General features: G+C 72.5%; 92 protein-coding genes and 1 pseudogene (1 of these 93 running past the window's edge). 37 read left to right on the plus strand and 56 right to left on the minus strand.

Translation table 11 applies throughout. The features are described 5' to 3' along the window. The first annotated feature begins 342 nt into the window (after positions 1 to 342). Entirely contained in the window at positions 343 to 744 is a 402-nt protein-coding gene (locus ACWCP6_RS25470) for a hypothetical protein (protein ID WP_450934863.1), read from the plus strand. A 43-nt stretch (positions 745 to 787) separates the two neighbouring features. Here the strand turns inward: ACWCP6_RS25470 and ACWCP6_RS25475 are convergent, their stop codons facing one another. Further along, the gene (locus ACWCP6_RS25475; protein ID WP_450934864.1) at positions 788 to 1462 is read right to left on the minus strand and encodes a TetR/AcrR family transcriptional regulator; all 675 of its coding nucleotides are present in this window, start codon (positions 1460 to 1462) and stop codon (positions 788 to 790) included. Between the two features lie 236 nt (positions 1463 to 1698). On the opposite strand from ACWCP6_RS25475, the gene ACWCP6_RS25480 reads away from it, so the two are divergent. Beyond that, complete coding sequence (locus ACWCP6_RS25480; protein WP_450934951.1) at positions 1699 to 2700, plus strand: NAD(P)-dependent alcohol dehydrogenase; 1002 nt, start codon at positions 1699 to 1701, stop codon at positions 2698 to 2700. Here ACWCP6_RS25480 and ACWCP6_RS25485 read toward each other — a convergent pair. From ACWCP6_RS25485 to ACWCP6_RS25505, 5 genes are all read right to left on the minus strand, one after another. Further along, a complete protein-coding gene (locus ACWCP6_RS25485; RefSeq protein ID WP_450934865.1) occupies positions 2666 to 3055 on the minus strand; it encodes a hypothetical protein in 390 nt (129 codons plus the stop codon). The genes ACWCP6_RS25480 and ACWCP6_RS25485 overlap by 35 nt on opposite strands. Positions 3056 to 3263: 208 nt before the next feature. Beyond that, positions 3264 to 3869 carry a response regulator gene (locus tag ACWCP6_RS25490; RefSeq protein WP_450934866.1) on the minus strand — a complete coding sequence of 202 codons (606 nt, stop codon included), beginning with the start codon at positions 3867 to 3869 and terminating at the stop codon, positions 3264 to 3266. Further along, positions 3866 to 5017, minus strand: coding sequence for a sensor histidine kinase (locus ACWCP6_RS25495; protein WP_450934867.1), 1152 nt, complete (start codon positions 5015 to 5017; stop codon positions 3866 to 3868). Before ACWCP6_RS25495 ends, ACWCP6_RS25490 begins: the two co-directional genes overlap by 4 nt. A gap of 122 nt (positions 5018 to 5139) precedes the next feature. Then, positions 5140 to 5862: an ABC transporter permease gene (locus ACWCP6_RS25500; protein ID WP_450934868.1), complete on the minus strand. Its 723-nt coding sequence runs from the start codon at positions 5860 to 5862 to the stop codon at positions 5140 to 5142. Next, on the minus strand, positions 5862 to 6800 hold the full coding sequence (locus tag ACWCP6_RS25505) for an ABC transporter ATP-binding protein (protein WP_450934869.1): 939 nt from the start codon (positions 6798 to 6800) through the stop codon (positions 5862 to 5864). Before ACWCP6_RS25505 ends, ACWCP6_RS25500 begins: the two co-directional genes overlap by 1 nt. A gap of 336 nt (positions 6801 to 7136) precedes the next feature. Between ACWCP6_RS25505 and ACWCP6_RS25510 the strand changes: the two genes are divergently transcribed. The 3 genes from ACWCP6_RS25510 (at position 7137) to ACWCP6_RS25520 (ending at position 11658) form a co-directional block, all read left to right on the plus strand. Next, positions 7137 to 7736, plus strand: coding sequence for a TetR/AcrR family transcriptional regulator (locus ACWCP6_RS25510; protein ID WP_450934870.1), 600 nt, complete (start codon positions 7137 to 7139; stop codon positions 7734 to 7736). Between the two features lie 296 nt (positions 7737 to 8032). Next, positions 8033 to 8956 (plus strand): FAD binding domain-containing protein, encoded by a 924-nt coding sequence (locus ACWCP6_RS25515; protein WP_450934871.1) that lies wholly within the window; start codon positions 8033 to 8035, stop codon positions 8954 to 8956. Beyond that, the gene (locus tag ACWCP6_RS25520; RefSeq protein WP_450934872.1) at positions 8854 to 11658 is read left to right on the plus strand and encodes a molybdopterin-dependent oxidoreductase; all 2805 of its coding nucleotides are present in this window, start codon (positions 8854 to 8856) and stop codon (positions 11656 to 11658) included. Before ACWCP6_RS25515 ends, ACWCP6_RS25520 begins: the two co-directional genes overlap by 103 nt. A 120-nt stretch (positions 11659 to 11778) precedes the next feature. Here ACWCP6_RS25520 and ACWCP6_RS25525 read toward each other — a convergent pair whose 3' ends face one another. Next, on the minus strand, positions 11779 to 12744 hold the full coding sequence (locus tag ACWCP6_RS25525; protein WP_450934873.1) for a pirin family protein: 966 nt from the start codon (positions 12742 to 12744) through the stop codon (positions 11779 to 11781). Positions 12745 to 12854: 110 nt separating this feature from the next. On the opposite strand from ACWCP6_RS25525, the gene ACWCP6_RS25530 reads away from it, so the two are divergent. Further along, positions 12855 to 13208: a tetratricopeptide repeat protein gene (locus ACWCP6_RS25530; RefSeq protein ID WP_450934952.1), complete on the plus strand. Its 354-nt coding sequence runs from the start codon at positions 12855 to 12857 to the stop codon at positions 13206 to 13208. A gap of 55 nt (positions 13209 to 13263) precedes the next feature. On the opposite strand, the gene ACWCP6_RS25535 is transcribed toward ACWCP6_RS25530, so the two are convergent. Beyond that, positions 13264 to 14694 (minus strand): dihydrolipoyl dehydrogenase family protein, encoded by a 1431-nt coding sequence (locus ACWCP6_RS25535; protein ID WP_450934874.1) that lies wholly within the window; start codon positions 14692 to 14694, stop codon positions 13264 to 13266. A gap of 162 nt (positions 14695 to 14856) precedes the next feature. Between ACWCP6_RS25535 and trxA the strand changes: the two genes are divergently transcribed. Beyond that, positions 14857 to 15249, plus strand: a complete 393-nt coding sequence (trxA, locus tag ACWCP6_RS25540; RefSeq protein ID WP_450934875.1) for a thioredoxin — start codon at positions 14857 to 14859, stop codon at positions 15247 to 15249. A gap of 304 nt (positions 15250 to 15553) precedes the next feature. On the opposite strand, the gene ACWCP6_RS25545 is transcribed toward trxA, so the two are convergent. After that, positions 15554 to 16615: a LacI family DNA-binding transcriptional regulator gene (locus ACWCP6_RS25545; protein WP_450934876.1), complete on the minus strand. Its 1062-nt coding sequence runs from the start codon at positions 16613 to 16615 to the stop codon at positions 15554 to 15556. 174 nt (positions 16616 to 16789) lie between these two features. Here ACWCP6_RS25545 and ACWCP6_RS25550 point away from each other — a divergent pair, with 174 nt between their 5' ends. From ACWCP6_RS25550 to ACWCP6_RS25565, 4 genes are all read left to right on the plus strand, one after another. Continuing rightward, on the plus strand, positions 16790 to 18244 hold the full coding sequence (locus ACWCP6_RS25550) for an amidase (RefSeq protein WP_450934877.1): 1455 nt from the start codon (positions 16790 to 16792) through the stop codon (positions 18242 to 18244). A 17-nt stretch (positions 18245 to 18261) separates the two neighbouring features. Beyond that, positions 18262 to 18465, plus strand: coding sequence for a hypothetical protein (locus ACWCP6_RS25555; RefSeq protein WP_450934953.1), 204 nt, complete (start codon positions 18262 to 18264; stop codon positions 18463 to 18465). Positions 18466 to 18647: 182 nt separating this feature from the next. After that, positions 18648 to 20150 carry a flotillin family protein gene (locus tag ACWCP6_RS25560; RefSeq protein WP_450934878.1) on the plus strand — a complete coding sequence of 501 codons (1503 nt, stop codon included), beginning with the start codon at positions 18648 to 18650 and terminating at the stop codon, positions 20148 to 20150. 257 nt (positions 20151 to 20407) lie between these two features. After that, on the plus strand, positions 20408 to 20875 hold the full coding sequence (locus tag ACWCP6_RS25565) for a type II toxin-antitoxin system PemK/MazF family toxin (protein WP_450934879.1): 468 nt from the start codon (positions 20408 to 20410) through the stop codon (positions 20873 to 20875). On the opposite strand, the gene ACWCP6_RS25570 is transcribed toward ACWCP6_RS25565, so the two are convergent. Then, positions 20860 to 21717, minus strand: a complete 858-nt coding sequence (locus ACWCP6_RS25570) for a TIGR02452 family protein (protein WP_450934880.1) — start codon at positions 21715 to 21717, stop codon at positions 20860 to 20862. The two genes, ACWCP6_RS25565 and ACWCP6_RS25570, sit on opposite strands and share 16 nt — an antisense overlap. 134 nt (positions 21718 to 21851) lie before the next feature. Between ACWCP6_RS25570 and egtA the strand changes: the two genes are divergently transcribed. From egtA to ACWCP6_RS25595, 5 genes are all read left to right on the plus strand, one after another. Next, the gene (gene egtA / locus ACWCP6_RS25575; RefSeq protein ID WP_450934881.1) at positions 21852 to 23132 is read left to right on the plus strand and encodes an ergothioneine biosynthesis glutamate--cysteine ligase EgtA; all 1281 of its coding nucleotides are present in this window, start codon (positions 21852 to 21854) and stop codon (positions 23130 to 23132) included. Next, positions 23129 to 24472: an ergothioneine biosynthesis protein EgtB gene (gene egtB, locus ACWCP6_RS25580; RefSeq protein WP_450934882.1), complete on the plus strand. Its 1344-nt coding sequence runs from the start codon at positions 23129 to 23131 to the stop codon at positions 24470 to 24472. The genes egtA and egtB overlap by 4 nt, the downstream gene beginning before the upstream one ends. Then, entirely contained in the window at positions 24472 to 25227 is a 756-nt protein-coding gene (gene egtC / locus ACWCP6_RS25585) for an ergothioneine biosynthesis protein EgtC (RefSeq protein ID WP_450934883.1), read from the plus strand. Before egtB ends, egtC begins: the two co-directional genes overlap by 1 nt. Next, entirely contained in the window at positions 25224 to 26186 is a 963-nt protein-coding gene (gene egtD, locus ACWCP6_RS25590) for an L-histidine N(alpha)-methyltransferase (RefSeq protein WP_450934884.1), read from the plus strand. Before egtC ends, egtD begins: the two co-directional genes overlap by 4 nt. 112 nt (positions 26187 to 26298) lie before the next feature. Beyond that, positions 26299 to 26523 (plus strand): dodecin, encoded by a 225-nt coding sequence (locus ACWCP6_RS25595; RefSeq protein WP_450934885.1) that lies wholly within the window; start codon positions 26299 to 26301, stop codon positions 26521 to 26523. A gap of 30 nt (positions 26524 to 26553) precedes the next feature. Here ACWCP6_RS25595 and ACWCP6_RS25600 read toward each other — a convergent pair whose 3' ends face one another. After that, complete coding sequence (locus ACWCP6_RS25600; RefSeq protein ID WP_450934886.1) at positions 26554 to 27042, minus strand: phosphatase domain-containing protein; 489 nt, start codon at positions 27040 to 27042, stop codon at positions 26554 to 26556. 56 nt (positions 27043 to 27098) lie between these two features. On the opposite strand from ACWCP6_RS25600, the gene ACWCP6_RS25605 reads away from it, so the two are divergent. Both ACWCP6_RS25605 and ACWCP6_RS25610 read left to right on the plus strand, forming a co-directional pair. Beyond that, a complete protein-coding gene (locus ACWCP6_RS25605; protein ID WP_450934887.1) occupies positions 27099 to 28115 on the plus strand; it encodes an LLM class flavin-dependent oxidoreductase in 1017 nt (338 codons plus the stop codon). A gap of 181 nt (positions 28116 to 28296) precedes the next feature. Next, on the plus strand, positions 28297 to 30636 hold the full coding sequence (locus tag ACWCP6_RS25610) for an ABC transporter (RefSeq protein WP_450934888.1): 2340 nt from the start codon (positions 28297 to 28299) through the stop codon (positions 30634 to 30636). Between the two features lie 157 nt (positions 30637 to 30793). Here the strand turns inward: ACWCP6_RS25610 and ACWCP6_RS25615 are convergent, their stop codons facing one another. From ACWCP6_RS25615 to ACWCP6_RS25640, 6 genes are all read right to left on the minus strand, one after another. Further along, a complete protein-coding gene (locus ACWCP6_RS25615) occupies positions 30794 to 32320 on the minus strand; it encodes an acyl-CoA synthetase (RefSeq protein WP_450934889.1) in 1527 nt (508 codons plus the stop codon). A gap of 33 nt (positions 32321 to 32353) precedes the next feature. Further along, positions 32354 to 33304: a lysophospholipid acyltransferase family protein gene (locus ACWCP6_RS25620; protein WP_450934890.1), complete on the minus strand. Its 951-nt coding sequence runs from the start codon at positions 33302 to 33304 to the stop codon at positions 32354 to 32356. Then, positions 33304 to 34080 (minus strand): GNAT family N-acetyltransferase, encoded by a 777-nt coding sequence (locus ACWCP6_RS25625; RefSeq protein WP_450934891.1) that lies wholly within the window; start codon positions 34078 to 34080, stop codon positions 33304 to 33306. Before ACWCP6_RS25625 ends, ACWCP6_RS25620 begins: the two co-directional genes overlap by 1 nt. 246 nt (positions 34081 to 34326) lie before the next feature. Further along, complete coding sequence (locus tag ACWCP6_RS25630) at positions 34327 to 35076, minus strand: succinate dehydrogenase/fumarate reductase iron-sulfur subunit (RefSeq protein ID WP_450934892.1); 750 nt, start codon at positions 35074 to 35076, stop codon at positions 34327 to 34329. After that, positions 35073 to 37040, minus strand: a complete 1968-nt coding sequence (locus ACWCP6_RS25635) for a fumarate reductase/succinate dehydrogenase flavoprotein subunit (protein ID WP_450934893.1) — start codon at positions 37038 to 37040, stop codon at positions 35073 to 35075. Before ACWCP6_RS25635 ends, ACWCP6_RS25630 begins: the two co-directional genes overlap by 4 nt. Before the next feature lie 2 nt (positions 37041 to 37042). After that, positions 37043 to 37714, minus strand: coding sequence for a succinate dehydrogenase (locus ACWCP6_RS25640; protein ID WP_450934954.1), 672 nt, complete (start codon positions 37712 to 37714; stop codon positions 37043 to 37045). Positions 37715 to 37844: 130 nt separating this feature from the next. On the opposite strand from ACWCP6_RS25640, the gene ACWCP6_RS25645 reads away from it, so the two are divergent. Continuing rightward, positions 37845 to 38732, plus strand: coding sequence for a LysR family transcriptional regulator (locus tag ACWCP6_RS25645; RefSeq protein WP_450934894.1), 888 nt, complete (start codon positions 37845 to 37847; stop codon positions 38730 to 38732). 13 nt (positions 38733 to 38745) lie between these two features. Here ACWCP6_RS25645 and ACWCP6_RS25650 read toward each other — a convergent pair whose 3' ends face one another. The 3 genes from ACWCP6_RS25650 to ACWCP6_RS25660 all read right to left on the minus strand — a co-directional run bounded on the left by ACWCP6_RS25650 (position 38746) and on the right by ACWCP6_RS25660 (position 42939). Beyond that, positions 38746 to 40881, minus strand: coding sequence for a putative bifunctional diguanylate cyclase/phosphodiesterase (locus ACWCP6_RS25650; protein ID WP_450934895.1), 2136 nt, complete (start codon positions 40879 to 40881; stop codon positions 38746 to 38748). Next, complete coding sequence (locus ACWCP6_RS25655) at positions 40878 to 41687, minus strand: SAM-dependent methyltransferase (RefSeq protein ID WP_450934896.1); 810 nt, start codon at positions 41685 to 41687, stop codon at positions 40878 to 40880. Before ACWCP6_RS25655 ends, ACWCP6_RS25650 begins: the two co-directional genes overlap by 4 nt. 253 nt (positions 41688 to 41940) lie before the next feature. Then, entirely contained in the window at positions 41941 to 42939 is a 999-nt protein-coding gene (locus tag ACWCP6_RS25660) for an SCO0930 family lipoprotein (protein WP_450934897.1), read from the minus strand. 261 nt (positions 42940 to 43200) lie between these two features. On the opposite strand from ACWCP6_RS25660, the gene ACWCP6_RS25665 reads away from it, so the two are divergent. From ACWCP6_RS25665 to ACWCP6_RS25675, 3 genes are all read left to right on the plus strand, one after another. Beyond that, positions 43201 to 43704 (plus strand): hypothetical protein, encoded by a 504-nt coding sequence (locus ACWCP6_RS25665; RefSeq protein ID WP_450934898.1) that lies wholly within the window; start codon positions 43201 to 43203, stop codon positions 43702 to 43704. Positions 43705 to 43720: 16 nt separating this feature from the next. Beyond that, entirely contained in the window at positions 43721 to 44482 is a 762-nt protein-coding gene (locus ACWCP6_RS25670) for a bestrophin-like domain (protein WP_450934899.1), read from the plus strand. Between the two features lie 192 nt (positions 44483 to 44674). Next, on the plus strand, positions 44675 to 45415 hold the full coding sequence (locus ACWCP6_RS25675) for a hypothetical protein (RefSeq protein ID WP_450934900.1): 741 nt from the start codon (positions 44675 to 44677) through the stop codon (positions 45413 to 45415). 68 nt (positions 45416 to 45483) lie between these two features. Here ACWCP6_RS25675 and ACWCP6_RS25680 read toward each other — a convergent pair whose 3' ends face one another. Then, a complete protein-coding gene (locus ACWCP6_RS25680) occupies positions 45484 to 46158 on the minus strand; it encodes a hypothetical protein (protein ID WP_450934901.1) in 675 nt (224 codons plus the stop codon). Positions 46159 to 46489: 331 nt separating this feature from the next. Between ACWCP6_RS25680 and ACWCP6_RS25685 the strand changes: the two genes are divergently transcribed. Next, positions 46490 to 47158, plus strand: coding sequence for a class F sortase (locus ACWCP6_RS25685; protein WP_450934902.1), 669 nt, complete (start codon positions 46490 to 46492; stop codon positions 47156 to 47158). A gap of 77 nt (positions 47159 to 47235) precedes the next feature. Here the strand turns inward: ACWCP6_RS25685 and ACWCP6_RS25690 are convergent, their stop codons facing one another. Then, positions 47236 to 48081: a polysaccharide deacetylase family protein gene (locus ACWCP6_RS25690; protein WP_450934903.1), complete on the minus strand. Its 846-nt coding sequence runs from the start codon at positions 48079 to 48081 to the stop codon at positions 47236 to 47238. A 91-nt stretch (positions 48082 to 48172) separates the two neighbouring features. After that, positions 48173 to 51535 (minus strand): bifunctional lysylphosphatidylglycerol synthetase/lysine--tRNA ligase LysX, encoded by a 3363-nt coding sequence (lysX, locus tag ACWCP6_RS25695; protein ID WP_450934904.1) that lies wholly within the window; start codon positions 51533 to 51535, stop codon positions 48173 to 48175. A gap of 202 nt (positions 51536 to 51737) precedes the next feature. Here lysX and ACWCP6_RS25700 point away from each other — a divergent pair, with 202 nt between their 5' ends. Together ACWCP6_RS25700 and ACWCP6_RS25705 are read left to right on the plus strand one after the other, a co-directional pair. Further along, positions 51738 to 52199, plus strand: coding sequence for a universal stress protein (locus ACWCP6_RS25700; RefSeq protein WP_450934905.1), 462 nt, complete (start codon positions 51738 to 51740; stop codon positions 52197 to 52199). Positions 52200 to 52338: 139 nt separating this feature from the next. Further along, entirely contained in the window at positions 52339 to 53772 is a 1434-nt protein-coding gene (locus ACWCP6_RS25705) for an amino acid permease (RefSeq protein ID WP_450934906.1), read from the plus strand. A 75-nt stretch (positions 53773 to 53847) separates the two neighbouring features. On the opposite strand, the gene ACWCP6_RS25710 is transcribed toward ACWCP6_RS25705, so the two are convergent. The 4 genes from ACWCP6_RS25710 to ACWCP6_RS25725 form a co-directional block, all read right to left on the minus strand. Beyond that, entirely contained in the window at positions 53848 to 55488 is a 1641-nt protein-coding gene (locus ACWCP6_RS25710) for an extracellular solute-binding protein (RefSeq protein WP_450934907.1), read from the minus strand. 48 nt (positions 55489 to 55536) lie between these two features. Then, a complete protein-coding gene (locus ACWCP6_RS25715; RefSeq protein ID WP_450934908.1) occupies positions 55537 to 56463 on the minus strand; it encodes a carbohydrate ABC transporter permease in 927 nt (308 codons plus the stop codon). Then, positions 56460 to 57329 carry an ABC transporter permease gene (locus tag ACWCP6_RS25720; RefSeq protein WP_450934955.1) on the minus strand — a complete coding sequence of 290 codons (870 nt, stop codon included), beginning with the start codon at positions 57327 to 57329 and terminating at the stop codon, positions 56460 to 56462. The genes ACWCP6_RS25715 and ACWCP6_RS25720 overlap by 4 nt, the downstream gene beginning before the upstream one ends. A gap of 278 nt (positions 57330 to 57607) precedes the next feature. Further along, positions 57608 to 58768, minus strand: coding sequence for an ROK family protein (locus ACWCP6_RS25725; RefSeq protein ID WP_450934909.1), 1161 nt, complete (start codon positions 58766 to 58768; stop codon positions 57608 to 57610). Positions 58769 to 58863: 95 nt separating this feature from the next. On the opposite strand from ACWCP6_RS25725, the gene ACWCP6_RS25730 reads away from it, so the two are divergent. Then, positions 58864 to 61827, plus strand: coding sequence for a glycoside hydrolase domain-containing protein (locus ACWCP6_RS25730; protein ID WP_450934910.1), 2964 nt, complete (start codon positions 58864 to 58866; stop codon positions 61825 to 61827). 133 nt (positions 61828 to 61960) lie between these two features. On the opposite strand, the gene ACWCP6_RS25735 is transcribed toward ACWCP6_RS25730, so the two are convergent. Further along, positions 61961 to 62917, minus strand: coding sequence for a CapA family protein (locus ACWCP6_RS25735; RefSeq protein ID WP_450934911.1), 957 nt, complete (start codon positions 62915 to 62917; stop codon positions 61961 to 61963). Positions 62918 to 63253: 336 nt separating this feature from the next. Between ACWCP6_RS25735 and ACWCP6_RS25740 the strand changes: the two genes are divergently transcribed. Both ACWCP6_RS25740 and ACWCP6_RS25745 read left to right on the plus strand, forming a co-directional pair. Continuing rightward, the gene (locus ACWCP6_RS25740; RefSeq protein WP_450934912.1) at positions 63254 to 63787 is read left to right on the plus strand and encodes a hypothetical protein; all 534 of its coding nucleotides are present in this window, start codon (positions 63254 to 63256) and stop codon (positions 63785 to 63787) included. 106 nt (positions 63788 to 63893) lie between these two features. Then, positions 63894 to 64583, plus strand: coding sequence for an anti-sigma factor family protein (locus tag ACWCP6_RS25745; RefSeq protein WP_450934913.1), 690 nt, complete (start codon positions 63894 to 63896; stop codon positions 64581 to 64583). A gap of 6 nt (positions 64584 to 64589) precedes the next feature. Here ACWCP6_RS25745 and ACWCP6_RS25750 read toward each other — a convergent pair whose 3' ends face one another. From ACWCP6_RS25750 to ACWCP6_RS25760, 3 genes are all read right to left on the minus strand, one after another. Beyond that, entirely contained in the window at positions 64590 to 65450 is an 861-nt protein-coding gene (locus ACWCP6_RS25750; protein ID WP_450934914.1) for an Fpg/Nei family DNA glycosylase, read from the minus strand. Between the two features lie 138 nt (positions 65451 to 65588). Beyond that, the gene (locus ACWCP6_RS25755; protein ID WP_450934915.1) at positions 65589 to 67655 is read right to left on the minus strand and encodes a SpoIIE family protein phosphatase; all 2067 of its coding nucleotides are present in this window, start codon (positions 67653 to 67655) and stop codon (positions 65589 to 65591) included. 124 nt (positions 67656 to 67779) lie between these two features. After that, complete coding sequence (locus tag ACWCP6_RS25760) at positions 67780 to 68877, minus strand: DUF6777 domain-containing protein (RefSeq protein WP_450934916.1); 1098 nt, start codon at positions 68875 to 68877, stop codon at positions 67780 to 67782. 170 nt (positions 68878 to 69047) lie between these two features. On the opposite strand from ACWCP6_RS25760, the gene ACWCP6_RS25765 reads away from it, so the two are divergent. Next, the gene (locus tag ACWCP6_RS25765) at positions 69048 to 70475 is read left to right on the plus strand and encodes a lipase maturation factor family protein (RefSeq protein ID WP_450934917.1); all 1428 of its coding nucleotides are present in this window, start codon (positions 69048 to 69050) and stop codon (positions 70473 to 70475) included. A 103-nt stretch (positions 70476 to 70578) separates the two neighbouring features. On the opposite strand, the gene ACWCP6_RS25770 is transcribed toward ACWCP6_RS25765, so the two are convergent. From ACWCP6_RS25770 to ACWCP6_RS25805, 8 genes and pseudogenes are all read right to left on the minus strand, one after another. Beyond that, positions 70579 to 71433 (minus strand): amidohydrolase family protein, encoded by an 855-nt coding sequence (locus ACWCP6_RS25770; protein ID WP_450934918.1) that lies wholly within the window; start codon positions 71431 to 71433, stop codon positions 70579 to 70581. Beyond that, on the minus strand, positions 71430 to 71744 hold the full coding sequence (locus tag ACWCP6_RS25775; protein WP_450934919.1) for an L-rhamnose mutarotase: 315 nt from the start codon (positions 71742 to 71744) through the stop codon (positions 71430 to 71432). Before ACWCP6_RS25775 ends, ACWCP6_RS25770 begins: the two co-directional genes overlap by 4 nt. Before the next feature lie 72 nt (positions 71745 to 71816). Next, positions 71817 to 72806: an aldo/keto reductase gene (locus ACWCP6_RS25780; protein WP_450934920.1), complete on the minus strand. Its 990-nt coding sequence runs from the start codon at positions 72804 to 72806 to the stop codon at positions 71817 to 71819. 5 nt (positions 72807 to 72811) lie between these two features. Further along, complete coding sequence (locus ACWCP6_RS25785) at positions 72812 to 73567, minus strand: SDR family NAD(P)-dependent oxidoreductase (RefSeq protein WP_450934921.1); 756 nt, start codon at positions 73565 to 73567, stop codon at positions 72812 to 72814. Next, positions 73564 to 74919, minus strand: a complete 1356-nt coding sequence (locus ACWCP6_RS25790; protein WP_450934922.1) for an L-fuconate dehydratase — start codon at positions 74917 to 74919, stop codon at positions 73564 to 73566. Before ACWCP6_RS25790 ends, ACWCP6_RS25785 begins: the two co-directional genes overlap by 4 nt. A gap of 76 nt (positions 74920 to 74995) precedes the next feature. Continuing rightward, positions 74996 to 76023 (minus strand): annotated as a pseudogene (locus ACWCP6_RS25795) (ABC transporter permease). Further along, the gene (locus ACWCP6_RS25800; RefSeq protein WP_450934923.1) at positions 76016 to 77578 is read right to left on the minus strand and encodes a sugar ABC transporter ATP-binding protein; all 1563 of its coding nucleotides are present in this window, start codon (positions 77576 to 77578) and stop codon (positions 76016 to 76018) included. Before ACWCP6_RS25800 ends, ACWCP6_RS25795 begins: the two are co-directional and overlap by 8 nt. Then, positions 77575 to 78669 (minus strand): sugar ABC transporter substrate-binding protein, encoded by a 1095-nt coding sequence (locus ACWCP6_RS25805; protein WP_450934924.1) that lies wholly within the window; start codon positions 78667 to 78669, stop codon positions 77575 to 77577. The genes ACWCP6_RS25800 and ACWCP6_RS25805 overlap by 4 nt, the downstream gene beginning before the upstream one ends. Before the next feature lie 192 nt (positions 78670 to 78861). On the opposite strand from ACWCP6_RS25805, the gene ACWCP6_RS25810 reads away from it, so the two are divergent. Beyond that, positions 78862 to 79575, plus strand: a complete 714-nt coding sequence (locus ACWCP6_RS25810; RefSeq protein WP_450934925.1) for a FadR/GntR family transcriptional regulator — start codon at positions 78862 to 78864, stop codon at positions 79573 to 79575. A gap of 198 nt (positions 79576 to 79773) precedes the next feature. Here the strand turns inward: ACWCP6_RS25810 and ACWCP6_RS25815 are convergent, their stop codons facing one another. The 6 genes from ACWCP6_RS25815 to ACWCP6_RS25840 form a co-directional block, all read right to left on the minus strand. Further along, complete coding sequence (locus ACWCP6_RS25815; protein ID WP_450934926.1) at positions 79774 to 82791, minus strand: alpha-mannosidase; 3018 nt, start codon at positions 82789 to 82791, stop codon at positions 79774 to 79776. A gap of 134 nt (positions 82792 to 82925) precedes the next feature. Then, positions 82926 to 84986 carry an endo-beta-N-acetylglucosaminidase gene (locus tag ACWCP6_RS25820; protein WP_450934927.1) on the minus strand — a complete coding sequence of 687 codons (2061 nt, stop codon included), beginning with the start codon at positions 84984 to 84986 and terminating at the stop codon, positions 82926 to 82928. Between the two features lie 174 nt (positions 84987 to 85160). Continuing rightward, the gene (locus tag ACWCP6_RS25825; RefSeq protein WP_450934928.1) at positions 85161 to 86402 is read right to left on the minus strand and encodes a glycoside hydrolase 5 family protein; all 1242 of its coding nucleotides are present in this window, start codon (positions 86400 to 86402) and stop codon (positions 85161 to 85163) included. Positions 86403 to 86503: 101 nt separating this feature from the next. Then, on the minus strand, positions 86504 to 87427 hold the full coding sequence (locus ACWCP6_RS25830) for a carbohydrate ABC transporter permease (protein WP_450934929.1): 924 nt from the start codon (positions 87425 to 87427) through the stop codon (positions 86504 to 86506). Continuing rightward, positions 87424 to 88320 (minus strand): carbohydrate ABC transporter permease, encoded by an 897-nt coding sequence (locus ACWCP6_RS25835; RefSeq protein ID WP_450934930.1) that lies wholly within the window; start codon positions 88318 to 88320, stop codon positions 87424 to 87426. Before ACWCP6_RS25835 ends, ACWCP6_RS25830 begins: the two co-directional genes overlap by 4 nt. 11 nt (positions 88321 to 88331) lie before the next feature. Beyond that, positions 88332 to 89621, minus strand: coding sequence for an ABC transporter substrate-binding protein (locus ACWCP6_RS25840; RefSeq protein ID WP_450934956.1), 1290 nt, complete (start codon positions 89619 to 89621; stop codon positions 88332 to 88334). Positions 89622 to 89935: 314 nt separating this feature from the next. Here ACWCP6_RS25840 and ACWCP6_RS25845 point away from each other — a divergent pair, with 314 nt between their 5' ends. Continuing rightward, positions 89936 to 90958, plus strand: coding sequence for a LacI family DNA-binding transcriptional regulator (locus ACWCP6_RS25845; protein WP_450934957.1), 1023 nt, complete (start codon positions 89936 to 89938; stop codon positions 90956 to 90958). Between the two features lie 85 nt (positions 90959 to 91043). Here the strand turns inward: ACWCP6_RS25845 and ACWCP6_RS25850 are convergent, their stop codons facing one another. Continuing rightward, entirely contained in the window at positions 91044 to 92336 is a 1293-nt protein-coding gene (locus ACWCP6_RS25850) for a hypothetical protein (RefSeq protein ID WP_450934931.1), read from the minus strand. A gap of 228 nt (positions 92337 to 92564) precedes the next feature. Between ACWCP6_RS25850 and ACWCP6_RS25855 the strand changes: the two genes are divergently transcribed. Next, positions 92565 to 92861, plus strand: coding sequence for a trypco2 family protein (locus ACWCP6_RS25855; protein ID WP_450934932.1), 297 nt, complete (start codon positions 92565 to 92567; stop codon positions 92859 to 92861). Between the two features lie 10 nt (positions 92862 to 92871). Continuing rightward, positions 92872 to 96003, plus strand: a complete 3132-nt coding sequence (locus ACWCP6_RS25860) for a tetratricopeptide repeat protein (protein WP_450934933.1) — start codon at positions 92872 to 92874, stop codon at positions 96001 to 96003. A 31-nt stretch (positions 96004 to 96034) separates the two neighbouring features. Here ACWCP6_RS25860 and ACWCP6_RS25865 read toward each other — a convergent pair whose 3' ends face one another. Both ACWCP6_RS25865 and ACWCP6_RS25870 read right to left on the minus strand, forming a co-directional pair. Then, the gene (locus ACWCP6_RS25865; protein WP_450934934.1) at positions 96035 to 96754 is read right to left on the minus strand and encodes a hypothetical protein; all 720 of its coding nucleotides are present in this window, start codon (positions 96752 to 96754) and stop codon (positions 96035 to 96037) included. Next, on the minus strand, positions 96751 to 97371 hold the full coding sequence (locus tag ACWCP6_RS25870) for a TetR/AcrR family transcriptional regulator (protein WP_450934935.1): 621 nt from the start codon (positions 97369 to 97371) through the stop codon (positions 96751 to 96753). The genes ACWCP6_RS25865 and ACWCP6_RS25870 overlap by 4 nt, the downstream gene beginning before the upstream one ends. 105 nt (positions 97372 to 97476) lie before the next feature. Here ACWCP6_RS25870 and ACWCP6_RS25875 point away from each other — a divergent pair, with 105 nt between their 5' ends. Then, entirely contained in the window at positions 97477 to 99657 is a 2181-nt protein-coding gene (locus ACWCP6_RS25875) for an MMPL family transporter (protein ID WP_450934936.1), read from the plus strand. A 118-nt stretch (positions 99658 to 99775) separates the two neighbouring features. Here ACWCP6_RS25875 and ACWCP6_RS25880 read toward each other — a convergent pair whose 3' ends face one another. Both ACWCP6_RS25880 and ACWCP6_RS25885 read right to left on the minus strand, forming a co-directional pair. Then, entirely contained in the window at positions 99776 to 101407 is a 1632-nt protein-coding gene (locus tag ACWCP6_RS25880; protein WP_450934937.1) for an alpha-L-fucosidase, read from the minus strand. Between the two features lie 138 nt (positions 101408 to 101545). Beyond that, positions 101546 to 103909 carry an alpha-L-fucosidase gene (locus ACWCP6_RS25885; protein ID WP_450934938.1) on the minus strand — a complete coding sequence of 788 codons (2364 nt, stop codon included), beginning with the start codon at positions 103907 to 103909 and terminating at the stop codon, positions 101546 to 101548. A gap of 259 nt (positions 103910 to 104168) precedes the next feature. On the opposite strand from ACWCP6_RS25885, the gene ACWCP6_RS25890 reads away from it, so the two are divergent. After that, on the plus strand, positions 104169 to 105512 hold the full coding sequence (locus ACWCP6_RS25890; RefSeq protein ID WP_450934939.1) for an amidase: 1344 nt from the start codon (positions 104169 to 104171) through the stop codon (positions 105510 to 105512). Between the two features lie 84 nt (positions 105513 to 105596). On the opposite strand, the gene ACWCP6_RS25895 is transcribed toward ACWCP6_RS25890, so the two are convergent. Further along, on the minus strand, positions 105597 to 105770 hold the full coding sequence (locus tag ACWCP6_RS25895; protein WP_450934940.1) for a hypothetical protein: 174 nt from the start codon (positions 105768 to 105770) through the stop codon (positions 105597 to 105599). Positions 105771 to 106116: 346 nt separating this feature from the next. Between ACWCP6_RS25895 and ACWCP6_RS25900 the strand changes: the two genes are divergently transcribed. Both ACWCP6_RS25900 and ACWCP6_RS25905 read left to right on the plus strand, forming a co-directional pair. Then, positions 106117 to 106662 (plus strand): HD domain-containing protein, encoded by a 546-nt coding sequence (locus ACWCP6_RS25900; RefSeq protein WP_450934941.1) that lies wholly within the window; start codon positions 106117 to 106119, stop codon positions 106660 to 106662. A 267-nt stretch (positions 106663 to 106929) separates the two neighbouring features. Then, positions 106930 to 107796, plus strand: a complete 867-nt coding sequence (locus tag ACWCP6_RS25905) for an SDR family oxidoreductase (protein ID WP_450934942.1) — start codon at positions 106930 to 106932, stop codon at positions 107794 to 107796. A 177-nt stretch (positions 107797 to 107973) separates the two neighbouring features. On the opposite strand, the gene ACWCP6_RS25910 is transcribed toward ACWCP6_RS25905, so the two are convergent. The 5 genes from ACWCP6_RS25910 to glgA form a co-directional block, all read right to left on the minus strand. Further along, a complete protein-coding gene (locus tag ACWCP6_RS25910; RefSeq protein WP_450934943.1) occupies positions 107974 to 109440 on the minus strand; it encodes an SDR family NAD(P)-dependent oxidoreductase in 1467 nt (488 codons plus the stop codon). Positions 109441 to 109692: 252 nt separating this feature from the next. Beyond that, positions 109693 to 111066, minus strand: a complete 1374-nt coding sequence (locus tag ACWCP6_RS25915; protein ID WP_450934944.1) for a wax ester/triacylglycerol synthase family O-acyltransferase — start codon at positions 111064 to 111066, stop codon at positions 109693 to 109695. Between the two features lie 164 nt (positions 111067 to 111230). Next, positions 111231 to 113582 carry a GH92 family glycosyl hydrolase gene (locus ACWCP6_RS25920; protein ID WP_450934945.1) on the minus strand — a complete coding sequence of 784 codons (2352 nt, stop codon included), beginning with the start codon at positions 113580 to 113582 and terminating at the stop codon, positions 111231 to 111233. Positions 113583 to 113679: 97 nt separating this feature from the next. Beyond that, complete coding sequence (glgC, locus tag ACWCP6_RS25925) at positions 113680 to 114897, minus strand: glucose-1-phosphate adenylyltransferase (RefSeq protein ID WP_450934946.1); 1218 nt, start codon at positions 114895 to 114897, stop codon at positions 113680 to 113682. Positions 114898 to 114979: 82 nt separating this feature from the next. Beyond that, positions 114980 to 115058 carry the 3' end of a glycogen synthase gene (gene glgA / locus ACWCP6_RS25930; protein ID WP_450934947.1) on the minus strand. It continues 1076 nt past the right edge of the window, so 79 of the gene's 1155 nt are visible here — the last part of the coding sequence; the start codon falls outside the window, past its right edge; its stop codon occupies positions 114980 to 114982.

The following is a 115058-nucleotide window of genomic DNA, read 5'->3' on the forward strand; positions in this document are numbered from 1 at the left end:
GGCCCGCCCTACCCGCCCGCCCCCGGGCCCCAACTGACCCCCCCTCCCCCCCCCGGCCCCCCGTGCCCCCGCCCCCACCCCCCCCCGGGCCGTGCCGCCCCTCCCTGCGGCACGGCACGGACGCGTTCCGATGCCCGTGTCCACGGACGGCACTCCCGGGTGGCCCCCGCCATGGGTACGCCCAGCACATTCCGGAGCGGATCACCCTCTCCACTACGGATGGTGACGGGATGTGCGGGCACCGTTACAGGAGGAAGTGCCCGGAGTGCGCGTCCTGGACGTGAAAGCCCGTCAGAGCGCGCGGGACCACCCGGGAATGCGCGGAACGAGGAGTGATGCGGAGTGACCAGTGCCGGTTTCCTGGTGTCGCTGGACGGCCAGACACCCGAGGAGGTGACGGCCGTCGACGGTCTCGCACTCACCTGGGACGAAGGGGGCGTCCCCGGCTGCCACATGGAGGACAGGCGCCCCGAGGCATCTCCGGAGGTGGTGATCACCCGGGGTGGGAACAGGCCCACGGCGTTCACCCGCTGGGCCCGGAAGACGTCGTCGGAAGGCGTACCGGACACCGCGAGCCCGGACCTGGCGGTGGCGGTCACGGATGCCGCGAACCGGCCGGTCACCACGATCCGTCTGGTCCAGGCGATCGCCACCGACGTCTCGGTGTCCGGCCCGGATCCCTCGTCCCCCCTGGCCGAGAGGATCACGGTGGCCTGCGCCGGCATCAGGCCGATGCGGCCCTGACCCCACCCGCACCCCGTCGGGTTTCACTCCCGGGCCCGACGGGTCACGCCCGCTCCGCGGCCCGCCCGAGACCGTCGAGGATCAGGTCGAGGCCGAACGCGAACTCCTCGGCGTAGTCGTAGCCGGGGCGCAGCACGTGTTCGGCCGTCAGCTCGGCCAGGTGGGGGTACCGGTCGGCCGGGACGCTGGCCAGGATGGCCTGCGCCAGTTCGGCGGTCTCGTCAGGGGTGTCGAACGGCAGACCGCGCTCCTGCAGGGCGAACCCGTAGATGTAGCTGTCGAGCGCCGAATAGGCGTGTGCGGTCAGCGCGACGGAGAAGCCGGCCCGGCGCAGACAGCCGATGACGGCGTCGTGGTGCCGCAGCGTCGCCGGGCCCGGCGAGGTCCGCGACTCCATCAGGCCGATGGCCCAACGGTGCCGGGAGAGCACCTGACGAACCGACAGCGCCCGTTCACGCATCGCCGTCTTCCAGTCGTCGCCGTCGGACGGCAGATCGATCTCGCCGAACACCGAGTCGATCATCCCGTCGAGCAGATCCTCCTTGTTGGCCACGTGTGTGTAGAGCGACATGGCCTCGACCCCGACCGCCTCGCCGAGCTTGCGCATGCTGAGCGCTTCGAGCCCGCTCCCGTCGGCCAGGGCCACGGCGGCGCGCAGCACACGGTCCCGGCTGAGCGGCTCCCGCGGTGTCCCCGTGCGCCCGGTGCGTGGAGTCATCGGCACCCTCCCATGGTTCGGCATCTCCTCGTCCGGCTCCGGCCGTCGAGACGGCCCTTCCACCGCCGACGGTGCCCCCTTTCCCGGCAGCCCGCCGTCGCCGGTCTTGACAAGCTTACGCCGTAAGGATGACCCTTACGGCGTAAGGAAGAAACAGACCCTGGAGCGTGGCGATGCAGCGCACACCGTTCGACGACACGGCACGACCGGCCGCCGGGGCCCCTGCGGGGGGACGGATGAAGTCGATCGTCCAGGAGCGGTACGGACCGGCCCCCGAGGACGTCCTCCGCCTCGCCGAGACGGACAGACCCGTGGCGGGCCGCGGCGAGGTCCTGGTGAGGGTGTACGCGGCCGGCGTGGACCGGGGCACCTGGCATGTGATGGCCGGCCTGCCCTACCCCGTCCGCCTGGCGGGCTTCGGCATGCGCCGGCCGAAACTCGCCAACCCGGGCCGCGACTTCGCGGGAACGGTCGAGGCCGTCGGCGCCGGCGTGACCGGCGTGACGGTGGGCGACGAGGTGTTCGGCACCTGCAGTGCCTCGTTCGCCGAGTACGCACGGGTTCCGGTCGGCCGGCTGTCCCCGAAGCCGGCGAACCTGTCCTTCGAGGAGGCGGCCGCCGTTCCCGTTTCGGGTCTCGCCGCGCTGCAGGCCGTCCGCGACCACGGGCGGATCCGGAGCGGGGACACGGTGCTGGTCGTCGGCGCGTCGGGCGGCGTGGGCACCTTCGCGGTGCAGATCGCCAAGGCGTACGGGGCCGAGGTGACGGCCGTGTGCAGCACCTCGAAGACCGACCTGGTCCGGTCCCTCGGCGCGGACCACGTCATCGACCACACCCGCACGGACGTAACGGAAGGCGGGAACCGCTACGACGTCGTCCTCGACATCGGAGGCAGTCGCCGGTTGTCCCGGCTCCGCCGCGTGCTCGCCCCGCGGGGACGGCTCGTCATCGTCGGTGGTGAGACCGGGGGACGGTGGCTCGGCGGGGTCGACCGCCAGATACGGGCGCAGCTTCTGTCGCCGTTCGTCGGGCAGAAACTCGGCACCCTCATCACGTCGGAGAACGCCCGGGACCTGACGGCTCTTCGCGAGCTCATCGAGTCGGGCGCGGTCTCACCTGCCGTCGACCGGACCTATCCGCTGAGCGAGACCGCCGCGGCCGTTCGCCGGCTGCTGAGCGGACGGACCCGCGGAAAGCTCGTCATCACCGTCCGGCCCTCCGGGCCCGAACGGCGGTGACGGCCGTCGCGGGCCCCTTCACCGCGCGCGGCCGGCACACCACGTACAGCACGGCAAGCGCGGCGGCCGAGCCCAGCAGCGTCACGGCGGGCCCGCCTCCCCGGCTCCAGGCGACGGTGCCGGCCAGCGAGCCGCAGGCGATGCCGAGGAAGCGAAACGTGAAGTAGAGGGTGTTCAGACGGCTGTGGGCCTCCCGGTCGAGCACGAACAGCGAGGTCCGGCAGGTGACCTCGTTGCCCCAGGTGCCGACGTCGAGGAGGACGACTCCCGAGCCCGCGACGGGACTGCCCCCCACGCCCACGGTGGTCGCCGTCACGCCCCTGCTGCGCGAACTCATCGAGGCGGCGACGCCCATTCGCCTCGGCTACGACGTGCACGACGGGACGGCAGGGTCATGGCGCTGCTGCTCGCCGAGCTCGAGCCCCGGCCCGTCGCGGGCATTCGACCGGAGTCAACTGCTCCCCTCAGAAGAGCATCAGAGGCTTCAGATACGCAGGGCGGGCGGGGCCCCATGCCGGTGGGTGAATCCGGCCGGGCCCCGCCACACCTGGTCGCGACGTGCTCTACAGCCAGCCGTTTTGGCGGGCTTTGTTGACGGCCTCCATTCGGTTGCGCACCCCCATCTTCTGGGTGGCCGAGGAGAGGTAATTGCGCACCGTGCTCTCGGAGAGGCTCAACCGCTTGGCGAGGGACATCACCGGAGCTCCGTCCGCGGCGGCGGCCAGCACCTCCCGTTCCCTGGCGGTCAGCGGGCTGGGGCCGGCGGCCAGTGCAGCGGCGCCCAGTACCGGGTCGACCACCTGCTCCCCGGCGTGCACTCGGCGGATGGCGGCGGCCAGTTCGGCCACCGGCTTGTCCTTGGCAAGAAAGCCCAGGGCGCCCGTCTCCAGAGCCCGCCGGCAGTAGCCCGGCCCGCTGAAGGTCGTCACGATCAGCACCCGGCACCCGGGGACCAGCCGGCGCAGGTCCTCGGCGGCCTCCAGCCCGGTGCGCCCGGGCATCTCGATATCGAGGACCGCCACCTGCGGCTCGGCCGTGCGGGCCGCCTCCAGGACCGCGGTGCCGGAGGACACCTGGGCCACCACCTCGATATCCGGCTCCAGGCTCAGCAGCTGGGCGATGGCGCCCCGCATCATGCCCTGGTCCTCGGCCAGCAGCACGCGGATCACAGCGGCCCCACCTTCACCCCGCTCTTCCCGGCCGCCGGCAGTGTGGCCACCAGATGGAAGTCGCCGCTTGCCACCGGGGCAGCGCCCAGCGTGCCGCCCGCGGACGACAGCCGCTCGGCCAGCCCCAGCAGACCATGGCCCGGCGTGCCGCCGTCACCCTTCCTGCCGTCCCCAGCGGTGTCGGCGCCGTCGTTGGTGATGCTGAGGACCACCGACTCAGGTCCGTGCTCCACCGAGATCCGGCAGGACCGGGCGTTGCTGTGCCGGATCACATTGGTGACCCCTTCGCGTACCACCCAGCCCAGCAGGGCGTCGGCGCCTGTCGGCAAGGGCGGCCCGTCATGCCGTATCACGGCTGCTATCCCCGCGTCCGCCAAGGCCAGTTCGGCACCCTTCAGCTCCGCCTTGAGCGCCGGTTCCCGGTACCCGGAGACCGCCTCGCGGATCTCCTCCAGTGCGGTCCGGCCCACCGCCTCGATATCGCCGGCATGCCGCTTGACCGTGTCCGGGTCATCGTCGGCGAACCGGCGCACCGCCTCGGCCTTGACCACGATCAGCGAGATCGAGTGCCCCAGCAGGTCGTGCAGGTCGCGGGAGAACCGCAGTCGTTCCTCGGCAACGGCGGAGAGCGCCAGCTCCTCCTGGGCCTCGCGCAGCTCCATCACGGTGGAGAACAGCCGCACGATGGTGGCTGCGGCGATCCCGGAGAGCTGGGTGGCGTAGGCGATGCCGAGGGCGTCGATCAGGTCGTCCTCGCGGTTGACGGCGATGACCCCGGCCAGCACGGTCACCAGCGCCACCGCCAGCGTCGGGCTCAGCAACCGTCGCCAGCTGGCCAGTGCGCTCCACACCACCGCCGGCAGGCAGAACAGCCAGAGCATGCCCTCGTCGAAGCGGAGCGACAGCACCACCGTCAAGACGGTGAGCGCCAGCGCCGGGAGCAGCACCATGGCCCGTCCGCACCGGTCGTTGAAGGCCGTCCGGATGGAGAGGAGGTAGCAGCCGCACAGGGCGAGAAGTCCGGCGATGGACTCCCAGGCCGGGTTGTCACGGCCGGCGAGGATGTCGGAGAGAGCCCCCGCCGCGACGACGATGGCGGGGTAGAAGATATAGGGAGCCCTTCGCAGGCCGAACTGCTCGGAGATCAAGGACTTTCCACGCAACACAGTGTCCAAGTCGCTCGCGGATAGCGTTCGCCATCGCTACCGGTAGGTAGATCACATACTGGGCCGGGGATCTCGTCGAGCCGGATCCCGGCGTCCGGGGCGGTTCAGGCGGTGGCACCCTTGCGGTAGCCGAGGACGGCGAAGGCGGCCAGGGCGGCGCTCCAGGCGAGCAGGATGGCCAGCGCGGTGAGGCTCAGTGTGTGGCCGAGAGCCAGGTCGGAGGCGATCTGCTTGTAACGGTTGATCGGGGTCCAGCCGGAGATCTTGGCCAGCCAGTGCGGGAAGTTCTTGGTGTCGATCAGCAGCCCGCCGACCACCGAGAGCAGCAGGTAGGAGACGAGGCCCACGGAGTGCGCCTTGGCGCCCTCGACCATGTAGCCGAAGCCCAGCGCCAGCATCGCGACCGGCACGATGCCCACCCACAGCAGAGCCAGCATGCCCGCCCACTCGGCAGCGCTCATCGTGACCCCGTTGACCACGGCGGCCAGCAGGCTGACCGCGAGGATCGGGGGAAGCGCCAGGCACATCGCAGCGATGCCGCGGCCGACCACTACCGTGAGGGTGGGCAGCGGGGTCAGGCGCAACTGCCGCAGCCAGCCGGCCTTCTTGTCCTCGGCGATACCGCCGGAGGTGGTCATCACCGCGCCCAGGGCGCCGAAGCCCGACATCCCGGCGACATTGCGGACCGCCTCGGCATGGCTGGGGTGGCCGCCGTCCAGGTGGCTGATGAGCAGGTACATCAGCACCGGAGCGACCAGTGACATGATCAGGAAGCCGGCGTCGCGCACGGTGCGGAGCAGCTCCAGCCGAAGGTATCCGAGCAACATCAGGAACCGCTCCTCGCGTTGGTACCGCTGGTCAGGGAGATGAAGGCCTCCTCGAGCCCGCCGCCGGCGACCTCGACGTTGCGCAGTGCGCCGGACTGTGCGAGGGCGGCGACGGTGAGGTCGGCGTCGTCGGTGCTCAGGTGAATCCGCGCGCCGCGGACTTCGACACCGGTGACACCAGGAGTCCGGGCGAAGCCGTCGGGGTCCCAGTTGCCGAGGTCGAAGCTGACGGTCTTGCCGCCGACGGTCTTCTTCAGCTCGGCGCCACTACCGTCCGCGATGACCCGGCCCTGGGCGATGACGACGATCCGCTCGGCGTACTCGTCCGCCTCCTCCAGGTAATGGGTGGAGAACAAGAGGGTGTTGCCGCGCTCGGCATAGGCGGCCATCGTCTGCCAGAGGTCCCGGCGGGACTGGATGTCCAGGGCGGCGGTGGGCTCGTCCAGCACGATCAGCTCGGGGTTGCCGGCCAGCGCCAGGGCGAAGCGGACCCGCTGCGCCTGGCCGCCGGAGAGCTTGTCCACCTTCCGGTCGGCCAGCGAGGTGAGCTGGGCGATCTCCAGGACCTCGCCGAGCGGCATGGGGCTGGCGTAGGTGCCGCGCATGAACTCGATGAGCTCCTTGACGGTGACCCGGGGGATCAGGCCGCCTTCCTGGAGCATCGCGCCCACCTGGCCGGCGCGCACGGCCTCCTGCGGGTCCTCGCCCAACAGCTTTATCTGACCGCCGTCGTGAGCCAGCAGGCCCAGCATCATGTTGATGGTGGTGGACTTGCCGGCGCCGTTGGGGCCGAGCAGGGCGACTGTCTCACCACGGTCGATCGCCAGGTCCAGACCGGCCACGGCATGGACATTGCCGTAACTCTTTGTCACCTGCGCGAAGTTGACCGCGGAGCCCACCCTCAGTGGCGCCCTGGAATGCACGGTTGTCTGTGTCATGGCAATGACCCTACGAAGGGCGGTCAGAGCACTGGTAGAGACAAAGAACCTCACCCTGGCAGGAGAAATGTCCTGCCGGCTGCACAGGCGGGAGGAATACGCGCGCCCGGGTGAACCATATGATCGCCCGCCCGCACGAAAGGCTGATTCACTGGCATCGACACCCGCCCCGACGGACCGTGCGGCTCTCTCGGTCCCCCGAGGGGCGCGGTGCGGGAAGCCCCTGCGCGCCGATCGCGGAGTTCGGCGCGCAGGGGCCCCTACCGTCCCGCGGGCATACGGCCGGCACCCTGACACAAATCACACGAACTGTATGATTTCTGGTAGGGTGCGGACATGGAGCAGCAGCCCGTCCACCGCCGCCGGCCGAGCCTCAGCAACCCTCGGGTCCAGCGCACGCGCACCCGCATCCTGGCCGTCGCACGCGAACTGCTGCCCGAGGTCGGGCCGGCCGGGCTGACCTACGCCCTCCTGGCCGAGCGCGCCGACAGCACTCGCCAGACCCTCTACCGGCACTGGCCCAACCGCGCCGCCCTCCTCTTCGACCTGATCCTGGAAGGGCCCGACCTCGGCAACTACCCCGAGCCGGGCAGCGACGTGCGCACCGTGGCCACCGCCTGGCTGAAGAGCCTGCGCGCCGGCATCAGCGATCCCGCCGTCCGCACAGCGGTGCTGGCCGTCACCGCCCAGGCCGACCACGACCCCGAGAGCGCCGAGGCCCTGGTCCGCATCGGCCGGGACCGCCTCGCAGCGCTGAACACGCTGCTGGAGCCCTCCGGGATCCAGATCCGCGGCGAGGAGTACACAAGGCTCTACGGGCCCGTCCTCGCCCGGCTCTTCCTCGACCGCAGTGAGGTCTCGGACGAGTTCATCGACGTCACGGTCGCCCAGTGGCTCACCACCCTCGACCACGAGGGTGGTGAGCCGGGCGTGTGACCGCCCCGCCCCGGGCCCGGCGCGCACGCCTCCCCCGGCCCGGGCCCGGACGGGCCAACGCGGCGACCGCCATCGGCCCGTGGAAGGCCGGGGACCGCCCCGACGTCTCGCATCCACCGGGGCGCTGCGAGAGATGAACCCGCAGCAGCACGTCCCGTCGGCACGACGTCACTTGGTTGAATCACCAGCCCCCGAGGGGCCGGGCCGCGGGTTTTCCGTGTTCCGCACCAGTCGTTTCCCGGCACCGCCGCGGGCTTCACTGACGGGGAAGCAGCGGCCGGAAGGCGTGGGGAGACATGGACCTGAACACGGTGCTGGACGTGCGCGCCGGGCGCCGACACGAACCCTGGCGGCCGGGTGACGCCTGGCTGGGCGGTGGCACGTACCTCATCTCCGAACCGCAGCCCCACATCCGCCGGCTGGTCGATCTCAGCCGTATGGGCTGGGCGCCCGTCGTGCGTCTGCCGGACGGATCGCTGGAGATCGCGGCCACGTGCACCATCGCCCAGCTGTACCGGTTCGCCGCGACCATGCAGGACCCGGCGGCCCCGTTGTTCCCCCAGTGCTGCCGCGCCTTCCTCGCCTCGTTCAAGATCTGGAACATGGCGACCGTCGGCGGGAACCTCTGCAACGGTCTGCCCGCCGGGCCGATGATCTCGCTGGCCGCCGCACTGGACGGGACGTGCCGGCTCCGGGCCCAGGACGGCGCCCCGCGCCGGGTCCGGGTCACCGACTTCATCACCGGCGCGGGCCGCAAGGACCTCCGCGAGGGCGAACTGCTGCGCTCGGTGACGCTGCCCGCGCGCGCCCTGCGGTGCCGTACCGCCTTCCGCCAGGCCTCGCTCTACGGCCTCGGCCGTTCCGGCGCGCTGGTCGTCGGCACCCTCGATCCCGTGGACGGCTCGATGGCCGTCACCCTCACCGCCGCGACGAGACGGCCCGTCCGGCTGTGGTTCCCGCTGCCGCCGGACGAGGACGGGCTGCGGGACGCGATCGAGTCGGCCGTCGCCGACGGCGACTGGTTCGACGACATCCACGGACTTCCCGAGTGGCGGCGCCACATGGGGTTCCGCCTCGCCGAGGAGATCCGCCGCGAACTCACCCAGGACGGTGCGCGATGGGCTTCCACATCGAGGTCAACGAGCAGAACTTCGACGCCGAGCCGCGCGCCGGCCAGTGTCTGCGGACCTATCTGCGCGAGCGCGGCTGGTTCGGCGTGAAGAAGGGCTGCGACGCCGGGGACTGCGGGGCCTGCACGGTCCACGTGGACGGGGAACCCGTGCACAGCTGCATCTACCCCGCCGTGCGGGCCGAGGGCCGCAGCGTCACCACCGTCGAGGGACTCGCGTCGCCCGAGGGCGAACTGCACCCGGTCCAGCGGAAGTTCCTCGACGCCCAGGGCTTCCAGTGCGGCTTCTGCACCGCGGGATTCCTGATGACGACCGCCGCCCTGGAGGCCGAGCGCGGCACCGCCCACGACGACGGCAAGCTCGACGATCTGCCGCGCGCGTTCAAGGGCAACATCTGCCGGTGCACGGGCTATCGCGCCATCGAGGACGCCGTGCGCGGCGTTCGGCACACCGAACGGCCCTGCGCCGGCCAGGCGGTCGGCAGGAGCCTCGGCGCCCCGGCCGGTCCCCAGGTCGTCACCGGCACCGCCCGCTACACCTTCGACATCGACGTCCCGGGGCTGCTGCACATGAAGCTGCTGCGCTCCCCGCACCCGCACGCCCGGATCCTCGCCATCGACACCTCGGCGGCCCTCCGGGTGCCGGGGGTGCACGCCGTCCTCACGCACGAGGACGCCCCCGGGCGCCTGTACTCGTCCGCCCGTCACGAGCACCCGACGGAGGACCCCGACGACACCCGGGTACTCGACGACACGGTGCGCTACGCCGGGCAGCGCGTGGCCGCCGTGGTCGCGGACAGCGAGCAGGCCGCAGAGGAGGGCTGCCGGCGGATCGAGGTGACGTACGAGCAACTGCCCCATGTCGTCGACCCCGAGGCGGCGATGCTGCCGGGTGCACCCGCGCTCCACGGGGACAAGGGGCCCGAGTCGCGCATCGCCCGCGCCGAGAACAACGTGGCCGGTGAGGTGCACGGGGAGATCGGCGACGTCGAGGCGGGGTTCGCCGAGGCGGACGTCGTCCACGAGGAGACCTTCCGGACCCAGCGAGTCCAGCACGCCAGCCTGGAGACCCACGGCTGCTTGGCCTACTTCGAGCCGAAGGAGGACGGGACGGGTGAGCGGCTGACGGTGCGTTCCTCCACACAGACGCCGTTCCTGACCCGGCGGGCCCTGTGCGCGCTGTACGACCTGCCCGAGGACGAGGTCCGGGTCGTCGCGGGGCGCGTCGGGGGCGGCTTCGGCGGCAAGCAGGAGATGCTGACCGAGGACGTCGTCGCACTGGCCGCCCTGAAGCTGCGTCGCCCGGTGAAGCTGGAGTACACCCGCGCCGAGCAGTTCTACGGGGCCACCACCCGCCATCCGTTCAGGATCACCGTCAAGCTCGGTGCCCGCGCGGACGGCACGCTGACCGCGGTGCGGATGCGGGTCGTCTCCAACACCGGTGCATACGGCAACCACGGCCCGGCGGTGATGTTCCACAGCGTCGGCGAGTCGTTCGCCGTCTACCGCGCCCCGCACAAGAAGGTCGACGCCTACTCGGTCTACACCAACTGCGTGCCCGCGAGCGCCTTCCGCGGCTACGGCCTGGGCCAGGTCACCTTCGCGGTCGAGTCGGCCATGGACGAACTGGCCCGCCGCCTCGGCATCGACCCGCTCGTCCTCCGCGAGAAGAACATCATCGGCGCGGGCGAGCACATGCTCAGCCCCATCGGCGAGGAGGAGGACCTGCACATCGCCTCCTACGGGCTCGACCAGTGCCTGGCCGTGGTCCGCGGGGCGATCGCGGAGGACACCAGCGCGGAACAGGCCCCGGACGGCTGGCTGGTCGGCGAGGGCACGGGCATGGCGATGATCGCCACCGGGCCACCCGGCGGCCACTACGCGGACGCGCGCGTCTGTCTCCTCGCCGACGGCACGTACGACATCGCCGTCGGCACCGCCGAGTTCGGCAACGGCACCACCACGGTCCACAAGCAGATCACGGCGGGGGCCCTGAACACCACGGAGGACCGGATCGCGATCCGCCAGTCCGACACGGACGTGGTGCGGCACGACACGGGTGCCTTCGGATCGGCCGGCACGGTGGTCGCGGGCAAGGCGGTCCTGCTGGCGGCCACCTCACTGGCCGAACGGCTCCAGACCTTCGCGGCCCGGCACACCGGTGTGGCCCGGCATCTGTGCCGGCTCGGCGCCGAGGCCTTCGACTGCGCGGGCCGGGTGGTGACGCTGAAGGAGCTCCACGAGGCGGCGGTGGCCGCGGGGGAGGCGGAGGAGCTTGCCGCGGACGGGCACTGGGGCGGCTCGCCGCGTTCGGTCGCCTTCAACGCCCAGTGGTTCCGCGTCGCCGTCGACCCCGGAACCGGCGAGATACGCATCCTGCGCAGCGTGCACGCCGCCGACGCCGGCAAGGTCATGAACCCGATGCAGTGCCGCGGTCAGGTCGAGGGCGGGGTCGCCCAGGCGCTCGGGGCCACGCTCTTCGAGACCGTCCGCACGGACGAGCGGGGCGAGGTCACCACCTTCGCCTTCCGTCGCTACCGGCTTCCGCAGTTCGCCGACGTCCCGCGCACCGAGGTCCACTTCATGGAGACGGCGGACGCCATCGGGCCGCTGGGCGCCAAGTCGATGAGCGAGAGCCCGTTCAACCCGGTCGCCCCGGCCTTCGCCAATGCGCTGCGGGACGCCACCGGCATCCGTTTCACGGAACTGCCGTTGACGCGGGACCGCGTCTGGCTGGCCCTGGACCGGCGGGCCCGCGGCCCATCGGCCGACGGCTCCTCGCCCACCGGGTGAACCCGCAGGGCCCACCCGCCGGGTGAACCGGCACGGTCGCGTCCGTCCCTCCACGGCGGGCACGCCCCCGCCCGGCGCCGGCTCCGGCAACTCCCGGGGCCGGCACCTGACTTCAGCGGATCAGCGCGCCCTTCCGCGCGGCTTCAGGGGCACCGCCGGAAGTGCCGGGGCGGGCAGCGGCGCGCCGTCGTAGCCCTTGACCTCGCCGAAGCGCGAGCCGGTGGCCCAGTCCTCGCGGGCCTGCTCGATCTCGGCCTGGGTACGGCCGATGAAGTTCCAGAACATGATCAGCTCTTCCTCGAACGGCTCTCCGCCGAGCAGCATCAGGCCCGCGTCCGACTCGGCGCGCAGCGGCAGTTCGGCACGTCCGCAGCCGAGGTACAGCATCGAGCCGGGAAGCACCGGCACCCCGTCCACGTGCGCCTCGCCGGACATGGACAGGACGGCGTACTCAAAGTCCGGATCCAGTGGGAGCCGCACGTCGGCGCCCCGGGCGAGGGCGAGATCGGCACCGACGATCGGCGTGTACGTGGTGCCGGGCGATACGGCTCCGTCGAGGGCGCCGAGTACGAGGGTCGCGCGGAGCCCGGGGGCGGTGACCACCGGCAGCTCCGCGTGGTACTCGAAGGCGGGGTCGGTGTGCCGGTGGGCGTCGGGCAGCGCGACCCACAGCTGAGCGCCGTGCAGGAAGCGGGCGTGCGAGCGTGGGCTCTCCTCGGAGTGGCTGATGGCGCGGCCCGAGGTCATCAGGCCCAGCTCGCGCGGCCCGATGGTCTGGAGGCTGCCCGTGGAGTCGCGGTGCAGCACCTCGCCCTCGTGCAGCCAGCTCACGGTCTGCAGGCCCATGTGCGGGTGCGGCGGTACCTGCATACCGGGTTCGTCGGCGATGTCGTCGGGGCCGTAGTGATCCACGAAGCACCAGGCACCGACCATGCGGCGGCCCAGGTTCGGCAGCAGGCGACGGACCTCGGTGGACTCGCCGAGCCTGACCTTCCGGGGGCTGAGGAGTTCGCGCACCGGCTCGGCGACGACGAATCCACGTCCGCCGCACTGGGCGGGAACTGCCTCGCGATCAAGATTGCTCATGGCGCACAACCTAGTCCTGCGGGAGGCACCGCGTCAGGCCCGTTCACTCTGGCGGAATATTCGACCTTCCGGTTCGGTTCCGGGCGGTCGAGGAGGTTCGGGTGACAACCATGCACAACGACGCGTACTACGACCACGGGACGGCCGCCGAGCGCTGGGAGCGGGCGCGGCAGTTCTTCGACGCCAGGGAGTACGCGACGGCCGCGCGCATCCTGGACGGGCTGGTCCGCGAGGAGCCCGGGCATGTCGCCGTGCGTCTGCTCCTGGCTCGCGCCTACTACCACTCGGCCCAACTGCGTCGTGCCGAGGCCGAGCTGCGCTCGGTCCTGGAGCGCGACCCGGTCGAGCAGTACGCCCGGCTGATGCTCGGCCGCACGCTGGAGCGTCAGGGCAGGGACGCCGAGGCCGCACCGCAGCTGCGGCTGGCGGCGGTCTTGTCGGGCGACTTCGACGGCCTGGACTGAGCCCCGCCACGGGGCTCCTCGGGGAGCAAGCACCGCGCGCGCCCCGGCCCCCGGTCTACGTGTCCCGGAACGCCTCGAGCAGCCGCAGCCACACCTCGCTGATCGTCGGATACGACGGAACCGCGTGCCAGAGCCGGTCCAGCGGAACCTCGCCGACCACGGCGACCGTGGCGGAGTGCAGGAGTTCGCCGACACCGGGGCCTACGAAGGTGACGCCCCGCAGGATGTGGTGGTCGAGGTCGACGACCATCCGGGCCCGGCCGCGGTAGCCGTCGCCGTAGAGGCCGGCGCCCGCGACGGCGCCGAGGTCCTGGTCGACGGCGCGTACCCGGTGTCCGGCGCGCTGCGCCTCGTCGAGGCTCAGACCGACCGCGGCCACCTCCGGGTCGGTGAACACCACCTGGGGGACGGCCGCGTGGTCGGCGGTCGCCACATGTGCGCCCCACCGCTGCGTCTTGAGCCGCTGTGCTCCCCCGGCCCGCGCGGCGAGCGCGTCTCCGCCCATGCGCGCCTGGTACTTGCCCTGGTGGGTGAGGAGCGCGCGGTGGTTGACGTCACCCATCGCGTACAGCCAGTCGAAGCCGTCGACGCGGCAGGTGTCGTCGACGGTCAGCCACGACCCGGACGCCAGCCCGACGGAGTCCAGGCCGATGTCGTCGGTGCGCGGTGCGCGGCCGGTGGCGATGAGGATCTCGTCGGCCTCGATGCGGGAGCCGTCGTCGAGTTCCACGGTGACCGTGTCCCCGTCGCGTACGACGGAGGTCACGGAGGTCTTCGTGCGGACGTCCGCCCCGGCCTCGGTCAGCGCATCGGCGACGAGTTCCCCGGCGAAGGGCTCGACACGGGGCAGCAGACGCGGGCCGCGCACCAGGAGCGTGACCCGGGAGCCGAGTGCCTGGTAGACCGTCGCCATCTCGACGCCGACGACACCCCCTCCGACGACCGCGAGCCGTGCGGGGACGTGTTCCGAGCTGGTGGCTTCCCGGCTGGTCCAGGGCCGGGCATCGGCGAGACCGGGCAGGTCGGGCAGCAGCGCCCGGGTTCCGGTGCACACGGCGACCGCGTGTCGCGCGACGAGGGTGACCGGTTCGCCGCCGTTCGACGAGGTGACGGTGACCCGGCGGGGGCCGTCGAGGCGGCCGTGGCCCCGGTGCAGCGTGGCCCCGATCGAGTCGAGCCAGCGGACCTGCCCGTCGTCCTTCCAGTGCGAGACGTACTCGTCGCGGCGGGCCAGCACCGCCGGCGTCTCCAGCGGCCCCTCGGCCGCGCGGCTCAGGCCGGGCAGGCGGCGGGCGTCGGCGCGGGCGATGACCGGGCGGAGCAGCGCCTTGCTGGGCATGCACGCCCAGTAGGAGCACTCGCCGCCGACGAGTTCGCTCTCCACCACCGCGGTGCTCAGCCCCGCCGCGCAGGCCCGGTCGGCGACGTTCTCGCCGACGGGCCCGGCACCCAGGACCACGACGTCGTACTCGATGGGTTCCGTCATACGGACAGTCTGGTGGCAGGTGTGCGCGGCGGCCACACGGGTACGCGCGCGGAGCACGCCCGGGCACGGCCCGCATGCGCGTGGAATAGGCGGTGCATCCGCATCGTTGTGCAGACCGGCGTCGCCGGACCATCACCGGACACCAGGAAGAGGGAACAGAGCATGAGCAGCACCGTGGAGCTCACCAAGGAGAACTTCGACCAGACGGTCATGGAGCACGACTTCCTCCTGATCGACTTCTGGGCCTCCTGGTGCGGCCCGTGCCGCCAGTTCGCACCGGTCTACGAGAAGGCTGCCGAGGCCAACCCGGACCTGGTCTTCGGCAAGGTGGACACGGAGGCGCAGCCGGAGCTGGCCGCCGCGTTCAACATCCAGTCGATCCCGACGCTGATGATCGTCCGCGACCGGATCGCGGTGTTCGCGCAGCCCGGGGCGCTGCCCGAGGCCGCCCTGGAGGACGTCATCGGGCAGGCCCGGAATCTCGACATGGACGAGGTCCGCAAGTCCGTTGCGGAGGAGCAGGACGGGCAGGCCCCCGACGGCCAGGCCCAGTAGCACGCAGGGCGCCCGGGCCGGGTGCCCCGCGCCGTCGCCCCGCACCATCGTCCGCCGTCGCCCCGCACCGTCGTCCGGCACAGGCCGGTGAAGGCCGTCCGATCGGCCTTACCGGCGAAACGCGCGACGGTGCGGGGCGACGCCGCGCCGAACACCCCGCGACACGCCGCGACGGCCTCGCCGTCGGACGACGGCGCCGCCTAGCGCCGCGGCGGGGGCGGCCGAGCGGCCGGTGAGGATCGGCGGGTCGTCCAAGGGACTGCCCGCGCCGACGACGCCGACCGGGACGCGGCGCGTGCGGACGTCAGCTCGAATCGCGGTGCACGACCGTCGCGCGCAGTACGTCGTGCACCTCCGGCTCGGGGCCGGGTTCGCGGACCACACGGTCGACGAGCTCGGCGAGTTCCCGCCCGGACGGCAGCGCGATGCGGACCGTGCTGAGCCGCGGCCGCAGCAGCCTGCCGAGCATCAGGTCGTCGGCGCCGACGACGGCCGCCTCGTCGGGCACCGCGATGCCCTCGTCCTGAAGGGCGCGCATCAGCAGCATCGCGTACTCGTCGCTGTACGCGAAGACCGCGTCGAGGCCGAGCCCGCGCCAGCGCGCGGCGAGCGCGGCGGCAGCGTCCTCGTCGCAGGCGAGCGGCAGCTCGACGACCTCGGCGCCCGTGCTCTCGGCGGCCCGGCGGACCCCGGTGGCACGCGGCCGCGAGAAGACCTCCAGGCCGTCTCCCTCGGGCATGACGACGCCGATGCGGCGCCGGCCGCGCGCCACGAGGTGCGCGCCGGCACTGTGGCCGACCTCGCGGTGGTCGGTGAGCAGGGCGTGCGCGCCTTCGACCCGAGCCGGGCCCAGTGTGATCACGGCACGCGCACCGGACCGCTTCAGAACCCCCACGGCGGCCGCGTCCAGGCCGTGCGCGCCGGGCGCGAGGACGGCGACCGGACGCAGCTCGGCCCAGGCCCGGGCCGCGTCGTCGCCGCCCAGGCCCATGCTGCCGTACTGCACGACGGTGTAGTCGAGGCGGCCGAGCGCGCCCTGGAGTTCGCCGAGGAAGCGGCTGTACAGCGGGCCGACCGGGACCGTCGGCGTGGGCATCAGCACCATGCGGCTGTGCCCGGCGCGCAGGCTGCGCGCCGCGGCGTGCGGCACGTATCCGAGTTCCTTGGCCGCCTCGTGGACGCGGCGGCGGGTGGGTTCGCTGATGCGGACGGCCCGGGTGTTGTTCAGGACGTACGAGACGGTCGCCCTCGACACCCCGGCGAGCCGCGCCACATCGGCACTGGTGGGCACGGACCGCTGCGCGGCCCGCGGCACGGAGGCGGAGACGGGCCCGGGCACTGTGGTCTGCTTCGGTATCTGCACCATCACGCTCCGTATCCTGCCATGCGCGGTGCGAGCCCGGTCCAGGGGCCCCCGCTCCCCCGGGGAACGTCCGAATCACAGCCTCCGGAGGCGGATTTGGACACCTGTCGTACCGGAATCGGGCATCGGGCGCTACCGTTCGGTAACCGTAGGGTCCCGATGTGAGGGGGAGACCGTATGACTGCGGGCCGTGCCACCGGGCTCGTCGCGTGTGCGCAGGGGTTGAGGAGCGGCGCGTTCTCGTCGCGCACCCTGGTCGAGCAGGCGCTGGCGCGCATCGAGGCGACCCAGCCCACGCTGAACGCCTTCCGCCGGGTGCGGGCCGAGGCGGCGCTCGCCGAGGCGGACGCTGCCGACCGGGAGCTGGCGGCGGGCGCCGCGCCGGACGAGGCCGCGCACCGGCCGCTGCTCGGTGTTCCGGTGGCGGTGAAGGACGACATGGACGTGGCGGGCGAGCCCACGGCGTTCGGATGCCGTGGTGACTTCCCGCCGAAGGCCGAGGACAGCGAGGCGGTGCGCAGGCTGCGCGCGGCCGGTGCGGTGATCGTCGGCAAGACCAACAGCTGCGAGCTGGGCCAGTGGCCGGTCACGGAGGGCCCGGCCTTCGGGGAGACCCGTAATCCGTGGCACACCGGCCGCACGCCCGGCGGCTCGTCGGGCGGCTCGGCCGCGGCCGTGGCCGCGGGCCTGGTGCCGGCGGCGCTGGGCTCGGACGGGGCCGGGTCGATCCGTATCCCGGCCGCCTGGACACATCTGGTCGGCATCAAGCCGCAGCGGGGCCGGGTGTCGACCTGGCCGTGGCCCGAGGCGTTCCGGGGCGTCACCGTGAACGGCCCGCTCGCGCGCACCGTCGAGGACGCGGCGCTGCTGCTCGACGCGGCGAGCGGCAGCCACCACGGCGATCTGCACCGGCCTGCCCCGGTGACACTGCTGGACGCGGCCCGGCGGGAGCCCCCGAAGCTGCGGATCGCACTCTCGCTCAAGCCGCCGTTCACGGCGTTCCGTTCACGCCTGGACCCGGAGATTCGCGACCGCGTGACGATGCTCGCGGAGCGGCTGGCCGGGCTCGGGCACACCGTCGAGGAGGCGGACCCTCCCTACGGGCAGGTCGGCCTCGCGTTCGTGCCGCGTGCCATGGCGGGCATCGCCGACTGGGTGCGCGAGGTCCCGGACCCGTCGCTGCTCGACCCGCGCACCCGGGAGGCGGCCCGGGTGGGCAGGCTGCTCGGCGGCGCGCCGCTGCGCCTGGCCCGGCGTGCCGAGGCCTCGCTGCACCGCAGGGTCGGCACGCTCTTCGAGCGGTACGACGTGATCCTCGCCCCCACAACGGCCGCTCCCCCGCTGCCGATCGGCGCGCTCGCCCGGCTGAACGGCTGGAACACCGACCGCACCATGATCTCGGCGTGCCCGTACGCCTTCCCGTGGAACGTGCTCGGCTGGCCCGGCGTCAACGTGCCCGCAGGGCACACCGCCGCGGAGCACCTGCCGGTGGGCGCGCAGCTGCTCGGCCCCGCGCACAGCGAGCCGGTGCTGGTATCGCTCGCCGCCCAACTGGAGGCGGAGCTGCGCTGGTACGAGCAGTGGCCGCCGTCCGCGGCGGAGCAGGACGGACAGCCGGCTCGTACAGTGTGAGCGTGGACGACGCATCGATGGTGGGGTTGCTGGGGCGGGTCACCGGGGCGATCGGGCCCGGCCTGGTGGGCGAGGTGATCGTCCGGGTGCGCGGCGGCGCCGAGCACTTCCTCGCGTACCCGGCGACGGGCCAGGACCGTATCGAGCCGGGCACCGTGGTCGTGGTGGTCGAGCATCTGCCGCCGCGCACGGTGTACGTGACGCGCGCGTACGACAGTTGAGCAACAGGCATATGTCCGCGGCCCCTTCACGGCGACAGCTGAGCGCCCTCCGCCCCAGGTGAGGGGCCTCTGCGTCAAGATTGCAACAAGGATGCGTCAGCGACTTCTCTGCGCGCCCGCCCAGGAGCACACTCCCGTTCGTTCGGTGCCGAAAGGGCACCAGGCAAAGGGGGCGTGTGCCGATGTTCATCGGCGTCATCGCGGGGACGGCCGTCGTGGCGGTCCTCATTCTGGTCGGCCTGTTCAAGCTCATGTGGCGGGTGGCAGAGCCGAATGAAGCACTGGTCATCTCCGGCTCCAAGCACCGCACCGAGGGGCTGGGCGAGGGCATGGGGTTCCGCATCGTCACGGGGCGCGGCACGCTGGTGCTGCCGGGCGTGCAGGCGGTGCGGCGGATGTCGCTGGACCTCAACGAGACCCAGCTGTCCGTGGACTGCGTGACCCATCAGGGCATTCCGCTGAAGGTACGGGGCGTCGTCATCTTCAAGGTCGGCGACGACCTCGTGTCCATCGCCAACGCCAGCCGCCGCTTCCTGGACCAGCAGAAGCTGATGTCGGACCGGGTGCACAACGTGTTCGCCGGTCATCTGCGGTCCATCGTGGGCGGGTTGACGGTCGAGGACATGATCCGGGACCGGGAGAAGCTGACGGGGCAGACGCGGGCCGCGTGCGGCACGGAGATGGAGAAGCTGGGCCTCATCGTGGACTCGCTGCAGATCCACGAGATCGAGGACCCGACGGGATACATCCAGAACCTGGCCATGCCGCACGCCGCGGCCGTGCAGCGCGACGCGCGGATCGCGCAGGCCGAGGCCAACCGGCTGGCCACGGAGGCCGAGCAGCAGTCCTTCGCGCGCATGGCGGAGGCCACCCGGGACAGCGAGATCCTCCAGGCCGGCTACCAGGCCGAGCGCGACAAGGCCGCCGCCAGGTCCCGGCAGGCCGGCCCGCTGGAGGACGCCGCGGCCCGGCAGGAGGTCGTCGTTCAGGAGACCCGTGTCGCGGAGCTCGAGGCGCAGCGCCGCGAACAGCAGCTCCAGGCCGACGTCCGCAAGCCGGCGGACGCCAAGGCCTACGAGAAGCGGACGCTGGCGGAGGCCGAGCGCGACGCACGGATCTCGGCGGCGCAGGCCAAGGCGAAGGAGACGGAGCTGGCCGCGTCCGCGGAGGCGACCCGGGTCAAGACGGCGGCCGTCGCCGAGGCCGAGGCGACCAGGACCCGCGGCGCCGCGGCCGCGACGGCGACCCGGGCGACCGGTGAGGCCGAGGCCGCCGCTGCGCAGGCCAAGGGACTCGCGGATGCCGAGGCGACCCGTGCGCAGGGTCTGGCGGAGGCCGAGGCGATCAAGGCGCGCGCCGCGGCCCTGGCCGAGAACCAGGAGGCCGTGGTCGCCCAGCAGCTCGCCGAGAACTGGCCGGAGATCGTCCGGGCAGGCGCCGAGGCCTTCGGCAATGTCGACCACATGGTGCTGCTCAACGGGGCCGACGGCATGAGCGACATGTTCACCAAGGCCCTCACCATGGGCGGGACGGGCCTGGGCCTCGCCCGTCAGCTGCTGGCCTCCATGAACCAGAACGGTTCGTCGAGCGGCGCGGCCCCCATGGCCGGACCGGGCGGCGTGAACGGTGCCGCGCCGCGCTCGGAGCGCGTGCCCGTCGTGAAGGACGAGGGCGGCCAGGCCTGATCCGATCACCGATTCCGGGGCCGGTCCATGGTGGACCGGCCCCGGACGCGTATCGCCACCGGGCACATGGCATCGGCGGAACGAACCGGGCCCGGCGCGGGCGCGTGCAGGCACCGCCCGGGGAGCGAGCCCGGGCCCGCCCCCGCCCCTCCGCAGGCCGAGCCATCTCGAATTGACGTTCGAGCGCATCACCCCAATGGATGCGCGCATTCGTTCGACACGACCCGGTGACCGTTCGGTGATCAACAACCTCTACGGTGTCGCCCGTGACTTCCTCCACCGAAGACCCCCAGGCCCAGAACTCCCCGGGACGGTTCGGTCCCACCGCCACCGCCGAGGCCGACCCGGACCGGGTCGGCCGGATCCGCACCGAGTACGCACCCGATCACGACGGCGATCCCGACCCCGGCGAGATCGTGTGGACCTGGGTACCGTTCGAGGAGAACGACGGCCGCGGCAAGGACCGGCCCGTACTCGTCGTCGCCCGCGAGGCGGCCGGCACCCTGCTCGCCGTCCAGCTGTCGAGCAAGCGGCACGACAACGACCGGGAGTGGGTTCCGATCGGAAGCGGGCCGTGGGACAGGGAAGGCCGTGACTCATGGGTGGATCTGGACCGGGTGCTGAGGCTGCACGAGGCCGGTATGCGCCGCGAGGCATGCGCGCTGGACCGGATGCGCTTCAACCTCGTGGTGCACCGGCTCCGGCTCCGCTACGGCTGGCGCTGAGCGGCGGGCGCATCACGCCCCGCGGGCGCGAAGGCCCGCGCGAAGGCCGCCCGGGTGGCCTGGTCCCGCGTACGGTCCAGCACCGCGAACACCACGTGCTCGAAGTGCCCGGCGAACCGGCCGCCCGCGGCCAGCGGCGCGCGGAAGGCCCGGGCCACCTGCCCCGGGTCGTTGCGGAACACTCCGCAGCCCCAGGCACCGAGGACGAGCCGGCGAAAGCCGCAGACGGCCGCCGTCTCCAGGACGCGCTCCGCGCGCCGGTCCAGCGCGGCGGGGATCTCCCCCGCCCGCTCCGGCGCCTGCCGCAGCACGACGCCCGCGTTCGGCGCGGGAGAGGTCAAAAAGCCCACGGCGTAGGGCTCGTCGAGCAACCGCCCCCGGTCGTCGCGGAAGACGGGAACCCCGGGCGTGTGGATCACACGGTCGCTGTAGAACGGGTCGCGGTCGGCCCGGTGGTGGTCGTAGAAGGCGCGGGCCCCCAGCAGACACGTGTGCAGGGCGGAGGCCCGGCACAGCGCCTCCTCCTGGGCCTGGGCACCGTTCAGGAAACCGCCCCCCGGATTGCGGGCGGAGGCGAAGTTCAGCACCGCCACGGGGCCGCCGTCGACGGCGACCAGCCGGCGCGCCGCCTCCAGGCTGCTCTCGCCCGTGACCTCGCCGAACGTCTCCCCCACCGGGTCGGGCACCACGGCCACCGGACCGGGTCCGAAGATCCGCGTCCCCTCCCGGGCGGCGGCCACCGCGCCCTCGATGACGACCTCGCGGCCCCCGGGGGCGACGTAACGCCCCGCCCCGACGATCTCGGCAGTCTCCTGTGCGATCCCCCGCAGCCGTGCACTCATACCGATCATGGTGAACGTCCCGCGTACGCCGCCTCAACAGAATTTTCCGTTTCAACATGCGCCCTTGTGCGATCGCGTACCACCGTCTTGGGTGGGACGGACGACGCCCGTCCGAGGATCAGGAGGATCCCGAGATGACCGAGGGAGTCTGTACGGAGCCTGGTTCGGTGATCACCGAGAACCAGGCCGAAACGCTCGTGCAGGGCATCTGTTTCAAGACAGGCCCGCCCGCCGTGCTCGGTGCCGAGCTGGAGTGGCTCGTCCACGACCCGCGCCGGCCCCACCACCGTGTACCGCCCGCCCGCCTCGACGCGGCCTACGCCGCACTGCGGGCGCTGCCCCTGCGTTCGGCGCTCACCGTCGAACCCGGCGGCCAGCTGGAGCTCAGCTCGCTCCCCGCCGCCTCCCTGACGGAGTGCGTGTCGGCCCTGCAGGCCGACCTCGCCGCGGTCCGCGGGGCACTTCTGCCGCTGGGCCTCACGCTCACCGGACTGGGCACCGACCCCTGCCGGCCGCCGGCGCGGCTGCTGCGTGAACCCCGGTACGACGCCATGGAGGCCTATCTCGACCGGGCCGGGCCGGCCGGCCGCGGCATGATGTGCTCCTCCGCGTCCGTCCAGGTGTGCCTGGACGCCGGGTACGAGGAACCCGGACCGCTCGGGCACGGGCGGCGCTGGCGGCTCGCCCATCTCCTCGGCCCCGTGCTGGTCGCCGCGTTCGCCAACTCCCCGCTGCTGCACGGCCGTCCCACCGGCTGGCGCTCCACCCGCCAGTCCCTGTGGGCGTTCATCGAGCCGGGCCGGTCGGCGGCACCGGCGCTGGACGGCGATCCGCGTGCGGCCTGGACCCGGCGCGTCCTCGACGCCCCCGTGATGTGCGTGCGCTGCGACGAGGGGCCGTGGATCGTGCCCGACGGGCTCAGCTTCCGGGCCTGGACGCGCACCGGCGCACCGCGCCCGCCCACCCCCGAGGACCTCGCCTACCACCTGACGACGCTCTTCCCTCCGGTGCGGCCGCGCGGCCACCTGGAACTGCGGATGATCGACGCGCAGCCCGGTGACGACGGCTGGATCGTGCCGGTCGCCGTAACGGCGGCGCTGTTCGACGACCCCGAGGCCACCGAGACCGCGTACCGCGCGGTGAAGTCGCTGGACGAGCGGTCCGGTCCGCTGCCCGCGCCGTGCAACGCGCTGTGGCTGGGCGCCGCCCGCGACGCCCTCACCGACCCGGAGCTGCACGAGATCGCCGTCATCTGTTTCCGGGCTGCCCTCGAGGCGCTGCCCAGGCTCGGAGCCACCGACGAGGTCATGGCCCTGGTCGCCGCGTACGACGAGCGGTACGTGGCACGGGGGCGCTGCCCCGCGGACGACCTGATCGACCGATTCACCGCGCAGGGGAAGGACGCCCTCCTATGACCGAGAACACGACCGTCGACCCGCAGTCCCTGCGGGAGCGCGCCCTGACCGCGCTGCTCGCCGCCCGCGAGCGCACCGCGCTGCTCACCACCTGCGTCGAGGAACCGGATCTGACCGCCCAGCACTCGCCGTTGATGTCGCCGCTCGTGTGGGACCTCGCGCACATCGGCAACCAGGAGGAGCTGTGGCTGCTCCGGGCCGTCGGCGGGCACGCCGCGATCCGGCCCGAGATAGACCCGTTGTACGACGCCTTCGAGCATCCGCGCGCGGAGCGTCCTTCGCTGCCGCTGCTGCCGCCCGCCGAGGCCCGCGCCTATGCGGCCCAGGTGCGCGGGCGGGTGCTCGACGTGCTGGAGAGGACACCGTTCCACGGCTCGCCGCTGACCGACGCGGGGTTCGCGTTCGGGATGGTCGCGCAGCACGAGCAGCAGCACGACGAGACCATGCTGATCACCCATCAGCTGCGGCGCGGCCCGGTGGCCCTGCACGCCCCGGACCCGCAGCCCGCGCCGGAGTTCGCCGGCCCCGCCGAAGTGCTCGTCCCGGGCGGCGCGTTCACCATGGGCACATCCGACGAGCCGTGGGCGCTGGACAACGAGCGCCCCGCCCACCACCGGCTCGTCCCGCCGTTCTTCATCGACACCACCCCGGTGACGAACGGCGCGTACCAGCACTTCATCGAGGACGGGGGCTACGACGACGAGCGCTGGTGGGCCCCCGACGGCTGGAGTCACATCAGGGAGCACGGGATCACGGCGCCGCTGTTCTGGCGGCGCGAGGGCGGTCAGTGGCTGCGCCGACGGTTCGGTGCGACCGAACCGGTGCCGCCGGACGAGCCGGTGCTGCACGTCAGCTGGTACGAGGCCGACGCGTATGCGCGCTGGGCCGGTCGCCGGCTGCCGACGGAGGCCGAGTGGGAGAAGGCCGCGCGCTTCGACCCTGCGTCCGGGCGCTCGCTGCGCCACCCCTGGGGCGATGACGACCCGCTGCCCGAGCACGCCAACCTCGGGCAGCGGCATCTGCGGCCCGCACCCGCGGGCAGCTATCCGGCGGGCGAGTCACCGCTCGGCGTACGGCAGTTGATCGGCGACGTGTGGGAGTGGACGTCCAGCGACTTCCTGCCCTATCCGGGATTCGTGGCCTTCCCGTACCGGGAGTACTCGGAGGTGTTCTTCGGGCCCGAGTACAAGGTGCTGCGCGGCGGTTCGTTCGCAGTGGACCCGGTGGCGTGCCGGGGCACGTTCCGCAACTGGGACTACCCCATGCGCCGGCAGATCTTCTCCGGCTTCCGCACGGCACGGAACGTCACGCCTGCCGACGGTGTGGCGGGGGTGGTCTGATGTGCAGGCATCTGGCCTATCTGGGCCCGCCCGTGCCCTTCGGCGAGATCCTGATGGAACCGCCGCACTCCCTGTACCGGCAGTCGTGGGCTCCGCGGCACCAGCGGTACGGCACGGTCAACGCGGACGGCTTCGGCGTCGGCTGGTACGCCGAGGGCGACCCGGTGCCCGCCCGGTACCGCAGGCCGGGTCCCGTCTGGGCGGACCCCTCCTACGCGGACCTGACGCGTGTGGTGCGCTCGGGCGCGTTCCTGGCGGCTGTGCGGGACGCGACCGTCGCCACCGCCGACGGGGAGGCCGCGGCGGCGCCGTTCGCCGCGGGGCCGTGGCTGTTCAGCCACAACGGCGCCGTGGCCGGCTGGCCGCAGTCCGTCGCCCGGCTCGCCGCGGCACTGCCCGCCGTCGAGCTGCTGTCCCTGGAGGCCCGCTGCGACGCCGCGTTCGTCTGGGCACTGGTCCTGCACCGGCTGCGGTCCGGCGACACGGAGGGCCAGGCGCTCGCCGACACCGTCGCCGAGGTCGCCGAGGCGGCGCCGGGATCCCGGCTCAACCTGCTGCTCACGAGCGGCGAGACGATCGCCGCGACCGCCTGGGGGGACACGCTCTGGTATCTCGCCGAACCCGGCCGCCGCACCGTCGTGGCGTCCGAGCCCTACGACGACGATCCGCACTGGCGGCAGGTGCCCGACCGCACCCTGCTCGCCGCGAGCCGCACCGACGTCCTGTTGACCCCACTCAAGGAGCCGACCGCGTGAGCCCGTTCCAGATGACCCGCACCCTGCCCGAGGACGCGACGGGCGCCGCGCTGCGCTCCGACGTCCTGCACGGCCTCGGCAGAACCCCCAAGACGCTGCCGCCCAAGTGGTTCTACGACGCGCGGGGCAGCGACCTCTTCGACGAGATCACCACCCTGCCCGAGTACTACCCGACGCGCGCGGAGCGCGAGATCCTGCTCGACCGGGCCGCGGAGATCGCCGCCGCCACCGGTGCGCGCACCCTCGTCGAACTGGGCTCCGGCTCCTCGGACAAGACCCGCCACCTCCTGGACGAACTGCCCGGGCTGCACACCTACGTGCCGGTCGACGTGAGCGACAGCGCGCTGGAGCAGGCCGGCAAGGCGCTCCTCGCGGAGCGGCCCGAGCTGAACGTGCACGCGATGATCGCCGACTTCACCCGCGGGATCGTTCTGCCGGGCACGCCGGGGCCGCGTCTCGTCGCGTTCCTGGGCGGCACCATCGGCAATCTGCTGCCGGAGGAGCGTGCGGCCTTCCTGACGGCGGTGCACGGGCTGCTGGCGCCGGGCGACACGCTGCTGCTCGGCACCGACCTGGTCAAGGACGAGTCGGTGCTGGTGGCGGCGTACGACGACGCGGCGGGCGTGACGGCGGCGTTCAACAAGAACGTCCTGCACGTCGTCAACCGCGAACTCGGCGCCGACTTCGACCCGGACGACTTCGAGCACGTCGCGGTGTGGGACGCCGGGCGCGAGTGGATCGAGATGCGGCTGCGCGCCCGTCACGGGCTGAGCGTGAAGATCCCGGCGCTGGAACTCGTCGTCGACTTCGAGCGCGGCGAGGAGCTGCGCACCGAGATCTCCGCGAAGTTCCGCGAGGAGGGCGTGCGCGCCGAACTGGCCGCCGCGGACCTGGACCTCACCCACTGGTGGACGGACCGGGCGGGCCGGTTCGCGCTGTCGCTGAGCACGGTGCGGTAGGGGCGCGTACGGCGGCGGCCGGGAGGTGGGCCGCCGCCGTCCCCTTTACGGTGGAGTGGCACCGCAATGCCGCGGAGGCCCCGTACTGTCGCGAAGAGGAGAAACACCCCTCATGACCGATAACACCTACCGTGTCACCGAGATCGTCGGCACCTCCCACGAGGGCCTCGACAAGGCCATTCAGAACGGCATCGCCCGGGCTTCGCAGACGCTCCGGAACCTCGACTGGTTCGAGGTGACCCAGGTGCGCGGCCAGATCGAGAACGGCCGGATCGAGCACTACCAGGTCGGCCTGAAGGTCGGCTTCCGGCTGGACGAAGGGGACCACGCGGCGTAGGGCCGACACGCGGCACGGGCCCGGAGGCGCTCAGGTGCGTCCCGCGCGCTGCTGCGCGTCCCGCAGCGCGCGTGACGTACGCGCCCAGCGTGCCCGTACGACGGCGAAGCCCGCGCGTTCGGCGTCCGCGCACACCAGTTCGTCGTCGTCGACGAGCACCCGGACGTCGCGGCCGCGGGCGAGCCGGCGCAGGACCTCCAGCTTGGTCAGGCGTGCGGGCCGCCGGTCGTCGTCGCGGCGCATCCAGATGCGCCCCTCGGGCAGCCCCTGCGCCACGATCCACGCGGCGGTGTCCGCGCGGCACCGCTCGGGCCGCCCGGTGAGGTACACCACCTCGCACACGGCCGCGTGCTCCCGGACGAGCGCGATGCCCTCGTCGAGCGGCGGGTCCTCCGGGGCCGCGGCGAAGAAGCCGTTCCAGTCGCGCGGTGTCCGCTCCAGGAAGTGCTGCCGGTGCGCGGTGTCGGCGAGGGTGCCGTCCAGGTCGAAGACGGCCAGGGGTATGTCGTCGTGCGTCACCGGGCCACCCTAGGGTGTGCCGGGAATCCTGGCGCCGCCGCAGCGTTGTACCGGGGGTGAGCAGCTCAGTGATCCGCGAGACCCGGTTCTCCGTACTCGACCGTTCGCGCATCCGCGAGGGGCACGACGCCCCGGCGGCCCTGCGCGACACCGTGCGCCTGGCGCAGCGCGCCGAGGAACTGGGCTATCACCGCTTCTGGGTCTCCGAGCACCACGGTGTCCCCGGCGTGGCCGGCTCGGCACCCACCGTCCTCGCTGCGGCCGTCGCGGCGGCCACCCGCCGCATCCGCGTCGGCACCGGTGGTGTCATGCTGCCGAACCACCGACCACTCGTGGTGGCCGAGCAGTTCGGCGTGCTGGAATCGCTCTTCCCCGGCCGGATCGACATGGGCATCGGGCGCTCGGTCGGCTTCACCGGCGGGGTGCGCACGGCACTCGGCCGGAACAAGGACGACGCCGGCGCCGATGACTTCGCCGCCCAGCTGGCCGAGTTGCTGGGCTGGTTCCGGGGCACCTCCCCGACGGGCGTGCACGCGCGTCCCGCCGAAGGGCTTTCGGTGCCGCCGTTCGTACTCGCGACCGGTGAGGGCGCGGGGATCGCCGCCGAGGCGGGGCTGCCGCTGGTGATCGGCGACCTCAGGGGCCGGGAGCGGATGCTCCGGGCGATCGACCGCTACCGTGCCGCGTTCCGCCCGTCGCCCTGGTCCGCCGAACCCCATGTGGTCGTCTCGGGCACGGTGGCCGTGGCGGCGACCTCCGACGAGGCGTACCGGCTGCTGATCCCTGAGGCCTGGGCGATGGCCCACGCGCGCACCCACGGCGACTTCCCTCCGCTCGCCCCGGCCGAGCGGATCGGGTCGCTGCCGATGACCGCGAAGGAGCGCGAGTTCTACGAGCAGAACCTGCGCGGCCAGCTGTACGGGACCGAGGACGAGGTGGCCCACGGTCTGGAGACGCTGATCAAGGAGAGCGGGGCGCAGGAGGTGCTGGTCACCACGAACACGCACGACCGGGACGCGCTCGACGACTCCTTCCGGCGCCTGGCGCGGCTCGCGGGTCTGACGGCGGTGTGAGCGCAGGCGCCGGGCGCCGTTCCCCCGCGTCGACCCGATCCGCCGCCCCCGGCGCCCCGTCGCGACGGGGGTTCGCCGGACGGCTCACGGGCCGGCCCCGGCCGGGGCACGGGAGGAGCCTAGAATCGTGGGGTTTGTCCCCCACGTACGCAGTACGGCGACACCGCTCGGAGCCCGCCCCATGGCACACCCCCACGATCCGTACGTCCGGGTGCGCGGCGCCCGCGAGCACAATCTGCGGAGCGTCGACGTCGACATCCCGCGCGATGTGCTCGCCGTGTTCACGGGTGTCTCCGGCTCGGGAAAGTCCTCGCTGGCCTTCGGCACCCTCTACGCCGAGGCGCAGCGCCGCTACTTCGAGTCGGTCGCGCCGTACGCACGTCGGCTGATCCACCAGGTGGGGGCGCCGAAGGTCGCCGAGATCACCGGCCTGCCGCCCGCGGTCTCGCTCCAGCAGCGGCGCTCGTCGCCCACTTCCCGCTCCTCCGTGGGCACGGTCACGACCCTGTCCAACTCCCTGCGCATGCTGTTCTCGCGCGCGGGAGAGTACCCGGAGGGCGCGCCGCACCTCGATTCGGACGCCTTCTCGCCGAACACGCCCGCCGGAGCGTGTCCCGAGTGCCACGGCCTGGGGCGGGTGCACCGCACGACGGAGGACCTGCTCGTCCCCGACCCGTCGCTGTCGATCCGCGAGGGTGCCGTCGCCGCCTGGCCGGGCGCCTGGCAGGGCAAGAACCTCCGGGACATCCTCGACGCGCTCGGCCACGACGTGGACCGGCCGTGGCGGGAGCTGCCGCAGGAGGAACGCGACTGGATCCTGTTCACGGACGAGCAGCCCGTGGTGACGGTCCACCCGGTCCGCGAGGCCGGCCGGATCCAACGCCCCTACCAGGGCACCTACATGAGCGCCCGGCGCTATGTCCTCAAGACGTTCTCGGACACCAGGAGCCAGACGCTGCGCTCGAAGGCTGAGCGGTTCCTCCGGAGCACGCCGTGCCCGGTGTGCGAGGGCAGCAGGCTGCGGGCCGAGGCGCTGGCGGTGACGTTCGGGGGGCGCACTATCGCCGAGCTGGCCGCGCTGCCGCTCGCGGACCTCGCGGAGGTGCTGCAGGGCACCGGCGGCTCCGAGACGTCCCGGGTCCTCACCGAGGACCTGCGGGCCCGCATCGCGACGGTCACCGAACTGGGCCTGGGCTATCTCAGTCTGGACCGAACGACGCCGTCGCTGTCCGCGGGCGAACTGCAACGGCTGCGGCTGGCCACCCAGCTGCGGTCGGGGCTCTTCGGTGTCGTCTACGTCCTGGACGAGCCGTCGGCCGGCCTCCATCCGGCGGACACGGAGGCCCTGCTCGGGGTGCTGCACCGGCTCAAGGCCGCCGGCAACTCGGTGTTCGTCGTGGAGCACCACCTGGACATCGTGCGGCACGCCGACTGGCTCGTCGACGTGGGACCGCGCGCGGGCGTACACGGCGGCCGGGTGCTGCACAGCGGGCCGGTCGGCGAGCTGGAGCACGTCGCGGAGTCCGCGACGGCCCGTTTCCTCTTCGACCGCTCCCCGGCGCGCGAGCGCCGGGTCCGGGAGCCGCGCGGCTGGGTGACGGTGGGGCCGGTGACCCGGCACAACCTGCGGGGGGTGACGGCGCGCCTGCCGCTGGGCGCGTTCACCGCGGTGACGGGCGTGTCGGGCTCGGGCAAGTCCACCCTGATCGGCGAGGTCACGGAGGAGCTGGCGGGCGTGGGCCGGCTGGTCGTGGTCGACCAGAAACCCATCGGCCGCACGCCGCGCTCCAACCTGGCCACGTACACGGGCCTGTTCGACGTGGTGCGCAAGGCGTTCGCGGCGACCGACGGGGCACGGGCGCGCGGGTACGGCGTCGGCCGCTTCTCGTTCAACGTCGCGGGCGGCCGGTGCGAGACCTGCCAGGGCGAGGGGTTCGTCTCGGTGGAGCTGCTGTTCCTGCCGAGTACGTACGCCCCGTGCCCGGACTGCGGGGGCGCCCGCTACAACCCCGGGACGCTGGAGGTGACGTACGCCGGCCGGACCATCGCGCAGGTGCTGGACCTGACGGTGGAGGCCGCCGCGGAGTTCTTCGCGGACACGCCGCCGGTGCTGCGCAGTCTGGAGGCGCTCCTCGACGTCGGGCTCGGCTATCTCCGGCTCGGGCAGCCCGCGACCGAGCTGTCGGGCGGGGAGGCGCAGCGGATCAAGCTCGCGAGCGAGCTCCAGCGGGTGCGGCGCGGGCACACCCTCTACCTCCTCGACGAGCCGACGACCGGGCTCCATCCGGCGGATGTCGAGGTGCTGATGCGGCAGTTGCACGGGCTGGCCGACGCGGGGCATTCGGTGGTGGTCGTCGAGCACGACATGAGTGTGGTGGCCGGGGCCGACTGGGTCGTGGACCTCGGGCCGGGAGGCGGTGACGCGGGGGGCCGCGTGGTCGCGGCCGGCCCGCCGGCCGAGGTGGCCCGCGCGGCGGGCAGCCGGACGGCGCCGTACCTCGCGCGGGCGCTGGGCGGGTAGGACGGGGGAAGGGCCCTCCGGCGTTCGCGGAGGGGCCGTTCCCACCGGTGGGCGGGGCCGTTCCGGGTGAGGGGGCCGTATCAACCGGTGGGCGGGTCCGGGTGACGGGGCGGGGTGGTGGAGCACCGCGGTGACGGGAGGCGGCGGGACCGGGGAGTCACCCCTGCGGGCCCTCGCCCCAGTACCGCTCGCGCAGCACCGACTTCGCGAGCTTCCCCGTCGGCGTCCTCGGCAGTTCGCCCGTGAAGTCCACGCTGCGCGGTGCCTTGTAGTGGGCGATGCGCTCGCGCACGAAGGAGATGAGCTCGCGCTCCAGGGCGGCCCCGGGTGTTGCGCCCTGCGCGGGCTGCACGACCGCCTTGACCGCCTCGCCCATCTCGGGGTCCGGAACCCCGACGACCGCCACGTCGGCGACCGCGGGATGCAGGACGAGGCAGTCCTCGGTCTCCTGCGGATAGATGTTGACACCGCCGGAGATGATCACGAAGGCGCGCCGGTCGGTGAGGAAGAGATAGCCGTCCTCGTCGACGTGCCCGATGTCCCCGGTCGTGGTCCAGGTGGGATGGGCGGGATGCTGCGCCTCGCGCGTGCGGGCGTCGTCGTTGTGGTACCGGAAGGGGAGTTCCGGCCGTGCGAAGTAGACGGTGCCGGTCTCGCCGGGCGGCAGTTCCCTGCCGTCGTCGCCGCAGATCCGCAGCTCGCCGAGGAGGCCGGCGCGGCCGACGGAGCCGGGCCTGCGGAGCCATTCGTCCGGGCCGATGAACGTGATGCCGTTGCCCTCGGTGGCCGCGTAGTACTCGTACAGCACGGGGCCCCACCACTCCATCATCCGCCGTTTGACCTCGACGGGGCAGGGCGCCGCCGCGTGGATGGCGACCTTCATCGAGGACAGGTCGTACCGCTCGCGCACGGACCGGGGCAGTTTCAGCATCCGTACGAACATGGTGGGCACCCACTGGCTGTGGGTGACCCGGTGCCGTGCGACGGCCGCGAGCGCGCCCTGCGCGTCGAAGGCGTCCATCAGCACGACGGTGCCGCCCGTCGCGGTGATCACAGCGCAGAAGCGCAGCGGCGCGGCGTGGTAGAGCGGTGCGGGGCAGAGGTAGACGGTGTCCTCGCCGAAGCCGTACATGGGCTGGAAGAGGGCGGTGTAGGCCGTGGGCTCCTCGCGCACGTCCCCCTCGGGGAGCGCCGGTTCGATGCCCTTGGGCCGGCCGGTGGTGCCGGACGAGTAGAGCATGTCGGTCCCGCGCGGCTGGTGGGCGGGCGGGACGGGCGAGGCGGCGGCCAGTGCCTTCTCGTAGCTGCCGTCGTCGAAGCCCAGCCGGACGGGCAGGCCGGGCACCGCCCCGGTCACCGCGGCGCCCAGGTCCTCGAGCGCACCGGCCACGACGAGCGCGCGGGCGCCGCAGTCCCGCACGATGTAGGCGGCCTCGTCGGCGCTGAGGTGGTGGTTGACGGCGGTGAGGTAGAGGCCCGACCGCATCGCGGCCCAGTAGACCTCGAGGACGCGCGGATCGTTGTCGGAGAGCACGGCGATGTGGTCGCCTCTGCCGAGCCCCGCGGCCCGCAGGTGGTCAGCGAGCCGCAGCGAGCGTTCCTCGAGCTGTCCGTACGTCAGGCTCCGGCCGCCGTCCGCGGTGACGACGGCCGTCCTGGCGGGGTCGTACGCTCCCGGGTACATGCGGGGACGGTACCGCAGGCAGGTGACGCAGCGTCAGAGGTGGGCGGGACCCGGGTCGACCCCACCGGCGGCGCGGGGCGCGGGAAGGGTGCCGGACCCGGTCGTCGCCGCCTCGGCCGCGCGGGCGAGCCCACGGCGGTCCGTGGTGCCGTCGGCCGTCAGGGGCGCGAGCACCTCGACGTCGGCGACCAGCCGGTGCGCGGTCGCCACCCGCCACAGCGAGGCGCCGAGAGTGTCGTCGCCGACGAACGCGGCGGCCGTCGCCGTCCGTCCGCCGTCGGCGCGGTATCGCAGCCGCACCGGCTGGACCGGGACGCCCGCGTCGAGGGCGGCCTGGAACACCGCGCGGCGGAACCGGCCCTGTGCCCGCCCGCACCAGGTACTCCCCTCGGGGAAGGCGACCACGGCGGAGCCGGCGCGCAGGGCCCCCGCGATCCGGGCCACCGTGGCCGGCAGGGCACGTATCCGGTCCCGTTCGATGAAGAGCGCACCGCCCCGCGCCACCAGCCGGCCCGCCACGGGCCAGGTGCCCACCTCGGACTTGGCGAGCATCCGCGCCGGCCGCACGGCGGCGAGCAGGGGGATGTCCAGCCACGAGATGTGGTTGGCGACGACGAGGACGCCGCCCTCCGGTACGGGGCCGCCCCCGATACGTATCCGCACCCCCACGGCGCGGACGACCGCCCGGCACCACCCGCTGACGAGCCGGTCCCGCAGCCCTGCCCGGCACCGGGCCACGAACGGCGACAGCACGATGCCGACCAGCACGACCACGGCGAGCACGGCGAGCCGCGGCACGGCACGGATCGCCGCGGGCCCGCCGCGTGCGGCGCCCGCGCAGGCCTCGGGCGTGCACGGCGCGGTGGGCAGCCAGACGTTGACCGGACCGGCCGGCGCCGGGGCGTCCGCCGGCGTGTGCTGCGCCGGCGTGGCACCGTGGGGCACGGCCGGCGGCACCCCGTGCACCGTGCCGACGGTGGTCATCAGGAGGGCACCAGCGACAGGAAGTGCCGCAGGTAGCGGGGGTTGACCCGGCGCATCGACAGCAGCACGTACAGGTCGGCCACCCCGAAGTCGGGGTCGTGGGCCGGTGCCCCGCACACCCAGGCGCCGAGGCGGAGGTAGCCGCGCAGGAGCGCGGGAAGCTCGGTGCGCGTGGCGGGGCGTACGACGCCCTCGGGGGACCAGGGGAGCAGGGGGCGCACCCGGTACTCCTCCGGCGCCAGGTGCCTGGCCTCGACCCGGTCCCAGGTGCTCGCGGCGAGCGCACCGCCGTCGGCGAGCGGGAGCGAGCAGCAGCCCGCCAGCCACTCGTGGCCGCCACGCACCATGTAGTGGGCGATCCCGGCCCAGATCAGCCCGATGACGGCGCCGTCGCGGTGGTCGGGGTGGACGCAGGACCGGCCCACCTCGACGAGCCCGGGGCGGATCGCGGCGAGGGGCGCCAGGTCGAACTCGCTCTCCGAGTACAGCCGCCCGGCGACCGCGGCCCGCTCGGGCGGCAGCAGCCGGTAGGTGCCGACGACCTGCCCGGTCGTGGTGTCGCGCACGAGGAGGTGGTCGCAGTACGCGTCGAAGGGGTCGATGTCGAGTCCCGGCTCCGGCGTGGCGAGCAGGGCGCCCATCTCCCCGGCGAAGACCTCGTGGCGCAGCCGCTGCGCGGCGCGCACATCGGCCTCGTCACGGGCGAGCGTGACGGTGTAGCGGGCGCCGCCGGGTGCCGGGGGCGCGGGGGCGTGCAGGACGGGGACGGCGGTCATGGTCTCTCCTGGTCGCGAGCGGGGCGGGCCGGTGAGCGGGATGGGAGTCCCCCTTGCACCCGCGGAGCAGCCGGGAGCCCGGAGGAGACACGGACCCTGTGGTTCGGCTCCATGTCGCTACCGTTCTTCCGTCGCCCGCTGGCCTTGGCGTGACCGGCGTCAGGAGAGTGGATGTGCGGCTGTTGAACGGCAGAGGCGGCGGTGCGTCCCTCCGGGCCCACCGCCGCCTCCCCCAGCGCGCTCCGTTCAGCGCCCGCCCGCCTTGCGGGTGGCACGCAGCCACTCCCTGTTCATGCTGGTGATCGAGAACAGCGGGATGCCCTTCGGACACGCGGTCGCGCATTCCCCGGCGAGGGTGCAGCCGCCGAAGCCCTCCTCGTCCATCTGCGCCACCATGTCGAGCACTCGCGTCTCGCGCTCGGGGCCACCCTGCGGCAGCACATTGAGGTGGTTGACCTTGGCCGAGGTGAACAGCATCGCCGCGCCGTTCGGGCAGGCGGCCACGCAGGCGCCGCAGCCGATGCACTCGGCGTGCTCGAAGGCGAAGTCGGCGTCCGCCTTCGGCACCGGCGTGGCGTGGGCCTCGGGCGCCGAGCCGGTCGGCGCGGTGACGTAGCCGCCGGCCTGGATGATCCGGTCGAAGGCGGAACGGTCCACGACCAGGTCCTTGACGACCGGGAAGGCGGCGGCGCGCCAGGGCTCGACGTCGATCGTGGCGCCGTCGCGGAAGGACCGCATGTGCAGCTGGCAGGTGGTGGTGCGCTCCGGTCCGTGCGCGTCGCCGTTGATGACGAGCGAGCAGGCGCCGCAGATGCCCTCGCGGCAGTCGTGGTCGAAGGCGACCGGGTCCTCGCCCCGGAGGATGAGCTCCTCGTTGAGCGTGTCGAGCATCTCCAGGAAGGACATGTCCGGGGAGATTCCGTCCACCTCGTACGTGGACATGGCACCGTCGGCGTCGGTGTTCTTCTGGCGCCAGACGCGCAGGGTGAGCTTCATGCGTAGCTCCGCTGGGTGGGGTGGACGTACTCGAAGACGAGGTCTTCCTTGTGCAGGGTGGGGGGCGCACCGGTACCGGTGAACTCCCAGGCGGCGGCGTAGGAGAACGCGTCGTCGTCGCGCGCGGCCTCGCCGTCGGGGGTCTGGGACTCCTCGCGGAAGTGGCCGCCGCAGGACTCGGCCCGGTGCAGTGCGTCGAGGCACATCAGCTCGGCGAGCTCCAGGTAGTCGACGATGCGGTTGGCCTTCTCCAGCGACTGGTTGAACTCCTCGCCGGTGCCCGGGACCTTGATGCGGCGCCAGAACTCCTCGCGGATCTCCGGGATGCGCGACAGGGCCTTGCGCAGTCCGTCGTCCGTGCGGGCCATGCCGCAGAACTCCCACATCAGTTCGCCGAGTTCCCGGTGGAAGGAGTCGGGTGTGCGGTCGCCGTCCACGGCGAGGAGCCGTGCGAGCCGGTCCTCGGTCTCCCGGACGGCGGCCACGGCGGCCGGGTGGGTGTCGCCCACCTCGTCCTTGTGCGGGTTGCGCGCCAGATAGTCGTTGATCGTCGACGGGAGCACGAAGTAGCCGTCCGCGAGACCCTGCATGAGCGCGGAGGCGCCCAGGCGGTTGGCGCCGTGGTCGGAGAAGTTGGCCTCGCCGATCGCGAAGAGGCCGGGAACGGTGGTCTGCAGGTCGTAGTCGACCCAGAGGCCGCCCATCGTGTAGTGCACTGCGGGGTAGATCCGCATCGGCACCTCGTACGGATCCTCGTCGGTGATCCGCTGGTACATGTCGAAGAGATTGCCGTACTTGGCCTCGACGGCCGTGCGGCCCAGGCGCGCGATGGCGTCGGCGAAGTCGAGGTACACGCCCTGGCCGCCGGGGCCGACGCCGCGGCCCTCGTCGCAGACGTTCTTCGCGGCGCGCGAGGCGATGTCGCGCGGCACGAGGTTGCCGAAGGAGGGGTAGATGCGCTCCAGGTAGTAGTCGCGCTCGTCCTCGGGGATCAGGTTCGGCGGCCGGGTGTCGCCCTTGGCCTTCGGCACCCATATGCGGCCGTCGTTGCGCAGCGACTCGCTCATCAGCGTCAGCTTGGACTGGTGGTCGCCGGTGCGCGGGATGCAGGTCGGATGGATCTGGGTGAAGCAGGGGTTGGCGAACCAGGCGCCGCGCCGGTGCGCCCGCCAGATCGCGGTCGCGTTGGAGTTCATGGCGTTCGTCGACAGGTAGAAGACGTTGCCGTAGCCGCCGGACGCGAGCACCACGGCGTCCGCGAAGTACGTGTCGATCCGGCCCGTGACCAGGTCGCGGGCGACGATGCCGCGGGCGCGGCCGTCGACGACGATCAGGTCGAGCATCTCGGTGCGCGGATGCAGCTCGACGTTGCCGGCCGCGATCTGCCGGGACAGCGCCTGGTAGGCGCCGAGCAGCAGCTGCTGGCCCGTCTGGCCGCGGGCGTAGAAGGTGCGGGACACCTGGACGCCGCCGAAGGAGCGGGTGTCGAGGAGACCGCCGTACTCGCGGGCGAACGGCACGCCCTGCGCGACGCACTGGTCGATGATCTCGACGGAGATCTGGGCGAGGCGGTGCACGTTCGACTCGCGGGCGCGGAAGTCGCCGCCCTTGACGGTGTCGTAGAAGAGGCGGTGGACCGAGTCGCCGTCGTTGCGGTAGTTCTTCGCCGCGTTGATGCCGCCCTGGGCCGCGATGGAGTGCGCGCGGCGCGGCGAGTCCTGGTAGCAGAACTGGACGACGTGGTAGCCCTGTTCGGCGAGGGTGGCGCCCGCGGAGCCGCCGGCGAGGCCGGTGCCGACGACGATGACGGTGTGCTTGCGGCGGTTGGCCGGGTTGACCAGCTTCGCCTCGAAGCGGCGCGTGTCCCAGCGCTCGGCGATCGGTCCGGTCGGCGCCTTGGTGTCGGCGACCGGCTCCCCGGTCGTGTAGGCGGCGTAGGCGGGATACTCGGGGCGAGGGGTCATGGTCAGCTCACCACTCCGGTCATGACGGCGACGGGTACGGAGACGAAGCCCACCGTCAGCACGAGGGCAAGGACGTTGGCGATGGTCTTGAGGATGCGGTCGCGGGTGCGGCTGCCCACGCCGAGGGTCTGCGCGGCGCTCCAGAAGCCGTGCCGGACGTGCAGTCCGAGCGCGAGCATCGCGACGATGTAGATCACGTCGCCGTACCAGGTGGAGAAGGTGTCGACGACGTTCTGGTAGGGGTGGCCGGACTGGAAGCCGCCGGAGTGCACGGTTCCGGTGGTCAGGTCGAGCAGGTGCCAGACGATGAACAGGCCGAGGATGATCCCGCCCCAGCGCATGGTGCGGGTCGCGTAGCTCGCGCGCCGCTTCCTGTGCACGTACGTACGGGGGCGCGCCCTGATGTCGCGGCGGCTCAGCTGGTACGCGGAGGTGGCGTGCGCGACGACGGCGGCGACGAGCACGACGCGGACGAGCCAGAGGGTCCACTCGTAGTGCATGAAGGGCTCGCCGACCACGCGCAGCCAGTGCGCGTAGTGGTTGAACTCGCCCGCCCCGAAGAAGATCTTCAGGTTGCCGATCATGTGGACGACCAAGTAGAGCAGCATCACCAGGCCGCTCACGGCCATCACTGTCTTCTTGCCGACGGACGAGTCCCACAGCGTGCGCGTGATGGACGGCCGTCGATCCGTCCGCGTTGCCAGAGCCATGACTGGCACGGTAGGGGCGCGGGAGGCGATCGGTCCAAGACATGGTCCGGCTCATTTCCATAGGCAGGGCCTATCGGACCCGTACGCTGGGGGCATGCAGTTCCAGCAGCTCCAGTACTTCGTGGCGGTCGCCGAGGCCCGGCACTTCACCCGGGCCGCCGAGCTGGTGCACGTGGCCCAGCCGTCGCTGTCCCAGCAGATCCGTGCGCTGGAGCGGGAGCTGGGCGCCGATCTGTTCCTGCGGGCGCGCGGCAACATCACGCTGACGGACGCCGGGGAGGCACTGCTCCCGCTGGCCCGGCGGATCCTCGCGGACGCGGACACGGCACGCCTGGAGGTGCAGGAGCTGGCGCAGCTGCGGCGGGGACGGGTGCGGCTGGGCGCGACCCCCAGCGTCTGCACGGGTCTGCTGCCGGATGTGCTGCGCACCTTCCACGACCGGTATCCGGGGATCCGGCTGCTGATCGAGGAGGGCGGGTCGCACGATCTGGTGCGGGAGCTGGCGCGCGGCGCCCTGGATCTGGCGCTCGTCGTGCTGCCGCTGCCCACGCCGTCGCCGGCGCTGACGACGGTGGAGGTGCTTCGCGAGGACCTGGTCGTGGTGTCGTCGCCGGAGGCGCCCACGCCCGGGCGGAGCCGTGGCCGGACGGTCCGGGTCGCCGATCTGGAGGGCGAGCGGCTGGTGATGTTCCGCCATGGGTACGACCTGCGGGAGCTGACCGTGGCCGCGTGCCGCGCCGAGGGCTTCGAGCCGGACTTCGCCGTGGAAGGCGGCGAGATGGACGCGGTGCTCGGGTTCGTACGTGCCGGGCTCGGTGTCGCCGTCGTCCCTCGCATGGTGGCGACCCGGGCGGGCCAGGGGTTGCGGGTCACTCCCCTGGCCCGGCCCGGTCTGCACCGGACCATCGCCCTCGCCCACCGCAGCGATGTCGCGCCGCCCAGGGCGGCGCGGGAACTCCAGCGGATGCTCCTCGAGCGCTGACCCGCCCCCGGGGTCAGGTCGTGGCGTCCGCCAGGGCCAGCTCGTGGAGGCGGTCCGGCGGGCCCGGGCGGGCGTAGTACCAGCCCTGGGCGGTGTCGCAGCCGAGTTCGCGCAGCTGATCGGCCTGCGCACCGGTCTCGACGCCTTCGACGGTGACCGCCAGGTCGAGGCTGTGGGCGAGGGACACGATCCCCTCGACGATCTTCATGTCGATCGGGTCGGCCGGGAACTGCTGCATGCCCTGCGTGAACGACCGGTCGAGTTTGAGCACGCTCACCGGCAGGCGCCGCAGATTCGCCAGGTTCGAGTAGCCGGTGCCGAAGTCGTCCAGCGCGATGTCGACGCCCATCTCCGCGAGCCGGTGCAGCGGCTTCAGCAGATCGTCGTCGGCGCCGATCAGCGCGGACTCGGTCACCTCCAGGCACAGCGCGGACGGCTGGAGTCCGGAGCGCTCCAGGATGTCGACGGTGTCGGCGACCAGTCCGGGGTGGTTCAGCTGGCACGGGGAGAGGTTCACGTTGACGCGCAGCGGCCCGGCGTCGGCGTGGCGTTCCTGCCAGGCCCGGGCCTGGCGCGCGGACTCCTCGAGGACCCAGCGCCCGAGCGGCACGATCAGGCCGGTGTGCTCGGCGAGCGGGATGAAGCGGTCCGGTCCGAGCCGTCCGTGCTGCGGGTGCGCCCAGCGCACCAGCGCCTCCGCGCCGCGCACGCTGCCGTCGGCGAGGTGCACCAGCGGCTGGTACTCGATGAAGAACTCGCCGCGCTCCAGCGCGGTGGGCAGCGCCGTGGTCAGCCCGTGCCGGGTGATGGCGCGCGCGTCGGCCTCGGGGTCGGCGAGCTCGTAGCGGTTGCCGCCCGCGGACTTGGCCCGGTACATCGTGATGTCGGCGCTGCGCAGCACCTCGGCCGCGCCGCGCTCGCCCGCGGGTCCCTCCACGATGCCGATGGAGCCGCGGACGGTGAGTTCGCGGCCGTCGAGGCGGATGGGCGTGGACAGGGCGTTCATGATCCGCCCGGCGAGCTCGTCGACCTCGTGCTGGGTGTCGCGTCCGGTGGTCAGCGCCACGAATTCGTCGCCGCCGAGCCGGGCGACCATCTCGCCCGACGCGGTGGCGCAGGACTGGAGCCGGTCGGCGACCTCGACGAGGAGACGGTCGCCCGCCGCGTGCCCGAGGCTGTCGTTGACGGTCTTGAAGCCGTCGAGGTCGAGGTAGCAGAGCCCGAAGCGCATGCCCTCGCCCGCGGCGAGCGCCTTCTCCAGACGTTCGAAGAACAGCGTGCGGTTGGGCAGGCCGGTGAGCGCGTCGTGGGTGGCCTCGTAGCGCAGCCGCAGATTGAGCAGCCGGCGCTCGGTGGTGTCCTCCATCAGCGCGAGCTGGTAGTGGGGTACGCCGTCGGCGTCCCGCAGCAGCGACACGGTGAGGTTGGTCCACAGGACGGTGCCGTCGGGACGGTAGAACGCCTTCTCCACGCGGTAGTGCTCGCGTTCGCCGCGCACCAGCTCGTCGTAGAGCTTCCACACGTGCGGCGCGTCGTCCGGATGGGTCCACTCCATCACGTTGCGCCGGCGCACGAGGTGCCCGGCGCCCCCGAACATGCGGACCAGGGCGTCGTTGACCTCCAGGACGGTGCCGTCGAGGTCGGCGATCCCGATGCCGATCGCGGCGCCCTCGAAGACGGCGCGGAAGCGGGCCTCGGAGGCGTGCAGCGCCTGTGCCACCTCGGAGTTGGCGCTGAGCGCCGCCTTGGAAATGGCCTCCTGCTCGGCGAGGGTGCGCTCGCGCAGCGCCCGGGCGAACCCGGCGGCGACCGCATGCTGCAGCCGCGACGAGCGGGTCCGTTGCTCCTCGGTGGGTCCGTCGGCGCCGCAGTACAGCACGAGGTAGGCGTCGACCACGTCGAGGGTGCGGCTGAGCGACTCCGGGTCGGTGCAGTGCGCGCCGATCAGCGCGGCTCCGACGGCGTGGCCCTCGGACGCGTCGAAGGTGCGGGCGCGCAGCGCGTCGCGCAGCCGCCGGGCGAGCGGTACGAGCTGTCCCTCGAACTCGGGCCGGGTGAGCGAGGTCGCCGTGACCGGGAAGATCGCCCGGCTCCAGATCGTGGCGAACCTGCGCAGTCTGTCCTCCGGGCTGTCCGGCTCCGCGGTCACGCCGTACGCCCCACGCCGCCGTAACCCGAGAAGGAGTAGGGATCCTCCTCCTCGGACGTGTCGGGCCGCCACTGCGGCATCGGCACGAGGCCGGGCTCCACCATGTCGTATCCCTCGAAGAACCGCGCGATCTCGTCGCGCGTGCGCATGATCAGTGGACTGCGTATGTCGCGGTAGACGCCGACCGCGCCGCCGGCCTGTTCGGCGGGCACGGGTATGCCGTCCAGCGCGGCGTGCGTGACGATCAGCAGACTGCCGGGGGCGAGTGCGTCACGGAGTTCGGCGACGGCGGCGTACGGGTCGTCGGCGTCCTCCAGGAAGTGCAGGACGGCGACGAGGAGCAGCGCGACCGGCCGGCCGAGGTCGAGGAGCCTGACGACGGGCTCGCTGGTCAGGATGTCGCGGGGCTTGCGCAGATCCGCGGCGACGACGCCGGCGTCGGCATTCCCCTCGAGCACGGCGCGGCTGTGCGCGACGGCTACCGGATCGTGGTCCACGTACACCACTCGGGCGCCGGGGCTGGCGGACTGGGCGACCTCGTGGACATTGCCGAAAGTGGGGATGCCGGAGCCGATGTCCAGGAACTGGGTGATGCCCTGCTCGGCCGCGTACCGTACCGCTCGGCGCATGAAGGCACGATTCGCCTGCATGATCTTGGGGAGTCCCGGCATGAACTCCATGGCCCTGCGGGCCGCTTCCCTGTCGACCTCGAAGTTGTGCGAACCGCCCAGGTAGTAGTCGTAGATCCGCGACACGCTCGGCACCGAGATGTCGATGCCCTGTGGGGCCCAGGCGGGACGCTCCATCAAAGTCTCCAAGGCGTAGGCGAGCCGGTGTTCGAGCCGAGGCTACTGATCGCCCGCCAACGGAGCGAGTCGAAACGGAAATTGGGCGTCCGTTCTCGGTCACTGCCTCCGGCACGTGCCGTATGGACGGTATACGAAGAAGAACCCCATCATTCCGAACTCAACCGAAAAAACTCAGTCCGCTCCTTCCATGGTGCGGAAGGAGCGGACTGAGGGGGGGTCGGACACGCCCGGAGCGGCGATCCGGGGCGATCTACTTGGCGGGCGCGCCGATCGGCTTGCCGTCGGGCGCCACCGCGTACCAGGTGCCACCCACGCCCTGGCCGTTGGTGTCACCCGGCTTCTGGTCACCGGAGAACGTGTACACGGGCCAGCAGTTGATGGTCATCTGCTTGGTGCCGTCGGGCCGCGTGAAGCCCATGAGGCCCTTCTTCTGGACACCCTTGGTGTCGTTCGGGGCGACCGGTGCGACGGCCGGCCACTTCTCCAGGCAGGCGCCGGTGCAGTTCGACACCGACTTCGGCCATGCCTTGTCCTTCAGGAAGCGGTAGACCGTCATGCCGTTCTTGTCGACGACGACCGTGCCGAGCTTGGGGTCCTTGCGGGTGGACAGGCCCGGCAGGTCGGCGGGCTTGGCGGAGCCGGGAGACGCCTTCTTGCCGTCGGGGGCGGCGGCCCACCAGATACCGCCCACGCCCTGGCCCTTCACATCGCCGGGCTTCTTGTCCTTGGCGTAGCGGTACATCGGCCAGCCGTCGATGGTGAGCTGCTTGGAGCCGTCCTTGCGGGTGACGGAACCGAGCAGCGACGGGTCCACACCGGGCGCGGCCATCGCACCGTCGGCGGGCACCACCGGCCAGGCCTTCGCGCAGTCGCCGTCACAGTTCGAGGCGGGCGGCTCCGCGGTGTCCTTGTCGAAGCGGTAGAGGGTCCAGCCGGCGCTGTCCGTGAGGACCTTGCCCAGCTCCTTGCTGTTCCAGACGGCCAGCTGGCCCGCGGACTTGCTCTGCGCGCCGGCGGCTTCCTTGCCGTCCGATCCGTATCCGTTGCCCGAGCCCGAGCCATAGCCACCGGAGCCGCCGGAGCCGTAACTGTCCTGCGCGGCTGCCGCGTTGCCCACGTTCTGGCTGCCCGTGTTCTGGGCGGCGTTTTCCTGGCCGCATGCCGTCGTGAGCGCCAGCACGGCCGCAGCTGTCGCTACGAGGGAGGCACTCCGCCAGGCCCGGGGGGAACCCCCTGATCGACGCTGCATTTCGTCAACTCCCGTTCATGTATGGGCTACTCATCGAGACGCCTGGTGCGCCGCGCATGGCCCTAGGTACGGGCGGTGACGGTGGATGTGTTCAATGCGCCGGAGAAAAACTTTCCCGGACCGGGAATCCGGCCCGCCCGGGACCTGCACGGTCACCCTGACCTGGGCACTTTCAAACCTCGGCGCTTCCACTCCCCACCTTCGGGCCAATCGGCGTCCGGTTCGGAGTGCCGGAGGGGTGCGCCGCCCATGCTCTCGGACGTGCATCGATCTCAGCGGACCCGATCCGCCCTCGCCCTGCGCGCGGTGACGCTGTTGGCCCTGACCTGGCCGGTCGGAGCCCTCGCGATCGCGGACGCCGCCGTGGCGGCGGCCCCGGCCGACTGCGCGATCGCCACGATCGGCGAAGCGGGCACCGGCGACAACGTGGCGGTCGCGGGGAACGGCACCGTCTGCCGTACGGCCCCCAAGCCCCGTCCCCCGAAGCCGGCGCCCCCGCCGCCTCCGCCGCCCGAACCGGCCCCACCACCCCCTCCTCCTCCCCCACCTCCGCCTCCTCCCCCACCACCGCCTCCACCGCCTCCACCGCCGCCGAAGCCCTCCCCCACACCCCGTGTCGTCCCCCGCCCCACACCGGTGCACTACCCGGAGTACCGCCCCGCGGCGCGGACACGGCCGGTCCGCAGCGGGCCGTCCGTGGTCACTCTCACCCTGCTCATCACGGCTCCCGCGGTGTTCGCCGTCGCCGCGCTGCGCCCCCGCTGACCGAACGGAGGTTCCGATGTCGGAATGGCTTGTTCTCACCCTCGCGATGGTGGCCGCGTGCAGCGTGGTGCTGCTGGTGATGGTGCTGCGGCACCGCCGGATCACCGATGACGACGACCCGAACGAGACACCGGACGTCATCGAATACATCACGATGATGATCGGCGTGGTCTACGCGATCGTGCTCGGCCTGGCCATCGCGGGCGTGTGGGAGGCACGCAGCGAGGCCCAGGACCACGTACGCGCCGAGGCCCAGGCGCTGCACGAGGTCAGCGAGCGCGTCCGGGTGTATCCCGCCGACGTCCGCGATCGGATCCGCACCGATGTCAACACGTACGTCGGCCATGTCGTGACCACGGAGTGGCGCACCATGGTGAACCACGGCCACCTCACCGCCCGGGGCGACCGGCTGCTCGAGGACGTACGCCGGGACGTCACCGACTACCGGCCGAGGTCGGACTTCCAGGCGCAGGCCTATCAGCCGCTCGTCGACCAGGTGACCGCGGTGGACGAGGCGCGTCACGCCCGCGCCGAGGCGACGGGGCCCACGATGCCGCCGGTCGTGTGGTTCGGCCTGATCACGGGCGCCCTGGTCACCATCGGGATGGTGTTCGCGCTGCAGATCCGGCGTACCCCGCGCGAGCTGATCCTGGCCGGTCTGTTCTCGGCGCTCATCGCGTTCCTGCTCTTCCTGATCTGGGACTTCGACGACCCGTACAGCCGGGGCGTCACGGCGAGCACGGGACCCTTCCGGATGCTGTTCCCGCATCTCGGGTGAGGGAGGGGCCATGGGCCACCCGGGTGCCGCCCGGGCGGCCCGTGTCCCCTGAGTGGCCCAGGCGTGTGCCCCATTCGCGCGACACGGATCGCGGCGGCCCGCGCGCCTCCTTAGCGTTTCGGGCATCGAGGTGCATTTCCGACGCGAGCGGAAAAGGTCCGCAGTGCTCCTCGGGGACCTGGAGGAATCACCATGCGCGCGATACGCGTCGCTTCGGCCGCTCTGCTCGGGGCCGGCGCCCTGGCCCTCACCAATCCGTTCGGATACGCAGCCGACGACCAGAAACCGGACGCGATGTCCGGTGCGTTCCAGACGAGCGTCTCGCCCGCCACGATCGCCGCCGGCGGCAAGCTGACGCTCAAGGCGTCCGGCTGCGCCGGCGACACCGTCGTGTCCTCGGGCGTCTTCAACGACGTCACGATCGGCAAGAGCAGCGGCTCCGTGACGGCCGCCATCGCCAATGACGCGAAAGAGGGAGCCTCGTACGCGGTGACCTTCCGCTGCTCCGGAAGCAGCGCGCACACCGACGAGGTGACGATCGCGTCCGACACCAACGGCAACGGCAACGGCAACGGCAACGGCAACGGCAACGGCAACAGCAGCAACAACAACGGCAACGGCAACGGCGACCGTTCGGACAGCGGTTACGGCCGCGACGACAGCGGTTCCGGCCGGGACAGCAACAGTTCGAACCACAACAACGACAGCGGTTCCGGCCGCGACGACAACGGTTCGGACCACGACAACGACAGCGGTTCCGGCCGCGACGACAACGGACGCGACTACGGCGACCACGGCGTCAAGGCCGGTATCGGCGGCAGCGTCGGCCGCTCCGATCTCGGACAGATCGGGATGGGCGCGGCGTTGATCGCCGGTTCCCTCGGCGCCGCAGTGTACTGGTCGCGGCGCCGGGCCGGAGAAGAAAGCTCGTGATACGGCCTCTGGCCCCGGATCCCTCGGGATCCGGGGCCAGAAGGGCTGTTGTCGGACGGTTTCTCGGGTCAGGTGTCCTCGGCCCGACGGCGCATCCAGAACGCCCCGCCGCCGATCACGGCCGACGCCACCAGGCCGCCGCCGATGGCCATGTCGGTCGGAGTCGCGCCGCTGATGATGCTGCCGCCGAAGCCACCGCGCACCGTGCCGCGGATCACGGAGAAGGCAGCGGGACGGGTCAGCGTGCGGGTGCCGCAGATGGCGGTGATGTCGTAGGGGCCGGGACGCGCGTTGCGGTCGATACGGACGGTCGCACCGGTGGTGTTGCCGCCGCCGTCGATGGGGGTGAGCCGGGTGGGCGGGAAGGCGAGCGACTGAACGGTGCCGTTGACACGGCACGAGTTGCCGTCGACGGTCACGGTCAGGACGCCGCCGGGTGCGACGACGCTGGGCAGGGCGGTGATGTTGCTCGGGTCGCCGCGGTCACCGCCGACACCACCGACGCCGCCGACACCGCCGCCGCCGCCGATTCCGCCGCCACCGCCGCCGCCACCGCCACCGCCACCGCGGTCCCCGCCGACACCTCCGTCGTTGCCGCCGTGTTCGCCGCCCGGACCGGCGACGTTGCCGCCGCCGGCGCCGTTGGCGCCGCCCTCACCGCCGACGCCGGCGAAGGCCGGCGTGGCGAGGGCGGCCACGGCAACCGCGGCGGCCGAGACAGCCAGGGCACGAGTTGTTCGCATGGGAATCCTCCCGAAGGGCGCCCCGGGGAACCGTCCCCGGCATCGGTGAGAACGCCCTCTCAGACTGACCCTCAGTTGCCCTGCTCGGACCCGCATTTCGGGAATCGCCCGTCCCGGTGAGCGAACACACCGTCAGATAACCGAGTTGAGGGGCATCACCGCAGGTCACGGACCGTAAAAAAATTCCTGCGCGGGATGTCCCCGGATGGCTCACGATCATGTGCCCGCCACCCGTTCGCCACTGTCCTGTCGCCCGTCGGCGGCAGGGCCCTTAGCGTTCCTATACGCGCAAGGGACGCGGTAAGCACACCGCGTCGAGAGGGGATAGAGAATGTCTTCGTCCCAATTGCTCGAACAGGAGGAACGGCCCCGAAAGCGAGCGCCGTGGGGCGTGATAGCGCTTGTTCTGCTGTCCGGCCTCGCACTGATCCGCAACGGATCGGGCGAATTCGACGTCGGGCCGCCGCAACCCGCGTCCGCCGCGGCCGCGGACAGCCGGACACCCGCCTCGTCGGGTGGCAAGGCGCCCGCGCCGCTGCCGTTCTCGATGGCCGAACGGGTCGCCATCCCGGCGATCCAAGTGGACGCGCCCATCATGCCGGTGGGGCTCGACGCCGACGGCTGGGTGGACGCCCCGCCGCCCGACGACCCCAATCTCGCCGGCTGGTTCAGCGGCGCGGCCGCGCCCGGCGAGAAGGGCACGGCCGTGATCGTCGGCCATGTCGACAACACGAAGGGCCCGGCCGTGTTCTACGGACTCGGGTCGCTGAAGAAGGGAAATCACGTCGAAGTACGGCGCGCGGACGGCAAGACCGCCGTCTTCGACATCTACGGCGTCGAGGTCTTCTCCAAGGAGAACTTCCCCGGGAACAAGGTGTACGGGGACACTGGGGTCCCGGAGCTGCGGGTCATCACCTGCGGCGGCGGATTCACCAAACAGAGTGGATACGAGGGCAATGTCGTGGTTTTCGCCCGCCTGGCCGACGTCAAGTCGACGTGACCCGGGCGGGCGAAAGCCCCCTCCGCGGGCAGGCGAAAGCCCCCCTTTTTTTTCCGGCGGGCGAAAGCCCGCCTTTTCTATGTGTACTTCCTTCTGGGCAGCACGACGTGGTAGCCCTCGTCCAGCAGCTTCGGCAGATAGCGGCGCAGCGCCGCCACGGACTGCGAGCGGTTGCCCCCCGCGTCGTGCTGGAGCACCACCACACCGGGACGGGCGCCGCCGAGGACGTTGTTCACGATCCTGGTGGTGCCGGGCCGCTCCCAGTCGTCGGAGTCGACGGTCCAGGCGAGCGGTTCCATGCCCAGCTTGGCTCCCAGCTCGAAGGTGTTGCGGTTCCAGGCGCCGTACGGGGCACGGAACCAGAGCGGGGGCTGCCCGATGATCTTCTCGATCAGGTCGGAGGTGCGCTCCATCTCACGCCGGATCTGCGCCCGGGTCATCGTGGTGAGGAGCGGATGGGTCCAGGTGTGGTTGCCCACGACATGGCCGTCCCCGACCATCTCCCGCACCAAGTCCTTGTTCTCGACGGCCATCTCCCCGCACACGAAGAACATCGCGCGCACGTCGTGGCTGCGGAGCGTCTCCAGAACGCCCGGTGTGTAGAGGGGGTTGGGGCCGTCGTCGAAGGTGAGGGTGATGCTGCGGCCCTGCTCGGGCAGATCCATGATCGGTCTGCGGCGCACGGGGGTACTGGCAAGGGTCCGGCCCGGGGTCCCGTATCCGGTGATCGGCTGGAGCCGGAAGGTGGAGGCCTTCGGAGGTGCGACGGCTTGCGGACCCGGGGCCGGGGTGCGAGTCGCGGACGGGCTGCCGGGCGCGCCCGCCCGGTCCGTTCCGGAGCAGCCCGCGATGGCGGTGAGTCCCAGGGCGGCGACGCCACGCAGCAGCGTCCGGCGCGCCGGGGTCGTCCGGTCATTTTGCATTACTAATCAGTCGCATGGCCCATGGGCGACATGCGCGAACGACACCGAACGGCGCTGGAATTTCACCCGTTGGGAGTAGGTGTCCGGCGGTTCAGCGGCGGCGCACCAGTGGGAACGGCAGTGTCTCGCGGATGGTGAGTCCGGTGAGGAACATGATGAGCCGGTCCACTCCGATCCCGAGTCCGCCGGTGGGCGGCATCGCGTATTCGAGGGCATCGAGGAAGTCCTCGTCGAGTTCCATCGCCTCCGGGTCCCCGCCCGCGGCGAGCAACGACTGCCGGGTGAGCCGTCGGCGTTGCTCCACCGGGTCGGTCAACTCGGAGTAGGCGGTGCCGAGTTCGGTGCCGAAGGCGACGAGGTCCCAGCGTTCGGCGAGGCGCGGATCGGTGCGGTGCTGCCGGGTGAGCGGTGACACCTCGGTGGGGAAGTCCTTGTAGAAGGTGGGCATCCCGGTCCTCGCCTCGACAAGGCGCTCGTACATCTCGAGGATGATCTCGCCGTGTCCGTCGTCGGCCCGGTACGGCACCGCCGCGCGGTCGCACAGCGCGTGCAGCGTCTCCAGCGGCGTATCGGCGTCCACCTGTGCCCCGAGTGTCTCGGACAGCGCCTCATGGACGGTCCTGACCGGCCATTCACCCGAGATGTCGTGCTCGACGACCGTGCCGTCCGCGCCGGTCCTGCGGGCGACCGGTGCGCCGAACGCGGCGGTTGCGGCCCCCTGGATCAGCTCACGGGCGAGGTCCAGCATCACGTCGTAGTCGGCGAACGCCTGGTAGGCCTCCAGCATCGTGAACTCGGGGTTGTGCTTGTAGGAGACGCCCTCGTTGCGGAAGGTGCGCCCCATCTCGAAGACCTTCTCCATGCCGCCGACGCACAGCCGCTTCAGATGGAGCTCCGGTGCGATCCGCAGATACAGATCCAGATCGTAGGCGTTGATGTGCGTGGTGAACGGGCGGGCGTTGGCGCCGCCGTGGATCTGCTGGAGCATCGGCGTCTCGACTTCCAGGAAACCACGGTCGAGCAGCCCCTGACGCAACGCCTGGACGGCGGTGGAGCGCGCCCGGACGACGGCGCGCGCCTCGGGGTTGACGATGAGGTCGAGGTAACGGCGCCGGGCCCTGGTCTCGGCGGCGAGGCCGCGACGCCCGTTCTGCAGGTGGTTGTCCCCCCGCACGGAACGGGGACGGGAAGCCGGCGGCGGGCGCAGGCACTTGCCGGTGAGCTGCCAGGAGGTGACGAAGACGGTGGGCTCGCCGCGGTCGCTGCTCCCGAGTGTGCCGGTGGCCCTGATGTGATCGCCGATGTCGGTTTCGGCGGTGAACGCGTCCAGCGCGGTTCCCGAGTCCTGGCGGGTGAGGGCGACCTGGAGATCCCCCGACCAGTCGCTCAGCACCGCGAAGACGAGTCCGCCGAAGTCGCGTACGAACATCGTGCGGCCCGCCACCGTCACCCGTTCGCCGGTGCGGGTGCCGGGCGGGAGCGCGCCGGCGGCGGCCCGGGCCTCGGCGAGGGTGTGGGTGCGTGGCGGCGTGCCGACCGGATAGGGGTCGATCCCGTCGGCACGCAGCCGGTCCAGCTTGGCGTGCCGGAGACGGATCTGCTCGGGCAGAGCGGCGGCAGCTCCGGCCGTGGGTTCCTCGGTGCGGGCGGGTGCGGACGGAGCCTGGGCCGGCAGGGCCGCCGCGCCGGACCCAGCGGGACCAACAGGGCGGACAGGCCCGCCCCCCGGCGGGTGGCCCTTGCCCCACAGCTTGCGCAGGGACGGTACGGAGACGAAGCCCTCGGCGATGCCGGAGGCCAGCCCGATACGGGCCAGGGAACCGGCGTCTCCGTAACAGATGAACCGCGGATACCACTGCGGACGGTACTTGGCGTTGGAGCGGTAGAGCGCTTCCAGCTGCCACCACCTGGAGAAGAACAGCAGCATCCTGCGCCACAGCCGCAGCACCGGCCCCGCACCGATGCGGGCACCCTCCTCGAAGACGGACCGGAACACCGCGAAGTTCAGCGAGATCCGCCGTACCCCGAGCCGGGGCGCGGCGGCACACAGCTCGGCGACCATGAACTCCATGACGCCGTTGGGGGCGGCGCGGTCGCGGCGCATCAGATCGAGCGAGACGCCTTCGCGGCCCCACGGCACGAAGGACAGCAGCGCGAGCAGGGTGCCGTCGGGCCCCAGCGCCTCGACGAGCAGGCAGTCACCGTCCGCCGGGTCGCCGAGCCGGTCCAGGGCCATCGAGAAGCCGCGCTCGGTCTCGGTGTCCCGCCAGGCGTCGGCCCGGTCGACGATCTCCTCCATCTCCTCGTCGGTGAGCGTGGAGTGGCGGCGGATCCGGGTGCGGGCACCGCTGCGCCGGATCCGGTTGACCGCCTGCCGGGTGACCCGCATGTCGCGGCCGCCCAGATCGAAGTCGGCGGCCTCCAGGATCGCCTCGTCACCGAGCTGGAGCGCGCCCAGCCCGGCTCGCGCGTACGCCTTCGCGCCCTCCTCGGACGCGCCCATCACGGCGGGTGCCCAGGCGTGGCGGCGGGCGAGGCCGAGCCAGCCGGCGATGGCGTGCGGCCAGGCCTCCCGGTCGCCGACGGGATCACCGCTGGCGAGGCAGACCCCCGCCTCGACGCGGTAGGTCACGGCGGCCTTGCCGCTGGGCGAGAACAGCACGGCCTTGTCGCGGCGGGTGGCGAAGTAGCCGAGCGAGTCCTGCTCGCCGTACGCGTCGAGGAGGGTCCGGATACGGGGCTCCTCGTCACCGTGCAGGGCGGCTTCCATGCGCTGGGAGCGGAACAGGGTCGCGGCGGCGTTCAGCAGCGCGAGCGCTCCGAAGAGGCCGAGGAGGAAGTGCAGGAAGCGCGGCGGCGTGCCGTCGAAGGTGCGCCCCGACACGAGGCCGCCGCAGACCCGGTCGGCCGCCCACAGCAGCCGCTGCCCCTCCGGCAGGGTGCCCGGGAACAGCTCGACGAGACCCCAGCCCACCAGGATGGCCACGACGAGCCCGGCGAGCAGCACGAGCAGGGCACGGCGCAGCGCGGCCCGGCGGGAGGCGGCGTAGAACTCCTTGCGGGCGACGATCAGCAGGACGAGAGCGAGACCGCACACGACCAGCGACGGCAGCGATTCGCGCCAGGCGCCGCTGATGATGCCGAGCACGTCGAACACCACCAGCAGCGCCAGGTAGACCACGACCAGCCACCAGGCGACCTTCTTGCGCGCGCCGGTGGCGGCGGCCAGCAGGAACAGGAACACCGCGTACGCCAGGTTCGCGCTGACCGGGACCGTGATCCGTTCGAGCAGTTCGGTGACCGGGTTCAACAGGCGGCGCAGGGGGGCGATGATCGCGATGACCGCGCAGAACAGTCCCAGCGCACCGAAGAAGGCGGCGAACCCCTCGGGCACTTTGCCGAGGAGGCCGCCCCGATCGCGTATCGGCCCGGGCGCCGCGGCACCGGCAGTCATGTGGACGACTCTAGGAAGCACCGGGGCGGGCCGCCCGTCGGGCGTGGCGGTGGTGTGGGACGGAACCCGGATCCGGCGGTCGGAGCCGGCACCTTCGCCGTGCGGATCACCGCTGCACTCCCCCGGGATGCGCCGGACGTGCGGACCACCGCCGCACCCCCGGGAGGCCTTCGGACGTGCGGATTCCGCTAGCCTCACCCATGTGACCGAACAGCAGCACCACGCATTCGAACGAGGCACGGACGGCCCCAAGGTGATCGTCGTCGGCGTGGACGGCTCGGAGTCGTCCATGCGGGCCGCCGCGTACGCCGCGGGCCTCGCCCGGCGGCAGGGGGCGCTGCTCGCCGTGGTCTATGTGCAGCCCGTCATGGCGGCGGGCGCCGCGCTGGGCGTGCCGGTCGCCGAGGCGACCGACGAGATCGCCCAGAGCCTCGTCGCCGAGATCAGGGCCGCGACCGAACGGGTCAAGGACATATTCCAGGTGCGCTGGGAGTTCCACACCTTCCGCGGCGACCCGTACAACGGGCTGGTGTCGGCAGCGGACGATCTGAAGGCGGACGCGGTGGTGGTGGGCGCCTCCGAACAGGCCGGTCACCGCATCATCGGCTCGGTGGCGATCCGGCTGGTGAAGGCGGGCCGCTGGCCGGTGACGGTGGTGCCGTAGCCGCCCCGGCGGCCGAGGGACTCCGCACGGCGAGCCCCGTGGTCCGCGTGGCCGCGGCGACGCGCGCCGTCTTCCGTGACGGCCGCCGCTGAGCCATGATCGGCCTCAGCAGACTGCCGTCGCGAAGAGGTGAGGGCTCATGGCCGGACTCCGGATGGGCGAAGGCGTTCTGCGCCGCAAGCCCATCGAACACATCGAGGAACCCGAGGGCACGGCGAGTCAGCGGCTGACCCGCACGCTGGGCCTGTGGCAGCTGACCGCGATCGGCGTGGGCGGCATCATCGGTGCCGGCATCTTCACGCTCGCCGGAACCGTCGCGAACGGCATCGCGGGGCCGGCGGTCGTGGTGTCCTTCCTGATCGCGGGCCTCGCCAGCGCGGCGGCCGCACTGTCCTACGCGGAGTTCGCGGGCCTCATCCCCAAGGCGGGCTCCGCCTACACGTACGGCTACGCGGTGCTCGGCGAGTTCGCGGGCTGGTTCATCGGCTGGGACCTGCTCCTGGAGTACACGGCGATCGTGGCGGTGGTCGCCATCGGCATCTCCGGGTACTTCGGGTTCCTGGTGACCGACCTGGGCGCGAACCTCCCGGCCTGGATGCTCGGCGCGCCGGGCACCGGGCCGGGGCACCGGGTCGACCTGATCGCGGCGCTGCTGTGTCTGCTCATCGCCTGGCTGCTGAACCTCGGCATGAAGAGCGCGGCGCGCTTCGAGACGATCGTGGTCGCCCTGAAGGTCCTGGTGGTGCTGGTCGTCATCGGCGTCGGCGTGTTCCACATCAACACGGCCAACTACCACCCGTTCTTCCCGTACGGGGTCAGCGGGGCGTTCACGGGTGCGGCGACGGTGTTCTTCGCGGTGTTCGGATACGACGCCATGAGCACCGCGGCGGAGGAGTCCAAGGACGCGCAGCGCCACATGCCGAAGGCGATCATCTATTCGCTGGCCATCTCGATGGTGCTGTACGTGGCGGCCTGCCTGGTGCTGACCGGCATGCAGAACTACAAGGAGATCGACAAGGAGAGCGGATTCTCGACAGCCTTCAAGTCGGTGGGCCTGGGCGGCCTGGCCGACCTGATCGCCGTCGGCGCCATCATCGGCATCCTCACCGTGATGTTCACCTTCATGCTCGGCGTGACCCGCGTGTGGTTCTCGATGAGCCGTGACGGGCTGCTGCCGAAGTGGTTCTCGAAGACGCATCCGACACGGCACGTGCCGACGCGGGTCACCTGGATCGTGGGCGTGGCGTCGGCGCTCATCGCGGGGTTCCTGCCCATCGCCGAGGCCGCCGAGCTCACCAACATCGGCATTCTGCTGGCGTTCGTTGTGGTGTGCATCGCGGTGATCGTGCTGCGGTACCGGCGCCCGGAGCTGCCGCGGACGTTCCGCACGCCCGGAATGCCCTTCGTGCCGGCCATCGGCGTGGTCTTCTCCCTGTGGCTGATCACCTTCCTCCAGTGGCAGACCTGGGTGCGGTTCGCGGTGTGGTTCCTCGTCGGCTGCGTCATCTACTTCGGCTACTCGTACCGCAACTCCGAACTGGCGAAGTCGGAACACGGCCAAGCCGAGAAGTAACGCCGGGCGCCTGCGGTCCGGCGCCTTCCCCGTCGGAGGAAGGGGCCGGACCGGGGAAGCCCCCGGCGGGGCTGCCTACCCGTTGCGTTCGATGGACCTCTGGTACTCCCGGGCCATCTGCTCCAGCCCCTTGGTGCGCCAGTCCTTCCAGAACGGCTTCCACTCGGTGAGCTTCTTGCGGCCGGCCACGATGTCGTTGACGAGGTCGGTGGCCTCCTGGGACATCCGGCCGTAGTGCTCGGTGTAGGCGTCGGAGTAGTGGCCGATGGTGGGGTTCTGCACGGCGGTCGCGATGAGCTTCCGCTCGACGCCGTAGATGTCCCGCACGTCCTGCGGGCCGTGGCCGCCCGGGAAGGAGGAGGCGATGAGCGCGAAGGGCGACGTCGTCGCCGTGGCGAGTCCGCTGTACAGGCCCTCGACCTCGGTCTTGCCCTTCTTCGTGCGCTGCGGAAAGCCCTGCGCGTCGTAGGTGAAGTCCTCGCCCTCGGTGCCGAATTCGAGGAACTCGCGCTCCTTGGTGCCGAAGGGCGCCGCGAGGTAGTCGAGGATGCCGAGCAGCATACGGACGCGCTTCTCGCTGCCCTTTCTGATCGCGCTGTAGCCGATGGTGCCGTAGTGGTAGTGGTGGTTCTGCCGGTGGCCGCCCGCCGCGAAGGGGACGAGAACCTCGGCGGCGAGCGACGGGTCGTTGGTGCGCAGGTTCTGCCGGGCGCCCGCGGCGTTGGCGAAGACGCAGGCACCGATGGAGCCCTGGGCCATCTTCAGATAGGCGTCGGCCATCTGCGGGTCGCCGGGGTAGAAGACCCCGGCCTTGCGCAGTTCGATGACGAAGTCCAGGGCCTCGGCGTACTCGTCGGTCTCCTGCCAGAAGGTGAGCGAGCCGTCCTTCTCGAGCCGCCATTTGTTGGGCGCACCGAAGCACTGGCTCAGCACGCCGGCCGCGTTGACGTAGATGGGCTCCAGCGCCCAGACCTTGCCGCCGGTGACCTCCTTGCACTTGTCGAGGAACTCCTGCGGGCTGCTCGCGGAGAGGCCGTCGGCCTTCTGCCAGACGTCCGGGTTGCCGCCGTAGACCTGGCCCGTGGCCGGGTACGGGACGGGCGCGCCCCAGATACGGCCGTTCACGACGGCGGTCCGCCAGTGGGCGGGGGTCATGGCGGCCAGGTGCGGATAGTCCTTGACGGCGTCCCCGGAGACGTAGGCGGTGATGTCGGCGCACTTGGCCTCCAGCAGCTGCGCGACATGCTGGATGCCCTGGTTCGGGGGGATCCAGATCAGGTCGGGCAGGTCGCCGCCGGCGACGGTCGCGGAGAACTTGTCGGGGTAGCCGGGATCGGTGCCGAGGATCGCGTCGAGCTCGATGCCGAGGGCCCGGTCCAGCTTCTTCCAGTGGGCGTTGCCGCCCTTCGGTGTGGGCGGCTGGGTCCAGATCTCGGTGAGCATGGTGACCCGGGACCCGTCGCCGGGCACCTTGGGGACGCTGCGCACCAGCTTCCCGGGGTAGCGGAGGTAGCCCGCGGACAGGCCCTTGGAGCTGGGCGGCAGGTCGGGCTCCAGGCCGTGGAAGGGGACGTACGTCGGCAGCTTCACCTTCGCCGACGCGGCCTCGCCCCGGTGGGCCGTGGCGGAGCCGCAGCCGGTGAGCGAGGTGGCGGCGGCGCCCGCGACAACGGCGGTGCTGAGGCCGAGGAAGGTGCGTCGGGACATGCCGGTCATGGGTCATCTCCGGGACGGGACGGGGACGGTTCGGTTCGGGGAACGGGGTCAGCCCTTGATGGCGCCGGTGAGCACGCCCTTGGTGAAGTACTTCTGCAGGAAGGGGAAGATCAGCAGGATCGGAACGAGCGCGATCATCACGACCGCCATGGACAGCGACTGCTGCGGCGGCAGATGGGTGAGCCCGAGCTGATCGCTCGTCATCTGCTTGCTCTGGACGACATAGGTGCGCAGGACCAGCTGGACCGGCCACTTCCCGGAGTCGTTGAGATACAGCATCGCGTTGAAGAAGGCGTTCCAGTACGTGACGGCGTAGAAGAGCCCGACGACGGCGATGACGCCCTTGGACAGCGGGAGCACGATGCGGGTGAGGATGCGCCAGTCCCCGGCGCCGTCGATCCGGGCCGCCTGGTACAGCTCCTCGGGGATGTTCATGAAGAAGGCGCGCAGGACGACCAGGTTGAAGGCGTTGATCAGCCCGGGCAGGATCAGCGCCCCGTAGCTGTCGAGCAGGCCCAGCTCCTTGACGAGGACGTACATGGGGATCATGCCGGGTGCGAACAGCAGGGTGAACAGCACCATCAGCAGGACGGGTCCGCTGCCCGGGACGCCGCGCTTGCTCAGTCCGTAGGCCAGGCCGATGGAGCTGAGCAGCGACAGGGCCGTCCCGACGAGTGTGATGAGGACGCTCACCATGACGGCCCGGGTCACCAGACCGCCGGAGAGGATCGTGCGGTACGCCTCCAGGGTGGGCTCGGTCGGGAAGAGGACGTAGCCGCCGGCCGCCGTGATCTCCCTGCGCGAGGCGAGACTCGTGGAGAGGACCGTGAGGAACGGCAGCACCATCACGGCGACGATGACGGCGAGGACGACGGCCTTGGTCGCCCGGCCGGCCCTGGTGGGCGGCTCCTCCCAGGCGGGCCGCGCCGCCGGGGGCTCGCCGCGCGGGCGGAACAGGGGTATGCCGACGCTCATTTCGTGTAGACCCCCTGCTCTCCGAAGGCGTGGGCGAGCCGGTTGGCGCCCCAGATCATCAGGGCGCCGACGACGCCCTTGACGAGGCCCGCTGCGGCGCCGACGCCCCAGTCGCCGTAGACCACGCCGTGGTAGTAAACGTAGGTGTCGAGGACCTCGGCGGCCCGCGCGCCCACGGCGTCCCGCTGGAGCAGGAACTGCTCGAAACCGACGGACAGGACGTCGCCGAGGCGCAGCACCAGCAGCATCACGGTGACGCCGCGCACCGCGGGCAGCGTGACGTGCCACATGCGCCGCCAGCGGCCGGCGCCGTCGACGGCCGCCGACTCGTACAGACTCTGGTCGACCTGGGCCAGGGCCGCCAGGTAGATGATCATTCCCCAGCCGATGTCCTTCCAGATCACCTGCGCGGTGATCAGCACGGGGAAGGCCGACGGGTCGGTCATCACCTCCAGGGGCGAAAGACCGTGGTCGCGCAGGAAGTTGCTGATCAGGCCGGCGCCGCCGAGCACCTGCTGGAAGAGGGCGACGACGAGTACCCAGGAGATGAAGTGCGGCAGATAGACGACGCTCTGGACGAACCGCTTGGCCCTCGTGGACACCAGGCTGTTGATCAGGAGCGCGAGGGCGAGCGGGGCCGGGAAGAAGAAGACCAGCTGGAGGGCCGCGAAGGCGAGGGTGTTGCGCACCGACTCCCAGAACGCCGGGTCGGCGAAGAGCTCCTGGAAGTTGGCGACCCCGGTGAAGGCACTTTCCTTGAAGCCGATGAACGGCTGGTAGTCCTCGAAGGCGACGACGTTGCCGAGCATCGGGACGTAGAAGAACACGACGAAGAACGCCAGTCCGGGGGCCATCAGGGCGAGCATCACCCAGTTGTCGCGCAGCCGCGCCCGCAGCGGGGCGCGGCGCCCGGTGGCGGCCGGGCGCTCGGTCGTGGAGCGGGGCGGCGACGCGGCGCGGGGCCGGCGCTCTGTAGCAGGGGATGTCACTCGTACTCCCTGGCTCACGGCATGACGGACCCGATCGGCAATTTGGAAGGCAACTTGCCGAAAGGTGAGCCACATCATGGAAGCAGCGGCGGGGCCCGTCAACCGTGCGCGGGCCATGTCGAGTTGGACTGACCGTGCCCGCACTTGGACTTTCGTCAGGGGACGGAGGTGGTCCCGGGGACCTGTTCGACGTGGTCCAGGGCCAGCCGTGCGGCGCCGATGGCCGTGGACTCCTCGCCGAGTGCGGAGGTCAGGACGGTGGGCGGGGCGGGACAGAGAGCGGCCAGGCGCTCCGCGAAGGGCTCGCCGAGTAGGGCGCCGGCGCGCGAGACGCCGCCGCCCAGCACCACCGACGCGGGGTCCAGCACCGCGACGTGCCGGGCCAGGCTGTCGGCGAGGCACTCGGCGAAGGCGCGCAGCGTGTAGCGGGCGCCGCCGTCGCCCGCGGCGGCGGCCGCGACGACCGCCCGGGCGGCGTTCTCACGGGTGGGTTCCCCGTCGCCCCGATGACCCGCGAACCAGTCCAGAAGCCGCTGGTAGGAGCGCTCCCAGCCGTCCCCGCCGACCATTTCGCCCGCCGCGCCGTGGTGGCCGCGGTGCAGCCGGCCGTGCAGCCACAGGCCGATGCCGAGCCGGTTGCCCACGTACAGGTACACGCAGTCGCGGACGCCGACCGCCACTCCCCCGGTGCACTCGGCGAGCGTCGCCAGCTGGATGTCGTTGCCGACGAGCACCGGTCCCGGCGCCGCGTCCGCGAGCTCCCGGGCGAGATCGAGCCCCGTCCAGCCGGGCAGCGAGTCGCTCTCCGTCACGCGCCCCGCCCGGTCGACCATGCCGCTGGTGCCGACACCGGTGGCAAGGGGGCGCACCTGCGCGGCCTCCGGCCGGCCAAGGCAGCCCGCGATCGCGGACCGCACCGCGTCCAGGCGTGCGGCTGCGGGGAGTTCGGGGGTGACGGCGACGCGCTGGGTCACGACGGTCCGTCCGAGCAGGTCGGCGGCGTGCACGAGGACCTTGTGGGCACCGATGTCGACGCCGAGCACATGGCCCGCCTCGGCGCGGAAGCGGTAGCGGCGGGCCGGCCGGCCCACGCCGCCGGCGCCGCGCCGCAGCTCCACCAGACGGCCCTCGCGCAGCAGCTGGGCGGTGAGGTCCTGCGCGGTGGGCCGGGAGACGCCGATCAGCGCGGCGAGTTCCGGCACCGTCACGTCGTCGCGCTCCCGCAGCACGCGCAGCGCGGCTGCCGCGTTCAGCCGGCGCAGCAGCGAGGGGTCCCCGCTGAGCGGCTCGCTGCTGCGCATGGCGTCCCGATCCATGACGTCCCCCTTGACAGCTCGATCGGTTCCTCTCCAGGGTGACCCGGAGTGATTGAGAAACTTACCTAATTAATAGCGCCCTTGGGGGAGCACAGATGGGTGAGACCGATCGTTCCGAGCACCGGCACCGCCCCCGTCACGACCATCATCCCGAGCTGGACTGCGGGCTCGGCGACTGGGACTGCGACGTGTACGGGAACCATCGCATACTCGTGCGCGCCGCAGGCCCGGCACCCGCCCTCGCCGCCGAACTCCCCTGGCGGCGCTGCGATCCCGAGCCCGCCGACGTCGACGTCCTCGTGCTGTCCCCCTCCGGCACCCGCGTCCGCAACACGGTCGCCGTCGAGGTGACCCGGTCCCACGGCCGTATCGCCTTCGAACCGGTCGAGGGGCCCGGCGTCTACGCGGTCCACTACCTGCCCTACGCCCACACCGGCCGCCCCCACTATCCGCAGGCCGCCTACCGCCGGCCGGCCCGGACAGCCGATCCGGCCTGGTGCCACGCCTGCGGGCTCGACCGGCCCGGTGCCTGGGCGCGGCTGCCGCGCGCCGAGGCCTTCCGGTACGAGGCCGTGAGCGCCGCGGACTCGTTCGCACCGCTCGGCTTCACCGCGACCGACGAGGAGTGCGCGGCACTCCGACGCGCGCACCCGGCGGCGGAGTTCCTGCTCTTCGCCGAGGACCGGGCCCATCCGCTGGGCCGCTTCGACCGTCTGCCGGCGCGCTGGGCCCGGGCGACGCCGTTCGCGCCGCACTCCGTGACGGCCGACCGGGGCGAGTACCGCGCGCTCCAGGTCGGTGTCCACGCGCTGCGCGATCTCACCGAGGTCCGCGCCGAGGTGCGCGGACTGCCGTTCCCGGTCCGCTGCCCGTCGACGGGCGGCACGGACGCGCTCGGCCGCGCCTTCGAGCGGACCGTCTCGGTGCCCGGGGGACGGACGGCCGCGCTCTGGTTCGTCGTGGACGTACCGGAGGGTGCCCGGCCCGGGGTGTACGAGGGCGAGATCGCCGTCCGGGCCGGGGGCACCGCCGAGCGGGTGGTGCCGCTGCGGTTCACGGTCGGCGACGTCCTGGTGACCGACCACGGCACCGGGGAGCCGGGGCGGCTCGCGCGGCTGCGCTGGCTGGACTCGGCGCTGGGCCACGACGACGACGTGGTGCCGCCGTTCACGCCCGTCGAGGTCGACGGGCACCCGGCGGACGCGGGTGGCCGGCCGGGCAGGGCCGCCGGGCCCCGGCTCGCGATCCTCGGCCGGACGGTGGAACTCGGTGCCGACGGACTGCCGCGGCGGCTCACGTCGACGTTCACGCCGTCGGTCACCGGCACCGACGGACCCGAACGGGACCTGCTCGCGGGCCCGCCGGTGCTCGACCTCGGCCGGGCCCTGGACCGGGGCCCGCTCACCCTGGACCGGGCAGGCCCGGCCCGGGTGCGCTGGGCGACGAGGGCGACCGGCACCGACGTGGTGCTGCGCACCGAGGGCGAGCTGGAGGCGGACGGCTTCCTGGTGGTGCGGGCCACCGTGGAGGCCACGGCCGACCTCGTCCTGGACGACGTGCGGCTGGAGCTGCCGCTGCGGGAGGACGCGACCGCGTACGCCATGGGTCTCGGCCTGCGTGGTCAGGCCTGCCCGCGCACCTACGACTGGCACTGGGACACCCCGACCCGCAACCAGGACGCACTGTGGCTGGGCGGACCGGCCGCCGGGGTGCAGATCGGGCTGCGCGACGACCACTACGAGCGGCCCCTCAACACCAACTACTACCGGCAGAAACCGCTGGTCGCGCCGCGCTCCTGGGCCGGTGACGACGGGCGCGGCGGGGTGCGGCTGCGCACCACGGACGGGGTGCGCACGGTCACCGCGTCCAGCGGGCCGCTGCGGCTGGGCGCGGGTGACAGCCGCTGTTTCGAGCTGCGGCTGCTGCTGACGCCGTTCAAGCCGCTGCGGCCGGGCCGGCATCTCGCCGAGCGGTACTTCCACGCGTACGCCACGCCGCGCGAGGTCGCCGACTACGGCGCGACCGTCGTCAACCTGCACCATGCGACCCCGCCCAACCCGTACATCAACGACCCGCTGCTCGCCGCCGCCGCGCTGCGCGCCTACACCGACGAGGCGCACCGGCTCGGCATCCGTGTCAAGGTGTACGACACCGTGCGCGAACTGACCCGTCACACTCCGGAGTTGCCGGTGCTGGCGTCCTTCGGCGACGAGGTGCTGGCGTCGGGGCCCGGCGGCGGGCACGCATGGCTCCAGGAGCATCTGCGCGGGGACTACGTGCCGGGCTGGGTGGCCACGGACGTCGGCGACGTCGCCGTGGTGACGAGCGGAGCGTCGCGCTGGCACAACTCCTATGTCGAGGGCGTGGGCCGGCTGCGCCGGCACGCGGGCGTGGACGGGCTGTACCTCGACGACGTGGCGTACGACCGCGCCACCATGAAGCGCGTGCGCAAGGTGCTCGCCCGGTCGGCCGGAACGCCGCCCCTGGTGGACCTGCACTCGTGCAACCAGTACCGGGAGCCGGACGGCTTCGCCTCCAGCGCCAATCTGTACGCCGAGCTGATGCCGTACACCGACCGGCTCTGGCTGGGCGAGCTGTTCGACTACGAGGGCACCGACCCGGCGTACTGGCTGACCGAGCTCTCCGGGATCCCGTTCGGACTGATGGGCGAGATGCTGGAGGGCGGCGGGAATCCGTGGCGCGGGCTCGTGTTCGGGATGACCGCGCGGGCGCCCATGACGGACGTAAGGCCGCTGTGGCGCGCCTTCGACCGGCTGCGGCTCGGCGAGGCGGAGATGACGGGCTGGTGGGCGGACGAGCCACCCGTGCGCACCGGACGGGACGATGTGCTCGCGACCACCTGGCGGGGGCCCGGCGGGACGGTCACGGCGATCGCGTCCTGGGCGCCGGAGCCCGTGGAGATCGTGCCGTCGACCGCGGACGGGCCCGTGGCCGCGTACGCACCGGCCGTCGACGGCTTCCAGCCGGAACGGCACTTCGCGGCGGGCGAGGCGGTCGCGGTGGCTCCGGGGCGCGGCTGGCTGCTCGCCCTGGGCTGAGGGGCCGAATGCCGGCGGCCCGGGCTCGGTGCACCGCCGGGGTGCCGAGCCTGCCCGGGCCGGGAGGCCGGACGGGTGGCCGGCCCGTCCGGGATGTCGGACGGGTGGCCCGGCCCGTCCGGCATCCCGGACGCTAGTCCGCCATCTTCAGGCCGTCGGCGGCCGCGCCCCGGCTGAGGACGGCCTGCCCGATCCAGTTGCGCACCCGGCGCAGATCGGAGTCGCCGTTGGCGCCGGCGGAGCCGACGTCGAGGACCCGGCCGGTGTCCGTGTCGAAGTACTGGGGCACGAACTCGGCCTTCGTCACCCGCCACCGCTGACCGGGCCGGGCGGGCGGCGCGAAGGTGAAGCGCGCCGTGCTGCTCTCGTTGGCACGGAGGTCACGGGCGCCCGACGCGTCCTGGCGCTCGTCGGCGATCTGGTCGCCCATGCCGTAGACGATCCAGGTGCCGCCCACCTTCTCGTACGCCTGCGGGACATGGGAGTGGGTGCCGAGGATCAGGTCGATGTCGGGGCGGCCGTCCGTCGCCGATGCGGTGAGCTGCCTGCCGAGGGCGAGCTGGGACGCGTCCGGCTCGTCCTGCCACGGGGTGCCCCAGCGCAGTGAGACGACGACCACGTCCGCGCCGGCCCGCCGGGCCGCCCGGGCGTCGTCGACGATCCGGTCCCGGTCGGCGGACGGGTACGAGAGGTACGCCACCTTCGCCGGGCCCGCCTTCAGCCACACGGGGCGCTTCGTCCCGGCGCCGCACGTGTCGTAGCCCGCGTCCCGCAGGGCACCCGCGAGCCGCGGCACGGACTCCGTGTCCGTATGACAGATCGCCAGATCGGCCCGCGAGGCGAGCGGTTTCACGGCTGCGAGCATCGGCCCGAAGTCGTAGTCGTCGCCGTCCGGGTCCGTACGGGCGTGCTCGACGACCTCGTCGGACGTGCGCACGTCGCCGGACGCCAGGAGTGTGAAGCCGCGCCCGGCGGCCCCCGCGGAACTCCCCTGCCGCGGGGCAGCGGGTGGCTCCGCGGAACAGCCCGCGGCGGCTGCCAGGAGGAGCGCGGCCAGCGCCGCGACACCGGTACGTGGGAGTGGGGCCATCGACCCGCCTCTCGTCGATCACAAGGACGGACAAAGGGATGATACGAACTCATATGGGTTCTGATCCTTTGTCAAAGAACCGGACCGGCACCGTCGCCCGTTCGGACGCCTGGACACGATCACGCTCCGTCGCCCGTAGTGTGGGGGCTCAGGCCATCGGGCCCGGGGCTCTCCCGTCCCACACGCCACACCGATGTCCTGCTCCCCCTCCGGGCACGCCCCGGGCGGGCCGAACGCGAAACCACACAGTCAAGTTGAGTAAAGCCGGACCCATGACCGTGTCTCACGGTGAAGGCTCGTCGTCGGGGCCCGCCGGGGGCTCCCGCGGGGGGCACGATGGTCCGAAAGAAGGTGGAACGGTTGCTGCCCGACAGTACGAACGGCACCAGCGGCGACGAACTCGTCGTCCCCATGGCGTGGCTGTACGCCGAGTACATCGCGGACGAGGTGCTGCGCACCGGCGATCTCGTCCCGTCGAGCACCCTCGAATTCCGGGCCGGCCGCCAGACGCTGGCGCTCACCGCGTATCTGGCGGACCGCGAGAACACGCTGTCCGGCATCCGGGTCGTCTCCCAGCTCGACGAGTGGCTGTCCCTCACCGCGTACGGCCACCCCTGGCAGGAGTGGGTGCGCGAGAGGTTCACCGCCCGCGAGGAGGAGGAACGCGAACAGGGCACCCCCAGCCCCGACCTGGCACTGGCCCGGGCCGCCTGGCGCTGGCTGGAGGAGACCGAGCTGCTGGCCACGGATCTGGACACCGGCCTGGACTGGCACGGGGCGGGACTCCCGCTGGACGAGAACACACAGGTATGGACCCCTGCCTGGCAGCTGGGCGTCCCGCTCGGGCACCTGGCGATCCATCTCTTCTGAGGAGTTCGGCCGACGGTTGAGCAGAAGGGCGCCGCGTTCCGTATTCGAGTGCGACACGCTCCGTCAACGCCCCGCCCCCCTTGCTCAGTCGATCCGAGGAACGCCCATGAGTCCGCAGCAGCGGCATCAGGACGTCGCCGCCTATGCGCTCGGCGTCCTGGAACCTGCCGACAGTCATCTCTTCGAGGAACATCTGGCCGACTGCGTGGTGTGCGCAGTCAGGCTCGGTGAGTTCACCGACGTGGCCCGGGTGCTCGCCCCGTACGCGGGCCCCCGTCCCGCCCAGCGGCTCCCGCTGGAGCGCCCGGCACCCGAGCTGCTGGACCGGGTGCTCGGCGAGGTGGCGCGGCTGCGCCGGCGAGCACACGGCCGGTGGCTGCGGCTGACGGCGGTCGCTGCGGCCCTGGCGATCGCCGGACCTGCGGGTGTGCTCGCGCTGCGCGGCACGGCGCAGGATCCGCAGGGGCCGGACACGGGTCCGCGGGTGCTGTCCGCGACGGACGCGGCCACCGGGGTCAGCGCCACGGTCACCACCGCCGACCGGCGCTGGGGCACCGACGTCGGTCTGACGCTGGCGCGTGCCCACGGTCCGCTGACCTGCCGGCTGCTCGCCGTCGGCACTCACGGCGAGAAGGAGACGGTGGCGACCTGGGCGGTGCCGCAGGACGCGGAAGGAGCCGCGGGGCACGAGCCCCCGGTGGTCGTCCACGGCGGTACGGCGCTGCACAGCTCCGGCATCGACCACTTCGAGGTGCGCACCGTGCAGGGCGGCCGACTGGTGAGTGTGGGCGAGTGAGCCGGGCTACTTCAGCAGCCGCGACATCCGCCGGTCGGCGAGCGGCTTGCCGCTCGTCTGGCAGGTCGGGCAGTACTGGAGCGAGGAGTCGCTGAAGGACACCTCGCGGATGGTGTCGCCGCACACGGGGCACGGTTCGCCGGTACGGCCGTGGACCCTCAGTCCGCCCTTCTTCTCGGCCTTGAGCCGGCCCGCGGCCACCCCGCGCGAGCGCTCGACGGCTTCGCCGAGCGTCGTGCGCATCGCCTCGTACAGGCCGTGCACGTCCTGTTCGGTGAGGCTCGACGCCAGCTTGAACGGGGACATCCGGGCCGCGTGCAGGATCTCGTCGCTGAAGGCGTTGCCGATCCCGGCGATCAGGCTCTGGTCGCGCAGTGCGCCCTTGATCTGCCGGCGTTCCCCGTCGAGCAGCCGGGCCAGGGCCGCCTCGTCGAAGTCCTCGCCGAGCGGATCGGGGCCGAGCCGTGCCACGCCGGGGATCTCGGCGGGGTCCGGCACGATGTGGACGGCCAGGCGCTTCTGCGTGCCGGCCTCGGTGAGGTCGAAGCCCTCGCCGGTCTCCAGTGCGACGCGCAGGGCGAGCGGGCCCTTGCCGGGGCGGGGGGCACCGTCGGGCAGCGGGTCCCGCCACTGGAGCCAGCCCGCCCGTGCCAGATGGACCACGAGGTGCGGGCCGTCCGTGTGGACGTCCAGGAACTTGCCGTGCCGGGTCACGGCCGTGACGGTGCGGCCCTCGAGCGCCGTCGGCGCGGGCTCGTACGTCTTGAGGACGCTCACCGCGACCGGGAGCACCCGCACGATGTCGTGCCCGACGAGGTGCTCGGTGAGGAAGTCCCTGAGGGCTTCGACTTCGGGAAGTTCCGGCATACGTATCAGGGTGCCACCGACAGCGCGGGAGCACGGCTCCGTCCGCCGCACGGACTTGTGCGTCCCCCGCCTGCCCGCCACCGCCGGCCCACCGTGCCCGTCGCCGTGAGGTGCGGCGCCCGGGGTCGTACCCGCCGGCTACGCGCGGTGCGGGACCAGGAACTCGCACCAGACGCACTTGCCGGTGCCCCTGGCCTCGACGCCCCAGACGTCCGTCAGCCGGTCGACGAGGAGCAGCCCCCGGCCGGAGACGCCGGACTCGCCGGCCTCACGGCGGCGGGGCAGCGCGCTGGACGCGTCCTCGACCTCGACCCGCAGCCGCCGGTCGGTGCCGCTGAGCACGCGCAGGGTGACGACCGCGGCCCCCTCGGTGTGCATCAGGGCATTGGTGATCACTTCGTCGGCGACGAGTTCGATCTCGTCGGCGCGGTCGCGGGCGCCCCAGGCCCGTACCGCGGCCCGGATCATGTGGCGGGCCTCGCGCAGCGCCTCGGGGTCGCCGGCGGCCACGTGCTGCTGGAGCCGGCCTCCGGTCTGTACGGCTCCGACGCCGTGGCGCCGCATGAGCAGCAGCGCGACGTCGTCCTCGCCCTTCCACTCCTCGGGTGCCCGGCACAGCCGGTCGGCGAGCCGCTGGATGTCGGAGGGGCCCGCGGCGACGAGGGCCGAGAGGGCCTGCATCCCGTCGTCGAGGTCGGCGCCGGGCTTCTCGACAAGGCCGTCCGTGCACAGCACCAGGGTCTGGCCGGGGTCGAGTTCCAGGGTGCCGACGGGGTATTCGAGCTGCCCGAACTCGGCGGACAGCCCGAGCGGCAGACCCCCGTCGACGGGACGCCGGTGGCAGCTGCCGTCGCGGTGGCGCACCATCGGGTCGAGGTGCCCGGCGCGGACCAGCTGGACGACCCCGGTGGACAGGTCGGCCTCGGCGTACAGACAGGTCGCGAAGCGCTCGGTGTCGAGTTCGTGCAGGAAGACCGAGGCGCGGGCCATCACGGTCGCCGGAGTGTGGCCCTCGGCGGCATAGGCGCGCAGCACGATGCGCAGCTGGCCCATGACCGCCGCGGCGTGCGTGTCATGGCCCTGGACGTCCCCGATCACGACACCGACGCGACCGCCGGGCAGCGGGATCACGTCGTACCAGTCGCCGCCGATGTCCCGCCCGAGGGCGGGCGAGCGGTAACGGACGGCGATGTCGGCACCGGGTATGCCGGGGATGGAACGCGGCAGCATGGCCTGCTGGAGGCCTTCGGCGACGTCCTTCTCCTGCTCGTAGAACATCGCGCGCTGGAGGCTCTGCGCGATGCTGCTGCCGAGCGCGACGAGGACGTTGCGCTCGTCCTCGGTGAAGCCGTCCTTGTCGTTGTAGAGCAGTCCGAGCGCGCCGATGGGGCGGCCCTGCGCGATGAGCGGCAGATACGCGGCCGACGTGATGCCGAGGCCGATGATGTGCGGCCACAGCAGCGGGTACGAACGGGCGAAGTCCTCGGGTGACTCGATGTACCGCGGGGCCAGGGTGCGGACGACCTCGCTCATCGGGTACTGCTCGTCGATACGGGTGATACGGGTGCCGGGCACGAAGCTGCCCTCGGGGCCCTCGGCGACGAGGCGGATGCGTCCGGCCTCGACCAGGCCCACGACGAGGCTCGTCGCCCCGAGGTGCGCGAGACCGTGGGTCTCCTTGATGACGTCGATGACGTCCTGCACGGTGCGGGCGGCGGCGAGGGCGGCGGTGGTGCCGAGCACGATGGTCGTCTGCTTGCGGCGCTCGGCGTCCTGCTCGGTGCGGGCGACGCTCTCCCGCAGCTCCTCGGTGGCGTCCCGGACGATGCCGACGATACGGCGCGGGCGGCCCGTCGCGTCGCGCCGGATGCAGCCCTGGGCGTGGGTCCAGCGCAGGGTGCCGTCACGGCACCGGATGCGGAAGTAGGTGCCGTAGTTCTCGCTGCCGCGCTTCATGGCCTGGGCGACGAGCAGGTCCAGGCGCTGCGCCTCGACTCCGGGCACCCGTTTGGAGAGGGTCCGGGGACGGCCGTCGTACTCCTCGGGGCGCAGGTCGAGGACGGCATGGGCCTGGGGGTCCAGGTGCATCAGGCCGGTGTCGAGGTCCCAGTCGAAGCTGCCCATGCGGTTGAGCGCCAGAATGGGATCCGGATCGGCGGGCCAGTCGTCCGGGAGCGACAGGGCGTTGCGTCCCCGATCAGCCATGGGCCCACCTTGCCATCACTGCCGCGATTCCTCGACTCGTCATCCTCCCGGCGGTCCGGGGTACGGGCACGGGCACCGGCGCCGCGGACTGCCGAGCCCGGCGGTCCGCGGCGGGCCGCCCCGGTCAGTGCCTGTCGGCGTGGGCGGCCAGGGTCGCCTGCTCCGGCTGTGGCGGCCCGGGGCGCGTGAGGCCGGGGGACGACTCCGGGGTGGTGCCCGGGCTGGGCGTCTGCGACGGGCTCGACGTGCCGGTCGACGCTGAGGGGGCAGCCGTGCTCGGCGAGGCCGACGGTGTCTGCGGGGCGGGCGGGCTCGTTCCCGGGCTCGGCGGAGCCGTCGAGGGGCTCGCGCTGGTGCTGGGCGACGGGCTGGTGCTCGGACTCGTCGAGGGGCTCGGCCGCGGGCTCGCGGAGGGGCTGGGTGATGGTGCCGGCCGGTCCTTGCTGCCGTCGTTGCCGACCGGCCGCTCGATCAACGTGTTGGTGACGATGTTGATGATCGTGATGTTGGTGACGACCTGCGGGGCGGGCACCACGATGACGATCGCCGACGGCCGGAAGCCGGGCCATGCGGCACCCTGCCGGGGTGCGTTCGGATTGAACCCCGTGCCTGCGGGTTTCGTCAGCGGGTTCCCGCAGGCGCAGCGCACCCGGGGCACACCGCGGTCGTCGACGAGAACGCCCGTGCCCGCCTGGAGGACGGCCTGGAAGCCGGCGGCCCTGCCGTCCTTGAAGCCGTGGTTGGTGACGTTGGTGTCCGCCCGCAGCACCACCGGCGTCAGGCCGCGCAGGTAGCCGGGAAGGGCCGACGGGGAGACGCCGGCAGTCGCGGCGAAGGCCCGGGCCGCGGCCGGGTCGGCCCGGAGCAGCCTGATCTGTTTCTCGACGTCGCAGCCGGGCCGGCCCCGTGTACCGGCGTACAGGCCCGGGGCGGCTCCGGAGACGAGGACGGGCCGCCTGCCCGGCAGGGGCGTCCCGCTGGGCGCGGTCCGCGGAACCTGGGTGAGGGGCGGGGGGATCCGCGTGTTCGTGGCCGTGGAGGCGGTGAACGGGTCGGGGCCCGGGTCGCCGACCGGCTGGAGGAAGACCTCCTGGCCGTCCGCGGCGACCGCGCCGGAACCGGTGGCGGCACAGCCTGCGCCGAACAGGGCGGCCGATATCGCGAAGGCCGTGGCACATACGGCACGGATCGTGGTGGGCAGCCGCTCGCTGGATATCTGCACCGCTTCTCTCCCGCCTCTCGCCGGCCTTCCGGCACACCGGCCCCGTACGACCCGTGTGTCCACATTGTCCTTTCTATGACGTACCGTTTCGCAACCCTCCGTAGACCGATCGGGACCGAGGGTCAGCACTCCGCGCGCCAATGCGGGTCACTCAGCGTCACACTGGACGGGTGGAGTGGTTCATGGCGCCGGACTACTGGATGAGCCGGCTGGTCTTCCAGCGGGTCCTGGCAGCGGTGTACCTCGTGGCGTTCCTCGGCGCGGCCCTCCAGTTCCGGGCGCTGATCGGCGAGCGCGGGATGCTGCCGGTCCCCTGGTACGTGGAGCGCGTGCCGTTCCGCCGGGCGCCGAGCGTCTTCCAACTGCGCTATTCGGACCGCTTCTTCGCGGGCTGGGCGTGGGCCGGCTTTCTGGTGTCGGCTGCGCTGCTCGCGGGTGTCGACGGCATGCTGCCGCTGTGGGCCGCCATGCTGCTGTGGCTGGTGCCCTGGGCCCTGTACCTGTCGATCGTGAACGTGGGCCAGACCTGGTACAGCTTCGGCTGGGAGTCCCTCCTGCTGGAGACGGGGTTCCTCGCCGTGTTCCTCGGCAACGACCGTGTGGCACCGCCCGTCGTGGTGCTGTTCCTGATGCGCTGGGCGCTGTTCCGCGTCGAGTTCGGCGCCGGGCTGATCAAGATGCGCGGGGACGCCTGCTGGCGCAAGCTGACCTGCCTGGACTACCACCACGAGACCCAGCCGATGCCCGGCCCGCTCAGCTGGTTCTTCCACCATCTGCCGAAGCCACTGCACCGCGCGGAGGTGGCCGCGAACCATGTGACGCAGCTCGTGGTGCCGGTGCTCCTTTTCACCCCCCAGCCCGTCGCCACGGCTGCCGCCGCCCTGATGGTCCTGACCCAGCTGTGGCTGGTCCTGTCCGGCAACTTCGCCTGGCTGAACTGGACGACGATCGCGCTGGCCCTGTCGGCGGTGGACTTCTCGCCGCTCACGGGCACCCGGCCGTTCCCGCCGGCCCCGCTCTGGTACGAGGTCGTGGTGCTCGCCGTCTCAGCACTCCTGCTCGGCCTGAGCTACCGCCCGGCGCGCAACCTCGTCTCGCGCCGCCAGCTCATGAACTACTCCTTCGACCCGTTGCACCTGGTCAACACCTACGGCGCGTTCGGCAGTGTGAGCCGGCTGCGTCACGAGGTGGTGATCGAGGGCACCGCCGACCCGGTGCCGCTCGCGGACGCGGACTGGCGGGAGTACGAGTTCAAGGGCAAGCCCGGCGATCTCCGGCACTGGCCCCGCCAGTTCGCGCCGTACCATCTGCGGCTCGACTGGCTGATGTGGTTCGCCGGACTCTCCCCCTCCTACGCCCACCCCTGGTTCGGCCCTCTGGTGGAACGCCTGCTGGACAACGACCGCGACACGCTGCGTCTGCTCCGCCGCTCCCCCTTCCCGCCCGACAGCCCGCCCCGCTACGTCCGCGCGCGGCTGTTCCGGTACCGCTACACGACGTGGGACGAACTCCGCGCGACCAAGGCGTGCTGGCACCGGACCTACGTACGGGACTTCCTGCCGCCCACCCGGCTGGAGACGGCGGCCGACCGGTCGTAGCGACGGGCGACGGGCGACGGGCGACGGGCGACGGGCGACGGGCGACGGGCGACGGGCGACGGGCGACGGGCGACGGGCGACGGGCGACGGGCGACGGGCGGGGTCAGAGGCCGTAGACGCGGCGGGCGGTTCCGGCGAACACCTGCGCGTACTCGTCCCCGCTCAGACGCCCGGCCAGCTCCCGCGCGGTGTCGACGACCCTTCCGTACGGCGCGGCGAGCGTGCACACCGGCCAGTCGGAGCCGAACATCAGCCTGTCGGGGCCGAACGCCTCCAGCACGGTGTCGGCGTACGGACGCAGGTCGTCCACGGTCCAGGCCGACCAGTCGGCCTCGGTCACCATGCCGGAGAGCTTGCAGACGGTGTTCGGCAGCGCGGCGAGCGCCCCGACCGCCTTCGCCCAGGGGGCCCGGGCCCCGGCGGCGATGGGGGGTTTGCCCAGGTGGTCAAGGACGAAGGTCAGCTCCGGCAGAGCGGCCGCGGCCTCGACGCAGGCGGACAGCTGACGGGGCACCACCACCAGGTCGTACGCCAGGCCCGCGCCGGCCACGGCGGTGAGACCGGCACGTACGTCCGGTCGCAGCAGCCACTCCGGGTCGGCTTCGGCCTGCACCTGGTGCCGGATACCGACGAGCCGGTCACCACCGGGAAGAGCACGGAGCCCCGTGAGCGTGTCCGCGACGCCGGGCCGCGTCAGGTCGGTCCAGCCGACGACCCCGGCGACCAGGTCGCTGCCGTCCGCCAGCGCCAGGAGTTCGGGGGTCTCGTCGGCGACGGTCACCGTCTGCACGAGCACGGTCGCCGTGACGCCGGCCGAGCGGGCCTGCGGTGCCAGGTCGGCGAGGGTGAAGTCCCGCCGGAGGGGAGCGAGGCGCGAGCCCGTGATCCAGTCCTGGTCGCGCACGGCGAGGTCCCATACGTGGTGGTGGGCGTCCACGGCCGGGGTGCGGGGCGTCATCCCAGCTCCCACACGACGGGCAGGCCCGCGCCGGCGCCTTCCGGCGCGTAGTCGTGGGTCACTTCCAGCAGGCCGGCCATGCGGGTCTGCCAGGCGACGTTCACCGGCAACTGCTCCAGCTCGGCGAGCATGCGGGCGTAGTCCTCGCATTCGACGAGGTGGAAGAGGTCCGCGCCGCTGCGCCAGATCGTCCACGAGGTGACTCCGGCGGCGCGGATCGCGGCGGTCAGCTCCGGGGGGACCTCGCGGTGTGCGGACTCGTAGGCGGCGATGCGGGAGGCTCGGATACGGGTGTGGAGGGCGACTCTCATGCGGGGCTCCTCGGGGTGGATGGGGGGCGGGGCCCCGGTCCCGGAAGGGGCGGGATCGAGGGGAGAACGGCTTCACGGTGGCACCGGTGCGTTCGGGGGGAGGAGGTTCCGTTCCCCGAGCTCCGCCCAGAAGCCCGCCGGGACCGAGGCCCCGAACCGGGCCACCGCGTCGTCGACCTCCGCGCGGGACCGCGCGCCGACCAGCACGCTGGTGACCGCCGGATGCGCGAGCGGAAAGGCCAGCGCGGCCGCGCGCAACGTGGTCCCGTGGCGTTCGGCGAGGTCCCGCAGCCGCAGCGCCCGCGCGAGAACGGCAGGCGGCGCGGGCCGGTAGTCGTACGTCGCCCCGGGCCGCGGGTCCGCCAGCAGGCCGGAGTTGAAGACACCGCCGACGACGACGGACGTACCACGCTCCAGTGCGGCCGGGAGCAGGTCGTCCAGGGCCTCCTGGTCGAGCAGGGTGTAGCGGCCGGCGCACAGCACGACGTCCACATCCGTGTCGCGGACGAAGCGGGCGAGCATGCCGGACTGGTTCATGCCGGCCCCGATCGCTGCGACCGTCCCTTCGGCCCGCAGGCGTTCGAGCGCCGGATAGCCCTCGCGCAGCGCCTGCTCGCCGTGGTCGTCGGGATCGTGGAGAAAGACGGTGTCCACCCGGTCGAGCCCGAGGCGGGTCAGGCTGTCCTCCACGGAGCGGCGCACGCCGTCCGCGCTGAAGTCCCAGACCCGCCGGTGGGTGGCGGGCACGGCGAAGCCGTGCCCGAGATCGTCCCCGTCGCCGGGACCGGGGACCGGGAGCAGCAGTCGGCCGGCCTTCGTGGACACGGTGTACGTGTCCCGGGGGTGCTTGCGCAGGGTCCGGCCGAGCCGCCGCTCGGACAGGCCGAGGCCGTAGTGCGGGGCCGTGTCGAAGGCACGGATCCCGTGCTCGTAGGCGGCGTCGACGGCGGCGTGCGCCTGCTCGTCGCTCACCGGCGTGTACAGGTTCCCGATGCCCGCAGCGCCGAACGACAACTCGGTGACCGGGACCCGTCCGCGCCGCCCCAGCGTGCGTACCCGCATCGCGGTCACCGCTGCGCGGGGCGCAGCCGCAGGCCCTGCATCCCGCCGTCGACGGCGAGTGCGGTGCCCGTGGTGGCACCGGACAGGGGGCTCGCCAAGTAGGCGATGGCGCCCGCGACTTCGCGGGCCGTGACCAGGCGGCCGGTGGGCTGGCGGGCCCGGAGCGCGGCCCGTTCGGCGGCGGGATCCTCGGCGGCGTCGAGGAGCCGGCCGACCCACGGGGTGTCCACGGTGCCGGGGTTCACACAGTTGACGCGGATGCCCTCGCGCACGTGGTCGGCGGCCATGGCGAGGGTGAGGGAGTGCACGGCGCCCTTGCTGGCGCTGTAGAGGGCGCGCTGCGGGAGGCCCGCGGTGGCGGCGATGGAGCAGGTGTTGACGATCGCCGCGTGGGACGAGGCGCGCAGGTGCGGCAGTGCCGCCCTGGTCGTCCGGACCGCTCCGAGAAGGTTGACGTCGAGGACGCGCCGCCACTGGTCGTCGTCGTTGTCCTCGACGGTGCCCTGGGCGCCGATCCCCGCGTTGTTGACCAGGATGTCGAGGCCGCCGAGGTCCCGCGCGGCGGCGTTCACCGTCTCACGCACCGCGGTGTCGTCGGTGACGTCCGCGGTGTAGGCCAGGAGCGGCGTGCGTACGGAGGACGGGTCGAGGTCGAGGACGGCGACCCGGGCGCCGCGCTCGGCCAGCACCTCGGCCGTGGCGTGGCCGATGCCGGAGGCACCGCCCGTGACCAGGGCCTTGAGGCCCTCGAAGTCGTTCATGCCGCTGCTCCCTTCCGCCGTGCGGGCTGGTGCCGTGCGAGGTCGGCGGCCCAGAAGGTGCCGCCCGGGTAGGTGAACTCGGTGATCGACTCGGGCCGCATCGCGGCGGAGAAGCCGGGCGCGGCCGGTGCCGTGTAGTGGCCGTCGCGGATGACGACCGGGTCGACGAAGTGGGTGTGGAGGTGGTCGACGTACTCGATGGCGCGGTTCTGGGTGGAACCGGACAGTGCGACGTAGTCGAACATCGACAGGTGCTGGACGAGTTCGCACAGGCCGACGCCGCCCGCGTGCGGACAGACGGGGACGCCGTGCTTGGCGGCCAGCAGCAGGATCGCCAGGTTCTCGTTGACGCCGCCCACGCGGGCCGCGTCGATCTGGAGCACGTCGATGCCCCCGGCCTGGAGGAGCTGTTTGAAGACGATGCGGTTCTGCACGTGTTCGCCGGTGGCCACCTTCACCGGGGCGACGGCGCGGCGGATGGTGGCGTGCCCGAGGACGTCGTCGGGGCTGGTGGGTTCCTCCACCCAGTACGGGTCGAACTCGGCGAGGGCACGGGTCCAGGCGATTGCCTCGTCGACGTTCCAGCGCTGGTTGGCGTCGATCGCCATGCGCACATGGGGGCCGATGACGGACCGGGCGACACGGCAGCGGCGGATGTCGTCGGCGAGGTCCGCGCCGACCTTCAGCTTGATCTGTGTGAAGCCGTCCGCGACGGCCTGCGCGGCGAGCCGGGTCAGCTTCTCGTCGCTGTAGCCGAGCCAGCCGGGCGACGTGGTGTACGCGGGGAAACCGCGCTCCAGCAGGTCGGCGCCGCGCTGCGCGGCCCCATCCTTGCCGCGCCGCAGCAGGTCGAGTGCCTCGTCGGGAGTGAGGGCGTCCGTGATGTAGCGGAAGTCGATCTGGCGGACGAGCCAGGCGGGTTCCGCCTCGGCGAGGAACCGCCACAGGGGCAGGCCGGCCCGCTTGGCGGCGAGGTCCCAGAGAGCGTTGACCACAGCCCCGATCGCCATGTGCATCACGCCCTTCTCGGGCCCGAGCCATCGCAGTTGGCTGTCGCCGACCAGGTCGCGGTTGAGGGTGCCCGGGTCGGCGCACAGCTCCTCCACGGAACGGCCGACGACCAGCGGGCGCAGCGCGTCGATCGCGGCGACCTGGACGTCGTTGCCCCGCCCGATGGTGAAGGTGAACCCGTGGCCCTCCGGGCCGTCGGCGGCGTCGGTGCGCAGGACGACGTAGGCGGCGGAGTAGTCGGGGTCCGGGTTCATGGCGTCGGAGCCGTCGAGCTCCCGCGAGGTGGGAAAGCGGATGTCGTAGGTGTCGACCGCGGTGATACGGGCGGGGGTCGGGGTCACAGGATGCCTTTCCGGGGGAGGCGGGGCGCCACGGCCTGCGGTGTCGTGCCGCGCGCGGGTGCGCGGCGCCGCTACATCAGTCCTGGGCGCGGCCCGTCGTGATCCGGGCGATCATCAGGGCGACCAGGATGATGCCGCCGTAGATGGCCTGGATCCAGAAGGACGGCACCTGGGCGAGGGTCAGCAGGTTCTGTACGACGCCGAGCAGCAGCACACCGGTCAGGGCGCCGGACATGGTGCCCCTGCCGCCGTCGAGGCCGATGCCGCCGATGACCGCCGCCGCGAACACGGTGAAGATCATGTTCTGACCCTGGTTGGCGTTGATGGCGCCGACGTATCCGGTCTGCATCAGCCCGCCGACGGAGGCGAGGACCCCGGCGACGACGTACACGCCGAGCGTCAGGCGTTCCACGCGGATGCCGGCGGCACGCGCCGCCTCCGGGTTGCCGCCGATCGCGTACAGGGCGCGCCCCCAGCGGTGGTACCTGAGCATGGTGCCCGCGGCGGCGAAGGCGGCCGCGGCGAGCCACACGGAGACGGGGACGGTGAGGAAGGTCGTGGTGGCGAGGGTGTAGAGGCGTCGGGCAGGCCGAACAGCGTCCTGCCCTGGGTGGCGCCGACGAGCAGCCCGCGCAGGATGATCAGCATGGCGAGCGTCACGATGAACGCGTTCAGCCTGAACCTCACCACGAGGACGCCGTTGAACGCGCCGATGACGGCGCCGACGGCGAGGATCGCGGGAAGGGCGAGCGCGGCGGGCAGGCCGGTACCGAATCCGGCCTGTCCTGCGGGGAGTACGAGCAGGGCGCCGACCGCGGGAGCGATGCCGACGACGGACTCCAGGGACAGGTCGAACTTCCCGGTGATGAGGACGAGCGACTCGGCGAGCACGACCATCGCGAGTGCGGCGGACGCGCCGAGCACGGAGATCAGATTGCGCTCGGTCAGGAACGAGTCGTTGACGACCGCGCCGAGCACGAGGAGCAGCAGCAGCGCGGGGACGAGGGCGAGTTCGCGGGCGCGGCGCACCAGCACGCCGCGGCCGGTGCCCGCGCTGCGGGCCGGGGGCGCCACGGGGGCCGAGGGGGCCTTGAGGTCAGCCACGGTCGTCCACCACTCCTTCGGTGTCCTCGACTCCTTCTATGGAGGCGATCAGTTCGTGGTCGTGCCAGCCCGCCGCGTGTTCGGCGACGATCCGGCCGTGGAAGAGGACGAGCACCCGGTCGCAGCGTCGCAGGTCGTCGAGTTCGTCGGACACGACGAGCACGGCGGTGCCGTCGTCACGGGCGCCGTCCATACGGGCGAGCAGGGATTCCTTGGACTTCACGTCGACACCGGCGGTCGGGTTGATCAGCACCAGCAGCCGGGGGTCGGAGGCGAGCGCGCGGGCCATGACGACCTTCTGCGCATTGCCGCCGGAGAGGTCGGAGACCGGCTGGTCGGGGCCTTCGGCATGGATGTCCAGGCGCGAGATCAGCCGCCGTGCCAGGCTGCGCCGGCTCGCGGTGCCGACGAAGCCGTGGCGGCGGCCCGCGCCGACGACGCCGCGCGGGCCGAGGCGGTCCAGGACGCTCAACGTGGTGTTGTCGCCGATGGTCATGCCGGGGACGAGGCCCTGCTCGTGCCGGTCGCGCGGTACACAGCCGACGCCGGCGCGCAGCGCGGCCGGTACGTCGCCGAAGGGGAGCTGTGCGCCGTCGAGCCGTGCCGTGCCCGCAGTCGGCGTGCGGAGTCCCGCCACGGTCTCGGCCAGTTCGGTCTTTCCGCTGCCGCTGGAGCCGGCGAGCCCGACCACCTCGCCGCCGTGGACGGTGAGCGCGATGTCGCGGTACGCCTCGCCGGTCAGGCCCTCGGCGGCCAGCACGACGGGAGCGTCGTCCGGGACGGCCGGACGGCCGATGCCCGGTGCGGCGACGGTGACGGCCCCGCCCGCCATGGCCTCCACGAGCGCGGCGCGCGGCAGATCGGCCACCGGTGCGGTGGTGATCCAGCGGGCGTCGCGCAGCACGGTCACGGCCTGGCACACCTCGTACACCTCCTGGAGGTGGTGCGAGATGAACAGGAAGGTGACACCGGACTCCTGCAGGCTCCGCATGCGGGTGAACAGCCGCTCGATCTCGCGGTTGTCGAGCTGGGCGGTCGGTTCGTCGAGGACGATGAACCGGGCGCCGAAGCCGAGGGCCCGGGCGATCTCCACCATCTGCCGGTCCTCGACCTTGAGGTCGGCGGTCCGTGCGTCCGGGTCGACGCGGACGTCCCAGGTGCCCAGCAGTTCGGCGGCCTCGGCACGGAGCCGGCGCCAGCTGATGAGGCCGGCGCGGCCGGTGGGCTGGCGGTTGATGAAGAGGTTCTCGGCGACGGTCAGGCCGGGCACGACGGTGGGCCGCTGGTAGACGCAGGCCACTCTGCGTCGCCAGGCCTCGCGGTCGGCGAGCGGCGGCGCGGGTTCGCCGTCGAAGCGCACGGTGCCGGCGTCCGGGGCCTGGAGTCCGGTGAGGACGGTGACCAGGGTTGACTTCCCTGCGCCGTTGCGGCCGACCAGGGCGTGGGACTCGCCGGGCAGGACGGTGAGACGGCCGTCCCGCAGGGCGACGGTGGGTCCGTAGCGCTTCTCGATGCCGACGGCCTCGGCCAGCGGCTGTACGTCTGGGGCGCTCATCCGACCGTGTTGCCCCACAGCTCGGGGTCGTCGACGTTGTCCTTGGTGACCAGCGGGGCGGGCAGCTGGTCCTCCAGGAGGCCGTTCGGGAGCTTGACGACCCGCGAATGGTGGTCCGTCGGGCCCGGCTGGAACTTCTTCCCCTGCATCGCCGCCTTGATGTAGTACATGCCGTACTTGGCGTAGGCGTCGGCGGGCTGCGAGACGGTGGCGTCGATCTCGCCCCTGCGGATCGCGGCGTACTCCTGCGGGATGCCGTCGTTCGAGACGATCGTGATGTGGCCCTTGGTGCCGGCCGCCTTCAGCAGGTGCTTGGACTTGAGGGTCTGCAGCGTCGGCGCGAGGTAGACGCCGCCCGCCTGGAGGTAGATGCCCTTGATGCCGGGGTTGGCGTTGAGGAGCGTGTCCAGCTTCGACGCGGCGGTGTCCGACTCCCACTTGGCGGGGATCTCCAGCACCTTCAGTCGCGGGTACTTCCGCTTCACGCAGGACCGGAACGCCTCCGAGCGGTCCCGGCCGTTGACCGAGGCGAGATCGCCCATGATCTGCACGACCTTGCCGCTCCCGACGTGCTGTCCGAGGTAGTCGCAGGCCTTCCGGCCGTAGGCGACGTTGTCGGCGCGGACCACCATCGCGACCTTTCCCTTCTCGGGGGCCACGTCGACGGCGACGACCGGCACGCCCCTGCGCTCGGCCTGGTCGAGTCCGGCGGAGACGGCGGCGCTGTCGAGGGGGGCCACGACGAGGCCCGCAACGCCCTGGGTGAGCTGGTTGTTGATGTCCGTGATCTGCTGCGACGGGTCGCTGTTGGAGTTGACCGTCCTGAGCGCGTGCACGTGCTCGGCCTTCGCCATCTTCGGCACGTAGTCGTTGTAGGACTGCCAGAACGGCGAGGTGAGCAGCGGCAGCACGACGCCGACCTTGCCGTCACCCCCGCCGTGCCCGCCGCCCGCTCCGGACGCGGTGTCGTTCGTACTGCCGCACGCCGTGAGCGCGAGGGCCGCGACCGCGGCGGTGACCGCCGCGCGCACCGTCCGCGACCCGACCGCCGCACTCGCCCCTCGCCTGTTCCGCACTGTTCCGACGGCCATCTGACGGCTCCTCATCGAACGTGTGTGAATGTGCGCGGCCGGGAGTCCCCTCTCCAGCCGGGACGAATATTTATCAGACCACTTGAGGGTGCGACACCCCTCGCGCAGGCACTTTCACCGCTTACACGCAATAGTGGTCGGACCACATCGGTGATTAGACTGCGGCTCACTCGGCCGACAGGAGGATGTGGCGTGGACGAGACCGGCCCCCGCGAGCCCGCACCGCAGAAGGGCACCGTGACGCAGCGCGCCATCGAGCGGATCAAGGGGATGATCGCCGAGGGCCGTCTCCAGCCGGGCGAGCGGCTGCCGACGGAGCGCGATCTCGCGGCGCAGCTCGGCATCTCGCGCAGCTCGATGCGGGAGGCCATCCGCGCCTTGACCGTGCTGGGGGTGCTGGAGGCACGCCACGGGTCCGGGATCTACGTCACGCAGCTCGAGGCGGGCGATCTGCTGGAGACCTTCGGGGTGGTCGCCGATCTCTCGCGCGGGCCGCGGCTCGTCGAGCTGCTGGAGGTGCGGCGCGTCCTGGAGTCCACGGCCACGGCGACGGCCGCCGCGCGGATCACCGCGGACCAGCTCGCCGAGGTCGGGAGGCATCTCGACGCGATGAACGCCACGGAGGATCCCGAGGAGATCCTCGCGCACGATCTGGCGTTCCACCGGGTGATCGTGGCGGCCGCGGGGAACGAGACGCTGGCCGCGATCGTCGAGGGCCTCTCCTCCCGGACGTTCCGGGCGCGCGTGTGGCGGGGCTTCCAGGAGGAGGGTGCCTTCGAGCGGACCCGGCGGGAGCATGCACGGATCTTCGGGGCCCTGACCGCCCGGGACCCCGAGGCGGCCAGGGCCGCGGCGGCGGCCCATGTGGGCGAGGTCGAGGCGTGGCTGCGGGCACAGCTCCCGTAGCCACGCCCGGGGCATGCTCGGAACCGACGTGCCGTCCTGGCCGGACGGGCATCCGCGGGGCGGAAAGCCCCGTGCTCACCCCGGGCCGGGCCCCGGCGCTCCGGGCGCTCCGCCGGCGGGCCCGGCCCACTCGGCCCGTCCGACGCTCGAGGACGGGGCCGTCCGACCCGAAGGGGGTCCGGGGCGCGGCCCCGGTGCTCACCCGCGCGTGAGCCTCAGCGTGACCAGCTCGAACGGACGCAGCGTCAGCGACACCGTGCCGCCGTCCCACAGCGACTCCGGGGCGTCCGGGAGGGGCCGCTCCAGCAGGTCCGTGACCGTCGCCGTGTCCACGGCGAAGCCCGCCGTCAGGGTGGCGCGGGCCCGGCCGCCCCGCGACTCGTGGAAGCGGACCACGACGTCCCCGCTGCCGTCGTCGGCGAGCTTGACCGCGGTGACGACCACGGCGTCGTCGTCCACCGTCACCAGGGGGTCCACCGGGCCGGAGCCCGTGACGCTCCGCTCGGGCAGGTTGATGCGGTAGCCCTCGCGGACCGCGTCGCCGATCGCCGCGCCCGGCACCAGGGCGTGCCGGAAGCGGTGGACGCCCTGGTCGGTCTCGGGGTCGGGGAAGCGCGGAGCGCGCAACAGCGAGGCCCGCACCGTCGTGGTCGTACCGGCGTCGGCGTCGCGGACCGTGCGGGTCACGTCGTGGCCGTACGTCGAGTCGTTGACGAGTGCGACGCCCCAGCCCGGCTCCTCCAGGTGGACGAAGCGGTGGTTGCAGGCCTCGAACTTGGCCGCCTCCCAGCTGGTGTTGGTGTGCGTCGGCCGGTGGAAGTGGCCGAACTGGGTCTCGGACGCGTAGCGCTCGGCGTGGATGTCGAGGGGGAAGGCCAGCTTGAGGAACTTCTCGGTCTCGTGCCAGTCGACCTCGGTGGCGATGTCCAGCCCCGGCTCGCCTGGCGCCAGCGAAAGGACCTGGGTGACCCGGGAGTCGCCGAAGCTGCGGACGATGCGCACCGAGGCGCCGTCGGGTCCCGGCACCACCTCGTCGGCGTCGACGAGATCGGTCACCGAGTTGCGGTAGAACTTGTCGACGTCCCAGGCGTCCCACATGTTCGGGAAGTCGGGGTGGATCTGGAGCAGATTGGCGGCCGCACCGGGCGCGACGGTCTCGCGCCCGGCCGCCAGGTCGTACGCGGAGACCACGAGCCCGCGCTCGTCGATCTCCACCCGCAGCAGGCCGTTGCCCAGGACGAAGCCGCCGCCGGGGCGCTCCTCGCGGGTCACCTCGCCCTCGGCCGACGGGGTGCGGGCCCCGCCCGCGGGAACCGCGTGCCGGGCATGCGGCGTGGAGTTGAAGACCAGGACGTCCGTTCCCTCGCCCGCGAGTGCGCGCTGCGCCGCGTCGATGATGCCGTTCAGCTCGTCGGCGACGGCCGCGTAGGTCTTCTCGGCCTCCCGGTGCACCCAGGCGATCGACGAGCCGGGCAGGATGTCGTGGAACTGGTGGAGCAGGACCGTCTTCCAGATGCGGTCCAGATCGTCGTACGGGTAGGGGAAGCCGGTGCGGACGGCGGCCGTTGCGGCCCACAGTTCGGCTTCGCGGAGCAGGTGCTCGCTGCGGCGGTTGCCCTGTTTGGTCTTCGCCTGGCTGGTGAGGGTGGCGCGGTGCAGCTCCAGGTAGAGCTCGCCGACCCACACCGGTGGCTCCGGGTACTCGGCCTCGGCCTTCCTGAAGAACTGCTCCGGGGTCTCCCAGACGACGGTCGCCGAGCCCTCCAGGTCCCGCAGCCGGGCGGCCTTGGCGACCATCTCGCGGGTCGTGCCGCCGCCCCCGTCGCCCCATCCGGTGGGGGCGAGGGAGTGCCGGGCGACTCCCTTGTCCCTGAAGTTCCGTGCCGCGTGGGCGATTTCGCTGCCCTTCATGGAGCAGTTGTAGGTGTCGACGGGCGGGAAGTGGGTGAAGATCCGGGTGCCGTCGATACCCTCCCAGCGGAAGGTGTGGTGCGGGAACCTGTTCGTCTGGGACCAGGAGATCTTCTGGGTCAGCAGCCACTTGGAGCCGGCGGCCTTGATGATCTGGGGGAGCCCGGCGGCGAAGCCGAAGGTGTCGGGCAGCCAGGCCTCCTCGTTCTCGATGCCGAACTCGTCGAGGAAGAAGCGCTTGCCGTGCACGAACTGACGGGCCATCGCCTCGGACCCGGGCATGTTGGTGTCCGACTCGACCCACATGCCGCCCGCCGGCAGGAGCCTTCCGCCGGCCACGGCCTTCTTCACCCGCGCCCACACCTCGGGACGGTGCTCCTTGACCCAGGCCCACTGCTGGGCCTGCGACATGGCGAAGAGGAAGTCCGGTTCGTCCTCGATCAGCGCGGTCATGTTGGACGTCGTACGCGCGACCTTGCGGACCGTCTCGCGCAGCGGCCACAGCCACGCCGAGTCGATGTGGGCGTGGCCGACCGCGCTGATGCGGTGGGCGGAGGCTGCGGCCGGCTGCGCCAGCACCTCGGTCAGCTCCTCGCGGGCCGCGGCGGCCGTGCCGCCCACGTCCTGGAGGTCGACCGCGTCCAGCGCCCGCTCCAGAGCCCGCATGATCTCCCAGCGGCGCGGCGCGTCGACGGGCAGCTCGTGCATCAGCTCACCCAGCACCTCCAGGTCGACGACCAGCTCCCACACGGTCTCGTCGAAGACGGCGAGGTCCATGCGGGCGAGCGTGTACTGGGGTTCGCTGCCCGCGGTCTCCTTGTCGCCGAGGCCGGTCGGCACGAAGGGGTGGTAGTCGAGGATGACCGGGTTGGACGCGGCCTCGACGTGCAGCCGTACCTCCTCTCCGCCCGCGGCGGGCGCCGCGATCCGCACCCACTGGTTGCGCGGGTTGAGGCCCTTCACCGGCGTGCCGTCGGGCCGGTAGACGAGGCCCTCGCACTGGAATCCGGGCATGTTCTCGTCGAAGCCCAGGTCGAGCAGCGCCTCCACGGTCCGCCCGGCCCACCGCTCGGGCACCGTCCCGGTCACCCGGAACCAGCTCGTCCCCCACGGGGCACCCCACCGCTCCCCCACTCCGATCGGTTCGACCGGGGCGGCCAGCCCCTCCTCCACCGGGACCGGCTCGCCCGGCGCGTGCCACACGGCCACGTCCAGCGGCACGGACTCGGGGTACACCGCGGGCCGGACGCGTTCGTCCAGGACGCGCCTGAGCCGGGCTTCCACAAGGGTGCGATCGTCATGCATGAGAAGTGCTCCGTTGTCTTTCGGGGGTCGTCACGTCGGGATTCCCCCTGCTCACGGGGTCCCCTGCCCGAACGCGGTGGAGAGCTCGGGGGCGGAGCCGGGAGCGTGAGGGACGGTGCGGGCGGGCCGGGTCGTCACCAGTCGTGTACCGCGCCGGCGGGAGCCGACACGGTGTAGAGCTCCCCGACCGCGCGTACTTCGAACCGGGCCACCTGCTCTCCCGGTGCGGGGGTGAGACCGGTGACGTGGAACGCCTTCTGACACGTGCCGCCGAGGAACCGTCGTGTGCCGTCCGGCAGGACCCGGTGCAGCGTGTACTGCCGCGGTGCACTCGCCCGTGCCCCGCGGGCGGTGCCGGGAGCGCTGCTCCAGGCGAACCGCAGGTCGCCGCCGGAGGCGGCGGTGATGCGCAGCGCGGCCGGGGCGGCGGGACGGTGTGCTTCCGCGGACCGGACGGCGAGCGCGCCGAGCCGCCACCGCACCGGACCCCCGCGCCCGGTGAGCCGGACGCCGAGCGCGTGAACGGTGCCGGACAGCCCGGTGAGCCGGACGGTCGTGGTGCGCCACCCGTCGCCCGCGGCCACGGTGTCCACCGGCAGGCGGGTGTACGGGGCGGGCTCGCCGGGGCCCGCGGGCCCGGCCACGGCGACGGCCAGTTCGACGGTGACACGGCCGGTGTCGGCGCGGTGGGTCACGTCGACGACCGTGTCCCCGCCGAGCGGCAGGCGGGTCGCGTACAGGTCGAGGGTGGTGGGCGCATCGAGGGCGCCGTCGACGAGGAGCGAACTTCCGCCGCGCCAGGCGTCGGCGAAGTCGAAGGCGACCGTGGGCCGTCGCCCGGTGGTGCGGACGGACCACCGCCGCGACGGCAGCGTGTCCTGGAGGCCGAGATGACTCCACGCCGCGTCCGACGTGACCCGCCCGTTCTCGTACCAGCGCAGCCCGTGCCCCGTGTTGAAGGTCGTCGCGAAGGGCACGGAGTCCACCGTCGACCGGTCGGCGACCGCCGTCGCCGGGGCCCGCCACGGGTCGTCCGGGTCGGGCCGCGACGGGTCGAGGGAGCGCCCGCTCCAGAACCGGTCGTCGGCCGTGTGGAACTGTGCGGGGGTGCGGTCGGGCGGCAGCTGCTTCCAGGTCCACTCGGGCCGGTAGAAGCCGTACGACACGACGTGTGCCGCGTCCTCGGGCACGATCGCGTCCCAGTCGACGGCGGTGTCCCAGCCGTTCGACTCGACGTCGACGCCGGCCCGGAGGTCGTACCGGCTGCGCCCCAGCCGTTCGGCCAGCCGCCCGGAGGAGGCGAGCGAGTCCGGCGTCCACCGGAAGTCGACGAACATCGAGTCGGCGGCCCGGAAGAACGCCTGGTTGCGGTCGTCGAGTGCGCCCTGCCAGCCCACCGAGCCGGTCACGGTCATCGCGTCGTACCAGGTGACCCGCTGTCCCTCGGCCGAGCCGCGTCTCCTCAGCTCCTTGACGAAGCCGAGCATGTCGGCCGCGAGCGCGGTGTCGCCGCCGTCGGTCTCGGCGTTGAGGAACCACCCGTCGAAGCCGTAGGCCTCGGCCACCGCGACGAGCCGCTCGGCGAGCGGGAACCCGCCGAACGCGTCCTTCTGCACGAGGTCCCGCGTCCAGCGCAGATCGCCGCCCCAGGCCGCGGGCGGCAGGAACACCGTGCCGAGGACGGGCACGCCGTGCCGGTGCGCGGCGTCGACGACCGGCGCGTTCGGCGCGAGGATGAGGCCCTCACCGGCCGAGCCGCCCCAGAAGACCAGCTCGTCGAGGTACGCCCAGTGGGTCGGCGCGTAGCTGTCGGCGGTGGCCGTGCCCTGCGAGGGGTTGCCCGAGGTGGGTGCGAAGGACACGAGCGACTGGATCCGCGCCCCGTCCGCGCGGGCGGTCGCATTGGCCGGCACGGGTGTGAACCGCTTCGCCCGGGGCACGGCCGCGGCGTTGAAGGGCAGGTCGTCGTCGGTCTCGGCCCGCCACTCCTTGAGGCTCCGCCAGGTGATGCCCTCGCCGGGGCTCCCGGAGGGGAAGGAGTCCGGGTACCAGTAGGAGGCGTACGGCTGAAGAGCGGCGGCGGCCCGGGACCCGGCCCGCGCCGCGGCCGATGCGACCCCGGGGCGGACGACCGGCGCCAGCACCGCACCGGCCGAGGCCATGAGGAGGGCACGACGACCGAGGTGGGGACTCATGGAGTGCTCCGCATCGTTCGAGGACGGATGGACGGCTGTACGGATGGACGGCCGTATGGATGGACGGCTGTACGTCGGCGGGCCGGCCGCTCGCCACGGCGTGCGGCGCGGCTCCGGACGGAGCGGGCGCGCCTGCCCCGAACGGGGCGAACGGCGCGGCCCCGGGCGGGGCTTTCACACCTGCTCCGGCAGAACGACTTCGGCGATGCCGCGCCGTGCGAGGTGGTCCTCGTCGTCGGCGCGACCGGCCAGCACGGTCGTGGGCCGCGCCCCGTCGGCGGTGAGGCGCGCGAAGGCCTCGAAGACGGGGCCCCCGGGCGCGCAGACCGAGCGCCGGGGCGCGCGGACGTCGTCACCGGCGTCGACGACGAGCGCGGTGGTGCGCGGCGCGGGCACGTGCCCCCGCAGCTCTTCGGCGAGCCGGGCCACGGCCTGCCCGGCGGGCTTCACGTCCCGCCGGTCGGTCAGGAGCCCGAGCCCGTACTCCAGCTCGGGGAAGTCGGCCAGCGACCGCGACACGTCGTGGGAGCACCACCAGGTGACCCCCCACAGGTCCGGGCAGTCGAGAACGCCCCGCACCGTGGCCTCGGTGAACACCGGCGCGTGCTCCGCCGGGATCAGCGGGGCGGGCGCCCCGACCTCCTGGAGCCACACCGGCCGGTGCGGATCGTCGGCCCAGGCCTTGGACAGCTCGACGAGGTACGCGGCGTGGTGCTCGGTGGCCACCGCGGTACGGCCGTGGCGCTGCGCCGTGCCGTTGAACACCCAGGAGTGCACGGCGGTCATGGCGCCGAGCCGCGCGGCGTGCGCGGGGGTGAAGGGCTGGTCGTCCTGGTACCAGGCGGCGTCGTACGCGGCGTGCAGATGCGCCTTGCCCGGGGCGCCCCGTTCGCAGGCGCCCAGCAGCGTCCGCAGCCAGGTGCCCGCCTGGTCGGTTGTGATGCGGTCGGGGTCGGGGTGGGGTCCCGCGGCGAACTGGTTGACCTCGTTGCCCAGGGTCATGCCGATGAAGTTGGGCCGGTCGGCGAGTGCGGCGGCGAGGGTGCGCAGGTATTCCGCCTGCGCGTCGACGGCCTCGGGGTCGGTGAACAGATTGCGCCGGTGCCAGGTCCGTGTCCACGCGGGCAGGAAGTCGAAGCTCGACAGATGGCCCTGGATCCCGTCGACGTTGACGTCGAGACCGCGTTCGGCGGCCGCATCGGCGAGGAGCACCAGTTGCTCGACCGCACGCGGCCGGATGAGGGTGCGGTTCGGCTGGAAGTACGGCCACACCGGGAAGACGCGGATGTGGTCGAGCCCGAGTGCGGCGATCGAGTCGAGGTCGACGCGTACCGCGTCGAGGTCGAAGTCGAGCCAGTGGTGGAACCACCCCTGGCTGGGCGTGTAGTTGGCGCCGAAGCGCACGACGGAAGGCATACGGGTCCTGGGGGTCGTGGTGCGGGGAGTCCCGCGTGGCCGAGGAGCTCCACCTGGAGCGGGGGCGGCACGGGCCGGGGCACGAAGGGAGCCGCCGGCCGTCAGCCCTTGACCGCGCCCTCCCCCACCCCACGGAAGAAGTACCGCTGGAGGCAGGCGAACAGCACGATCAGCGGTGCGACGGCGATGACCCCGCCCGCGGCGACGAGACGTTCGTCGTTGGCGAAGGTGCCGTGCAGATAGTTGAGCCCGATGGTGAGCGTGAAGCGCTGGGGGTCGCTGAGGACGATGAGGGGCCACAGGAAGTCGTCCCAGGACCCCATGAAGGCGAAGATCGCGACGACGGCGAGCGTTCCCTTCACGGACGGGAGGGCTATCCGTACGAACCGCTGCCAGATGGTGGCCCCGTCGACGAACGCCGCCTCCTCCACCTCGTAGGGCAGATTGAGGAAGGCGTTGCGCATGAGCAGGACGTTCATCGCGGCGACGCAGCCGGGCAGGACGACCGCGGTGAGGGTGTTGTTGAGGCCGAGGTCGCGCATCGTCGTGAACTGGGCGATCACGATGCTCTCGGCGGGCACCAGCATCGCGAGCAGGAAGACGAGGGTGGCGGCGCGGCGGCCCCGGTACCGCAGCCGGGCCAGGGCGTAGCCGGCGAGCGAGGCGCCCGCGCAGTTGGTGAGCACGTTCACGGAGGCCACCTTGAGCGAGGTGAGCGCGTAGTCCCACACGGGGATGGTCTCGGCGACGCGTGCGTAGTTGTGCAGCGTCGGGTCGCGGGGCAGGAAGTGCGGCGGTGAGCTGTAGATGTCCTCGTGCGGGCCCTTCAGGGAGGTGGAGAGCTGCCACAGGAACGGTCCGACGGTCAGCGCGAGCACGGCGAGGAGCAGCAGATAGCGCAGGGCGAGCTCCCAGAGGGGAACGCGGCGGCCCGTTGCGTCCCGCACTCCGCCGTGGCGCCGTCGGGCGCCCGCCGGTGCGTCCGGCTCGCGGCGGCGGGCCGTCTTCTCGATCACCGTGGTCACCGTGCCTCCTCCTTCCGGTCGGCGCGCAGCACGAGCAGCATGAGCGCGACGGTGATGACGAACACGACGACCGACAGGGCGGACGCGTATCCGACCCGGCCGGTGAGGCCCGTGCCGGTGCGCTGGACGAGCATGACGAGCGTGGTGTCCTCGCCGGCCGGGCCGCCGACGGGTCCGGCCATCAGGTACACCTCGGAGAACACCTTGAACGCGGCGACCGAGGACAGGGCGCCCACCAGCACCATCGTGGAGCGCACCGCCGGGACGGTCACGGTGAGGAAGCGGCGTACCGGCCCGGCCCCGTCCACGGCGGCGGCCTCGTGGAGTTCACGCGGCACGTTCGCGAGCGCGGCCAGGTAGATGATCATGTAGTAGCCGAGGCCCCGCCAGACCGTGACGGCCATGGCGCTCAGCAGAAGCAGCCACTGGTCGCCGAGGAAGCCGGTCCGTCCGGCGCCGACGGTCTCCAGCACCGCGTTGACCAGGCCGCGGTCGTCCAGCATCCACACCCAGATCAGGCCGACCACGACGATGGAGGCGACCACCGGGGTGTAGAAGGCGGAGCGGAAGAAGGTGATGCCGGGGATCTGTTTCTGAACGAGCAGCGCCAGCAGCAGCGGCAGCAGTACGAGTGCGGGGACCACCCCGAGGACGTACAGGGCACTGTTGCGCAGTGCGGTCCAGAACATGTCGTCGTGCAGCATCTCCCGGAAGTTGGCGAGGCCGACCCACCGGCCGGGGACCAGGGTCCTGCGGTCGGTGAAGGCGCTGACGACGGTGGACAGGAACGGGTACAGGACGAACGCGCCCACGACCAGCAGTCCGGGGGCCGCGAACAGCCAGGGGCTGGTGGGGAGATGGCGTCGTACGTGTGTGGGGGCCGGGCTCTTCATGGTCCCCGCGCTCAGCTCTGCCGGAGCAGCCGGTCGCAGGCCCTGACAGCGTTGTCAAGCGCTGCCCCGGGGCTCTCCTTGCCCTGGAGCGCCCTGGCGACGGCGTTGCGCAGTTCGACCTTCATCTGCTCGCTGAACAGCACCGGCGTGTAATTGACGGCGGTCTTGAGGGACTTGGCGGCGGCGATCCGCACGCGGGTCACGTCGGTTCCGTCCTGCCGGGTGAAGTAGGGGTCGTCGAGGGAGCCCCGGGTGCTGGGGAAGATGGCTGCCTTCTTGGCGAAGGACATCTGGTTCGGCGCGTCCGTGACGTAGTGCGCGAAGGCCACCGCCGCGGGCTTCTGCCTGCTGCGGGAGTTCACCATCACCCCCATCACGTACATGTTGTCCTTGCCGGTGTTGCTGATCTGGTCGGTGATGCCGATGTTCCGGTACAGGGTGGGTGCCTGCTTCTTGAAGTTGTCGAGGTCCAGTGCGCTGCCGGGGTTCATGGCGACGGCCTCGGTCAGGAACTTCTTGCCGGAGGACTCGGGCGTCGCCGTCAGCGCCTGCGGGTCGAGCGCCTGGGCGTCGTACAACTCCTTGTATTTGGTGAGGAGTTCGACGCCCTTGGGGCCGTTGAAGGTGAAGCCGGTGCCCTGGGCGTTCATCAGCGGCACGCCGTAGCGCCCGAAGTCCTCGATGGTCGGGACGTTGGCGAGGGTGGCGACCTTGCCGTGGCTCTTCCTCGCCATGGTCAGGGCGTCCGCGAAGACCTCGTCGTAGGTCTTCGGCGGCCTGCTCGCGTCGAGGCCCGCCCGGGTGAAGAGCCGCTTGTTGTAGAACAGCGGCCCGGTGTTCAGGTACCAGGGGAAGGCGTACGTTCCGTCGAGGCCCGGTACCCGGTGGCTGACCCAGGCGCCCGGCAGGTACTCCTTCCGGTACTTCCGCGCCGCCCTGTCGAGGTCGAGCGCGAGGCCGGCCTTGGCGAGCGGGGCGACCAGGTCGGGCGAGACGTTGACGACGTCGGGCAGGGTGCCGCCCGCCGCATCGGCGCTGATCTTGTCGGCGTAGCCCTCGGCCGGCTGGTCGACCCACTTCACGTGCGTGCCCGGGTACTTCTTCTCGAAGTCCTTGATCAGGCCGTCGAAGTACGGGGTGAAGTTGGCGCGCAGATTCCAGGTCTGGAAGGTGATGTCGCCCTGGACCTTGCCGGAGGCGTCCGCCGGGCCCGGGTCGTCGCCCCCGCCGCCACAGGCGCTCAGGGGGAGGACGACGGCGACGGCGGCAGCGGCGGCGACCGCCCTGCGGGAGATGCGCAGCATGGTGGGACGGCTCCTTTGCGGCGTCGGGAATGATGCCGACGGAGACCTTGCACGCAACTCGACGGCGAGTCAATGGATTCTGCAGCCCGATATCCGAATTCCCTTGATGCTGCGTCGAATTGGCAGGTCGGAGAGACGGAGCAGACATCTTGCCCGGCACGACTAATGCGCTTTAGGCTGCATGAGCTGAAGCGCATTAGTGGTGGGCGGACACCGGGCACGGCGGACGATTGTGTGCGCCGCGGACCGGCGGGCCGCGGGAAATGAGGGCACGAGTGTCAGGGAAGCGGTCGCCCGCGCGCCGGCCGACGATGAAGGACATCGCGCGACGCGCCGGCGTCTCCGAGAGCGCGGTGTCCTTCGCGCTCAACGACCGGCCCGGGGTCTCCGAGGTGACCCGGGACCGGGTGCGCCGGGTGGCCGAGCAGCTGGGCTGGCGCCCCAGCACGGCGGCGCGGGCCCTGTCCGGCGAGGGCGCCGCGACGATCGGCCTCGTGGTGGCGCGGCCCGCGGACCTGCTGGGCGTGGACTCGTTCTTCCTCCAGCTGGTCTCCGGGGTCCAGGAGGTGCTGGCGGAGCGTCACCTCGGCCTGCTGTTCCAGGTGGTGGAGGACGTGGCCGCCGAGTGCGTGGTGTACCGGCGCTGGTGGGCCGAGCACCGGGTGGACGGCGTGCTCGTCGTGGACCCGCGCACCGAGGACCCGAGGCCGGCCCTGCTGGACGAGCTGGGGCTGCCCGCCGTGGTCATCGGAGGCCCGGCGGACACGGGGCATCCCGGCCTGTCGACCGTCTGGGCGGACGACGCGGGGGCCATGGCCTCGGTGGTTGAGCGGCTCTGCGTGCTGGGCCACCGCAGGATCGCGCACATCGCGGGGCTGCCGGGCCTTGTGCACACCGAACGCCGTATCCGCACCCTGCGGGCGGAGGCCGGACGCCGGGGCCTCACCGAGGTGACCTCGGTGCCGACGGACTACTCGGACACGGAGGGCGCCGCCGTGACCCGCCGTGTCCTCACCTCGCCCCGCCCGCCCACGGCTCTGATCTACGACAACGACGTGATGGCCCTCGCCGGTGTCGCCGCCGCGACGGAGCTCGGTTTCTCGGTGCCCGGCGAGGTGTCGATCGTGGCCTGGGAGGACTCCGCCCTGTGCCGCATGGTCAAGCCGTGGCTGTCCGCGCTGTCCCGCGACACGGTCGGGTTCGGCCGACTGGCCGCGCGCGAGCTGATGGCCCTCCTCGACGGCGGGACGGCCCGCACGGTCCGCGTACCGGTGCCGCGCCTCCTCGAACGGGACAGCACCGGCACGGCACATGACGGGGCGTCGGCGCCGTAGCCGGTGCCGTCACAGGGGGTACGGCCCGCGTTCGGGCCGGGCGCCGGTCAGGGCCCGGCCCGAGGGGGCGCTCACCCGGCGGTCCTCAGGCGGACGGCACCAGCGAGAAGACCACCCGCTTCCCCGTGGTGGTGTTCTCCCGCTCGTTGAGCCCCCAGAGCCGCCCGGACGACGGGGCGTAGGAGAGGTTCTGGGTCAGCGGCGGGGCGTGGGTGAGGACGTGCGGGGCCTCGCCCGGCAGCGCCCGGTGGATGCAGTAGGGCACGTCGGAGTCATCGGTGCCCGCCGTCTCGGGGCACTCTCCGCTGAAGTAGTAGTACCTGCCGTCCGTGGCGGCGCCCTGCACCTTCCAGATCGGCACGGTGTAGGCACCCGTCGCGGTGACGGTCCCGGTGTAGTCGTTCGCCGTGTCGGTGTCGGGCAGCGCCGTGCTCGCGTTCAGCGGCCAGCGGATCAGCGGGCCGCCGCCCTTGGTGGCGATCTGCGAGGTGACCAGGGCGTCCGGGGTGGAGTGCCGGTCCAGGCTGAGCGAGGTCAGGCACGGCCGCGTGGCGTCGCACGGGTCCCCCGCCCTGCCGGTGAAGTAGATGCCGGCCATGGGCAGCGCCCAGTTGTGATGACGGGCCGAGGACCTTCCGTCGCCCAGGATGCCGACCTGGTCGCTGGTGGTGTCGCTCATCTTCCACAGATGCCGCAGGTCGTAGACCTGGAGCTGGTGCCCGGTGGCGACGAAGAGCTTGTTGCCGTACCAGGTGACACCGTCGGCGTGACCGCTCAGCACGTCCGCCCCGGCCCGGTCGCCGGCCCCGCCCACCGGGCGGAACGTGGAGCCGCCGCCGGTGGAGTACGGGTCGACCAGCAGCACGTGCTGGTACGTGACCGAGGTGCCCGTCGACTCCGCGATGGTGATGCGCGCGTAGTCGTTGTCCGTGTAGTGCCAGGAGGCGATGTAGAGGTGGTGCCCGTTCCAGGTCCCGCCGGGCTGGGCGTCGTGCGAGCCGGTCAGTCCCTGGGGCGTCCAGACGGAGGAGGTGTCGTCGTCCTGGTTCCAGCAGAAGCCGTCGTACTTGAGCGAGCCGTCGAGGTTGGTGTTGTGGCACAGCGCCGGCCGGCCCGCGTGGCCGCCACCGGCGAGCACCTGGTCGGGCGAGGTGCTCACCGAGACGCTTCCCGACGCCTCGATGTGCTGGATCGCGCTGCCGCGGTCCGTGAAGTCCCCCGCCCGCATGGTGAAGCCGCCGGGATCGATCGGGGCCAGGACCGAGGCGGCGGACGCCGGATGGGCCACGGACAGGGTGACGGCCGAGAGCAGCAGGGCCAGTAACGCTCCGGCCGCGCCGCTCCACCGGCGGTTCGTCGTGGACATGATTGCGTTCATGCCCTCCGACGCTACCTCAGCCCCGTCGGGGAGGGTCCGGCGTCGTTGTGCGGACGATCATCGGCGGTGGATCGCCGCGGAGCGCTGCGGCGTCCTAAACTGTCCGCCGACGACGGGGAGTTCGTCCGGCCGCCGCCCGGGAACGCTGTACGCGAGGACGGGCTCTTCGTCCTCGGAGCCTGCCCGGGGCGGAGTTCGGCCGACACAGGGCGGGGCTATGGAGGATCGTTGACCAGCGCCAACGGGGAGATCGCCGAGGCGATCGCACAGTTGCGGGCCCAGCTCGCCGCCGCTCAGGACAGCGGCGAGGAGGAGCGGCTGCAATTCCGGGTCACCGAGGTCGAGATGGAGTTCCTGGTCGAGATCCGCAAGGACGCGAAGGCGTCGGGCGGCCTGCGGCTCGGTGTGGTCAAGCTGGGTGCGGACGGATCGGTGGCCCAGGGCACCAGCCACCGGCTGAAGCTCACCCTGGACGTCGTGGACAGCCGTACCGGCGACTCCGCGACCGTTTCCGGCAGACGCTAGGGGTCCGCCCGTGTCGGAACACCTTCATCCCGGTCTGGTGGCCGTCACCGCCGGACCGGTCGACAGCGCGGGCCGCAGGGAGTTCTCCTCCGGGCGGCTGATCACCCCGACGCTGGTGCTCACCTCCCGGCACGGCGTGGTCCTGGCCGGCGGAGAGCACCGGCCCGGCATCGAGGTCCGGCTGGTCCTCGGTGCACGTGGAGGGGTACGGCCGGGCGATCCGGTCACCTGCACGGTCGCCTGGGCCGGAACCGACGACCTGGACGCGGCCCTGCTCAGGCTGCACCCCGCCCCCGACTGGCAGCCCCCGGACGGCTTCCTCCCCGCTCTCCGGGTCGCCGAGCCCGCGGGCCGGCTGCCCGTGCCGGTCACCGTCACCGGTATGTCGGCCGCCGCGGCCCGCAGTACCGGCAACTCCACCGAGACCGAGACCGTCCGCGGCTCGATCGACCCGCTCACGTACACCGGAAGCGACCGCTACGCCATCGACCTGCGGACGGGGTGGCCGACGGGCTGGGACGAGTGGTCCGGCATGTCCGGCAGCGCCGTGCTCGACGACGCACAGTCCCTGATCGGCGTCGTCGCCTGGAGCGACCGGGCGTACGCCGGGCGGCGGCTGACCGCCGTACCGCTGCGGGCCCTGCTCGCGGACCGCGGATTCCAGGCCGTTCTGCGGGATGACGTCGGGGACGTACCCCGGCTCGCGCCGAGCGGCGCGGACCGGCCGGGCGAGGGACCGCACGGCGCGGGCGTACCGTCCGGCCCGCGGCCCGCCGCGACGCGCCCGGCGCTCGGGTCCGCGCTGTACACGCTGAAGGCGCCGCCCCGCGCCATCGTCGACCGCAGGGCCGAGTTGAGCAGCCTGCCGACACTGATCCGGGAGGGCCGGTCGGGGCGCCCGGAGCTGATGCACGCCATCGTCGGCATGGCCGGCGTGGGGAAGTCCGCGCTGGCCCGTCACCTCGCCCACCGCTTCGCCGCCGACTTCCCCGACTGCCAGTTCGAGCTGGACCTGTACGGGCACACCCCCGACCAGGAACCGCTGGACACCGAAGCCGCGTTGGAGGTGCTGCTCAGCTGGGCGGGCATCGGCACCGACCACGCCCCCACCCTGGACGTCAAGGCGGCGCTGTGGCGGGACTGGCTGCGCGGACGGCGGGCGCTGCTGCTGCTCGACAACGCCGGGTCTCTCGACCAGGTGGCCGGCCTGCTGCCGGGGTACGGCGACTGCCTGGTGCTCATCACCAGCCGGAACGTCCTGCACGACCCCGAGCGGATCACACTGACGGAACTGGACACCCTGCCCGAGCCCGACGCGGTGCGGCTGCTGGTGTCGGGCGCCGGGCTCCCGGAGGAGGAGGCGGCGGACCCGGCGCTGGCGCAGGTCTGCCGGATGTGCGGGTATCTGCCGCTGGCCGTCCAGGCGGTGGCGGTGCGACTGCGCTTCGAGGACCCGGCCGATCTGCTGGCCGCGATGCGGGAGGCGGAGTCCCCGCTGCTCGACATCCCCGACGCGGACACGCGTGTCGGCTCGGCGTTCACCGTGTCCTACGAGGCTCTGCGCACGACCGATCCCGCCCAGGCCGCCCTGTTGCGGACCGTCGCCCTGCAGCCGGGCCCGGACCTGGGCGCCGACCTGTGCGCGGCGATCAGCGGCCTCCCGCCGAGGGAGGTCCGCAGACGGCTCGCCGATCTGGCCGACCGGCATCTGCTGCAGCGGCTGGGCGGCGGGCGGTTCGGCTTCCACGACCTGTTCCTGGCCTACGCTCGGTCGCAGGCACTGACGGAGGAGTCCGCGGAGCGTTGGGGTGATGTCTTGTCCAGGACCTTCGAGCACATGCAGACGCGCGGCGAGGCCGCCCACCGGGTGCTGGCCACCGGAACCGCCGCGGAAGGGTCCGGCTTCGGCAGCACGGGAGAGGCGCGGGGCTGGCTGGAGGCGGAGCGGGCGAACCTGGTCGCGGTCACTCTGGCCGCGATCGACCGGGGCTCGCCACGGGCCCGCGGGCTGGCCGACCTCTCGCACACGCTGCTCGGGTGGCTCGGCATGACCACGGAACTCGGCCGGATGTGGCTGGCCTTGAAGGACGCGGCCCAGCGGTCCGACGACCGGCCCGCGCAGGCGGACGCGCACCGCGGGCTGGGCGACGTACGGCGCAGGCAGGGCCGTTACGCCGACGCCCAGGACAACTACCGGCAGGCGGAGGAGATCTACCAGGAGCTCGACGACCCGCACGGACAGGCACGCGCACTGTGGGGGCTCGGCGACATCCGGCGGATGCGGGGCCAGTACGCCGACGCCGGCGCCGTGTTCGAACGGGTCCGGCGGATGTACGAGGAGCTCGGCGACCGGCACGGTTGCGCCGAGGCGCTGTGGGGACTGGGCAACGTCGGCCTGTCGCTGGGCCATTACGAGGAGGCGAGCGAGGCGTTCGGCCGTGCCGAGCGCATCCACGACGAGCTGGGCGACCGGCGCGGCCGTGCGGAGGCGCTGCGCGGCCGCGCCGACGCCCGGCGCCTGACCGAGCGGCACGCGGAGGCCAGGACCGGCTACCAGCAGGCGCTGGAGCTGTACACGGAGATCGGCGACCGGCGTGGTCAGGCCCAGTCCCTGCGCGGGCTCGGCCACCTCGACCGGCTGGAGGCCCGCTACGCCGAGGCCGGCGAGAAGTTCACCGTGGCCCACGAGCTGTCCAGGGAGATCGGCGACCGGCGGGGCGAGGCCGACATGCTCCGCGGCCTCGGCGACGTGCAGCGCATGCTCGGCGAGTACGACGCGGCACGCGAGGCGTTCACCCGGGCGAGCGCCGTCCTCCGCGAGACGGGCAACCGCGGGGGTCAGGCGTACGCCCTGCGGGGCCTCGGCGACACGGAGCGGATGGCGGGCCGGTACGCGGACGCGCGGGCCGCCTACGCACAGGCCCGCGGCATCTTCGAGGAGATCGGGCTCCGGCGCGGGCTTGCGACCGCACTCCAGGGCCTGGGCGAGCTGGCGCTCACGCGCGGGTCCGGCACGTCCGATCCTGCCGAGGCCCGCGAGGCGTTCGGCGCGGCGCTACGGATCTACGAGGAGATCGGCGCCGAGGCCTCCGCCGCGCAGTGCCGCGAGCGGCTCGCGGGCCTCGCCGCGGAGCCGTCCTGACCGGCCGCCGCGCGCGGCGGGGCGGCCGGGCTCAGACCGCGTGGCACGCGGCGCCGGTGCCCCCGCCCTTCGGGGTGGCGGCGAGGGCGAGGCCGAGCGTCAGTCCCCTCTGCGTGGGGGCGGCCGAGGTGAGCCGGGACCCCGTGGGCAGGTCGTGCAGGGTGACGGTGTGCGGTGCGAGGCGGTCGCGCAGGCCGGCCGCGGCGGACATGGACGCCAGGGTGCCGACCGGGACCTCCCGTCCGAGGACGGCGACGGTGGTGGGGGTGACGGTGACGCTGTCGGCGGTGTGCGTGATCCGCGTGTGGACGGTGACCGGGAGCCCGAGACTGCCGGCGGTGCCGGTCAGGACGAGTCCGGTGTCGTCCTTGGTGACGGTCATGCCGCTGCTGTCGCCGAGCCGCTTCCGGAGCTCGGTGTAGGGGACGGTGACGTCGGCCGTCCCGCCGCCGGTGGTGCCCCCGGTCGTGACGTCGTGCAGATCGGCCGACACGTCCACGTCGGTGCCGTCGCGGTGGACGCCCTCGGCGTCGATGTGCACGGTGCCCAGGTCCCCCGTCAGTCCCTTCAGTCCGGCGAAGGTGGCGGTGAGGTCGGCGCTGACGTGACCCGGGTGGTGCAGCCGGCAGTCGGCCGCGCTGACGATGTGGTCCTCGGCGGTGTGCTCCAGCGCGAGATTGCCGACGACCGCCGCGAGGGCAGCGGCGAGGACGACGGCGGCGGAGACGGCGGGGGTGCGACGGATCTTCACGGGCGAGGAGTTCCTATCCGGGACAGGATGGCGAAGGCCGCGGGGAGCAGGGGGGGCGGGACGGGCTCTTCCCGGCCGCTCCGGCGGCGGTTGCGCAGGGTGCGCAGGACGGCCCGCACGGCGGAGAGCGCGGCGCCCGCGATGACCGCGGCGTGCAGGTCGGCGTCGGGCGTCCCGGACGGGAGCCGCTTCTCGATCAGGAGGCCCAGCCGTTCCTCGAATTCGCCGAAGGCCAGCACGAGCCGGGAGGCGACGAGGGACTCGGTGCCCTCGAGCGGGCGGGTCAGGGCGGTGAGGCTGGTGCCCGCGAACGGCTTGACCGCGTCCAGCAGCGCCTGGGTGACCGCCTGCAGGGGGTCCTCGTCCGCCGGCCGTTCGGCCAGGGCCCGCTCGACGTGCGCGAACAGCTCGATGCCGTCGGGCAGGAGCAGAGCTTCCTTGCTGTCGAAGTAGCGGAAGAAGGTCCGCTCCGACACGTTCGCGCAGGCCGCGATGTCGGCGATGGTCGTGCCCGCGAAGCCGTGCTCGGCGAACAGCTTGGCGGCGCATTCGCGCAGGGCTCGGCGTGTCTGGTCCTTCTTGCGCTCGCGCAGTCCCGGCTCGTCGGTCTCTGACATGGCAGCACCCTAACCGCCATCCCGTCACAAATGCCAATTGTCAGGACTGACATTTTTACGTATACGCTTCCTGTCAGTCCTGACAGATTTCCTCCTGGAGGCGACGTGTCCACCTCTCCGCCCGAGACCGCACCGCCGGAGACCGCACCGCCGGTCACCGCCTCCCCGAGCCGGCTGGGCCGCCTCGGGGCGTTCTGCGCCCGCCATCCGGTGTGGGTGATCGGCGTGTGGCTGGTCCTGCTGGTCGCCGCACTCGCCGGCCGTCATGCGGTCGGCCCGGTGTTCAGCGACGAGGTGAGCCTGCCCGGGAGCCGGTCGACGCAGGGCGCCGATCTCCTCAAGGCGTCCGACCCCGCGGCCGGCGCACCCAACGGACGCGTCGTCTTCCACGTCTCCTCCGGACGCCTGAGCGCGCAGCAGCCGGCCGTCGACAGGACACTCTCCGATCTGAGGACGCTGCCGCACGTCACCGCCGTGTCCGCGCCGGCGGTCAGCGGCGACGGGCGCACCTCCGCAGCCACCGTGTCCTTCGACACGCAGCTGAAGACGCTCGGGCACGACTACACCGGGCAGTTGGACAAGGCCACCGCACCGGCCAGGGACGCCGGGGTCGGGGTCGCCTACGGCGGCGACTTCAGCGAGGTCACCCGCACGCCCGCCAACGACTTCGCCAGCGAGGCCGTCGGCGTCGCCGCCGCACTCGCGGTCCTGCTGGTCGGCTTCGGCAGCGTGCTGGCGGCGCTGCTGCCCCTGGCCACGGCGCTGGTCGGGGTCGGCGTGGGCCTCGGCCTGGTCGGGATCGTGGCCGGCACCGTCACCTTCGCCACCGCCGCCCCCACCCTGGCCGCGATGGTCGGCCTGGGGGTGGGAATCGACTACGCCCTCTTCCTGACCACTCGGTTCCGCCAGGACCTGATCGACGGACACGAACCCACCGCGGCCGCCGGTCGTGCCAACGCCACCAGCGGGCACGCCGTGCTGGTGGCCGCGCTCACCGTGGCGGTCGCGCTGATGAGCCTGTACGCGTGCGGGCTGACGTTCATCGGCAAGCTCGGTCTCGCGGGCACCGTCGCGGTCGTCGTCACCGCGGCCGCCGCGCTCACCCTGGTCCCCGCCGCCCTCGGTCTGACGGGCCGTCGCATCGACCGGCTGCGCGTGCGCAGGCGGCCCGTCGCGGAGACCGCGGGTGACCGGGACGGCTGGCGCCGCCACGCCGCCCTGGTGGCCCGCCGCCCCTGGACGTTCCTGCTGGCCGGCACCCTCGTGATGGCCGCATGTGCCGTACCGCTGCTGTCGATGCGGCTCGGCCACGTCGACCCCGGCGCCGACAAGCCCGGTACGACCAGCCGTACCGCCTACGACCTCATCTCCGACGCCGACGGGCCCGGTTTCGGTCCCGGCGCGAACGGCCCGCTCACGGTCGTCGTCGACCTCGACGGCGCCTCCGCCGCGAAGACCTCCGACAGCCTGACCCGGGCGCTCCACGACTCCGAGGGCGTCGCCCGGATCACCCCCGTGCGGCCGACCTCCGACGGCAAGCTGCTGGTCACGTCCGTCACTCCCGACGGCGGACCGCAGTCCGCCACGACCAGCGACCTGTTCGAGACCCTCAAGGACCACACGCTGCCCGACACCCTCGGGAGCACCGGCGCGCACGGCTACGTCACCGGCACGACCGCGGGTCAGCTCGAGTTCCGCGACACCATCACCCGGCGTCTGCCCGTCATCATCGGGATCGTCCTGGTCGCCGCGTTCCTTCTGCTGGCGATGGTCTTCCGCAGTCTGCTCATCCCGCTCACGGCGGTCCTGCTCAATCTGCTGACGACGGCCGCCTCCTACGGCGTGCTCGTCGCGATCTTCCAGTGGGGCTGGGGGGACGGCCTGCTGGGCCTGTCCGAGCCGGTGCCGATCGAGTCCTATGTGCCGATGATGATGTTCGCCATCGTCTTCGGGCTCTCCATGGACTACGAGATCTTCCTGCTCTCCCGGATCGCCGAGACCTGGCGGGCCACCGGGGACAACGCCCACGCCGTGGGCACCGGCCTCGCCACCACCGGGCGCGTCATCTCCAGCGCGGCCTTCATCATGACGGCGGTGTTCCTGTCCTTCACCGCATCGCCGACCGTGGTCGTCAAGATGCTGGCCCTCGGCCTCGGCGTCAGCGTGGTCCTCGACGCCACCATCGTCCGGCTCCTCCTGGTGCCGTCGACGATGCTCCTGATGGGCCGGGCCAACTGGTGGCTGCCCCGCCGGCTGGACAAGGTCCTCCCGCGGGTCCACGCCTGACGGGCGGGTGTCCTGCGGAGCACGCCGGGCCCGCGGGGCCCGGTCCGCAGGACACTCCGGCCGCCCGCTCCCCCGCGCGAAGGGTCGCCGCCCGATGCGCGGGCGGCGACCTCCGGGGTCACACGGCGGAGCGGTACAGCCCGAACTCGGCGATGCGCGCCGCCTGTCGGGACCGGGTGACCCGCAGCCGCCAGTGCCGCGCGGTCAGGGGTGCCGCGAGCGTCAGGATGCGGCTCGCGCCGACGGTTCCGGCCTCGGCGGCCTGCGCCCAGCCGCCGTCGGTGTACGCCTCGACCACGACGTGCTCGATCTGCTGGCCGTGCCGGATGTCCTCGGCGAGGCGGATCCGGTCCACCTCGCGTGTACCGCCGAGGTCGAGCGTGAGAGTGCCGTGGGACGGGGCGGGCGCCGTCCATGCCGTCCGCGGGTCGCCGTCCACCGCGGCACAGGGGCGGCCGCCGTCGCCGCCGGCGCGGGTGCCGCGGGCGAGGTCCACGGGAAGTTCCCGCCCGATGCGCTCGCGGAACTCCCGCAGCCGTGCCACGTCGGCGTCCGCGAGCAGACCGCGGTTGTCGGGCGGGACGTTGAGCAGCAGTACGGAGTTGCGGCCGACCGACCGGAACCAGATGTCGGTCAGCTGCTCGACCGACTTGGGCTGCTGGTCGGCGTGGTGGAACCAGCCCGGCCGGATCGACACATCGCATTCGGCGGGCCACCACTGGAGGTAGTCCGCGCTGCCCCGTGCCCGGAGCAGCGCTTCGCGGCTGCCCTGGTCGGGGGCGTCGTAGGGCAGGGCGTAGTCGGTGCGGCCGTGGTCGAGCTCGGTGACGGGGACGACGCTCCACTCGTTCTCGCGTGCCAGGCCGCCCTCGTTGCCGACCCAGCGCACATCGGGACCGGACACGGCGATCGACGCGTCCGGGGCGAGTGCCCGCACCAGCGCGTACCAGCTGTCCCAGTCGTACTTCTCGACCCTGTCCGGCGGGATGCGGCCCTGCGCCCCGTCGAACCAGACCTCGTCGACGGGCCCGTACTGGGTGAGCACCTCGTAGAGCTGGTTGAGCATATGGGCGCCGTAGTCGGTGGCCTGGAGGGTGAAGGTGCGCGGGGCGGTGCCCGCGCGGTCGTCGCCGTCCACGAGGGTGGGGATGGTGCGGACCGATCGGGCGCTGCCGTTGGCGTAGACGCCGTGCAGGTACTGGTTCTCGTCCGCCGGGGAGACGTAGACACCGACCTTGAGCCCGTGGCGGCGCATGGAGTCGGCGAAGTCCCGCAGCACGTCGCCCCTGCCGCCGCGCCAGCTGCTGGAGGCGACGCCGTGCCGGGTGTACCGGCTCGGGTGGAGGACGAAGCCGTCGTGGTGCTTGACGGTGAGGATGGCGAGCTCGAATCCGCCGTCGCGCAGTGCGCGCGCCCACTGGTCGGTGTCGAGCTGCGACGGCTGGAAGACGTCCGGGTCCTCGTCCCCCGTGCCCCATTCCAGGCCGGTGAACGTGTTGACGCCGAAGTGCAGGAACGCGGTCTTCTCCCGCCGCTGCCAGGCGATCTGGCGGTCCGTGGGACGGACCCGTGAGGCCTTGGCGACCAACTCGTCGGGGGAGTCGGCGGGGCTGACCGGGATGCGCTGGTGCGGCTCGTCCGGGGACGAGCGGGGCAGTGCCGCCGCGGCGGACGGCGCGGTGAGTGCGGCGCCCGCCGCGACGGCGGTGGCGGTGGCGGACAGGACGAACTGGCGTCGGCTGACGGCCATGGAGGCGGCTCTCCCTGAGGTCAGTGGGCGGTCGGCGTCCGGTGGGCGGGCGGCCGCTGGTCCGGCGGGCGCCGGCCGGGCCGTCCGCCGGGAGCGACGTGCCGGCGGGACGGGCGCCGGGACGTGCCTGCGGTGCGCTCAGCCATGCCACTCCACCTTGAACACCCAGACGTGGCGCCCCGCCCTACGGGCCGCCTGCGGCACGTCGATCACCAGTGCGCCACCGCGGACCGTCCAGGTGAGCGGTCGGTCGTGGCCGAGGAGCGTGACCTTGTCGCCGGGCCGGATCGGGACCGGCGCCTCGACGGTGAGCGTGGCTCCGGGCGCCGTCAGGGAGTGGATGTAGAACGCCTTGTTCTGCCGGACGGTGAAGCGCAGGTCCTCGCCGAGCTGCGCCATGCGCGACCAGTAGGTGGTGTCGTAGATCGCCTCGCCGTTGACCTTCAGCCACTCCCCCGTCTCGCGCAGCCGCGTCTGCATGATCTCCGGAATGGTGCCGTCGGCGCGCGGGCCTATGTCGAGCAGGAAGTTGCCGTTCTTGCTGACGATGTCGACGAGGCCGTGCACCACGTCCTCCGCGGTCATGTACCGGTCGTCGGGTGTGGCCCGGTTGTAGCCGTAGCTGAACGGGTCGAGTCCGCGGCTCGACTCCCATGGGGCGACGACCGTGTTCTGGTACGTCGTGTACTCGGGCGTCGTGAAGTCGTGGAAGGCGATGCCGGAGCGGTCGTTGACGGCGACCTCGTAGGGGCGCGGCCGGTTCTTGGCGTGGTTGAAGAACTCGGCGAGCACGGTCCGGCTGTCGTTGACACCGCCGATGTCGCACCAGATGACCTGTGGGTCGTAGCCGTGGATCAGCTCGAGCATCTGCGGGGCCTGGTAGCCCTTCACATAGTCCGCACCGGCACGGTAGCCGGTGTACGGGACCGGTTGCCGGGTGTAGGGGTTGCGCGGGGCGTGGCCCATCCACGGGTTGTCGGGGTTGAACCACTCCGGCATGGAGAAGTAGAGGCCGCGGTGGAGTTCGGGGGTGTAGCGCCTGGACGCGTCGAAGAGCTCCTTGACCAGGTCGCGCCCGGGGCCCATCTTGACGGCGTTGCGGTCGGAGACCTTGGTGTCCCAGAGCGCGAAGCCCTCGTGGTGCTTGGAGGTGAGCACGTGGTACTGGGCGCCGGCGTCGCGGAAGAGTTCGACCCAGGCGCGCGGGTCGAACCTCTTCGCCGTGAACATCGGGATGAAGTCGTCGTACGCGAAGTCCTCGCCGTACGTCCGCGCGTGGTACGCGTAGACCTCGTTGTCCGGGCTCTGCATGTGGTTCCAGTACCACTCGGCGTACTGCTTCCCCACCGGTGACCAGGCGGGCACCGAGTAGACGCCCCAGTGGATGAAGATGCCGAACTTGGCGGCGTGGAACCAGTAGGGCGCCTGGTGGCGGGCGAGTGAGGCGTCGGCCGGCTCGTAGTCGGTGACGCCGAGCGCGAGTTTCCGTGTGCTCGACGCCGCCGTGGCGCCGCGTCCGGTGGCGCGGACCCGGCCGTCCTGGACGGTGCCGGGCCGGACGCCCGCGCGGTTGCGGATGCCGACGCGGACGCGGGCCTGTTCGCCCGGGTCGAGGCGGGTGATGCGGGCGGGCTGCACGGTGCGGGCACCGGGCACGTCGACGGTGACCGTCAGGCCGTCGGAGGCGAGCACGGCGACGGAGCCGGCGTTGACGACCGTCGCCTCGACGCTCTGGGCGCCCGACTCCTCCAGCAGCGACACCGTGGAGTGCGCGTCGCGCAGCGCGACCGCGCGGCCCTGGGCGGCGGGCTGCAGGGAGAGCGCGAAGACATGCAGCGACGTCCTGCCGGCCTCGGCCGGGTGCGTCGTCGGCAGGGTGACCGCCACGGCCTCGCGCCGCGGGTCGAGCCCCAGCTCGCTGGTGCCGAGACCGACCTGGTGCGCGTCCTTCGTGCCGTCGGGCCTGTAGCGGTATGGGGCGGACAGGCCTCCGCCCGCCTGGTACCAGTCGGATCCGCCGATGCCTGCGGTCGTCGTGGACCCGTCCGCGTAGTGCACGGTGGCCGTGCCGGAGGCGTCCCCGTAGCTGCCCGCGGTCAGGAACACCGCCGACAGATAGCGGCCCTTGGGCAGGTCGATGCGCTGCCCCATGGCGACGACGTTGTTCGCGGCTCCCGCCGCCGAGGTCGGGAAGGTGAACGGGACTCCGTCGATGTCGACGCGGCCCGCGGGGAGTTCCTCCCCGGGGAAGGTGTATCCGGACCCGTCGAAGTCGCCGCCGCGCGCGGCGGCCGTGTCGATGCCGTCGTTGTCGAAGTGGGCGTCCAAGGGCACGGGAACCGGATCGGGGACGGTGCCCCAGGTGTCGTCCATCGTCTGCGCGGAGGCCTTCCGTGCGGTGCGGGGCGGGGTGGCGGCGAATGCCCGCCCCGTGGCGAGCGGTACGGCCGCGGCTACGGCGGCCGCGGAGCCGAGGACGTGGCGTCTTGGGTACGTACTCATGCGTCAGCACTCCCAGGCGACTCTGGCCGGACAGTCATCGGAGGTTTGATGATTGAGGCGACGTGAATGCCTGTCAATGGGACTTGCATGAAGGGGACTTGGACAATTGATCCGATGACCGGAGGGAGGGGCGGGATGGCACCCTGGACGAATCGAGGCTTCTGGGGCACAGTCTCGCCTGTCCGTGGATCACCGCACCGCCGTGCACGTATCCGCGCCTGCCGATGGTTCACCGAGCGCACGCCGACGAGGAGACCCCGTGACCGACTGGGCCGGACGCACCGCCGCCGAGATAGCCGCCGCCGTGCGCGAGAAGCAGGTGACACCGCGCGAGGTGGTCGCCGGTCATCTGGCACGGATCGAACGGCTCGACGGGCGGATCGGTGCCTTCCGCACGGTGCGCGCCGAGGCCGCGCTCGCCGAGGCGGACGAGGTGGCCGCCCGGACCGACCTCGCCGAACTCCCCCTCGCGGGCGTGCCGGTCGCGGTCAAGGACAACCTCGCCGTACGCGGCGAGTCGAACCGCAACGGCTCGGCGGCGACGGATGCGACCCCGGCCGACCAGGACCACCCCACGGTGGCCCGGGTGCGTGCGGCGGGTGCGGTGGTCGTCGGCCTGACGAACGTGCCGGAGCTCTGCGTCTTCGGCACCACGGAGGGCGCCTACGGCATCGCCCGCAATCCGTGGGACACCCGGCGCACGGCCGGCGGCTCCTCGGGCGGCAGCGCAGCCGCGGTCGCCGCCGGGATGGTGCCGATCGCGCTGGGGAACGACGGCATGGGGTCGATCCGCATCCCGGCCGCCAACTGCGGACTCGTCGGGCTGAAGCCGGGCCCCCGCACCATCCCTGCGGGCATCGGTCACGGCGACTGGTTCGGTATGGCCGAAAACGGACCCCTGGCGACGACGGTGGAGGACGCCCGGACGCTGTTCGCCGTCCTCGCGGACGCGGAGGTACCGGTCCCGGCCGACCCGGAGCGGGTCTCGGTCGCCGTCTCCGTCCGCAGCCCGCTGCTCGGCGTACCGGTCACCCGGCCCTACGCGACGGCCGCACGGGAGGCCGCCGCCGCGCTCACCGGGGCGGGCCATCGGGTGCGCCGCGCCGATCCGCCGTACCCGTGGTGGCTCGGTCCCACCGCGCTGGCGCACTGGACCGCGGGGACCGCCGTGGACGCACAGGACCTGGACCACCGTCTGCTCGCCCCGCGCACGCGCCGGCACGCCGCCGTCGGCAGGCATCTGGTGCGGACGGTGTCCGGCGGTGAGCGGCGGACCGCGCTGCGGACCGCCCTGGAGCCGTTCTTCGCGGAGCACGACGTGCTGCTGACGCCGGCGCTCGCCCGGCCGGGGCCGGCGGCGGTGACCTGGCACCGCCGCGGGTGGCTGCGCAATCTGCTGGCCAACACGCGCTACTCGCCGCTCACACCGCCGTGGAACCTCACCGGCTGGCCCGCCATGGTGGTGCCGTTCGGTTCGCTGCCGTCCGGTGCGCCCTGCGCCGTCCAGCTGGTGACCCGCCCCGGCGGCGAGGCCCGTCTCCTGGGGCTCGCCGCACAGCTGGAGGCGGCACGTCCGTGGGAGCGGACGGCGCCGGTGGGCTGAGCCGGGAGCGGGCGGCACGGCAGGTCCGGGGGCCGGAGCCCCCGGACCGGGGAGCGGCGGGGCGAGGAGGTGCCCCGGTGAGCCTCAGTCGACGCTGGGCAGGATGTGGGGCTCCGCGAGGTCGTCCTCGTAGCCGGCGAGGCGGATCGGGGCCGACCTGGCCCACACCTCGAGGCTGCCCAGCTTCTCCGCCTTGCGGTTGCCGCCCTCGGTGCGTTCCTTGGGGCGCTCTTCTCGTCTCGACTTCTCTGGTGTCACCGCGCACTCCTTCTGTGTCGGGTAACCCCCGGGGCGTACGGGCCGTGCACTCGTGCCAAGGCTCCTGCCACCCCGGTCGGGCTGGTGTGTCGGGGGCGAAGCGGACGCGGTGGCGCCGGTTGACTCACGCTCGGGCGGGCCGTGGTGACCGGCCGTACCGGGACGGACGAACGGGTGCTGGTGACATCCGTTCGGGCTGTCCGTGCGCTACAGACTAACCAAATGAGCGGGTCCCCGCTCGATAGGGCCCGAAACACATGCGACCGTTGCGCGTCGCTTGGCGTTCATTCGGCCATGATCTGCTGCCTGGTGCCGAGAGCCAACCGCAGGGAGGAGTGGGCGAGGCATGGAGCTGCGCAGCGTCGACGACCTGATGGATCTGCTGCACACCTGCCGTGGCGCGTGGGACACGCCCGACCGCAGCGGCGACCCGGTCGATCTGCACGACCATGCACTGCAGACGGCCGCACTGCTGCGACGCACCCATCCGAGTGACAAGGAGCTCCAGGTGGCGGGGCTGGTGCACGACCTGGGGCATCTGGTCCATCCGGGTGACGACGCGGGGCACGCGGACCACGCCGCCGACCTCGTGCGGCCGCTGCTCGGCGAGCGGGTGGCCCGGCTGGTCCGGCTGCACGTCCCCGCCAAGCGGTACCTGGCGGCCGTCGAACCCGGTCGCGGGCTCTCCGCGCAGAGCACGCTGACGCTCACCCTCCAGGGTGGGGTGATGACCCCCGCGGAGGTGGCGGCCTTCGAGAGCGACCCGATCGCCGAGGACGCGGTCACCCTCCGCCAGGCGGACGACGCCGGCAAGGTCGTGGGCCTCAACGCGGGCGAGCTGGAGGACTGGCGCCCGGTCCTGGAACTGGTAGCGGCCGCCCGCCGCGGCTGACCTCCCGCGCACACCTCGGCCCGCTCCCCCGACCACCCGTGCAGCCCCCGCCGTCCGCGGCGTCCGGCTCACCTCACCCCTCCCCGGGTGCCCGTGCGCCCGCACCTCCGCCTCTGCCTCTGCCTCTGCCTCCCGCGGACCTTCCGGCGCACGACCGCCGTGCCCGCCGCGCCCGCCGCCGGCCCCTCCGTCCACGGACGAATCCGCCCATCTCCTTCACCGACCGCCCCCTCTCCCCGTGACGCCCCGTCATGAGACGGTGCGCGGATGATGTCACGGGACGCTTTGGAGGGCAGGGCGGCCGTGGTCACCGGCGCCACGCGCGGGATCGGGCGGGCCGTCGCGGGGGCGCTGGCCCGGTCCGGGGCGCGGGTGTGCGTGACGGGCCGGGACCCGGACGGGGTGACCGCCGCGGTCGACGAGCTGCGCGCCACCGGGGCGGAGGCGGTCGGCCTCGCCGGGACCGTGGCCGACCCGGCCCATCTGTGGGAGGTCACCGACCTGGCCCTGCGTACCTTCGGCGGGATCGACGTGGTGGTGAACAACGCGGCGGCCAACGAGCCGTACGGCCCCCTCATGGACGTCGACCCGGACCGCTGGCGCGACGCCTTCGCGGTGAACGTGGAGGCTCCACTGCGGCTGGTGCAGTGCGCATGGCGCGCGTGGATGTGCGACCACGGCGGCAGCGTGGTGAACATCTGCACCGAGGGCGCTGGACACGTGGGTCCGCAGGTGGGCGCCTACGGCACGAGCAAGGCCGCACTGCTGCACCTGACCGCCCAGCTAGCGGGCGAGCTGGGCCCGCTGGTACGCGTCAACTCCGTGTCCCCCGGACTCGTCCGCACCGACATGGCCCGCTTCGTCTGGGAGGGCGCGGAGCAGGAGCTCGCCGCGGGAGTGCCGCTCGGCCGCATCGGGGAGCCGGAGGACGTGGCCCGGGCCGTCGTCTGGCTCTCATCGGACGAGGCCGGCTGGATCACGGGCGCGGACCTGCTGGTGGACGGCGGCACCCGGGTCAGGGCGGCGGGCGGCGGCACGTACCCGGTCCACGACCGGCTCCGGTCACGGACGCCCGGTGCCGAGGGCCCGTCGCCGGACTCCGGCCGGCCCTTCGGGCGGACGACGGGAACGTGACGACAGGCCCCGCGAACGTCCCTGGTGCCCGTCGGGGGTGACCGGTGACGGCCGGGCGGGGCCGATGCGTCATCGTTTCCGCCACACGGCGTCCGCTCCGCCCCGGCTCCCGGACCGACGTGGCGCCTCCCCCCCGGATCCCGGACCACCGTGGACGCGGCGACCGGGCGGCCGGGCTCACCACTTGCCGGGCGCGTAGTCCTTCAGGAAGACGCCGTACAGGTCCTCGCCCGCCTCGCCGCGCACGATCGGGTCGTAGACCCGTGCCGCGCCGTCGATGAGGTCGAGCGGCGCGTGGAAGCCGGACTCGGCCATGCGCACCTTGTCGGGGTGGGGCCGCTCGTCGGTGATCCAGCCGGTGTCGACCGCGGTCATCAGGATGCCGTCCTTCTCGAACATCTCCTGGGCGCTGGTGCGCGTGAGCATGTTCAGCGCGGCCTTGGCCATGTTGGTGTGCGGGTGACCGGCGCCCTTGTAGCCGCGGCCGAAGACGCCCTCCATGGCGGAGACGTTCACGATGTAGGCGCGGCGGGAGCCCTTCGCCACGGCCGCGGTCATCGCCGAGCGCAGACGGCTGATCAGGATGAACGGCGCGGTGGAGTTGCAGAGCTGGACCTCCAGCAGCTCCACCGGGTCGACCTCCTCGACCGTCTGGACCCAGCTGTTGGTGTCGTGCAGGTCGGGCACCAGACCGCCCGCGTCGATGGCGGTACCGGCCGCGATCCGCTCCAGCGAGGCGGAGCCGGACACCAGCGCCAGCTCCGTGACGTCCTGTGCGGTGAGTGCGCCGGATCCGGCGACGGGGAGCGCGGCCACGGCGCCGGAGCCGAAGGTCCCGATGACCTCTGCCGGGGGCAGCTCACCGGCCGGCAGCGGCGCGGACTCGGCGGTCAGCAGCTCGCTGTAGGCCTGCGGGGAGCGGCGCACGGTCTGTGCGGCGTTGTTGATCAGGATGTCGAGGGGGCCCTCGGCGGCGACCGAGTCCGCGAGGGCGACGACCTGGGCGGGGTCGCGCAGGTCGATGCCGACGATCTTCAGACGGTGGATCCACTCGTCGCTGTCGGGCATTGCCTTGAAGCGGCGGATCGCGTCGTTCGGGAAACGCGTGGTGATCGTGGTGTGCGCGCCGTCGCGCAGCAGCCGCAGCGCGATGTACATGCCGATCTTGGCCCGGCCGCCGGTGAGCAGCGCCCGCTTGCCGGTGAGGTCCGCGCGGGCCTCACGCCGGGCCCGGTTCTCGCCGGCGCAGTCCGGGCAGAGCTGGTGGTAGAAGTAGTCGACCTCGACGTACCGGCTCTTGCAGGTGTAGCAGGACCGCGGGCGCTGGAGTATGCCCGCGATCTCGCCCTTCGCCGTCGCGGACGAGGGCAGGATGCCCTGGGTCTCGTCGTCGATGCGCTCGGCCGAGCCGGTCGCGGTGGCCTCCGTCACGGCCTTGTCGTGCGCGGTCTTGGCGGCCCGCCGCTCCTGGCGGCGGCGCTGCTTGACCACCCGGTAGACGTGCGAGGTGGCACGGCGCACCATCACCGCGTCGGGGTGGTCGACGTCCAGCTTGTCCAGCTCCTCCAGCACGCCGAGGCAGACGGCGAGGCGTTCGGGGTCGATGCCGGGACCGTACGCCTGGCTGTCCTCTGTCACGGTCATCGATGTGTTCCTCGTGTCGCTCGCGCCCTGGAGTTTCAAAACGTGAACTTTACGTGAGGCACGGGCCTGCCCGCCAAACCGATCGGTGGCCGGACACCGGCCCGAGCCGCCCCGGCCCGGCGCCCCGGCTCACGGCCGGACCCCGGCGGGCTCCGGGACCCGCGGCCGAGGCAGGCCGGACAGCGCGCCCTCACCGGGCGCCGGACACCGGAATCCTCGCCGGGTGTCCGCCGGACCGGGCCACCGCGGCCCTCAGTGCACCGCTGCCGCCGCCTCCCGCAGTTCGCCTGCCTCCTCCCGCAGCGCACGTGCCAGCACATCGAGGTCGGGTACCGCCGCGGCGTCGGCGACGAGCCCGTAGTGGACCCGTCCGCGGTAGGTCGAGACGGCCACCGCCAGGGCCTGCCCACGGGCGAGCGGCGCGAGCGGGTACACCTCGGCGAGCGGGCAGCCGCCGAGCTTCAGGCCCAGGCTGGGCAGCGGCACGCTGGTCACCAGGATGTCGAAGAGCAGCCGGGCGGCCTGCGCGACGACGGGGCCGCCGAGCCGGTGCCCCAGCGGGGGCACGTGGTCGGCGAGCAGCGCGACGGCGCCCGCTCCGCGGTGCGGGCCGGCGTCCTTGTTGCGGTCCATGGCGGTGCGTACGGCGCGTAGCCGGGCGAGTGGGTCGGGGTCGCCGACGGGGAGCCGTATCAGGTACCCGGAGAGCCGGTTGCCCTGCGGGTGGGCGGTGCGCGGGCGGCGCCGCGACACGGGGATCAGCGCGCGCGGCTCGACGCCCTCGCTGCCGTCGCCGCGTTCGTCGAGCCAGCGGCGCAGCGCCCCGGCGACGACGGCGATCAGGACGTCGTTGACGGTGCCGCCGACGGCCTTGCGCACCCGGTGCACGTCGTCCAGGTCGAGCACGGCTCCGGCGGTGCGGCGGGTGCCGGTGGGGCGGGAGACGAGGGCGGGCGTGGAGCGTACGTCCCAGGTGGCGCGGGCCACGGACGCGCCGATGTCGAGGGCCTGGGTGACATCGGTGACCGTGTCGCGGAGCAGCCCGGGCAGGTTGCGCGGGTGCAGATCGGCGAGCGAGGCCCGGCGCAGGCCGAGGGGGCCGAGCACGGGAACGGCGAAGCCGGGCGAGGGCGCCTCGGCGGGGCGGGCCGGCCTGGCCGGGGGCGCCCCCATGGGGTCCATGAGGGCGGCGGCGAGCGTCAGCGCGCGCAGCCCGTCGGCGAGTGCGTGGTGGAACTTGAACAGCACCGCGAAGGACGCCCCGTCCTCGGCGGGCAGCACATGGGCCTCCCACGGCGGGCTCTGCCGCGCCAGGGGCCGTTCCATCAGGGCGCCCGCCGCCGTCTGGAAGTCGGCGGCGGGCGCGGCGAGGTGGACGTGGTCGAGCGGGTCGAAGCCGGGCGCCGCCTCGCGTGCCGCCCCGCCGACGGGCACCCGGACGTCGCGGATCCGCATGCGCAGCCCGGGCACGGCGGCGGCCCGCACGGCGAGGAGTTCCGCGGCGTGCTGCGCGGCGGACGGCGAGCCGGCGGCGAACACGCCGAGGGCACCGAGGTGCATCGGGTGGGCGGTGGACTCGATGTTCCAGAACGCCAGGTCGAGTGGTGCGAGCAGATCGGGAGTCAAGTGCGTGCTCTCGCGTCGACGACGGGGAGGGATGAAGTCAACCGCCGTCGGACGACTACGGTCAAGTACGATCAGGCTACGGACAGTTAACAGCAGATTAAGACCCGCCCCGGGTGGAGGGGCGGGTCTTGTGGGGCCAGGCGGGTCTTATGGGGCCATGGGGGTCAGCCGACCGGCGGCGGAGCGGCCTGCGCCGAGGTTCCCCAGGACGAGGGCCGCTCCCCGACGGTGAAGGACAGCTCACCCAGTCGGCGGAGCGCGTCGGTGGTCACATACGTCTTGTCGTACGGGACTCCGTCGGTGCGGGCCGACACGATGTACCGACTGCTGTCGGACGTGCCCGGCGCCGTCACCGTCAGGTGGCCGCGCGGGAAGTACCGGCGGTCCAGGCTCAGGTCGACCCGGTCGAACACCGGTGTGGACAGGCCCCAGGTCGCGGCGCCCGGCTGGACCGGGAAGATCCCGATCGACGACAGCACGTTCCAGGCGGACATGGTGCCGAGGTCGTCGTTGCCGGTCATGCCGGTCGGTGTGTCCGTGAAGAGCGTGAGCGCGGCGTGCACCACGTCGGTCGTCTTCCAGGGCTGACCGGTCGACAGATAGGTGTAGGGGGCTATGAGGTCGGGCTCGTTCTGCGGGTTGTACTTGTCCGCGTTGTAGTAGTCGTACGGGCCGTTGACCCATACCTCGCGCGCGGTCTTCGCCGGATCGTCCAGCAGCTTGTCGTAGGCGAAGAACGAGTCGAGGCGGCTGTTGGCCGCGGACTCCCCGCCGATGAGGCCCACCATGCCCGGCAGGTCCTGCGGCACCAGCCACTGGTACTGCCAGGACGTGCCCTCGTGGAAGCCCTCTCCACGGGCCGGGTCGGCCGGTCCGGTGAAGGCGCCGGAGGCGTCGCGGGCACGGAAGAACCCGGTGGCGGGGTCGAAGATGCTCCGGTAGTTCTGCGCGCGCCCGGCGTACCGCGCGGCGTCCGCCGTGTGCCCCAGGTCGCGGGCCATCGCGCCGAGCATCGCGTCGGACAGCGCGTACTCCAGCGTCGCCGACGCCCCGTGGTCGTAGTCGGAGTCGCCCGGCTTGGCGTGCGGGCGGCCCTTGACGTAGGGCGCGAAGCCATGGGCGATGTACTCGCGGTTCGCCTCACGGCCGACGGCCGGCGAGTCCGCGGGCGGCACACCGTCGGCGTTCTTCCTCAGGGCGCGGTACGCCTGCTCCGCGTACCCCTCGGGCCCCTTCAGCAGCCCCTGCTGGTAGGCGTTGGTGAGGAACGGTGTGACCGGGTCGCCGGTCATGATGTTCGTCTCGACGGTGCCGTAGCCCCACTTGGGCAGCCAGCCGCTCTCCTCGTCGATCTTCAGTACGGAGACGGCCATGTCGCGGGCCTCGCGCGGCGCGAGCAGCGACAGCAGCTGCGACTGGGTGCGGTAGGTGTCCCACAGGGACCAGTTCTGGTAGTACGTGAAGCCGCGGGTGCGGTGGACCTTCCGGTCCCAGCCGGTGTAGCGGCCGTCGACGTCACTGCCGATGTTCGGCGCCAGGAACGACCGGTACAGCGACGAGTAGAAGGTGCGCCGCAGCGTGGCGCCGCCGCCCTGCACCCGTACGTCGTCGAGCCGCTCCTCCCACGCGGCGCGCGCGTCGTCCGCCACCCGGTCGTACGAACGTCCGCCCTCGGCCCGCAGATTGAGCGCGGCCCCCCTGGCGTCGACGTACGACAGGGCGGTCGTCGCCTCGACCGTGCGGTCCTTGCGGGTGTCGAAGCGGACCCAGGCGCCGGTGCGGCCGCTCGTACCGGCCGTCTTCCGGGAGCCCTCGGTGACGGTGGCTCCGTTCCAGGTCCCCGAGGTGGTGAAGGGCCGGTCGAACCGGGTGACGGTGTAGACCGTGTACGGCTCGGTGCCCTGGCAGAAGCCGCTGCCGGTGATGGCCGTGCGCACGGTCCGGTCGTCGAGGATCTCCACCTCGGTGGCGACCGTCCGGTGCAGCGACTGCCCCGCGTTCAGCAGGACGTTGGCGTGGTCGGTCGCGGGGAAGGTGTAGCGCTGCACGCCCGTGCGGGCGGTCGCCGTCAGTTCGGCCTCGATGCCGTTCGTGAAGCCGACCTTGTAACTGCCGGGACTCGCCTGCTCGGTGTCGTGGCCGAACTCCGCCGCGTAGGCCGCGTAGTCGGTGGAGGTGATGTCGCCGGTGGTCGGCAGGACCGGCAGGTCGCCGCCGAGGCCGCAGCCGACACCGGACAGATGGACGAGCGAGAAGCCGCGGATGTGGTTCTGGGCATGGTCGTAGCCCGTGTTGTGGCCGGTGTCCGGCGAGAACTGCACCATGCCGAACGGGACGGCGGCGCCGGGATAGGTGTTGCCCTCGTTCTCCGTGCCGATGAAGGGATTGACCAGATCGGTGAGCCGGTCCGCTCGCGGGGCGGCCGCGTGGGCCGCCGGCGCGGCGAGGGCGCCGCACAGGAGCACCGCCACGGCGGCCACCGTCCTCGCACCGCGCAGCCGTTGGATCCATCTCATGGGTGGAAGCGTCTCCTTCACAGGTAGACAACGTTGTCACCGTGTCGAGCGGGAACATTCTTCGCTGCCTACGTGTACACGTCAAGGATCCTGAACGTCAGAGCACGGCCTGCCCCTTGCCGAGCGCGATCACCCCGCCCTTGGACACGGTGTAGAGCTCGGCGTCCCGTTCGGGGTTGACGCCGATGGTCGCACCCGGCGGGACGTCCACGTTCTTGTCGAGCACGGCGCCGCGCACCACCGCGCCACGGCCCACGTGGACGCCGTCGTGGAGGACCGACCCCTGGACCACGGCGCCCGCGTCCACGGTGACGCCGGGCGACAGGACGGAGCGGGTGACCTGGCCGCGGATGACGCAGCCGGGGCCCACGACGGAGTCGCCGGCGATGCCGCCCGCGCAGAACTTGGCCGGCGGAAGCTGCCCCGGGTGCGTGTAGATCGGCCAGCTGCGGTTGTCGAGCGAGAAGGCGGGCCGCTCGGAGATCAGGTCCATATGGGCGTCGTAGTACGCGTCGAGCGTGCCCACGTCGCGCCAGTAGCCGTGCTCGTGGGCCGCCTCGCCGGGCACGTGGTTGGCGTCGAAGTCGTAGAGCTGCGCGAGCCCGCGCCCCGTCAGCATCGGCAGGATGGAGCCGCCCATGTCGTGCGCGGATCCGGGATCCTCGGCGTCCCGCTGGAGCGCGTCCAGGAGCACCTTGGTGGTGAAGACGTAGTTGCCCATGGAGGCGAAGACCTGGTGCGGGGAGCCCGGCAGCCCCGGAGGGTCGGCGGGCTTCTCCAGAAAGGACTCCACCCGGGTGCCGTCCCCGGCCGGTGCGATCACGCCGAACGACGACGCGTCGGCGCGCGGCACCCGGATCCCGGCCACGGTGACGCCCGCGCCGCTGTCGATGTGCTGCCGCAGCATCTGCCGCGGGTCCATGCGGTAGACGTGGTCGGCCCCGAACACCGCGATGTGGTCGGGCTGTTCGTCGTGGACGAGGTTGAGGGACTGGAGGATGGCGTCGGCGCTGCCCAGGTACCAGCGGGGGCCGAGGCGCTGCTGGGCCGGGACCGGTGTGACGTAGTTGCCGAGGAGACTCGACATCCGCCAGGTCGTGGTCACATGGCGGTCGAGCGAGTGCGACTTGTACTGCGTGAGGACGCAGATCCGCAGGATGTCACCGTTGACCAGGTTCGACAGGACGAAGTCCACCAGCCGGTACGTCCCGCCGAAGATGACGGCCGGTTTGGCCCGGTCGGCGGTCAGCGGCAGCAGCCGTTTGCCCTCGCCGCCCGCGAGTACGATCCCCAGCACCGAAGGTCCACCGCGCATCGCCGCACCGCCCCCTGACGTCCCGCGCTCACCGTGTCTTCCCGTACGCGTCCGCTCACCGTGTCGTCTCGCACCCGTCCGCTCACAGCGTCTTCTCGTACACGTCGACCGTGCGCCGGGCCACCGTGTCCCAGCCGAACTCGCCGATCACACGCTCGCGT

The organism is Streptomyces sp. NPDC002004, from assembly GCF_053593975.1.

Bases quoted from the DNA above. Each gene is read 5' to 3' on its own strand.
- ACWCP6_RS25475 (WP_450934864.1), bottom strand. From the start codon at position 1,462: ATGACTCCACGCACCGGGCGCACGGGGACACCGCGGGAGCCGCTCAGC.
- ACWCP6_RS25480 (WP_450934951.1), top strand. From the start codon at position 1,699: ATGAAGTCGATCGTCCAGGAGCGGTACGGACCGGCCCCCGAGGACGTC.
- ACWCP6_RS25485 (WP_450934865.1), bottom strand. From the start codon at position 3,055: ATGGGCGTCGCCGCCTCGATGAGTTCGCGCAGCAGGGGCGTGACGGCG.
- ACWCP6_RS25500 (WP_450934868.1), bottom strand. From the start codon at position 5,862: ATGTTGCTCGGATACCTTCGGCTGGAGCTGCTCCGCACCGTGCGCGAC.
- ACWCP6_RS25505 (WP_450934869.1), bottom strand. From the start codon at position 6,800: ATGACACAGACAACCGTGCATTCCAGGGCGCCACTGAGGGTGGGCTCC.
- ACWCP6_RS25510 (WP_450934870.1), top strand. From the start codon at position 7,137: ATGGAGCAGCAGCCCGTCCACCGCCGCCGGCCGAGCCTCAGCAACCCT.
- ACWCP6_RS25515 (WP_450934871.1), top strand. From the start codon at position 8,033: ATGGACCTGAACACGGTGCTGGACGTGCGCGCCGGGCGCCGACACGAA.
- ACWCP6_RS25520 (WP_450934872.1), top strand. From the start codon at position 8,854: ATGGGCTTCCACATCGAGGTCAACGAGCAGAACTTCGACGCCGAGCCG.
- ACWCP6_RS25525 (WP_450934873.1), bottom strand. From the start codon at position 12,744: ATGAGCAATCTTGATCGCGAGGCAGTTCCCGCCCAGTGCGGCGGACGT.
- ACWCP6_RS25530 (WP_450934952.1), top strand. From the start codon at position 12,855: ATGCACAACGACGCGTACTACGACCACGGGACGGCCGCCGAGCGCTGG.
- ACWCP6_RS25535 (WP_450934874.1), bottom strand. From the start codon at position 14,694: ATGACGGAACCCATCGAGTACGACGTCGTGGTCCTGGGTGCCGGGCCC.
- trxA (WP_450934875.1), top strand. From the start codon at position 14,857: ATGAGCAGCACCGTGGAGCTCACCAAGGAGAACTTCGACCAGACGGTC.
- ACWCP6_RS25545 (WP_450934876.1), bottom strand. From the start codon at position 16,615: ATGGTGCAGATACCGAAGCAGACCACAGTGCCCGGGCCCGTCTCCGCC.
- ACWCP6_RS25550 (WP_450934877.1), top strand. From the start codon at position 16,790: ATGACTGCGGGCCGTGCCACCGGGCTCGTCGCGTGTGCGCAGGGGTTG.
- ACWCP6_RS25555 (WP_450934953.1), top strand. From the start codon at position 18,262: ATGGTGGGGTTGCTGGGGCGGGTCACCGGGGCGATCGGGCCCGGCCTG.
- ACWCP6_RS25560 (WP_450934878.1), top strand. From the start codon at position 18,648: ATGTTCATCGGCGTCATCGCGGGGACGGCCGTCGTGGCGGTCCTCATT.
- ACWCP6_RS25570 (WP_450934880.1), bottom strand. From the start codon at position 21,717: ATGAGTGCACGGCTGCGGGGGATCGCACAGGAGACTGCCGAGATCGTC.
- egtA (WP_450934881.1), top strand. From the start codon at position 21,852: ATGACCGAGGGAGTCTGTACGGAGCCTGGTTCGGTGATCACCGAGAAC.
- egtB (WP_450934882.1), top strand. From the start codon at position 23,129: ATGACCGAGAACACGACCGTCGACCCGCAGTCCCTGCGGGAGCGCGCC.
- egtC (WP_450934883.1), top strand. From the start codon at position 24,472: ATGTGCAGGCATCTGGCCTATCTGGGCCCGCCCGTGCCCTTCGGCGAG.
- ACWCP6_RS25595 (WP_450934885.1), top strand. From the start codon at position 26,299: ATGACCGATAACACCTACCGTGTCACCGAGATCGTCGGCACCTCCCAC.
- ACWCP6_RS25610 (WP_450934888.1), top strand. From the start codon at position 28,297: ATGGCACACCCCCACGATCCGTACGTCCGGGTGCGCGGCGCCCGCGAG.
- ACWCP6_RS25615 (WP_450934889.1), bottom strand. From the start codon at position 32,320: ATGTACCCGGGAGCGTACGACCCCGCCAGGACGGCCGTCGTCACCGCG.
- ACWCP6_RS25620 (WP_450934890.1), bottom strand. From the start codon at position 33,304: ATGACCACCGTCGGCACGGTGCACGGGGTGCCGCCGGCCGTGCCCCAC.
- ACWCP6_RS25625 (WP_450934891.1), bottom strand. From the start codon at position 34,080: ATGACCGCCGTCCCCGTCCTGCACGCCCCCGCGCCCCCGGCACCCGGC.
- ACWCP6_RS25630 (WP_450934892.1), bottom strand. From the start codon at position 35,076: ATGAAGCTCACCCTGCGCGTCTGGCGCCAGAAGAACACCGACGCCGAC.
- ACWCP6_RS25635 (WP_450934893.1), bottom strand. From the start codon at position 37,040: ATGACCCCTCGCCCCGAGTATCCCGCCTACGCCGCCTACACGACCGGG.
- ACWCP6_RS25645 (WP_450934894.1), top strand. From the start codon at position 37,845: ATGCAGTTCCAGCAGCTCCAGTACTTCGTGGCGGTCGCCGAGGCCCGG.
- ACWCP6_RS25655 (WP_450934896.1), bottom strand. From the start codon at position 41,687: ATGGAGCGTCCCGCCTGGGCCCCACAGGGCATCGACATCTCGGTGCCG.
- ACWCP6_RS25660 (WP_450934897.1), bottom strand. From the start codon at position 42,939: ATGCAGCGTCGATCAGGGGGTTCCCCCCGGGCCTGGCGGAGTGCCTCC.
- ACWCP6_RS25670 (WP_450934899.1), top strand. From the start codon at position 43,721: ATGTCGGAATGGCTTGTTCTCACCCTCGCGATGGTGGCCGCGTGCAGC.
- ACWCP6_RS25675 (WP_450934900.1), top strand. From the start codon at position 44,675: ATGCGCGCGATACGCGTCGCTTCGGCCGCTCTGCTCGGGGCCGGCGCC.
- ACWCP6_RS25680 (WP_450934901.1), bottom strand. From the start codon at position 46,158: ATGCGAACAACTCGTGCCCTGGCTGTCTCGGCCGCCGCGGTTGCCGTG.
- ACWCP6_RS25685 (WP_450934902.1), top strand. From the start codon at position 46,490: ATGTCTTCGTCCCAATTGCTCGAACAGGAGGAACGGCCCCGAAAGCGA.
- ACWCP6_RS25690 (WP_450934903.1), bottom strand. From the start codon at position 48,081: ATGCAAAATGACCGGACGACCCCGGCGCGCCGGACGCTGCTGCGTGGC.
- lysX (WP_450934904.1), bottom strand. From the start codon at position 51,535: ATGACTGCCGGTGCCGCGGCGCCCGGGCCGATACGCGATCGGGGCGGC.
- ACWCP6_RS25705 (WP_450934906.1), top strand. From the start codon at position 52,339: ATGGCCGGACTCCGGATGGGCGAAGGCGTTCTGCGCCGCAAGCCCATC.
- ACWCP6_RS25710 (WP_450934907.1), bottom strand. From the start codon at position 55,488: ATGACCGGCATGTCCCGACGCACCTTCCTCGGCCTCAGCACCGCCGTT.
- ACWCP6_RS25715 (WP_450934908.1), bottom strand. From the start codon at position 56,463: ATGAGCGTCGGCATACCCCTGTTCCGCCCGCGCGGCGAGCCCCCGGCG.
- ACWCP6_RS25720 (WP_450934955.1), bottom strand. From the start codon at position 57,329: ATGCTCGCCCTGATGGCCCCCGGACTGGCGTTCTTCGTCGTGTTCTTC.
- ACWCP6_RS25725 (WP_450934909.1), bottom strand. From the start codon at position 58,768: ATGGATCGGGACGCCATGCGCAGCAGCGAGCCGCTCAGCGGGGACCCC.
- ACWCP6_RS25730 (WP_450934910.1), top strand. From the start codon at position 58,864: ATGGGTGAGACCGATCGTTCCGAGCACCGGCACCGCCCCCGTCACGAC.
- ACWCP6_RS25735 (WP_450934911.1), bottom strand. From the start codon at position 62,917: ATGGCCCCACTCCCACGTACCGGTGTCGCGGCGCTGGCCGCGCTCCTC.
- ACWCP6_RS25740 (WP_450934912.1), top strand. From the start codon at position 63,254: ATGGTCCGAAAGAAGGTGGAACGGTTGCTGCCCGACAGTACGAACGGC.
- ACWCP6_RS25745 (WP_450934913.1), top strand. From the start codon at position 63,894: ATGAGTCCGCAGCAGCGGCATCAGGACGTCGCCGCCTATGCGCTCGGC.
- ACWCP6_RS25750 (WP_450934914.1), bottom strand. From the start codon at position 65,450: ATGCCGGAACTTCCCGAAGTCGAAGCCCTCAGGGACTTCCTCACCGAG.
- ACWCP6_RS25755 (WP_450934915.1), bottom strand. From the start codon at position 67,655: ATGGCTGATCGGGGACGCAACGCCCTGTCGCTCCCGGACGACTGGCCC.
- ACWCP6_RS25770 (WP_450934918.1), bottom strand. From the start codon at position 71,433: ATGACGCCCCGCACCCCGGCCGTGGACGCCCACCACCACGTATGGGAC.
- ACWCP6_RS25775 (WP_450934919.1), bottom strand. From the start codon at position 71,744: ATGAGAGTCGCCCTCCACACCCGTATCCGAGCCTCCCGCATCGCCGCC.
- ACWCP6_RS25780 (WP_450934920.1), bottom strand. From the start codon at position 72,806: ATGCGGGTACGCACGCTGGGGCGGCGCGGACGGGTCCCGGTCACCGAG.
- ACWCP6_RS25785 (WP_450934921.1), bottom strand. From the start codon at position 73,567: ATGAACGACTTCGAGGGCCTCAAGGCCCTGGTCACGGGCGGTGCCTCC.
- ACWCP6_RS25800 (WP_450934923.1), bottom strand. From the start codon at position 77,578: ATGAGCGCCCCAGACGTACAGCCGCTGGCCGAGGCCGTCGGCATCGAG.
- ACWCP6_RS25805 (WP_450934924.1), bottom strand. From the start codon at position 78,669: ATGGCCGTCGGAACAGTGCGGAACAGGCGAGGGGCGAGTGCGGCGGTC.
- ACWCP6_RS25815 (WP_450934926.1), bottom strand. From the start codon at position 82,791: ATGCATGACGATCGCACCCTTGTGGAAGCCCGGCTCAGGCGCGTCCTG.
- ACWCP6_RS25820 (WP_450934927.1), bottom strand. From the start codon at position 84,986: ATGAGTCCCCACCTCGGTCGTCGTGCCCTCCTCATGGCCTCGGCCGGT.
- ACWCP6_RS25825 (WP_450934928.1), bottom strand. From the start codon at position 86,402: ATGCCTTCCGTCGTGCGCTTCGGCGCCAACTACACGCCCAGCCAGGGG.
- ACWCP6_RS25835 (WP_450934930.1), bottom strand. From the start codon at position 88,320: ATGAAGAGCCCGGCCCCCACACACGTACGACGCCATCTCCCCACCAGC.
- ACWCP6_RS25845 (WP_450934957.1), top strand. From the start codon at position 89,936: ATGAAGGACATCGCGCGACGCGCCGGCGTCTCCGAGAGCGCGGTGTCC.
- ACWCP6_RS25850 (WP_450934931.1), bottom strand. From the start codon at position 92,336: ATGAACGCAATCATGTCCACGACGAACCGCCGGTGGAGCGGCGCGGCC.
- ACWCP6_RS25870 (WP_450934935.1), bottom strand. From the start codon at position 97,371: ATGTCAGAGACCGACGAGCCGGGACTGCGCGAGCGCAAGAAGGACCAG.
- ACWCP6_RS25880 (WP_450934937.1), bottom strand. From the start codon at position 101,407: ATGGCCGTCAGCCGACGCCAGTTCGTCCTGTCCGCCACCGCCACCGCC.
- ACWCP6_RS25885 (WP_450934938.1), bottom strand. From the start codon at position 103,909: ATGAGTACGTACCCAAGACGCCACGTCCTCGGCTCCGCGGCCGCCGTA.
- ACWCP6_RS25900 (WP_450934941.1), top strand. From the start codon at position 106,117: ATGGAGCTGCGCAGCGTCGACGACCTGATGGATCTGCTGCACACCTGC.
- ACWCP6_RS25905 (WP_450934942.1), top strand. From the start codon at position 106,930: ATGATGTCACGGGACGCTTTGGAGGGCAGGGCGGCCGTGGTCACCGGC.
- ACWCP6_RS25910 (WP_450934943.1), bottom strand. From the start codon at position 109,440: ATGACCGTGACAGAGGACAGCCAGGCGTACGGTCCCGGCATCGACCCC.
- ACWCP6_RS25920 (WP_450934945.1), bottom strand. From the start codon at position 113,582: ATGAGATGGATCCAACGGCTGCGCGGTGCGAGGACGGTGGCCGCCGTG.
- glgC (WP_450934946.1), bottom strand. From the start codon at position 114,897: ATGCGCGGTGGACCTTCGGTGCTGGGGATCGTACTCGCGGGCGGCGAG.